The organism is Pseudomonas ulcerans (genome assembly GCF_036324125.1).
GTDB lineage: Bacteria > Pseudomonadota > Gammaproteobacteria > Pseudomonadales > Pseudomonadaceae > Aquipseudomonas > Aquipseudomonas ulcerans.
Genome location: NZ_JAZDQN010000003.1, coordinates 1 through 114,015, shown reverse-complemented (window position 1 = coordinate 114,015; position 114,015 = coordinate 1). Strand labels below are relative to the sequence as shown.

Here is a 114,015-nt window from a genome sequence, read left to right as displayed (position 1 = left end):
TGGACAGGAACAGGCCGATCAGTGCGGCGATGAAGGTCTTCAGCGGCTTGTCGCCGGCCATGCCGCCGAGGGCGACGATGGCGAACACCATCAGCACGAAGTACTCCGCCGGTCCGAAGGCGATTGCCCATTTCGCCAACAGCGGCGCGAACAGGACCATGCCGCAGGTGGCGATGAAGGCGCCGATGAACGAACTCCAGGCCGACAGCGACAGCGCCACCCCGGCCAGGCCCTGGCGGGCCATGGGGTAGCCGTCGAGGGTGGTCATCACGGTGGAGGCTTCGCCCGGGATGTTGAGCAGGATCGAGCTGATCCGCCCGCCGTACTCGCAGCCCAGGTAGACCGCGGCCAGCAGGATCAGCGCCGACTCCGGCGGCAGGCCGAGGGCGAAGGCGATGGGGATGAGCAGGGCCACGCCGTTGATCGGGCCTAGGCCTGGCAGCAGGCCGACCACGGTGCCGATCAGGGTGCCGCTGAGGGCAGTGATCAGGTTGTACGGGCTCAGCGCGACGCCGAAGCCTTGGCCGAGATAACTCAAGGTATCCATATCAATTCTCCAGGACGTCGAGCAGGCCGAGGGGCAGTGGCACGTCCATTACCCGGTCGAACAGTACGTAGAGGGCGATGCTCATGACCGCCACGATCAGTCCGCCGGACAACCAGCGACCGCCGTACAGGCGGGCCATGGGTACACCGATGAGAATGCTGCTGAGGATGAAGCCGAGGCTTTCGAAGGTCGCGGCGAAGACCAGCAGCAGGGCGACGCAGATGCCGATCTTGTTCAGGGTTTCGCGGTCCAGCTCGGGCTCGTCGTCACCGCGCACGATGGGCGTCGGGCGGAAGGCCAGGTAGAGCAGGGCCAGGCCCATCAGGCCGAGCATCAGCAGGGGGTAGGCACGCGGGCCCACCGGTTCATAGGAAAAAGCGGCCTGGTAGGGCACGGCCATGACGGCCAGGGCGATGCACGCCGCCAGCAGGACCAGGGCGAAGATGCGTTGCAGGATCATTGGTCAATCCTCGATCAAAAGGCAGGCACAGTCCCCCTGTAGGAGCGGGTTTACCCGCGATGGCGGCGGTGGGTTCACCATCGCAATCGCGGGTGAACCCGCTCCCACAGAAGGTGCGAGCGGGTTGCGGTTACTGGATCAGGCCGAATTCCCGGGCCAGCGACTTGTAGTCGGCGACCTGCTTCTTGACGTAGGTGTCCAGCTCTTCCCCGGTCATGGCGAACGGGAACAGCTCGCGCTGGTCACGCAGCTTGGCGAACTCTTCGGACGCCAGCAGCTTGTCGAACGAGGCTTTCCACCACTGGTAGTCCTCGTCGCTGACCTTCGGCCCGACATAGAACCCGCGCACCACCGGCCAGACGATGTCGTAGCCCTGTTCCTTGGCGGTCGGGATGTCCTTCATCTCCGGCTCGTCCAGGCGCTGCTCGGCGAATACCGCGAGCAGGCGCATGTCGCCGCTCTGGATGTGCGGCATGGAGTCGGAAATGTCGGTACTGCCGACCTGGATGTGGCCGCCGAGCAGAGCGGTGGCAATCTCGCCGCCGCCTTCCAGGGCCACGTAGCGCAGGTCGCGCGGGTTGATCCCGGCGGCCTTGGCGATCAGCGCGGTCTGCATCCAGTCCTGGCTGCCGACGGTGCCGCCGGAACCGATCACGACCTTGCTCGGATCCTTCTTCAACGCCGCGACCAGGTCGTCGAGGGTCTTGTAGGGCGAATCCTTCTTCACTGCGATGGCACCGTAGCTGGTGCCCACCGCCGCCAGCCAGCGCACGGCGTTCTCGTCGAAGCGGCCGAACTTGCCCTGGGCCAGGTTCAGCAGCGAGCCGCTGGACCAGGCCACCAGGGTCCCGGCGTCGCCCGGGCGCTGGGCGACCACGGCGTTGTAGGCCACCGCGCCGACACCGCCGGGCATGTAGGTGACGCGCATCGGTTTGCTGAGGATCTTCTCGTTGACCAGGGCGCTTTGCACCAGCTTGCAGGTCAGGTCGAAGCCACCGCCCGGCGAGGCCGGGGCAATGCATTCAGGGCGTTTGGGTTCGGCGGCCAGCACCTGGCCGGCCAGCAGCAGGCAACCGGTGGCGAGGGCGATTCGGCGCAGTGAAAAGGTCATCGTCAGTCTCCGTAGCTTTAGTTGTTATAGGCGGATTACCACAGGGCCACGCTGTAGCTCACCAGCACCCGTACCTCGTCCGCGTCGCGGGCGAAGTTGGAGCGGTAGGTCGCGTTGCGCAGACGCACGGCGACGTTTTTCAACGCACCGCTCTGCACCACGTACTTGAGCTCGGTGTTGCGTTCCCATTCCTTGCCTTCGCTGCCGTTCGCCAGGCTGACGTTGTCCCCGTTGACATAACGGGTCATGAAGCTCAGCCCTGGAACGCCAATCTTGGCGAAGTCGTAGTCATAACGCACTTGCCAGGAGCGCTCGTCGGCACCGGCGAAGTCGTTGATCTGGACGAAGTTGACCAGGTACGGGTCGCTGCCATCCACGTAGGGGAAGGCGCTGTCGCCCGACATGCTCTGGTAGGCCGCGCTGAACTTGTGGCCATTGAGGCCGTAGCTGAGCATGCCGTTGAGCGAGGTGTTGTCGATCTTGCCGCCGCGGGCCTGGCCCTGGTCGTCGCTGAGCGCCAGGCGCAGGTCGGCGCCGAAGGTGCCCGGGCCGAACGGCTGGGTCGCCACCAGGCCAGCGAAATGCTGCCGGTAGACGTCGTCGAGCTGGGCGAAGTGATAGCTGCCGGTGATGCGGTCGGTGAACTTGTAGTCGACGCCGGCGAGGTCGAAGTGGTTGCCGGCCACGGTGCCGAGGAAGCGACCGTTCTTGTTGTTCAGTGCGATGTCTTCCTTGTTGCTGTCATCGCGATCCTTGGCCTTCTCCAGGCGGCCGCCGGTGAAGGTCAGGTTCTTCAGTTCCCTGGAAGTCAGCAGGCCGCCTTCGAAGGTCTGCGGCAGGATGCGGCCGTCGTTGGGCTTGAGGGTTGGCAGTTCCGGGATCAGGGTGCCGATCTTCAGCTCGGTGGCGGAGATCTTCACCTTGCCGGTCAGGCCCAGCTTGGAGTATTCGTCGGCGGCACGGCCGTCGTCGTGGGTTGGCAGCAGGCCGGTGCCGGTGCGGTCGTGGCTTGAGTCGAGCTTGACCCCGAGCATGCCCAGGGCATCGATGCCGAAGCCGACGGTGCCTTCGGTGTAGCCGGATTCCAGGTTGAGCATGAAGCCCTGGGCCCATTCGTCGCGCTTGGATTGCTGCGCGCTGCTGCCGTCGCGGAAATCGCGGTTGAAGTACATGTTGCGGGTTTCGAAGGTCGCCGAACTGTCCTTGATGAAGTCCGCATGGCTGAGCGGCGCGACACTGCAAAGGGCGAGGGCGCTGGCGATCTGAGGGCGAGTAAAGGAACGACGGATAGGCGCGAACGCCTGAGGCTGTGCTGACAGCATCGTGGAGTAACCCCGTTTATTGTTCTTATCGGTACGAACACTGCGGTTCGTTCATTCGGCTCCCGGAGAGGGCCGTGAAGCGATGCTAGGGGCTCAACCTTTCGCTAACCTTTCAATCGACTTTCATTCCTGCGGCGGCTTCACAGGGCCTGCTTCCTCTGTAAACTCCGCGCCACTGAACGCGATGCGACCGGGAGAAACCGATGCGAGTGCTGCTCGTCGAAGACCATCTGCAGTTGGCCGAAAGCGTGGCCCAGGCCCTGAAAAGCCAGGGCCTGACCGTCGATGTGCTGCACGATGGAGTGGCCGCCGACCTGGCCCTGGCCAGCGAGGACTACGCGGCGGCGGTGCTCGACGTGGGCCTGCCGCGGATGGACGGCTTCGAGGTGCTGGCGCGCCTGCGCGCCCGCGGCAAGACCGTTCCGGTGCTGATGCTGACCGCCCGCAGCGACGTCAAGGACCGGGTCCACGGGCTCAACCTGGGCGCCGACGATTACCTGGCCAAGCCCTTCGAGCTGACCGAGCTGGAAGCACGGGTCAAGGCCCTGCTGCGGCGCAGCGTGCTGGGCGGCGAGCGCCAGCAGCGCTGCGGTCCGCTGGTCTACGACCTGGACACCCGGCGCTTCAGCCTGGGCGACGAACTGCTGTCCCTGACCTCCCGCGAGCAGGCCGTGCTGGAAGCGCTGATCGCCCGGCCCGGGCGGGTGATGAGCAAGGAGCAACTGGCCTCCCAGGTGTTCGGTCTCGACGAGGAAGCCAGTCCGGACGCCATCGAGATCTACATCCACCGCCTGCGCAAGAAACTCGATGGCCATGCGGTGGCCATCGTCACTTTCCGCGGCCTCGGCTACCTGCTGGAACACCGCGATGCGTAACGACGGCAGCCTGCGCGGACGCCTGCTGGGGAACCTGGCGCTGCTGCTGGTGGTGCTGATGATCGCCAGCGGCCTGAGCGCCTACTGGAATGGCCGCGAGGCCGCCGACACCGCCTACGACCGCACCCTGCTGGCCTCGGCGCGGACCATCGCCGCCGGCCTGTCGCAGCGCGACGGTACCCTCAGCGCCGACGTGCCCTACGTGGCCCTGGACACCTTCGCCTACGACAGCGCGGGGCGGATCTACTACCAGGTCAACGATATCCACCAGAAGCTGATCTCCGGCTACGAGAACATCCCCGGGCCGCCGCCCGGTACCCCGCGCACCGACGACTATCCGGCCCTGGCGCGCTTCTACAACGCCCGCTACCTGGGTCAGGACGTGCGTGTGGTCAGCCTGCTCAAGGCGGTCAGCGAGCCGAACATGAATGGCATGGCGGAAATCCGTGTCGCCGAGACCGAGGAAGCGCGGGTGCGCATGGCCCGGGGCCTGATGGCCGATACCCTGCTGCGCCTGGGCATGCTGGCGCTGGGCGCGTTGCTGCTGGTGTGGTTCGCCGTGAGTGCGGCACTGCGCCCGCTGGAGCGCTTGCGCGGGGCGGTGGAAGAACGCCAGCCGGACGACCTGCGGCCGCTGCCGACCGTCGAGGTGCAGCAGGAACTGGGGCCGCTGGTGCGGGCCCTGAACCACTTCACCGAGCGCCTGCGCGAGCAGTTCGAGCGTCAGGCGCAGTTCATCGCCGATGCCGCCCATGAGCTGCGCACGCCGCTGGCGGCGTTGAAGGCGCGGGTCGAGCTGGGGTTGCGGGCGAAGGAACCGGAGGTCTGGCACGACACCCTGCAGGCCACGGCGCAGAGCACCGACAAGCTGACGCACCTGGCCAACCAGCTGCTGTCCATGGCCCGGGTGGAAAACGGCGCGCGGGCGATTGCCGAAGGCGGCGCGCAGCTGCTGGACCTCAGCCAGCTGACCCGTGAGCTGGGCATGGCCATGGCGCCGCTGGCCCATGCCCGGGGCATTGCCCTGGCGCTGGAGGCAGAAGCGCCGGTGTGGGTGCGTGGCGAGCCGACCCTGCTCAATGAGCTGCTGAGCAACCTGGTGGACAATGCGCTGGCCCATACGCCCAAGGGCGGCAACGTGATCCTGCGGGTCACTGCGCCGGGTGAGCTGGAAGTGGAGGATGACGGTCCGGGGATTCCGCCGCAGGAGCGGGAGAAGGTGTTCGAGCGGTTTTATCGGCGCAGTCACCAAGGCACCGGGCTGGGTCTGGCGATCGTCGGCGAGATCTGTCGGGCGCACCTGGCGGCGATCAGCCTGCATGACGGGGAGAAGGGCGGGTTGAAGGTCAGGGTGAGTTTCAACCCGGTTCAGTAGAGGGCAAGGGCAACACTGAACCCGCTCCCAGGGGGTGCTCTATCTGAACATCAGCCGGGCATCCAGCAAGTCATCCTCGGAGAACAGGCCGGTCGGCGGAACTGCGAAATGCCGATACGCCGGCAACGCCGTCACCGGCCGCTCGCGCCCGGTGTTGTCGCACAGCGACCGGGCGATCTGCACGATGTCCACGTAGTCCAGCCGTTGCGAATGTCGCTCCAGGTTCTGCACGTCTCCCGGTAGCGCCGCCAGTTGCTCGGGAAATTCCCAGACACTGAGGATCTTGTCCCCCAGCACCGGATGGATCTGTTCGATCACATGGTTCAGGCACACCGGGTCGGACAACAGCTCGTTGTGTTCCTCGGCATACGTCAGGATAGGTAGCACGCCGATCTGGTGCACCAGCCCGGCCAGCGCTGCCTGATCAGCCTTGAGGTCGCTGTAGCGGGCAGCCAGTTCATAGCTGACACCGGCAACTTCCAGGCTTTTCGCCCAGATTTCCCGCATCTTCTGTTCCACTGCTTCCGAGCGGGCATGGAAGATCTGCTCGATCACCAGGCCGATCGCCAGGTTGCAGCTGTAGTTGACCCCGAGGCGGGTAATGGCGGTCTGCAGGTCGGTGACCTCGGTGATCGCCCGCAGCAGCGGGCTGTTGACCACCTTGATCAGGCGCGCGGCCAGGGCGGCGTCGCGGCCGATGACCTTGCTCAGGGTGGCGACGCTGATCTCGGTGTCTTCCGCGGCTTCGCGGATGCTCATGGCGACCTCGGGCAGGGTCGGCAGGACCAGGTCGTCATTGTCGATGGCGCGCAGCAACTGCGTTTGCACCATCTTGGCCAGCGTGTTCATCGTGTCTCTCTCCCGCGTTCAGGGATGGCCCCGCCGGCATGCGGCGGGGCAGGGCGGGCTCAGCGCTGGATCTCGCGGTCGCGGTCCAGTTCGTAAGGCAAGGTCAGCAGGTTCAGGCGCGGGCCTTCGAGGCTGCCCAGGTGCAGGTTGCCGTCTTCCACGGCATCGGCGGTCAACACGGCCAGCAACTCGCCGCGGGCTGCGATCACCACTTCGCCCACCGACGAGGCGTGGGTCGGCGAGAAGATCTCGCTGCCCGGCGCCGGCATCTCGGCCAGGTCCAGGGACAGCCGGTACAGGCGGCGCTTGAGCTTGCCCAGGTACTGCATGCGCGCAACGATTTCCTGGCCGGTGTAGCAGCCTTTCTTGAAGCTCACGCCACCGACGGCCTGCAGGTTGATCATCTGCGGGATGAACAGCTCGCGGGTCTGCTCCATGACCTGGCCGATACCGGCGCGGATCTGCCCCAGCAGCCAGTCATCCAGCTCGCCTTCCGGCAGATGGGCGGCCAGTTGCGCGCGCACGGCGTCGGCGCGCTCGGCGGGCACCCAGAGTTCGACGCGGGCCGGCGAGACAGTGATGGCGATCAGATCGTCATGGCGCACGGTGCCACCAGCCTCGGCGGCGGCCTCGATGCCCAGCGCAGCGAGGGCCGCGTCCCCCTGGACCAGGCCGAAACGCACCCAGGCGGCGCTCTCGTCGGTGAGCCTGGCCTTGGAGAACACCGCGTACTTCTTCAGGTCCGCCAGTTGCGGTTCGAGCAGTTCGCGGGTCATCGCCAGGAGGAAACCGTCGCCTTCCGGCAGGATGCGGAAGCTCGACTGCATCCGGCCCTTCTGCATGCAGCGGGAGCCAAGGCTGGAGGTGTGTTCGTTGAGATAACCGATATGGCAGGTCAGCTGACCTTGCAGGAATTTGCCGGCGTCGGAACCGCGTACGGCAAGGATGCCTTCATGGGACAGGGTGCAGAAAAAAGCGGAATCGGCCATGGTTCATCGCAGGTAATCAAGACTGGCGGCCATCATAGAGTGCCCTCGGCAAAATAGGTAGCAGCCTCACAGACCTCTCGACCAACGCCGTGTGTCCATCGCCGGTTCGGTCTGTATACTGGCCGCCTATTCGAGGAGGGCCCCATGGTCGAACAAACTGAACTCAACCGTCTGTTCTGGCACAGCCGTCGCGGCATGCTGGAACTGGACGTACTGCTGGTACCTTTCACCCAGGAGGTCTACCCGACCCTGAACGAGACGGACCGCGAACTGTACGTGCGTCTGCTGGGTTGCGAGGACCAGGACATGTTCGGCTGGTTCATGGAGCGCACCGAGTCGGAAGATCCGGAGCTGCAGCGCATGGTTCGCATCATCCTGGACCGTGTCCAGCCCAAGTGATCGCTTCGAGTGTCGCTGGCAGGGCTCCAGGGTCCTGCTGGCGCTCTACCTCGCCTGTCTGCTGGCGGCCCTCACGGCCTTGATGCTGCTGGCGGTGCCGCTGCTGTTTTCCCTCTGTGGGCTGGCCCTGTGCCTGGTCCACGCCTTCCGCGCCATTCCCCGGCAGATTCTCCTGACCCACCCCGAGGCCATCACCGGCCTGCGCCGCGATGCCCATGGCTGGCACCTGTGGAGCGCCGCCCGTGGCTGGCACGCCGTGCAACTGCGTCCCGACAGCATGGCGCTGCCAGGGTTGGTCATCTTGCGTTATCGGCGTGCGGGGCAGTTCTTCGCCCGCAGCCAGTGCATCGGCCACGACGCGCTGGAGCCGGTGCAGCACCGGCGCCTGCGCTTGCGCCTGAAGTTCAGTCGCCGAAGGTGGGCGGCTGCAGGATAGTGTCCAAGGCCTCGGGCAGCAGGTCCGGGTAATCCAGGGTGTAGTGCAGGCCGCGGGATTCCTTGCGCTGCATGGCCGAGAGGATCATCAGCTCGGCGACCTGGGCCAGGTTGCGCAGCTCGATCAGGTCGCGGCTGACCTTGTAGTTGCTGTAGAACTCGTCGATCTCGTCCAGCAGCAGGCGCACGCGGTGCTCGGCACGCTGCAGGCGCTTGCTGGTGCGCACGATGCCCACGTAGTCCCACATGAATCGCCGCAGTTCATCCCAGTTGTGCGCGATGATCACGTCTTCGTCGGAGTCGGTGACCTGGCTGGCGTCCCAGCAGGGCAGGGCCTGGGGCATGTTCACCTGGTCCAGCTGGGCGAGGATGTCGGCGGCGGCGGAGCGGCCATAGACGAAGCATTCCAGCAGCGAGTTGCTGGCCATGCGGTTGGCGCCATGCAGGCCGGTGAAGCTGGTTTCGCCAATGGCGTACAGGCCCGGCACGTCGGTACGGCCATCCTGGTCGATCGTCACCCCGCCGCAGGTGTAGTGGGCCGCGGGGACCACCGGGATCGGCTGGCGGGTGATGTCGATGCCGAAGGTCAGGCAGCGCTCGTAGACGGTGGGGAAGTGGCTTTTGACGAACTCCGCCGGCTTGTGGCTGATGTCCAGGTACACGCAGTCGACGCCGAGGCGCTTCATCTCGTGGTCGATGGCGCGGGCGACGATATCCCGCGGTGCCAGTTCGGCACGCGGGTCGAAGCGCTCCATGAAGCGCTCGCCGTTGGGCAGCCTGAGCAGGCCGCCTTCGCCACGCAGGGCCTCGGTGATCAGGAAACTCTTGGCCTGCGGGTGATACAGGCAGGTGGGGTGGAACTGGTTGAATTCCAGGTTGGCCACCCGGCAGCCAGCGCGCCAGGCCATGGCGATGCCGTCACCGCAGGCGCCGTCCGGGTTGCTGGTATAGAGGTAGACCTTGGCCGCGCCGCCGGTGGCCAGCACGGTGAAACGTGCGCCGTAGGTGTCGACTTCGCCGCTGGCGCGGTTCAGCACGTAGGCGCCCAGGCAGCGATCGCCGGCCAGGCCCAGGCGGCGCTCGGTGATCAGGTCCACCGCCACGCGTTGTTCCAGCAGCTCGATATTCGGTCGCTGCCGTGCCTGTTCCAGCAGGGTGGTGAAGATCGCCGCGCCGGTGGCGTCGGCAGCGTGGATGATGCGCCGGTGGCTGTGGCCGCCTTCACGGGTCAGGTGGAACTCGAAGCCGCCGTCGTCGACGCTGGCATGCTCGTCGCGGGTGAAGGGCACGCCCTGGTCGATCAGCCACTGGATCGCTTCGCGGCTATGCTCGACGGTGAAACGCACCGCGTCTTCATGGCACAGGCCGCCGCCGGCATTGAGGGTGTCCTCGACGTGGGACTGCACGGTATCGGTGTCATCCAGCACCGCGGCGACGCCGCCCTGGGCCCAGAAGGTCGAGCCGTTGGCCAGGTCGCCCTTGCTCAGGACGGCGATGCGCAGGTGTGACGGCAGGTTCAGCGCCAGGCTCAGGCCTGCGGCACCGCTACCGATCACGAGGACGTCATGTTGTAGTTGTTGGCTCATGTCTTGGATTTTCCGCGCGGGGCGACCACGTAGGACACTGGAATAAGGGCAGTGGTATCGGCACAATGGTCAAGCGTTTATGGCATTGTGAAACTATCGTGAATCTCGGTGGGCTGCCTTTATATCAGCCCGGACATCCGGATTTCCATGCCACGACGTGTACAGGCCTGCCAAGCGTGGGAACTTTCCTGGAATCGTGCGTATCCATAGGGGGTTGCCCGTGAGTCAGCAGCCGTGGTGGCGGGAGGCAACGGCCGTTTTCGAGCGTTGCCCATGCATAGAAGACTGATTTATTGACGCAGCCGGCAAGCACCGTGCTGCGTTTTTCGTGCGAGCCGACCAAGGGCCGCCGGAAACTTGCCTGGAGGGGAGAACTTTTGCAAAAAGCCCGAGTCTATGGTTGCAAGCCGAAACGATGGCCGATGCGACCCTCCTCCAGGTTCATCGAGGAGTGTTCATGCTAACCCAGGAAGAGGATCAGCAGCTTGTCGAGCGCGTGCAGCGCGGCGACAGGCGAGCGTTCGATCTGTTGGTGCTGAAGTATCAGCACAAGATTCTCGGGTTGATCGTGCGATTCGTGCACGACACCCATGAGGCCCAGGATGTGGCGCAGGAAGCGTTCATCAAGGCCTACCGTGCACTTGGCAATTTCCGCGGTGACAGCGCGTTCTATACCTGGCTGTACCGGATTGCCATCAACACGGCGAAAAACTATCTGGTGTCCCGCGGTCGGCGGCCACCGGACAGCGATGTAAGTTCAGAGGATGCAGAGTTTTACGACGGCGATCATGGCCTCAAGGACCTCGAATCCCCCGAACGCTCGCTGTTGCGGGATGAGATCGAAGGCACCGTCCATCGGACCATCCAGCAGCTGCCAGAAGATTTGCGTACGGCGTTAACTTTACGTGAATTCGATGGTCTGAGTTACGAGGACATTGCCAGCGTCATGCAGTGTCCGGTGGGTACCGTGCGCTCTCGGATTTTCCGCGCTCGGGAGGCCATAGACAAAGCCCTGCAGCCGTTGTTGCAGGAAACCTGAGACAGCGGCGACAGCCAAGAGAGGAACCGCCATGAGTCGTGAAGCTTTGCAGGAATCGCTGTCCGCGGTGATGGATAACGAAGCGGACGAACTGGAGTTGCGTCGGGTACTGAGTGCCGTCGACGACCCTGAAACCCGTGCCACCTGGTCGCGTTACCAGGTTGCCCGTGCAGCGATGCACAAGGAACTGCTGATGCCCAAGCTGGACATCGCCTCGGCAGTCTCCGCCGCGCTGGCTGACGAGGCCACCCCGGTCAAGGTCGCTCGCGGTCCATGGCGCAGCGTTGGCCGCCTGGCGGTCGCCGCGTCGGTGACCCTGGCGGTGCTGGCAGGTGTACGCCTGTACAACCAGGACGACATCAACGGTGCGCAACTGGCTGCCCAGCAACCGGCCCAGCAAGGCCTGGTGGCTCCGCAAGTCCAGGGCCCGGCGGTTCTGGCAGGCTATAGTGAAAGCTCCGAGCAAGCCCCTGGCCCGATGGCCAATGGCGTGCTGCAAGGTCAGAGCGGCTGGCAGGACCAGCGTCTGCCTGGCTACCTGCGCCAGCATGCCCAGGACGCTGCCGTGAAGGGCACTGAAAGCGCGCTGCCATACGCCCGCGCCGCCAGCCTGGAAAACCGCTAAGGCGAAGAACACCCGAAGGAGGACCATGCGCGCGCTACCTCTCATACCGCTCTTGCTCAGCGGCTGCCTGACCTTGCCGGCCCATGCCGCCAATTCGTCGACCGAGGCCGCTGATTGGCTCAACCGGATGGCGAAAGTCGAGCAGGAGCAGAGTTACCAGGGCACCTTCGTCTACGAACGCAACGGCAGTTTTTCCACACACGATATCTGGCATCGCGTCCAGAACGGCAAGGTCAGCGAGCGGTTGTTGCAGCTCGATGGCCAGGTCCAGGAAGTCGTGCGTGTAAACGGCCAGACCCAGTGCGTAAGTGGAGCCCTGGCCTCGGAGGCAGGCAACGCAACGCAATCCTCGGCGCGCGTGCTCGATCCCCTGAAACTGATGAACTGGTATGACCTGAGTGTCGCCGGACAGTCCAGGGTGGCCGGGCGCGATGTGGTGATCATCACCATGCGTCCCCGTGACCAGCACCGTTATGCCTTCGAACTGCACCTGGACCGGGAAACCGCACTGCCGCTGAAATCGTTGTTGATCAACGACAAGGAGCAGTTGCTGGAGCGCTTCCAGTTCACCCGTCTGGACATTCGCGATGTTCCCGATGACAGCCAGCTCAAGGCTTCCGACGCATGTCGGCCGCTGCCCCAGGCCAGCGTTCAGGCCCACGAGGCGGTGGTTGGCTGGCGTTCGGAATGGCTGCCGCCCGGCTTCGAACTGGTCAGCAGCAGCGTGCGCAAGGATACCGACGGCAAGCACAGCGTCAGCAGCCTGATGTATGACGATGGCCTGGCGCGTTTCTCGGTGTTCCTCGAAGCGCAGGACAATGAGGCGGGTTTCGATACCCGCGCGCAGTTGGGGCCGACGGTCGCCGTTTCACGGCAACTGAACACGCCCAAGGGTGAAATGATGGTGACGGTGGTGGGGGAAATTCCCATTGGCACTGCCGAACGTGTGGCCTTGTCGATGCGCCCGCAGGACGCCCAGGCAAGTCAGTAGTAATCCACTGGAGCTACACGAGTACAAGGACGACCAAGGATGAAAGGCATGTCCCAGAGCCGCTGACATGATTGGTAAGCCATCAAGTTTGCAAATCCATCCAGATTTTTCTATAGGTCAGGCCTTCGCGGGTCTGGCCTTTCCTGCTGTTGCAGTATCCAGAAATGCCCACGTTCCAGGCCCGGTCACATCCTCAGGGATGCCACCGGGCCTTTTTCGTTGGCAGGTCCCTATTGCTAAACCACGCTCGTTGTGACGGGAGCCGTATGTCGATACCACGCTTGAAATCCTATCTATCGCTGTTCGCCGCCGTGCTCATGCTCGGCCAGATGGCGACTGCGCAAGCCGAAGCCCTGCCGGACTTCACCACCCTGGTCGAGCAAGCCTCGCCGGCGGTGGTGAACATCAGTACCAAGCAGAAGTTGCCGGAGCGCAAGTACGCCCAGGGCCAGATGCCTGACCTGGAAGGCCTGCCGCCGATGTTCCGCGAGTTCTTCGAGCGCAGCCTGCCGCAGCAACCGCGGGCGCCGCGTGGCGACCGCCAGCGTGAAGCGCAGTCGCTGGGTTCGGGCTTCATCATTTCCGATGACGGCTACGTGCTCACCAACAACCACGTGATCGCCGACGCCGACGAAATCATCGTCCGCCTCTCCGACCGCAGCGAACTACAGGCCAAGCTGGTCGGCACCGACCCGCGCACCGACGTGGCCCTGCTCAAGGTCGAGGGCAAGAACCTGCCGACCGTGAAGCTGGGTGACTCTTCGAAGCTCAAGGTCGGCGAATGGGTGTTGGCCATCGGCTCGCCGTTCGGCTTCGACCACTCGGTGACCAAGGGTATCGTCAGCGCCAAGGGCCGCACCCTGCCGAACGACACCTACGTACCGTTCATCCAGACCGACGTGGCGATCAACCCGGGCAACTCCGGTGGCCCGCTGTTCAACATGAACGGCGAAGTGGTGGGTATCAACTCGCAGATCTTCACCCGTTCCGGTGGCTTCATGGGCTTGTCTTTCGCCATCCCGATCGATGTCGCGCTGGACGTTTCCAACCAGCTGAAGAAAGACGGCAAGGTCAGCCGCGGCTGGCTCGGCGTGGTGATCCAGGAGGTCAACAAGGACCTGGCTGAATCCTTCGGCCTGGACAAGCCGGCCGGTGCCCTGGTGGCCCAGGTCCTGGAAGACGGCCCGGCAGCCAAGGGCGGCCTGCAGGTGGGTGACGTGATCCTCAGCATGAACGGCCAGCCGATCGTCATGTCGGCCGACCTGCCGCACCTGGTCGGTGGCCTGAAGGATGGCGCCAAGGCCAAGCTGGAGATCATCCGCAACGGCAAGCGCCAGAACCTCGACGTCACCATCGGCGCACTGCCGGATGAAGACCAGGACGTCACCACCAGCCCGAGCGGCGCGGTCGAGCGCAGCAGCAACCGCCTTGGCGTGAGCGTTTCGGACCTGACCGCCGAGCAGAAGAAGACCCTCGAACTGCAGGGCGGCGTGGTCATCAAGGATGTCCAGGACGGTCCGGCGGCACTGATCGGCCTGCGTCCGGGTGATGTCATCAGCCACCTGAACAACCAGGCGATCACCTCGGCGAAGGAATTCACCGAAATCGCCAAGGACCTGCCGAAGAACCGTTCGGTGTCCATGCGCGTGCTGCGTCAGGGCCGCGCCAGCTTCATCACCTTCAAGCTGGCTGAATAAGCCCGCGCAAACCAAGAGGGCAGCCACTGGCTGCCCTTTTTTTGTGCCTGCCCTGCTCCGATGCCTCCTGACTGACCGGCGAATGGAATCTCCCATAACCCTCCGGCTTCAGGTACAATTCCCGGCTATTTTTCGGCGGGCGTCCGGCCCGCGGCCTTTTTGAGTGTTGACCCGTGAGTGATCTGAGTCATATCCGCAATTTCTCCATCATCGCCCACATTGACCACGGCAAGTCGACCCTGGCCGACCGGTTCATCCAGATGTGCGGTGGCCTGAGCGACCGTGAAATGGAAGCACAGGTCCTCGATTCCATGGACCTGGAGCGTGAACGCGGGATCACCATCAAGGCCCACAGCGTCACCCTGCACTACAAGGCGGGCGACGGCAAAACCTACCAGTTGAACTTCATCGACACCCCCGGCCACGTCGACTTCACCTATGAAGTCAGCCGTTCCCTGGCCGCCTGCGAAGGCGCGCTGCTGGTGGTGGACGCCGGCCAGGGCGTCGAGGCGCAATCCGTCGCCAACTGCTACACCGCCATCGAGCAGGGCCTGGAAGTCATGCCGGTCCTGAACAAGATGGACCTGCCGCAAGCCGACCCGGATCGCGTCAAGGAAGAGATCGAGAAGATCATCGGCATCGACGCCACCGATGCCGTGGCCTGCTCGGCGAAGAGCGGCATGGGCGTGGACGAGGTGCTGGAGCGCCTGGTGCACACCATTCCGGCGCCTGAAGGCGAGCTCGACGCACCGCTGCAGGCGCTGATCATCGACTCCTGGTTCGACAACTACCTGGGCGTCGTGTCCCTGGTTCGCGTGCGCCATGGCCGCGTGAAGAAAGGCGACAAGATCCTGGTCAAGTCCACCGGCAAGGTGCACCTGGTCGACAGCGTCGGTGTCTTCACCCCGAAACATACCGTCACCGCCGACCTCAAGGCCGGTGAAGTGGGCTTCATCATCGCCAGCATCAAGGAAATCCTCGGTGCGCCAGTGGGCGATACCCTGACCCTGTCCTCGACCCCCGAAGTCGAGGTGCTGCCGGGCTTCAAGAAGATCCAGCCGCAGGTATATGCCGGCCTTTTCCCGGTCAGTTCCGATGATTTCGAAGATTTTCGCGATGCGTTGCAGAAACTGACCCTGAACGACTCGTCGTTGCAGTACACCCCGGAAAGCTCCGACGCCCTGGGCTTCGGCTTCCGTTGCGGCTTCCTCGGCATGCTGCACATGGAGATCATCCAGGAGCGCCTGGAGCGCGAATACGACCTGGACCTGATCACCACCGCACCGAGCGTGATCTTCGAGGTCAAGCTCAAGACCGGCGAGACCATCTACGTCGACAACCCGTCGAAGCTGCCGGACATCTCCTCGGTGGAAGACTTCCGCGAGCCGATCGTCGCCGCCACCATCCTCGTGCCGCAGGAACACCTGGGCAACGTCATCACCCTGTGCATCGAGAAGCGTGGCGTGCAGCGCGACATGCAGTTCCTCGGCTCGCAGGTGCAGGTGCGCTACGACCTGCCGATGAACGAAGTGGTGCTGGACTTCTTCGACCGCCTCAAATCCACCAGCCGCGGCTATGCTTCGCTGGATTACCATTTCGACCGTTATCAGTCGGCCAACCTGGTCAAGCTCGACGTGCTGATCAACGGCGACAAGGTCGATGCCCTGGCATTGATCGTGCACCGTGACAACGCGCACTACAAAGGTCGCGCGTTGACCGAGAAGATGAAGGAACTGATTCCTCGGCAGATGTTCGACGTGGCGATCCAGGCGGCCATTGGCGGCCAGATCGTTGCCCGGACCACGGTCAAGGCACTCAGAAAGAACGTACTGGCCAAGTGCTACGGCGGTGACGTGAGCCGTAAGCGCAAGCTGTTGGAGAAACAGAAGGCTGGTAAGAAACGCATGAAACAGGTCGGCAACGTGGAGATTCCACAGGAAGCCTTCCTCGCCGTGCTCCGGTTGGATAGCTAGGTCTTTATGTCGCTAAATTTCCCGCTGTTGCTAGTCATCGCTGTCGCTGTCTGTGGGCTGCTGGCCCTGATCGATCTGCTGTTCCTGGCTCCGCGTCGGCGGGCGGCGATCGCCAACTACCAGGGCAGCGTCAGCCAGCCCGAGCTGTCGGTGGTCGAGCAGTTGAACAAGGAGCCGTTGCTGGTCGAGTACGGCAAATCGTTCTTCCCGGTGCTGTTCATCGTGCTGGTGCTGCGTTCGTTCCTGGTCGAGCCGTTCCAGATCCCCTCGGGGTCGATGAAGCCGACCCTGGAAGTGGGCGACTTCATCCTGGTGAACAAGTTCTCCTACGGCATCCGCCTGCCGGTGATCGACAAGAAGGTCATCGAGGTCGGTGACCCGCAACGCGGCGATGTGATGGTGTTCCGCTACCCGAGCGACCCGAACGTCAACTACATCAAGCGTGTGGTCGGACTGCCGGGCGACGTGGTGCGCTACACCAGCGACAAGCGCCTGTTCGTCAATGGCCAGCAGGTCGCCGAGCAACTGGTTGGCGCCGAGCCGGGCACCCTGGGCAGCGCCGAGCTGTACAAGGAAAAACTCGGCGAGGCCGAGCACCTGATCCGCAAGGAGATGAGTCGCTACCGCATGCCGCCGGACCAGCAGTGGACGGTGCCCGCCGGGCACTACTTCATGATGGGCGACAACCGCGACAACTCCAACGACAGCCGCTACTGGGATGATCCTTCGATTCCCAAGGAGCTGCTGGGCATGGTTCCGGACCAGAACATCGTCGGCAAGGCCTTTGCCGTATGGATGAGCTGGCCGGAGCCGAAACTCAGCCACTTCCCGAGCCTGTCGCGGGTAGGGCTGATCAAGTAGCACCTTCACGGCGCTGTCCTTCGGGACGGCGCCGAATGCTTTTCTGGCATAGGCTGTATCGAGGGATTCTCCTGCGGGGTCCCGGCCAGCGGGCATTAATCCATATGTCTTTCAGGATCCGCATTTGAACAACGCTTTTCTGAACCACCAAGAACATCGCGTGGGTACACCGTGAGCCCTTCCCTGAGTCGCCTCGAGCGCAAGCTCGGCTACACCTTCAAGAACCAGGAGCTGATGCTGCTGGCCCTGACCCATCGCAGTTTCGCCGGGCGCAACAACGAGCGCCTGGAGTTCCTTGGCGATGCGATCCTCAACTTCGTCGCCGGCGAAGCCCTGTTCGAACGCTTTCCCCAGGCCCGTGAAGGCCAGCTGTCGCGCCTGCGTGCGCGTCTGGTGAAAGGCGAGACCCTGGCCCTGCTGGCCCGCGGCTTCGAACTTGGCGACTACCTGCGCCTGGGCTCGGGCGAGCTGAAGAGCGGTGGTTTCCGCCGCGAGTCGATCCTCGCCGACGCCCTTGAAGCGCTGATCGGTGCGATCTACCTCGACGCCGACATGCAGACCGCCCGCGAGCGCGTGCTGTCCTGGCTGGCAGGCGAGTTCGACAGCCTGACCCTGGTCGACACCAACAAGGACCCCAAGACCCGCCTGCAGGAATTCCTGCAATCGCGGGCCTGCGAACTGCCCCGCTATGAAGTGGTGGATATCCAGGGCGAGCCGCATTGCCGGACGTTCTTCGTCGAGTGCGAAGTGACCCTGTTGACCGAAAAGAGCCGGGGGCAGGGTGTCAGCCGGCGTATCGCCGAGCAGGTGGCAGCCGCCGCGGCACTGATCGCCCTGGGCGTGGAGAATGGCAATGACTGAAGAAATGAACACCACCCGTTGCGGCTACGTCGCCATCGTCGGCCGTCCCAACGTGGGCAAGTCGACGCTGCTCAACCACATCCTCGGGCAGAAGCTGGCGATCACCTCGCGCAAGCCGCAGACCACCCGCCACAACATGCTCGGGATCAAGACCGAGGGTGACGTGCAGGCGATCTACGTCGATACCCCCGGCATGCACAAGAGCAACGAGAAGGCGCTCAACCGCTACATGAACAAGACCGCCTCGGCGGCGTTGAAGGACGTCGACGTGGTGATCTTCGTGGTCGACCGCACCCGCTGGACCGACGAGGACCAGCTGGTCCTGGAGCGCGTGCAGTACGTGCAGGGCCCGGTGATCCTGGCGATCAACAAGACCGACCGCATCGAAGAGAAAGCCGACCTGATCCCGCACCTGCAATGGCTGCAGGAGCAACTCCCGAACGCCGAGATCGTGCCGATCTCCGCCCAGCAGGGACACAACCTCGACGCCCTGGAAGCGCTGATCGCCAGGCACCTGCCGGAGAACGAGCACTTCTTCCCGGAAGACCAGATCACCGACCGCAGCAGCCGCTTCCTCGCCGCCGAACTGGTGCGCGAGAAGATCATGCGCCAGCTTGGTGCCGAGCTGCCGTACCAGATCACCGTGGAAATCGAGGAGTTCAAGCAGCAGGGCCACGTCCTGCACATCCATGCCTTGATCCTCGTCGAACGTGACGGGCAGAAGAAGATCATCATTGGCGACAAGGGCGAGCGCATCAAGCGCATCGGTTCCGAGGCGCGCAAGGACATGGAAGTGCTGTTCGACGCCAAGGTCATGCTCAACCTCTGGGTCAAGGTCAAGGGTGGCTGGTCCGACGACGAGCGCGCCCTGCGCTCGCTGGGCTACGGCGACCTGTAATCCTTCCCCGGGCCCGATACCGTCCGGTATCGGGCCGACTTTCCTGCGAAGCCGTCCATGGATCAGCCAGAAGCCCTGCCGGCCTACGTCCTGCACAACCGCGCCTACCGCGAGACCAGCGCCCTGGTGGATTTCCTCACCCCGCAGGGGCGAGTCCGCGCGGTCATGCGTCGTGCCCGGGGCAAGGGCGGCAGTCTGGCGCGGCCGTTCGTACCGCTGGAGGTGGAACTGCGCGGACGTGGCGAGCTGAAGAACGTCGGTCGCCTGGACAGCGTTGGCGTGGCCGCGTGGCTGGTTGGTGACGCACTGTTCAGCGGTCTGTACCTGAACGAACTGCTGACTCGCCTGCTGCCGGCCGAAGACCCGCATCCCGCGCTGTTCGAACACTACGCCGCGACCTTGCAGGCCCTGGCCGCCGGGCGCCCGCTGGAGCCGCTGCTGCGCAGCTTCGAATGGCGCCTGCTGGACGAACTGGGCTACGCCTTCGCCCTCGATCAGGACATCAACGGCGACGCCCTGGTGCCGGATGGCTGGTATCGCCTGCAGGTGGATGCCGGGCTGGAGCGGGTCTACCTCTTGCAGCCGGGGCTGTTCAGCGGTGTGGAACTGGCGGCCATGGCCGAGGCCGACTGGGAGGCGCCTGGCGCCCTGAGCGCGGCCAAGCGCCTGATGCGCCAGGCGCTGGCCGTTCATCTGGGCGGACGCCCCCTGGTCAGCCGCGAACTGTTTCGCAAGCGCTGAGCACGTCGTATGCTGTCGGGCTCAACTTCCAGGAGAGTTTCTTCGTGACCCACAGCAACCGCATCCTTCTCGGCGTCAACATCGACCACGTGGCGACCCTGCGCCAGGCCCGTGGCACCCGATACCCCGACCCGGTCAAGGCCGCGCTGGACGCCGAAGAGGCGGGTGCCGACGGCATCACCGTGCACCTGCGCGAAGACCGCCGGCATATCCAGGAGCGTGACGTGCTGGTGCTCAAGGACGTGCTGCAGACGCGGATGAACTTCGAGATGGGCGTCACCGAGGAAATGATGGCGTTCGCCGAGCGCATCCGCCCGGCGCACATCTGCCTGGTCCCGGAAACCCGCCAGGAGCTGACCACCGAAGGCGGTCTCGACGTGGCTGGCCAGGAAGCACGGATCAAGGCGGCGGTGGAGCGCCTGTCGCGGCTGGGTTCGGAAGTGTCGCTGTTCATTGATGCCGACGAGCGGCAGATCGAGGCCTCGCGCCGGGTCGGTGCGCCGGCCATCGAACTGCACACCGGGCGTTACGCCGATGCGCACACGCCGGCGGAAGAAGCCGACGAGCTGAAGCGTATCGCCGATGGCGTGGCCTTTGGCTTGGGCCAGGGCCTGATCGTCAATGCCGGGCATGGCCTGCATTACCACAATGTCGAGGCGGTGGCGGCGATCAAGGGGATCAACGAGCTGAACATCGGCCATGCGCTGGTGGCGCATGCGCTGTTCGTTGGCTTCAAGGGCGCGGTGGCGGAAATGAAGGCGCTGATCCTGGCTGCCAGCCGCGGCTGATCTTCAGGGCGCCATCGCTGCGGTGCGGCGGTCCGACAAGCCAGCGATGGCGCCCTGAAACCTACCCAGGAAACACCAGGCTGAATCGGGTCGGTCCATCCACCGCGCTGCTCACCTCGACCCGCCCACCATGCACCTGCATGATCGACCTCACGATCGCCAGCCCCAACCCCGTCCCGCCATCCAGCCGCGACCGGCCACACCCCACCCGATAGAACCGCTCGAAGAGATGGGGCAGGTGCTCGCCCGGGATCCCCGGCCCGCCATTTTCCACCCAGCAATCCAGCCCGTCCGCGCGCGCCCCGATGCCGATCCGCACCACGCTGCCTTGCGGTGCATGCCGGATCGCATTGCTCAACAGGTTGGAGATCGCCCGCTGCACCATCAACCGATCACCAGGCACCGTGCCCCAGCCGCCGACCTGCAATGTCACCCCACGGCTCTCGGCACTGATATCGAACAACTCCGCTACCCGCCGCGCCTCGTCAGCCAGGTCCACCGGGGTGAGCTGCAGCGTCACCAGCGGCTGCTCGACCTGGGCGAGGAACAGCATGTCGGTGATGATCCGGCTAAGGCGGGTCAGTTCCTCGATGCTGTCCTCCAGCGCTACCTTGTAGTCCTGCGCCGGTCGTTCGCGGCTGAGGGTGACCTGGGCCCGACCCATCAGGTTGCTGATGGGGGTGCGCAGTTCATGGGCAAGATCGTCGGAGAACTGGGAGAGCTGGCGGACGCCGTTTTCCAGGCGATCGAGCATGATGTTGATACTGCGTGCCAGGGCTTGCAGCTCCAGTGGCAAGCGGGTTTCCGGCAGCCGGTGGCCAAGGTCGTGAGCCGAGACCTGCTCGGCGATACGGCGGAAGCGGCGTAGCGGCGCCAGGCCACCCTGCACCAGCTTCCAGGCACAGACCCCGATCAGCAGCAGCAACAGCGGCAGGGCGAGCAGTGTCGAGCGCAGGTAGGCATGCAGCAGCTCGGTGTCTTCGCTGCGGTTCACCGTCAGCAGCACCTGGACCGCCGTGCCGTCCTGCAGGCGCATGCTGCGGGCCGCGGTGAGCAGTTGCTCGCCGCGGCTGTCGGTCCACTCGCTGAAAGCCAACTGCGGGCCGATGACGATAGGCTCGGCCGGCGCTTCCAGCGTCGGGCCCAGGCTCAACCGCGCGGGGTGGCGAGGACTGCGTTCGATCACGCTCAGGCTCAGGTTGTCATGGCCCATCACCACGTCGAGCAGGGGATGGGCGCGAACGCTCAGGTCGGCCATCTTGAGATCGACATTCAGGCTGTGCTCGATCTGGCCCATCTTGCGTTGCAGATGGTCGCGGGCGCGTTGGTCCAGCTCGCGGTCGAGGGCGAATATCGCCAATGCCGCCAGCAGCAGCACCAGCGCCGCGCCCATCAGGATCACGCTCAGGCCCAGGCGCAGCGACAGGCGCGCCGGCTTCATTCGCGGGCTTCCAGGACGTAGCCGACACCGCGCAGGGTGTGGATCAGCTTGTCCTCGAAGGGGTCGTCGATCTTCGCCCGCAGGCGGCGGATCGAGACTTCCACCACGTTGGTGTCGCAATCGAAATTCATGTCCCACACCAGCGAGATGATCTGGGTACGCGACAGCACCTCGCCGCTCTGGCGCATCAGCAGGTGGAGCAGGGCGAATTCCTTGGCGGTCAGGTCGATGCGCTGGCCGCCACGGTAGGCGCGATGGCGACCGGGGTCGAGTTCGAGATCGGCCACCTTCAGGGTCGAGGGCGCGATCGCCTGTTCGCTGCGCCGCAACAGGCTGCGCACCCGGGCCAGCAGCTCGGGGAATTCGAAGGGCTTGAGCAGGTAGTCGTCGGCACCCAGGTCGAGGCCCTTGACCCGGTCGGACAGGCGCCCGTGGGCGGTGAGCATCATGATCCGCGTCGCCGACTGCGCGCGCAGGCGCTGGAGCACGGTCCAGCCATCCACTTCCGGCAGGTTGACGTCGAGGATGACCAGGTCGTAGCTGTGCTGCAGGGCCAGGTGCAGGCCGTCGGCACCGCTGCGGGCGCAGTCGACCACGTAACCGTTTTCGCTGAGGCCCTGTTGCAGGTAGTCGGCGGTGCGGACTTCGTCCTCTATGACAAGTAGACGCATGGGGAAACTCTGGATGAAGAAAGGCAGCGATTCTCGAACCTGAAGTAGCTTCAGGGTCAAGCGGGGGGGAGGGTATGGTATGACAGGGTGTTGCAGAGGAGGGGCAAGTTACAGATTTGTAATGTTTCAGCCATTCGCGGGTTAGCTGAATGATCGGGCCTCATCACAGCGATGAGGCCCGGAACACCACTCTACTTTCTGGCCACCAGCACCGCCCGCCGGGGCGCCGGCAAGCCTTCGATGGTCCGGCTGTGATCCTGCGGATCGAGGAAGTCGCTCAACGACTGGTACTTCATCCACTCGGTGCTGCGCTGTTCCTCGACGCTGGTGACGCTGACATCCACGCAACGCACGTCACTGAATCCGGCGCGCCGCAGCCAGCGCTCCAGCGCCGGCACCGATGGCAGGAACCAGACATTGCGCATCTGCGCATAACGGTCTTCCGGCACTAGTACCTGATTCTCGTCGCCTTCGATCACCAGGGTTTCCAGCACCAGTTCACCGCCCTTGACCAGACAGTCCTTGAGCGCCAGCAGGTGTTCGATCGGCGAGCGGCGGTGATAGAACACCCCCATCGAAAACACTGTGTCGAAGCCCTCCAGCGCCGGCGGCAGGTCTTCCAGGGCAAACGGCAGGTGCCAGGCCGGCAGCTCCGGCAGGTAACGCTGTACCGCCTGGAACTGGCAGAAGAACAGCCAGTTCGGATCGATGCCGACCACGCTGTCGGCCCCGGCGCCGAGCATGCGCCACTGGTAGTAGCCATTGCCGCAGCCGACATCCAGCACGCGCTTGCCGCGCAGGTCCAGGTGCTTTGAGACCCGCGACCATTTCCAGTCCGAGCGCCATTCGGTGTCGACGTGCACGCCGAACAGGTCGAACGGGCCCTTGCGCCACGGCGACAGGCCCATCAGCGCGGCGCGTGCCTGTTCGCGGGTGGCGTCGTCGCAGGTGAAGTCCAGGCGCAGGCCGTTGACCAGGTCGACCGCGCTCGGGGTCAGCGTCGGCAAGCCGTCCAGGGCGCTTTGCCAGCGCTCCAGGTCACCATGGCCTTTCTCCAGCTTGGCGTCGAGTTGGGCTTGCAGGCCTTGCGCCCACGAAGCCAGAGGTGTGCCCGCCAGGCGGCGGACCAGAGGAGACAGATCGATCATGGCAGGGCAATCAGGGAAGCGAAGTTCAGGCACTGGAACCACGGCACCACCTTGGAGAACCCGGCGGCCTTGAGGCGGGCGCGGTGTTCTTCGAGGCTGTCGGGTTTCATCACGTTTTCGATGGCACTGCGTTTCTGGGCGATTTCCAGTTCGCTGTAGCCGTTGGCGCGCTTGAAGGCGACATGCAGGTCGGTGAGCAGGGCATGCTCGCCTGCGTCTTCGAAGCGCAGTTTTTCCGAGAGGATCAGCGCCCCGCCCGGCACCAGGGCCTGGCGGATGCGCGCGAGCAGGGCCAGGCGCGCGGCCGGCTCGATGAACTGCAGGGTGAAGTTCATCGCCACCACCGACGCCGGTTGCAGTTCCAGGGCGGTGATGTCGGCTTCCAGCACCTGAACCGGGAGCAGCTCCTGGTACATGGCGTCCTGGGCCTTCAGGTATTCGCTGCAGCGCTCGACCATGGCCGCCGAGTTGTCCACCGCCAGCACCCGGCAGCCTTCGCTGCGCACGTGGCGGCGCAGGGCCTGGGTGACCGCGCCGAGGGAACTGCCGAGATCGTAGAGCACGGTGTCCGGGCGGGCGAACTGCGCGGCGAGCACGCCGATGTTCTCGACGATGGTCGGGTAGCCGGGCACCGAGCGCTTGATCATGTCGGGGAACACCCGCACCACATCTTCGTTGAAGGTGAAGTCGGGCACCTGGTCCAGCGCGGCGGCGAATAGGCGGTCGGGTTGTTGGCTCACGGTTTGGTCACGGGATGGTCGAAACGGGGCGACATTCTAGCCAAGTGGGGAAGCCATGCCTATGTGTTGCCGGACGGATGCACGTCTTCGGCCGTGTCGCTCGGAGCTTTCCGCCGCGGTCCGGCGAACGGCGATGACTTCGCCGCTGCCGGCGCCAGCGTAGGTTCGTCCACCTGCCCTGCTGGACGGGGCAGCGCTCTGGTCCGGGAAGGACCGTTTGCCAAGGACAACACCATGACCATCAAAGAAGAAAACGAATCGCTGCAGGCACTGGATGTCCAGCAGCGTGCCGAATTCGTGCCCAAACAGTATTTCGATGTCATTTCCAGCCGTGCGCGAGACAGCCGCATGCAGCCAGCGCTGATCTTCAGTGCGGACAACCTGCGCAGTATCAAGCGCTATGCGTACTACGTGCTGCGGCTGCCGAAGAGCATCGAGGAAATCAACCGCTCCCATGACCTTTCCCTGCTGGGCATCGACGCGGCTCAGGTGGATCGTCTGTATACCAACCTGCGCACACATGTCGATACCTGGGATGTGCTGGAGCGGGAAACCAAGACCCTGGGCACCCGCCTTGACCTGTTCGCCACCGCCTTTATCGGAGACGGCAGCGCACTGATCGAAAGGCTGGTGGCCACCGACGCCTTTCGCGAGTTGAACGGCCGCCTGGGCGGGGATCTGGATGAAGCATCGCTGCAACGAGCAGGTTTCCGGCCGCTTGCGGAAGGCGAGCGCAAGCAGATCGCCAGCCTGGGCAATTACCTTGATCTCATCTGCGAAGACATCGCCGAGGTCAAGTTGCTCATCACCGCGATCAAGGAACGCGCGCGCTGGTTCACCGACGCCGTGGTCCGCCAGCTACGCCCGGAAACCGATGCGCTGAACCATCAGATCAAGGATGTCAGCCCGGAGAAGGTCATCGATGCCCTGCGTGCAAGGATCGTCCCGCTGGACAAGGAGATCGAGCAGATGGATGCCACCTACCAGAAACTGGTGGGGCTGGCCTTCACCGGCCTGGTCTTCGGTGCCATTGGCGTGGCGATCACGGGCGGCATCTATGGCGCCCAGGCCGAGGCAGTGCGTGCGAGCAACCGGCGCCTGCGCCGCGAGCGCGAGTTGCTGGTGCAGCAGATCGAAGCCATCAACCCAATGATCGGGATATTCGAGACCACCACGCTGCAGATCGCCGACCTGAGGTTCCGCCTGACCGAGGTGCAGACTGCGGCGAAGAATCTCGAGGATGTCTGGCACATGCTGGGCCTCTATGTCGAAGAGTCTGGCGAGGAACTTGCCCAGGTCGGCACCGATGTCGAGCTGGCAATCTTCGTCCGGCGCTTCGAACGGGTGCTGCGCCCCTGGCACAGCATCCGCGACATTTCTTCGCAACTGTCGAAGATCTTCAACGAAACCGTGGATGAAATCAGCAAGGAAGGAGCCTCGTCATGAGCCAGCCCCACCAGGAGTCGTTACCGGATATCAGCCGGATGAACGACCTGAAGGAAGCGTTTCTCAAGCAACTCTACAGTTCCACCCAGGCCCTGCTGCCGGCCCTGCGCGAGCAACTGGACGGGCTTTCCAGGCGGCTGCTCGACACCGATCGGCTGCTTTCCGAGCGGGTGCTCAGCGCCTTGGTGCTGCTGGGCAACCACAAGTGGAGCGACCCGGCCACCCTGCTGGCGCAAACCCCCGGTCAGGCCGGGATACTGGAGCAGGACGCGCTGCGCGACCTGCATCGCCTGGAAAACCAGGGCCAGGAGATCGCCGATGCCCTGGCCGCCCTCGGCAAGGCCAGGTTGCCAGCGGTGGACGAACGGGTCGAGACGTTGGTCGCCCAACTGGAATCCCTGGATCGCTCGATTGCCAACCAGAAGGCGCGCATCGATGACCTCGATCAGCGGGTCGCCGCCATGGATCAGGTGATCGCCGCGTTCGAGGCGCCACAGTTGCAGTCCATCTTCAAGAGCTTGGTCCCGACCGAGGAGGAGGTGCTGCTGACGCAGAAGGTGCTGCTCAAGGGCGTGGATCCGCAGACGCTGATCGCGGCGGCGCGGATTTTCGTCGACCGGCTGGGGGGCGTGCTCGAAGGGCGCAAGTTCATCGACGTGGTCAAGCTGCGTTCGAGAACGCTGATCGACCGCGGTGTGTTGATCGACGAGCGCTGCGCCTGGGAGACGCGGCACGGCGCACTGGCGCGCGAGCTGGATCAATTGCCGAAGATCGCGGTCCTGGGTGGCATGCGCGACCAGTGGCTGGAGCAGGCGGTCACCCTGACCCAGGGCTGGACCGAGCAGATCCAGGCGATCAAGGCACAGACCGAACTGGTGCCGATGGCAGAGGCCCTGACGGCAATGGAGCGGTATCTGCTGGCAGTGCGCCGACGCTATGAGGAGGCCTAGCGCACCTTGACGATGCAGTCGAAGGTTTGCGCCGGCGCCTCTTCGGGCGCCCAGGGCTGCTGGTAGACCAGCACCAGGTGGCCTTCACCGGCAGCCCTGGACCTGAAGCGCCAGGTGGACTGGCCGGCGCTGCCGACCATGCCGTCGCTGTCGCTGCTGCTGTACACCTCGGGGCCCAGGGCGCCGAGGATGGCGTTCGCCGGATTCTGCAGCAGCCAGCGATAGCCGGTGCTGGGGTTGCTGGGCAGGGTCAGGGTCAGGGCCTGGCCGATGTTCAGGTCGACCGGGCACTGACTCTGTTTTTCCACCACCACCGGCTCGGTGCGCGAAGCGTCGTGGGAGCAGGCGGCAAGCAGGGCGAAGCCCGACAGCAGGGCGGTACGGCGGATCTTCATGAAGCACTCCGGAGCGCAGCGTTGACATGCGACCGGAGCTTAAACCGGAAGAGTGCCGCAGTTCCACCTGGCCTCAGTTGAACAACACCTTCGCCACATCGCCGAAGCGCTTGGCGAAATGCACCGTAAGGCCCTGCTTCAGGTAATCCGGCAGTTCCTGGAAGTCCCCGCGGTTCGCCTCTGGGAGGATCAGCTCGAAGATCTTCTGCCGCCGCGCCGCGATCACCTTCTCGCGCACCCCGCCAATCGGCAGGACATGCCCGGTCAAGGTCATTTCCCCGGTCATCGCCACGCCCTTCTTCGGGACCTGGTCACGGGCCAGCGACAGCAATGCGCTGGCCATGGTGATGCCGGCGCTGGGGCCGTCCTTCGGCGTGGCGCCTTCCGGCACGTGCAGGTGGACGAAGGCTTCGTTGAAGAAGGTCGGGTCGCCGCCGTACTGCTTCAGGTGCGAGCTGACATAGCTGTAGGCGATTTCCGCCGATTCCTTCATCACGTCACCCAGTTGCCCGGTGAGCTTGAAGCCGCGGTTCAGCGTGTGGATGCGCGTCGCCTCGATCGGCAAGGTGGCGCCGCCCATGCTGGTCCAGGCGAGGCCAGTGATCACGCCCTTGCCGGCCAGCACCTGCTCGCTGCGGAACACCGGCATGCCCAGCGCTGCTTCGAGGTCTTTCGGACCGATCCTGATCTTCGCGTCCGGCTCGTCGAGCAGGCGCACCACGGCCTTGCGCACCAGCTTGCCCAGCTGCTTCTCCAACTGACGCACACCGGATTCACGGGCGTAGCCCTCGATCACCGTGCGCAACGCGGCGTCGCTGATACTCAGGCTGGTTTTCGCCACGCCGGCTTTCTGCAACTGCTTGGGCCATAGGTGGCGCTTGGCGATGGCCAGCTTTTCCTCGGTGATGTAGCCGGACAGGCGAATCACTTCCATGCGGTCGAGCAACGGCCCGGGAATGGAATCGAGGGTGTTGGCGGTACACACGAACAGCACCTTGGACAGGTCCAGGCGCAGGTCCAGGTAATGGTCGAGGAAGTCGACGTTCTGCTCCGGATCCAGGGTCTCCAGCAGCGCCGAGGCGGGGTCGCCCTGGTAGCTCTGGCCCATCTTGTCGATCTCGTCGAGCATGATCACCGGGTTCATCACCTCGACGTCCTTGAGGGCCTGCACCAGCTTGCCCGGCTGGGCGCCGATGTAGGTACGGCGGTGACCCTTGATCTCCGCCTCGTCGCGCATGCCACCGACGCTGAAACGATAGAACGGCCGGCCAAGGGACTCGGCGATGGACTTGCCGATGCTGGTCTTGCCCACCCCGGGCGGGCCCACCAGCAAGACGATGGAGCCGCTGATCTCACCCTTGTAGGCACCCACCGCGAGGAATTCGAGAATGCGGTCCTTGACGTCATCGAGACCGGAATGGTGCTGGTCGAGGACCTTGCGCGCATGCTGCAGGCTGAGCTTGTCGCTGCCGTACACGCCCCACGGCAGGGCGGTGGCCCATTCCAGGTAGTTGCGGGTGACGGCGTATTCCGGCGAGCCGGTCTCCAGGATCGCCAGCTTGCCCATCTCTTCGTCGATGCGCTTCTGTGCGGCGGCCGGCAGGGTCTTGCCCTCCAGTCGCTGCTTGAACTGTTCGAGGTCGGCGCTGCGGTCGTCCTTGGTCAGCCCCAGTTCCTGCTGGATGACCTTGAGCTGTTCCTTGAGGAAGAACTCGCGCTGGTGCTCGCCGATCTGCCGGTTCACCTCGGCGGAAATCTCGTTCTGCAGGCGCGCGACTTCCACTTCCTTGCGCAGCATCGGCAGGACCTTCTCCATGCGCTTGAGCATCGGCACGCAGTCCAGCACTTCCTGGAGCTGGGTACCGGTGGCCGAGGTCAGGGCGGCGGCAAAGTCGGTGAGAGGCGACGGGTCGTTGGGACTGAAGCGATTGAGGTAGTTCTTCAGCTCTTCGCTGTACAGCGGGTTGAGTGGCAGCAGTTCCTTGATCGCGTTGATCAGCGCCATGCCGTAGGCCTTCACCTCGTCGGTGGGCTCGGGGCTCTGGTGCGGATATTCGACCTCCACCAGGTACGGCGGGCGATGGTGCTTGAGCCAGGTGCGGATGCGCACCCGGGTCAGGCCTTGGGCGACGAACTGCAGCTTGCCGTTTTCGCGGCTGGCGTGGTGCACCTTGACCAGGGTGCCGTACAGCGGCAGGGCCGAGGTGTCGAAATGACGATGGTCCTGCGCCGGCTCGTCCATGAAGAACAGGGCCAGGGTGTGGTGGTCGGTCTTGGCCACCAGGTCGAGGGTTTCCGCCCAGGGTTCCTCGTTGACGATCACCGGCAGCACCTGCGCCGGGAAGAACGGACGGTTGTGGATCGGTATCACGTAGACCTTGTCCGGCAACTGCTGCCCCGGCAGCGCCAGGTGGCGGCCGGTGGGGTCATCGTCGAGATGCTCGACTTCGGCGTAGTCGTCGGGATGTTCCGGGAGATCCTGCTGGTCGCTCATGGGGCACCTGCGTGAATGACTATGGTGCTTAGATGGGGCGGTAGGAGGGTGGTTTCAATGCCAGACGGCTTTTGTCGGATAGCCCTGTACGAAAACCGCGTTGATCCAGCGTAGCCCAAGGTCGCGGTGGATGATTGCCAAGTGCTACTGTGGCGAACTCATCTGCGCAGGGAGTCACCCATGCCGACGGCATTGAAACGCATCGATCGCGAATTGCACGATTTCAACAAGAACCCGCCGGAGAACTGCAGCGCCGGGCCGGCAGGCGAAGACCTGTTCCACTGGCGGGCGACGATCATCGGGCCGCGGTACTCGCCGTACGAGGGGGGCGTGTTTTTCCTCGATGTGCACTTTCCCGAGGATTATCCGTTCAAGGCGCCGACGGTGAAGTTCTTCACCCGGATCTATCACCCGAACATCGCTGAGGACGGCGAGATCGGCCTGGATATCCTGGGCGAGAACTGGTCGCCGGCGCTGACCCTGGCCAAGGTGTTGCTGAGCATCACCTCGTTGCTGGCCGAGCCGGAGGGGCGGGAGGCGTTGCGCCCGGAGATCGGCGTGGAGTTCCAGCGCACGCGGGCGGAGTTCGAGAAGCGCGCCCGGGAGTGGACGGAGCGGTACGCCAAGTAATCCGTTGCTGTTGATGGGGCTTCAACGCTGCATGGGTGTCAATACATCTCGGTCAAGTGAAGGACGGACCCTGTGGGAGCGGGTTTACCCGCGATTGCTATGGTGAACTCACCACGGTAATCGCGGGTGAACCCGCTCCCACAAGGTACGCGCCGTTCTCTCAATCTCTGCTAAATAACCATGCCCATCGCTGGCAAGCCAGCGATGGGTTCACCTCAGTTCGGCAGTTTGTAGGCGATGATGTAGTCGCCCATTTTGGTCCCCAGCGAGCCATGCCCGCCGGCGGTGACCAGCACGTACTGCTTGCCATCCTTGCCGGTGTAGGTCATCGGCGTGGCCTGGCCGCCGGCCGGCAGGCGCGACTTCCACAGTTCCTTGCCGGTGTTCACGTCATAGGCGCGCAGGTACTGGTCCAGGGTGCCGCTGAGGAAGCCCAGGCCGCTGGCGGTGACGATCGAGCCGCCCATGCTCGGCACACCGATCGGCAGGCCGAGCGGAATCGGCGAGCTGTCGCGGCTGGTGCCGTTCTTGTGCTTCCACACCACCTTGTTGCTCAACAGGTCGATACCGGCGACATAGCCCCAGGCTGGCGCCTGGCACGGCACGCCCAGCGGCGACATGAACGGGTGCATGATCACCGCGTATGGCGCGCCGGTGTTCGGCTGCACGCCGGCAGTCTCGCTTTCGCGCCTGGCGCCCTCGGCCACCTCGGCGCGCGGCACCATCTTCGAGACGAAGGCCATGTAGTTCGGGCTGGTGAACAGCAGCTGGCGCACCGGGTCCACCGAGACGCTGCCCCAGTTGAACACGCCGACGTTACCCGGATAGACCAGCGAACCCTGCTCCGACGGCGGGGTGTACTGGCCTTCGTAGCGCAGTTCGCGGAACTGGATGCGGCAGAGCATCTGGTCGAACGGACTGGCGCCCCACATGGCCTGTTCGGTGAGGTCCGGGCCGAGCAGGTTGAGGTCGGAACGGGCCTGGGTCGGCGCGGTATGGTCGCCTTGCACCGCGCCTTGCGGTGCCGGGATCTCGCGGATCGGCACGATGGCGCTGCCGTCGCGACGGTCGAGCACGTACAGGCTGCCTTGCTTGGTCGGCGCGATCAGTGCCGGCTTGACGCCGTCGGCGGTCTTCAGGTCGAGCAGGGTCGGCTGGCTGCCGACGTCCATGTCCCACAGGTCGTGGTGGGTGAACTGGTAGTTCCAGCGCACCTTGCCGGTGGCCAGGTCCAGGGCGACGATGCCGGCGCTGAACTTCTCCGCGCCCGGGGTGCGGTCGGCGCCCCACTGGTCCGGGGTCTGGTTGCCCAGGGGCAGGTAGACCATGCCGAGTTTCTCGTCGACGCTGGCCAGCGACCACATGTTCGCCGAGTTGCGGCTGTAGGTCTTGCCCGGTGCCAGTGGCTTGGTGTCGTCCGGGTTGTTGCTGTCCCAGTTCCACACCAGGCGGCCGTCGTGGACGTCGTAGGCGCGGATCACGCCGGAGGGTTCGTTGGTCGACTCGTTGTCGGTGACATGGCCACCGATGATCACCAGTCCGCGGGTGATGGCTGCCGGCGAGGTGGAGTAGTAGCCGCCGGCGGTGAACGGGCCGATGCCCTGGGTCAGGTCGATCACACCCCGGTTGGCGAAGCCTTCGCAGACCTTGCCGTTGTCGGCGTTGAGCACGATCAGGCGGGCGTCGGCGGTGGGCAGGTAGAGGCGCCGAGGGCAACTGCGGGCCACGGCCTGGCCGGCCTCGGAGATCTTCGGCGCCGGGCTGCCGTCGGTGTTCAGGTAGTTGTTTTCGTCATAGTAGGAGACGCCGCGGCAGGTCATGTGGGCGAAGCCCTTGAAGCTGCCGACCGGGCTCTTGATCTGCGGGTCGAAGCGCCAGATTTCCGCACCGGTGTCCGGGTCCAGGGCCAGCACTTTGCTGTGGGCGGTGCAGGCGTAGAGCATGCCGTTGACCTTCAGCGGGGTGTTCTGGTTGGTCAGTTCCACCGGGTCGTCGGCGCTGGGCAGGTCGCCGGTGCGGATGCGCCAGGCTTCTTCCAACTGGTAGATGTTGGTCGGGGTGATCTGCCGCAGCGGCGAGTAGCGGTCGCCGTACTCGGTGCGGCCGTAGGCCTGCCAATCGCCGTCGGGCATGTCCGGCGCGGTGCTGAACAGGGTGGTGGTGTCGCGCCCCAGCTCGCCCTTGATTTCGCCCGGATGGGTGAACTGGCTGCCGATGGCACTGGCGCCGGAGGCCAGCACGGCCACGCCGAGGATCGCCAGGTTGATGCGCGCCGGCTGGCCGGCCAGGCCGCGCAGCGGGCGGCGGGTCCAGGGCAGCAGGAGGATCACGCCGAGGGCGAACCACAGGGACAGGCGCGGCACCAGTTGCCACCAGTCCAGGCCCACTTCCCACAGCGCCCAGGCGGTGCTGCCCAGCAGGACCAGGCCGTACAGGCCCAGGGCATGCTTGCGCAGGGCCAGCAACAGGACTCCGGACACGGCAAAGCCGAACCCTGCGATCAGGTAATACAGCGACCCCCCGAGGTTCATCAGCTTGATGCCCCCGGCCACCAGGGCCATGCCCATCAGCAACAGCAGGACACCGAGCAATCTCGGTAGCCAGCGGGTTCCTTCAGTGCGCATTGAATGTTCTCCGTCAGGTTGAAAGCGTCAGGCCCGCGGGCCGGTTAGAAGCTGCTCTGGATATTGATGCCGCCGACCAGCGCGTCATCGACCTGGCCGACCCCGCCCGGATGGCGGATGTACTGCAGGTTGGGACGCACGGTGAGCCAGTCGGCCAGGTGCAAGCCGTAATACAGCTCGGCGCTGTACTCGGTGTCCTGGACCGGCAGGAAGGCGGGATCGTTGAAATCGTCGGTGCCGGCGGCGCGGTTGTGCGCTTCGGCGTTCTTGCGCCAGGCGGGATTGACGTGCACGCGGGCGAGGGCGAAACCGATATCGTCCTTGCTCCGGAAATCGAAGGGCCCCCGGTACACCACCCCTGCCTGAACATAGTTGTCGATGACATTGGTCTTCTTGTCGTGCAGCGTGGCATTGGCGAACAGGCTCAAGCCACGGGAATGGTCGCTGGCCAACGATGTCACTTGCTGCTGTGCCCCCAGCCAGAAACCCTGCTTGCCAGAACGGCTGCGATAGTCCTGGCCGCTCAGTGCGGCGGGCTGGCCGTCGTCGTCGCGGTAAACATCCTTGGCATTGGCATTACTGTAGTAGTAGCCCGCCCGATATTCCCCTTTCAGGCCTCTGATTGCCGGGCTCCAGACCAGTTCAATCGGGAACATGGCGCCCTGGGTACCGCTGCCGCTGAGCTTGAAGCCGTTCTGCCGTTCGAGGTTCGACGGGTTCTGCTCGAAGGCGCCGACCTGGGCGTAGAGCTCGGGCGTGAGGTTGTAGCGCACGCGCGCGGCCCATTGGCTGACCGGCCAGTTGTACCAGCTGTCGCCGACCCAGTTGCCCACCTGCGAGCCGCAGAAGGCCAGGTTCTGGAAGTCGCAGGGGAAGCTGTTGAAGTCCTCGCCCTCGCCGAAGCGGCCGAGTTTCACGTCCAGCGCGCCATCCAGGTACTTCTGCTTGATCCACAGCTGGGTCAGTCGCCAGGTCTGGCCGCGGCCCCAGACTTCCTGGGCCGAGGTGAAACCGCCGACCCGCGGGTCGTTGATGCGGTCGTTGCTGATGTTGTTGCCGTGGCGCTCGGTGACGGTGAGCTGGAACTCGGTGTCGTGCCAGCCGAGGATCTTTTCCAGGTCCAGGTGGCTGCCGAAGGCGAACTGGTCGCTGTAGCGCGCGCTGCGGTCGTGGTCATGCCCGTCGTGCAGGTTGCTGCCCATCTCGCCGGTGTAGTCGAGGCTGAAATGGTAGCCGCGTCCGGCCAGTTCGCTGCGGCTGCCGTTCCAGTCGCCGAGCATCCATGGGGAGTCGGATTCGAAGGGCGCCGCGCCATGGGCGGAGGCAGTGAAGGCGCACAACAGCGGCGCGGTCAAATGGCGGAAGGCAGGGAAACTGGGCATGAGATAGCGCTATCTTTTGATTGTATGAAAAAACGGCAAATGTCCCGGCGCGGGGTCGCTCGCCAGGATGGGTCGGATGGTTTGGGTAAGTGAAGCGTTTCAGCTTGTGGCGCGGAGGATACAGGGGGAAGGCGGGAAGTGGAAGGTTGGGGGCGGTGAGGGACCGTTGTCGGTTTGGTAATAATCGGTGGTCTTGATGGCCTCATCGCTGGCAAGCCAGCTCCCACAGGTTCGGCAGCGACGCGGACACTGTGGGAGCTGGCTTGCCAGCGATGGGGTTCACTCAGGTCAGAAGGTCGTGCGCAACCCCACCTCCACACTGCGCCCCGGTGCCGGCGCGATATCCCGCAGGATCGAGCTGGCATAGCGAACGGTCTGGTCCGTCAGGTTCTCGCCGCGCACGAACGCCAGCCAGTCGCTTTCACCCACCTTGAAGCGGTAGCCGACGCTGGCTCCCAGGGTGGTGTAGCCATCGGTACTGGTCTCGTTGGCCGGCTTGCGGTGCTGCGACGCGGCATGCTGCACGTCGATGCGCGCCTGCCACTTGTCAAGGTTCCACAGCAGCCCGCTGTTCAGGCGCAGCGGCGCGATCCGTGGCAGAGCCTCGCCGGTGTCGAGGTTCTTCGCCCGGGTGTAGTCGCCGGACAGTTCCAGCGCCAGGTTGCCATAAGGGCTCTCCAGCAGTTTCCAGTGGTCCTGCGCCTCGACCCCGTAGAAGCGCGCCCGCACGCCGGTGTACAGGTACTCGGGGATGTCGTCGTCCTCACCCTCGCGCATCTCGCCGCTGGCCAGCAGGCCGATGTAGTTGCGGAAGTGGCTGTAGAACACGCCGACGCTGCCCTTGTGCGTGTCGTTGTCGAAGCGCAGGGCCAGGTCGCCGGACAGCGCTTTTTCCTTCGACAGGTTCGGATCACCCACTTCATAGCTGCCGGTGGCGACGTGGGCGCCGTTGGCGTACAGCTCATAGAAGGTCGGCGCTCGCTCGGTGTAGCCGAAGTTGGCGGCCAGCGACCAGATCGGCGTCAACTGGTACACCGCGCCCGACGACAGGCTGGCGGCATTGAAGGTGCTGGCGCCGCCCAGGTCGGCGAAACGCTCGTTGTCGTTGCCGTCCGGATCGACCCGGGTGTGTTCCAGGCGTGCGCCCAGGCTCAGGTTCAGGCGCTCGCTGGCCTGCCATTGTTCCAGCAAGAACAGGGCGACGCTGTCGGTATCGGTCTGCGGCACGAAGGCTTCCTCGCCCAGGGCCGAGAACTCGCTGCGGTTGACCTGTGCGCCGATCACCCCTTCCACCGGTCCCAGCGGTTGGTGCCGGGCTTCGACGCGTGCCTCGTAGCCCTTGTTCTTGAACGTGGTGCCAACCTCGCCATCTTCCAGTTCGCGGTGCTTGTACTCGGTGTAGCCAAGGTCGACCTTGACCGAACTGAACGGGCCTTCCAGGTCGCGGATTTCCGAGGCGAAGCCGTACTGGTCCTGCTCCATGTCGATGCGCACGCCGGACTCCGCCACCGAACCGTAGTTGGAGTCGTAGCGGCTATAGGAAAGCCCGGTATAGCCGTGCTCCCAGGTGTAGGAACCACCGATGGCGCCGCCATCCTGGCGACCATCGCTGTTCTCCAGACGATGGCGGCTGCCGGGTTCGTCGCTGTCGCGCACTTTGGAACTCTGCGCGTAACCGGGAATGCGCAGGTCGTTGAACTGGCGGCTGTTGGCGTCCAGGTGCAGGGCGAAGGTGCCGTCGCCGGCTTCCAGCTTGCCGGCGCTGCTGCGGGTGGTGTCGGCGCCGCCGTAGCGCAGTTCGCCGGCACCGTGGATGCCTTCGATGGCTTCGGTGGGGATACGGTTGTCGAAGGTGTTGACCACGCCGCCGATGGCGCTGCCGCCGTAGAGCAGGGCAGCCGGGCCACGGACGATTTCCACGCGCTCGACGTTGACCGGATCCAGGGGCACGGCGTGGTCATAGGACAGCGACGAGGCGTCCAGCGCGCCGACACCGTTGCGCAGCATGCGGATACGGTCGCCATCCAGGCCACGAATGATCGGCCGGCTGGCGCCCGGGCCGAACCAGGTGGAAGACACGCCCGGCTGGCTGTTGAGGATCTCGCCGAGGCTGCCTTTCTGTTCCAGTAACAGTTGGTCGCCTTCGAGCACGCTGCTTGGCGCCGCCAGTTGCGCATTGCCCAACGGGTTGGCGGTGATCACCTGGGGCTGCAATTCGACCGCGTGGCTCGGCGCCGACGCCAGCCACAGGGCGACGGCAAGGGGAGAAAGGGGAAGGGGCAGGTAACGCATGGAGAGTCCTTGGCAGATGTCATGTTTGGTTACACTATAACATTGCAGTGAAATCAAAATGCAATCCTCTCGCCACGCAAGCCGCCGACTAGACTGCTGACAGCACCTGGCCACTGGGCTAAGGTGCGCACCTTCGATTGGCTGGAGACAGGCATGAGTGCCGCTGACAAGAACCCGCTGCATGGCGTGACCCTGGAACAGATCGTCACCGCGCTGGTGGCTCACTACCAATGGGACGGGCTGGCGCAACGCATCGATATCCGTTGCTTCAAGAGTGATCCGAGCATCAAGTCGAGCCTGACGTTCCTGCGCAAGACCCCCTGGGCGCGGGAAAAGGTCGAGGGCCTGTACCTGAAGATGCTGCGTGATCTCAAGCGCGGCGCGTAAGGTACCGACCCCGCGCGGCCTGACCGGCGGGGCGGCGGTGCTTGGCTGGTTCGCCCTGGCGGTGCAGCTGTACCTGATCCTCGTCGCGCGCTGGCAGGACCAGGCCAGCCTGCTGGGCGGGCTGGTGAACTTCTTCGGTTTCTTCACCGTGCTGAGCAATGTGCTGGTGGCCACGGTACTGAGCCAGGCCGCCTTTGGCCGTGAATCGCCGGCGCGGCGTTTCTGGCTGAAGCCGTGGGTGGCGGGCGGGGTGCTGGCGAGCATCCTCTTCGTGGCGATCGCCTACAGCCTGCTGCTGCGCCACCTCTGGCAACCCCAGGGCTGGCAATGGCTGGCGGACGGCTTGTTGCACGACGTGATGCCGGCGCTGTTCGCCGGGTACTGGTGGCTGCAGGTGGAGAAGGGCAGCCTGCGGCTCAGGCACCTGCTGGCCTGGTCACTCTATCCGCTGGGCTATTTCGGCTACGCGCTGCTGCGTGGGGAGTGGGTCGGTTTCTATCCCTACCCGTTCATCGATGTCGCGGCGTTGGGCTATGCCCGGGTGCTGGGCAATGCGCTGCTGATGCTGCTGGCGTTCCTGCTGCTGGGCCTGGCGATCATCGGTCTCGACCGCTGGCAGGGCCGGCGCGCGGTGCGTCGGCCCTGAACCCGGCTTATTCGTCGTCGTTCGGGTCGAGGCGCCAGTAGGCAGCGGCCTTGATGCGCTCGTCGGCGATGCCTTTCTCTTCCAGCAACAGTGCCTTGGCCTTGCGGGTCAGGGCCTTCTCCAGGGCGACCCAGGCATACAGCTCGCCTGCCGGCAGGCTGACATCGGCCAGTACCTGCAGCACATCCTGCCGGTGCCGCTCGATCCAGATCACCTCGACATCGGCCTTGCTCGGCAATGGCTGGCGTTCCTGCGCGTCCTCGATCTCGATCAGCGCCAGCACCTTGCGTCCGGCCGGCAGTTCTTCGAGGCGACGGCCGATGGCCGGGATCGCGGTTTCGTCACCCACCAGCAGGTAGCTGTCGAAGATATCCGGCACCACCAGGGAGCCGCGCGGGCCGGCGATGTTGAGGGTCTGGCCGGGTTCGGCCTGGGCCGCCCAGGTCGAGGCAGGGCCGTCGCCGTGGAGGACGAAGTCCAGGTCCAGTTCGTTGTTGACCAGGTCGATGCGCCGCGGCGTGTACTCGCGCATGGTCGGCTTGACGCCCTCTTTGGGCAGGTCGAGGGCATCCATCGCCGCCTGTTCTTCGGCATTGTTGGCGAACAGCAGCTTGACGTGATCGTCCGTGCCGAGGCTGATGAAACCTTGCAGTTGCGCACCGCCGAGGGTGATGCGGCGCATGCGCGGGGTGAGGTCGGTGACCCGCAACACGCGCAGTTGGCGATGCTTGATCTCGTGCATCACGCGGTGAATGGTGTTTTCGCTAGCAGTCATTCGGATGGCTCCTGGGAAGGATGATTTGCCGGGCCGGCAACGATGGCTTTCGCGGTTTCGTTGAGCAGGTTGCGCACCCGCTCTATTTCTTGTGGGTTCCAGCGCCCGCTGTGCATCTGCAGGGCATGGCGCAGGTTGTGGACGGCTTCGTGGATCTCCGGCGGACGATCGTGACCGCGCAGCGAGCGCTTGCTCACTTCGATGCGGGTACGCACGCCATCGAGGGCCACCGCCTGTTCCACGAGGAAGGCGCGACCGGCGTCGGTGGCCTGGTAGCGTTTCTTGCTGCCATGGGTTTCGCCGTTGATCAGCTCGCTTTCTTCGAGGAAGGTCAGGGTCGGGTAGATGACCCCGGGGCTGGGGCTGTAGTTGCCGTCGAACAGGGTTTCGATCTGGCGGATCAGGTCGTAGCCGTGGCAGGGCTGGTCGGCCAGCATCGACAGCAGGAGCAGCTTCAGGTCGCCCGGGGCGAACACCCGCGGGCCGCGGTCGCCGCGCTCGCGACGGCGTTCGAAGCCTTCGATTTCCCGGTGGCCGTGGTGGTGATCGCGCATGGGGTGTCTCCTGGGTTGCTTGCGATATGTCTCAAGATATTACTCAAGATATATCTTATTGCAACCCGGAGATTGGCTGGACTCGAATTTTCGGGATCAGTGCGCCTGGGTCACGCTCGATCCCGGCTCCGCCGTCAGCGGCACCGCGCACTGGGTATTGCCACCCGGCTTGAGGTAGGGCAGCAGCAATGGCGCCATGCCCTTGAGCACCTGCACCGGCAGCGCCGAGGTGAACTTGAACGACTCCGCCGCCCGCCCCGGGACGAAGGCGGTGAGGGTGCCGAAGTGGTTGTCGCCGAGGAAGAACACGAAGGTGGCGGTACGGTTCAGCGAGCGCGAACCGATCAGCCGGCCACCGGCGCCGAAGCTTTCGATGCGGTTGTCGCCGGTGCCGGTCTTGCCGCCCATGGTCAGCACGGTGCCGTCGTCGAGCTTGAATGTCCCGGCCACCCGCCGCGCGGTACCGGCATCCACTACCTGCGACATGGCCCCGCGCAGGGCCCGCGCCACCTCCACGGAAAGTACCCGCTCACCGCGATCCGGATCACCGGCCAGGTTCACCTCATAGGGCGTGCCGGCGGCGAAATGCAGGGTGTCGATGCGCAGGACCGGCAGGCGCACGCCATCGTTCTGGATGATCCCCACCAGTTCCGCCAGTGCGGCAGGGCGGTCGCCGGAGCTGCCGATGGCGGTGGCCAGCGACGGCACCAGGTGGTCGAACGGATAGCCCACGCGTTTCCAGCGCGCATGGATATCGAGAAACGCCTCGACCTCCACCAGGGTGCGGATGCGGCTGTCGCGGGCGCCTTGGTGCTTGCTCTTGAACAGCCAGCCGTAGACTTCCTGGCGCTCGAAATGACTGGCCAGGGTCGCTTCCTGGAAGCTCGCGCTAGGGTGCTTGAGCAGGTAGCCGAGCAGCCACAGGTCCAGCGGGTGGGCCTTGGCGATGAAGCCCTGGTCGGGCAGGTCGTACTTGCCCGGGCCATAGGCGTAGTACAGGGCGTCGAGGCGTTCGTCGCTGAGCGGGTCCTTCTTGCCGCTGACCGGCTTGGTCACCAGGCCTTCCTTCTTCATGTGGGCGCGGACGAAGGCGTTGAAGGTGGCCTGGTCGGATTCCGGGAACAGGTAACGGTGCACCGCGGCCAGGCGGATCGGCGTGACGCGCATGCCGTCGAGGAAGGTATCGAGGCGTTCCTGGGAGGTCTTGCGCTGGTATTTCTTCCAGAAGCGCCGAAGGAAATCTGTACCCTCGCGGTCGGCGAAACGGGCCAGGTATTCCTGGCGCCGCGGTTCGGCATCGTCCTTGAGCAGCGCTGCGCTGTTGCCCGGGGCCTGGTAGGTGCTGTAGCGCACCAGGTCGCGCATCAGACGAATGAACGGCAGGTTGATGGATTCGCGCAGGGAGTCCTTCAGGGTCGGGATGCGGCCGTTGTCTTCCTTGCGGAAGTTGTTGAACACATGCAGCCCGCCACCGGTGAAGAACGCCTCGCCGGGGCTGGCGGAATACTTGCGCTCCAGGGCCGCGTCGAGCATCGCGTTGATGTCGCGGTCCTTGTTCTGGATCAGCCAGTCGATGGACCAGCGGGTGATGAAGTCCAGCTCGGCCACCGGGACCTTCTTCAGTTCCGGCACGCTCATCTTGCCGTAGCGATCGTGCAGCTCGGAGATGATTTCCAGGTAGCTGGTCAGCACCCGCAGCTTGGCGGTGGAGCCGAGCTCCAGCTTGCTGCCTTCGTTGATGTCGAACGGCTGGTCGGTGCTGTCGGTCTGCACCCGCACCCTTGAGCCGTCGGCGGTACGCTCCATCAGGGTGAAGCTGTAGCGTACCTGGGTGGTGCTGGTGGGGGTCAGCAGGCGTTCGCCGAACAGGCCCATCTTCTCGGCGAACGCCGGGTCGGCCAGATGCTTGAGGTAGTCGCTGATCTGGTTCTGCAGGTCCGATTGCAGGGTGCTGGTGGCCGACAGGTCGAGGCGGTCGAGGTCGTACAGCGGCCGGTTGAGCATGCTCGACAGGCGGCTGCGGGCGACGCTGATGCCCTTGTTGGTGACGATCGGCACGATGGTCGGCTGCGCCACCCAGTCGCGGTAGATGGCCTTGCTGGCCAGCGCGGCGTCGGCCAGCGGCTTGTCGATGATGTTGTTGGCGGCGAGCAGGCGTACATGGCTGTCGGTCAGCTCGGCCAGTTCGTTGCGGCCCTTGGCCAGGAAGTGCGAGGGCCGGCGCTGGGCGATCATCAGCGAGAGCACCTGGCGCAGGGCCAGGCCGCGGGCGGCAAGGGTCTCGGGGTCGCTGGCGCTGGAGGCCAGCAGGCGGTTGACCTCGGCGAAGTCGGCGCCGTACCAGACCCGCAGGCCCTCGGCCATGCCATGCACCTCGCCATGTCCGGGCACCGCCGACAGCGGCACGCTGTTGAGGTAGTCGCGGACGATGCGCTGGCGCGCTTCCAGGGTCTGCGGGCCGTCCTGGTAGGCGCGCACGCTGGCGGAAATCATCTGGCGGATCTTCTCGCCGCCGGACACGGTGAGGCCGTCCGGCGAGTGCCGGTATTTTTCCAGCTGGGTGGCCAGGGTGCTGCCGCCGGCCGACTGGCCGGGCAGGGCCAGGTACTTGGCGACCTGGGTATAGGCGGCCTTGGCGAAGCGCGGCCAGTCCACCGCCGGGTTGGCATTGGGGTCGTTGGGGTCGAGCAGGTCGCGGTTTTCGATGAACAGCAGGCTGTGCACGATCACCGGCGGGATCGAAGGGAAGTCGGGGTACAGGTGCTGCGGGTACTGGTACTGGTAGAGCACGCCGCCCTTGCAGTCGGTGATGCTCAGGCCGCTCTGGATCTTCTCGGTGTAGGGCACGAAGAAACCGTGGTCGACGTAGTCCATGAGCGCCGGGGAAAAGCGCGTCTGGTTGACCACCACGTAGTCCCGTTTCAGCAGGCGCGGAATGAATTCTCCCAGCGCGCTGTAGCCCAGGCGCTTGTCGAAGGGCCCTTCGCCGGGATAGACGATGGCGTCGCTCGGGCCCTTGTCCAGCGAATAGGTGAGGGTTTTCGCCAGCTTGCTGAACTCGCGGGACTGTATGGCCGAGCTTTGCATTTCCTTGTAGGCGGCATAGCCGAGCAGGGCCAGGGTGGCGAGCAGGATCAGGGCGATCAGCCACCACAGGTAGCGCAGTGGCGAGCGGCGGCGGGGTGTTGACGGCGACGGTTGTTCCGATGGCTCAGCGGGGGCCAGATTTTTTTCGTGATCCGAGTGCCACTGTGCGCCCATAGTCTTAAGCCTGATTTCGTTATTTCTCTTGCTTTGTCTGAAGCTTAGACGCTGGTCGGGAGTGGTGAAAAAATTGTTGGAAGCTGTCAGCTATTTCATAAATCGATGTAGGAAAATCTCCGATTTACAGAATTCAGGTGAACGCCCCAATTTGGTGCTGTCAGCCCCGGAATGATTGTGTTTCTGGGAAATGCCACTCCGCCAAAGGCATTCCTGCCGGGACTTCTCGCCAAATATCCGCACTTTTATAGTGAAAATTCCTGCATCTGCCTCCCTATACTGCACGCCCTTCGCTCTGCTGGCACCTTGACTGCCCGCGGACGGATTCACCCACAAGGTCGAGTCCGGCGAGGCGTCGCGTCATGCCTATCGGCGATGCGTGCGCCTGCGTGAATGCTCATATCCAATAACAAAATCTGAGGTTGTAGCTCATGCCAGTCGGCAATCCCTCCACTCACGACGGGACCGTTCAGGGCGGCCCGCTCAAACGTGAACTCGGCGAACGGCACATTCGTCTCATGGCCCTTGGCGCCTGCATCGGTGTCGGCCTGTTCCTCGGTTCGGCCAAGGCCATCGAAATGGCCGGTCCGGCCATCATGCTTTCCTACATCATCGGCGGCCTGGCGATCCTGGTGATCATGCGCGCACTCGGCGAAATGGCCGTGCACAACCCGGTGGCCGGTTCCTTCAGCCGCTACGCCCAGGATTACCTCGGCCCGCTGGCGGGCTTCCTCACAGGCTGGAACTACTGGTTCCTCTGGCTGGTGACCTGCGTCGCGGAAATCACTGCGGTGGCCATCTACATGGGCATCTGGTTCCCCGACGTCCCCCGCTGGATCTGGGCCCTTGCGGCGCTGGGCAGCATGGGCGCGGTCAACCTGGTCGCGGTGAAGGCGTTCGGCGAGTTCGAGTTCTGGTTCGCCCTGATCAAGATCGTCACCATCATCGCCATGGTCATCGGCGGTATCGGCGTGATCGCCTTTGGCTTCGGCAACGACGGCATCGCGCTGGGGATCTCCAACCTGTGGAGCAACGGCGGCTTCATGCCCAATGGCGTGACCGGCGTGCTGATGTCGCTGCAGATGGTGATGTTCGCCTACCTCGGCGTGGAGATGATCGGCCTCACCGCCGGTGAAGCGCGCAATCCGCAGAAGACCATCCCGCAGGCGATCGGCTCGGTGTTCTGGCGCATTCTGCTGTTCTACGTCGGTGCGCTGTTCGTGATCCTGTCGATCTATCCGTGGAACGGCATCGGCAGTGCCGGCAGCCCGTTCGTGATGACCTTCGAGCGACTGGGCATCAAGACCGCCGCCGGCATCATCAACTTCGTGGTCATCACTGCGGCGCTGTCGTCGTGCAACGGCGGCATCTTCAGCACCGGGCGCATGCTCTACAGCCTGGCGCAGAACGGCCAGGCGCCGGCGATGTTCGCCCGTACCGCCGGCAATGGCGTACCGCGCAACGCGCTGCTGCTGTCGATCGGCGCGTTGCTGCTGGGCGTGCTGGCCAACTACCTGGTACCGGAGAAAGTGTTTGTCTGGGTGACCTCGATCGCCACCTTCGGCGCGATCTGGACCTGGGCCATGATCCTGCTGGCGCAGTTGAAATTCCGTGCCGGGCTGAGCCCGGCGGAGCGTGATCGCCTGCAGTTCCGCATGTGGCTGTGGCCGCTAAGCTCCTACCTGGCGCTGGCGTTCCTGATCCTGGTGGTGGGCCTGATGGCGTACTTCGAGGACACCCGCGTGGCCCTGTATGTCGGGCCGGCGTTCCTGGTGGTGCTGACGGCCCTGTACTACGGGCTGAAGCTGGCGCCGAAGGATGAGGCTGCGGGGATGGTGCGTTCCGCTTAAGGGCGACTCGGTCCAGTGTGGGAGCGGGTTCACCCGCGATTGCAATAGTGGATTCACCATCGTAATCGCGGGTAAACCCGCTCCCACATGGATCAACGCAGGCCGTAGACCGAATCAGGCCGCCTGCACCGTCACCACCCGGTTCAGGCGCTTGTTCCAGTCCAGCCACAGCGCCAGCCCCATCATCAAGCCCACCCCCGCCAGCGCCGTCAGCACCTGCATCGGCCACTGGTCGTCGCCCAGCGCATTGGCCATGTCCGCCAACGGCGCCAGCAGCACGCCAAGGCAGAACACCTCCAGCGAATAGCGCCCCATCCGGCAACTCTGTTGCGCCAGCCAGCTTTCCACCCACGGCCCGCTAGGCAGCAGGCGCGCGGTGCAATAGGCGAGCGCGAGGAAGTGCAGCAAGCGCGCCGGCGACAGGTTGGTCTTGCTGATCGGATACAGCCACTCCGCCAGCACCTTGGGCATCAGCGCGTCATGCACCTCGGGCCAGCGCCAGGACAGGGCGATCGCCGCACACACCAGCAGATATCCTGCGGCCACCATGAACAACGGCTGCCGCCACAGCGGTCGCAACTCCGCTGCCTGCTCGCGCTGGGCATGGATCGCCACCGCGCCGCCCAGAATGAACAGCAACTGCCAGGCCAGCGGGTTGAAGAACCACACCCCGCCTTCCTGCGCCGCCAGGTTCCACTGGAACATCGGCGCCATCAGGTACAGCGCCACGGAAAAGCCCACCGCATACTCGGCCCGGCGCAGCAGCAACGGTAGCACCAGCGGCAAGCCCAGCAGCAGGAGGATGTACAGCGGCAGCGGGTCCATCAGGTTGGGCTTGAAGCGCAGCAGCAGTTCGTCCACCAGGGCCTGCTGTGGATTGCCGAGGAAATAGTAGAGGCCCATTTCCTGGATCATGTCGCGGGTTTCCACATGGTTGTTGGCGACGAAGACGATGCCCATCAGCAACACCAGCAGGAAGATATGCACCACGTACAGCACCCACGCCCGGCGCAGGATGCGCACGCAGGCCACCACCCAGCCATCGCGCAGCGCCACCTTGCCGTAGGCCAGCACCGCCGCGTAGCCGGCGAGGAAGACGAAGATCTCCGCGGCATCGCTGAAGCCGAAGTTGCGCACGGTGGCACTGGCCAGCGGGTTGCCGGGAATGTGGTCCCAGAAAATGAAGACCAGCGCCAGGCCCCTGTAGAAGTCGATTCGATGGTCGCGGGCGTTGGTCATGGCGGGCACTCGTGCACAGGGTCTTTCAGTAGAGGATCAGCGGCGGTGTTGCGCGGTTCCGCGCCACTGGTCGTTGCCGAACAGTGGCGCGGAGGGTGGGGATTTTTGCCGGATATTGCAAAGCGGCGATGTTACCGGATGTCTCTCAGGCGGCCTCGTCCAGCGGTTCGAAACTGTCGGCCCGGGCCATCGCCCACATGCGCTGGTAGAACTCGCCGCTGATCTCGCCACTGAGCAGTTCCCCCGGCTTGAGGAACACATGGGTCTGGGAGAACAGCTTGATCTCGGTGGCCGACATGCGCCGCACCAGGTGTTTCGCCTCCAGCTGCGACGGGTGCTCCAGACCGGCGGCGGCGAGCATCTCGGCCAGTGCCTTGAGGGTGTTGCGGTGGAAGTTGAATACCCGCTGGGCCTTGTCCGGCACCACCAGGGCGCGCTGGCGCAGGCCGTCCTGGGTGGCCACGCCGGTCGGACACTTGTTGGTGTGGCAGCTTTGCGACTGGATGCAGCCGATGGCGAACATGAAGCCGCGCGCCGCGTTGGCCCAGTCGGCGCCGATGGCCAGCACGCTGGCGATATCGAAGGCGCTGACGATCTTGCCGCTGGCCCCCAGCCTGATCTTGTCCCGCAGGTTGAGGCCGACCAGGGTGTTGTGCACGAACAGCAGGCCTTCGCGCATCGGCACGCCGATATGGTCGGTGAACTCCACCGGTGCTGCGCCAGTGCCGCCTTCCTTGCCGTCGACGACGATGAAGTCGGGGAGGATCCCGGTTTCCAGCATGGCCTTGGCGATGCCCATGAATTCCCAGGGATGGCCGAGGCAGAACTTGAAGCCCACCGGCTTGCCGCCGGACAGCTCACGCAGTTGCGCGATGAAGTGCATCATCTCGATCGGCGTGCTGAACGCGGTATGGGCCGACGGCGAGACACAGTCCTCGCCCATGCCGATGCCACGGGTCTCGGCGATCTCGCGGGTGACCTTGTGCTTGGGCAGGATGCCGCCGTGGCCGGGCTTGGCGCCCTGGCTCATCTTGATCTCGATCATGCGCACCTGCGGGCTGCGCGCCTGCTCGGCGAAGCGCTGCGGGTCGAAATGGCCGTCGGCGGTACGGCAGCCGAAGTAGCCGCTACCCAGTTCCCAGGTCAGGTCGCCGCCGTGCTCGCGGTGGTAGGGGCTGATGCTGCCCTCGCCGGTGTCATGGGCGAAATTGCCCAGTCTGGCGCCCAGGTTCAGTGCGCGGATGGCGTTGGCGCTGAGGGAGCCGAAGCTCATCGCCGAGATATTGAACACCGACGCCGAATACGGCTGGGTGCACTGCGGCCCGCCGACCGTGACGCGGAACGAGTCGGGGTCGCTCAAGGGCGCTGGGCGCATGGAATGGCTGATGAATTCGAAGCCGGACTGGTAGACATCGATCAGGGTGCCGAACGGCTTGTCCGACTGCTCGTTCTTCGCCCGGGCGTAGACCAGCGAACGCTGTGCGCGAGAGAAGGGCAGGGCGTCACTGTCGGCTTCCAGCAGGTACTGGCGGATCTCCGGGCGGATGCCTTCCACCAGGTAGCGGATGTTGCCGAGGATCGGATAGTTGCGCCGCACCGCATGGCGGGTCTGCAGCAGGTCGAACAGGCCGACCAGGCTGAGCGCGCCCGTCAGCAGGGTGAACGGCCACAGCCAGTCGTGGCGCAGGAAGGGCAGGCTGGCGAAGGTGAACAGGACGCAGGCGACGAAGAAGGCGTAGCGGCTCAGGAGTGACAGGCTCATACGGTGTCCTTGGTGGAGTCGTCGGGCAAGCCGTTAACCATATAGCGGATGGGGGCATGAGGCCAGTCAGGTGCCGCGAATCAGACGCTCGCGCAGCAGGTTTTCATCTTTCTCCGTTACCTCGGGCCAGAACTGCGCCGTCCCCGCCACCAGCGCCGCCACCGGCACCCCGTCGCGATAAAGCAGGCGATTGCCCGCCAGCGCCGGCACCTTGCTCCCGGGCAGCAGGCTGCCGCTGAGGTTGAGCGGATCGCTGCCGCTGACCAGCACCAGGCTGCCGTCCAGTGGCTGGCGCCGGACACCGCGCAGGACGGCGATGGCCTCGGGCAAGGCGAATTGCTCGCCGGCCAGTCCACTGACGAAGCGCCCGCCGCGAATCTCGCCGCGTGCCTCCAGGCGGTGGAAGGTGCGCAGCAGTTCGCGCCAGCTCGGCAGCCAGTCGGCCTCGCGCTCCAGCAGGCGCCAGAACACCACGCCGTAGCGGCGCAACAGGGTGCGGGCGATATGTTCGTGGAGCGTCTCGCGATCATCGTTGCTGCCGTTGCGACGTAACAGCGCCCAGCGCCCGGCATCGTCCATGCCGCCGAACAGCGGCCCGCGCCCACGCCGGCTGCCGTGGGCCTGGCGCTTGCTGGCCGGGGTGATCAGGGCGCGCAGGCCGGCGAAGCTGTCGGCGCTGACCAGCCCGGCGGCGACCAGCTCCTGCAAGGCGTTCTCCAGCTCGGTGGGCAGCAGGCGGGCATCGTCGCGCAGTTCATCGAAGAACAGCGCACCGTGCTGGCTCAGCGTGGCGTGGACCTTCTGCGCCCGTGGCGACAGTGCCTCGATGGCGAATGGTTGCCCCAGCCCCTGCCACAAGCCCAGCCGGCTGCGCGGCAACAACACCAGCGGCGTGCTGCGCAAGGTGCTGGCAGCGGCCTTGCCGGATGGCGCCAGGCGAGCCCAGGCAAACTTGCCGGCGCGACAGGCTTCGTCCAGCCAGCGCGGGCTGTAGTCGCCCAGCCGGGCCGGCAGCAGGTCGCTTTCCCAGGCACTGGCGGCCGCAGCGTAGCCCTCGAATTGTTCCAGCACCTCGCCCAGGGCCGCGTTGCCTTGCAGGCGGCTGGCGCTGGCCAGGTGCTGCCACTCGAACAGGAAACGCATGAAGTCCTGCAGGCTGACCGGCTCGATTTCCCGGCGCAGGCGCTTGATGGTGTAGCGATGGATACGCGCCAGCAGGTGACGTTCGCACCACTGTTCCTCGGCTTGGTCAGGGTCGAATTGGCCACGCAGCACGTAGCCCTCGCCTTCGAGGCGGGCCAGGGCCTGGTCGATCGACGCCGGGCGCAATTGCAAGGGCGTGGCGATCTGGCGCGGCGTCGAAGGGCCGAAGCCACCGAGGCGGGAGCGAACCAGTTCGAGTACCGCGTCGTCTTCCTCAACCCGCTCGTCGAAACCCGGCAAGGGCGCCAGGTCCGGTTGTAGCGCAGCCTGCGGATACACCGCGCGCAACAGGTTCAGGCGTTCGCGCGCCAGCCACAGGCCGCCATCGGCCAGTTGCAGGCGGCAGGCACGGGTGCCCTTGGCCAACTGCGCCAGCCATTCGGTCCAGCCGGGATTGGCTTCCACCTCGGCATCGGTGATCGCCGCCAGGGTCATCAGCGCCTCGTGCATCTCGTCGCTGCTGCCCGGTGTCGGCCAGGCTTCGGCGGCGACTGCCGCAATGGCATCGCGATCCAGGGCGCCAAGCGCGTCGCCGCTCTGCGGTTCGTTCCAACGCCGGTTGAGCACGGCCTGGGTGCGCCGTTCTTCCAGCGGTGCGTCGTCGAGGAAGGCATACGGGCGGGCATTGAGAATGGCCGCCGCCAGCGGCGAGGGGGCCGGCAGGTCACGGCAGACCAGGCGGATCCCGCCACTTTCGATACGCCGCAGCAGGGCCAGCCAGCCCTCGGCATCCATGGCTTCGTGCAGGCAGTCGTCGAGGGTCTGTTCCACCAGCGGGTGATCCGGCACCTCGCGCTCGCCGACGATGTTTTCCAGGCACGCCAACTGGTCGGGGAACACCGCGGCGGTCAGGTCCTCGCTGCGCATGCGCTGGATCTGCGGGGCGATGCGCTTGCCACCGGCGAAGCGCGGCAGGGCCAGGGCAACGCCGGCGTTCCAGCGCCAGCGCACGCCGAACAGCGGCGCGTCGAGCACCGCCTGGATCAGGATGTGCTCGGCGCTGGCGCTCGGCAAATAGCGCCACACCTCTTCCAGGGCAAAGCTGTGCCCGGCGGACAGTGACAGGATGATGGCGTCCTCGCTCGCCGCCGCCTGCAGTTCGAAATTGAAGGTGCGGCAGAAGCGCTTGCGCAGGGCCAGCCCCCAGGCGCGGTTGATGCGGCTGCCGAACGGCGAATGGATGATCAGCTGGGTGCCGCCGGACTCGTCGAAGAAACGCTCCATCACCAGGGTGTCCTGGGACGGCAGGGCACCGAGGACCTGGCGGGTGCGACCGAGGTAGTCGAGCAATTGTCCGGCGCTGTCCTCGCCCACGCCCAATGAGTCGGCGAGCCAGCGCAGCAGGGGTTGTTCACGGCCGCCGCTGTCTTCCAGGCGCTGGTCGATTTCCGCCTGCAGGCGCGCCACCGCGCGGGACAGGTCGTCGCTGCGCCCCGGCGCCTCGCCAAGCCAGAAGGGAATGTTCGGCGGCTGGCCCTGGGCGTCCTCGACCCGGACCCGGCCCGGCTCGACCCGCAGGATGCGATAGGACGCATTGCCCAGCTGGAAGATATCGCCGGCGATGCTCTCGACCGCAAAGTCCTCGTTGACGCTGCCGATGTTCAGGGCCTGCGGTTCCAGCACTACGGCGTAGTCGGCGTTGTCGGGAATGGTCCCGCCGCTGGTCAGGGCGGTCAGCTGGCTGCCACGGCGACCGCGCAGTTCGCCGCTGACCGCGTCGCGGTGCAGGTAGGCGCCGCGCACGCCCTGGCGGCCGCTGTAGCCTTCGGCGAGCATGCGCAGCAGGGCCTGGTAGCGTTTTTCGTCGAGCCCGGCGTAGGGCTGGGCGCGGTGGAAACAGGCGAGCAGCGCCTGTTCTGCCCAGGGCTGGCAGCTGACCTCGGCGATGATCTGCTGGGCCAGCACATCCAGCGGCGCGCGGGGAATCCGCACCTCGTCCAGCTCGCCCCGGCGCACGCAGTCGAGCAGGGCGATGCACTCGATCAGGTCGTCGCGGCTGGTGGGAAACAGGCGGCCCTTGGGCGTGCCGTCGACCTGGTGCCCGGAGCGCCCGACCCGTTGCAGGAACGCGGCGATGGAGCCCGGCGAAGCGATCTGGCAGACCAGCTCCACCTCGCCGATATCGATGCCCAGCTCCAGCGAGGCTGTGGCCACCAGCACCTGCAGTTCGCCGCGCTTGAGACGCTGCTCGGCGTCCAGCCGGGCTTCCTTGGCCAGGCTGCCGTGGTGCGCTGCCACGGCGTCGCGCCCGAGGCGTTCGCTGAGATGGCGAGCCATGCGCTCGGCCAGGCGCCGGGTGTTGACGAAGACCAGCGTGGTGCGGTGTTCGCGGGCGAGCACGGCGAGGCGGTCGTAGACCCGTTCCCAGACATCGTTGGCCATCACTGCGGCAAGGGGCTGCGGCGGCACTTCGATGCCCAGGTCACGGTGCCGGGCATGGCCGATATCGACGATGGCGCAGGCCCGTCCGGCCCCCACCAGGAACCCCGCGACCCGTTCCACCGGGCGTTGCGTCGCCGACAGGCCGATGCGCCGCAACGGTCGCCCGCAAAGGGCTTCCAGGCGCTCCAGGGTCAGGCTCAGGTGGCTGCCGCGCTTGTTGCCGGCCATGGCGTGGATCTCGTCGACGATCACCGTGTGCACCGTCTCCAGGCCCTTGCGCCCGGACGCGGAGCCGAGCAGGACGTACAGCGATTCCGGAGTGGTCACGAGGATATGCGGCGCTTGCCGGCGCATGGCCGTGCGTTCTTTCTGCGGCGTGTCGCCGGTGCGCACGGCCGTGCGGATGCGCGGCACCGGCAGGCCTTGGCGTTCCAGCTCGGCGCTGATCCCGGCCAGCGGATTCTGCAGGTTGATCTGGATATCGTTGGACAGCGCCTTGAGCGGCGAGACGTAGACCACCAGGGTTTCGTCCGGCAACTGGCCGTCGTTCGCCAAGCCCTGTTCGAAGAGTTCGTCGAGCACGGCGAGGAAGGCGGTCAGGGTCTTGCCGGAACCGGTGGGCGCGGCCACCAGCAGCGATTCGCCCTTGTGGATCAGCGGCCAGGCCCGGGCCTGGGCCGCAGTGACCGTGGCGAAGCTGCGGCGGAACCAGGCGCGCACCGCAGGGTGGAAGGCGTCCAGTACCGGATGATCGAGGGCGGGGAGGTTCATCACCTGTTTATGCGGCTGTCCGCCAATGGTTGCAAGAGGCCACTGGTCAGGTGATCCTTGCGCGTCTTTTTTCGCTTACGAGTTGCCGCCATGAGCAAGACCATCCGCATCGCCGCCGCCCTGTTGATCGACCCGCAGGGCCAGACCCTGCTGGTGCGCAAGCGCGGCACCCTGGCGTTCATGCAGCCGGGGGGCAAGATCGAGGCGGACGAGTTGCCGGTGAAGGCGCTGGCGCGGGAACTGTTCGAGGAACTGGGGCTGCGCATCGATGAGGATGAGGCCCGTTACCTCGGCAATTTCAGTGCGCCGGCGGCGAACGAGCCGGGGTTCGAGGTGGTGTGCGAGCTGTTTCGGGTGGAGACCGCCGAGACGGTGGTGCCGGCGGCGGAAATCGAGGAAGCGCTGTGGGTCGATGGTAAGAGTGCTCGGCAACTGGAACTGGCGCCATTGACCCGGGATTTGATCCTGCCACTGTATCGCGGTGACTGAGCCATTTATCGCTGGCAAGCCAGCTCCCACAGGGATCTCTGTCAACCACAGGATTTGTGTGCGACGCGAACATTGTGGGAGCTGGCTTGCCAGCGATGAGGCCCTAAAGAACAACAAACAATTCACTGCAAAGGAGTGCCCCTGAATGATTCCTCTCAACGACTGGCTGCTGTTCACCGGCGCCGCCCTGCTGATGGTCCTTACCCCCGGACCGAACATGATCTACCTGATCTCCCGCTCCATCTGCCAGGGCCGCATCGCCGGGGTCACTTCGCTGCTGGGCGTGGTCGCCGGCTTCCTGGTGCACATGACCGCCGCGGCCGTCGGCCTGACCGCCTTGTTCATGGCCGTGCCGCTGGGCTACGACATCCTGCGCTGGGCCGGCGCCGGCTACCTGCTGTGGATGGCCTGGCAAGCCGTCAAGCCAGGAGCACGCTCGCCCTTCGAGCCGCGTGAACTGGCCCCGGACTCGCCGCGCAAGCTGGTGCTGATGGGCTTCCTCACCAGCCTGCTGAACCCGAAGGTGGCGATGTTCTACCTGTCGATCCTGCCGCAGTTCATCACCCCGGAACACGGCTCGGTCCTGGCCCAGAGCCTGATCCTCGGCGTCACCCAGATCAGCGTGAGCTTTACCGTCAACCTGCTGATCGCCCTGTTCGCCGCCGGCATTTCCGCCTGGTTCATGCGCTATCCACTGTGGCTGATGCTGCAACGCTACGTGATGGGCTTCGTCCTCGCCGCCCTGGCGCTGCGCCTGGTGCAGGAGCAGCGCAAGCTGGCCTGATGCTCAGCGCACGGCGCTGACACCGTCGAGGGTGGAGAACGAGGTGTCCTTGGCGGTGAGCAGGAAGTCGCGCATGTACGGCGCATCCAGCATGTCGGTGCGCACCGCGGCGTACAGCGTGGCGAACAGGCCTTTCTCGCCCAGGCGCTTGGCCTTCACGTAGCCCCGCGAGCTGTACTCGTGCAGCGCCCAGTGCGGCATGCCGCAGACGCCGCGGCCGCTGGCGACCAGTTGCATCATCATCACCGTCAGTTCCGCCGTGCGCACCTGCGCCGGCTCGACGTCGGCCGGCTCCAGGAAGCGGGTGAAGATATCCAGGCGGTCGCGTTCCACCGGGTAGGTGATCAGGGTTTCGGTGGCCAGGTCGGTCGGCACCACGTAGGGCCGCCCCGCCAGGGCGTGCTGGTTGGCCACGGCGAGCATGGCCTCGTAGGTGAACAGCGGTACATAGGTGATCCCGGCCAGTTCCACCGGGTCGGAGGTCACCACCAGGTCGAGGTCGCCGCGGGCGAGGGCGGGCAGGGGGGCGAAGGCGAAGCCGGAGGCCAGGTCCAGCTCGACTTCCGGCCAGGCGTCGCGGAACTGGTCGATGGTCGGCATCAGCCACTGGAAGCAGCTATGGCATTCGATGGCCATGTGCAGACGGCCGGCGGTGCCGCCCACCAGCCGGGCGATATCCCGCTCGGCGCCACGCAGCAGCGGCAGGGTGGCGTCGGCCAGTTGCAGCAGGCGCAGGCCGGCGCTGGTGAAGCGGATCGGCTTGGTCTTGCGCACGAACAGCGGCATGCCCAGGCGTTCTTCCAGTTCCTTGAACTGGTGCGACAGGGCCGACTGGGTCAGGTGCAAGCGCTCGGCGGCCTCCACCAGGCTGTCGGCCTCGCGCAGGGCGTGCAGGGTTTTCAGGTGGCGGATTTCGAGCACCCGGAGTCTCCATGAGAGTAATTTGACGAAAAACGCAATGTCGTTGAGTTTGTCTCATGCAACTCGCGCTGTCGACCGCCGCAGGCCAAGGCGCCCCCGTGATGCCGTATCTCACGGCATCACGGGGGCGGTGCTCAGGCGTCGCTGGTTTGCTGGAACAGGGCGGCGAAGTGCTTTTTCGCCATCGGCTTGCCGATGTCGCCACGCCAGATCCGTTCGGAGCTTTCACCTTGCGCCAATTGCCACTGCAGGCCGAGGCGGCGCTGTTCGGCGAGCTTCAGGTGGGCCTTGGTAAAACGCTCGAAGCCGGGGGCCTGGGTCTTGTAGTGGAAGTGCGCGTACCACAGCACCCGCGGTTCACCCTGGCTCAGGTCGCGGACTTCGTATTCCTGGAGAAAGTCCGCCTCGCCCTTGATGCGTTTCGGTAGCGGGTTGAGGCTGCCGATCTTGCGCAGGTCGACGGCCTGCTGCGCGAGCAGGTAATCGAGCAGGCCTTCGCTGGGCGTCTTGCTGGCCAGCGACTGGCGGATACGCAAGGTACGCCCGTTGCTCGTCAGGTCGTCGGCTTTGCTGCGCAGGGTGGCGACCAGTTCGGCATGCGGGTTCTGTTCGGCGATGCGCTCGGCCCGCAGGCGCAGTTCGTTGGCTTCGCTGAGCAGCAGGTGTTCCAGGTTGCGCGGCAGCATGTCCTGGCTCGCGTAGCCCTGGACCTTGTCCAGGTAGGCCGGCAGCCTGTCCAGCCGCTCCCGGGCTTCGCGCAGCAGGCGGTTGATGTCCACCGGAGTTCCTGGCGCCGAGTGGCCCGGAGTGTTCAACAGGCGCCAGCGCCCGGCTTCGCCGGGTACGTAGACTTCGGTGCGGTTGTTGATGCGGTTGATGGTCATGCGCCGCTGCGATCCGCCGACCTCTTCCTCGACACCGATGAAGAACTGGTTGTCCTCGGTCTCGAAGAGCTTGCGGGCCACCGACGGACCGCGTTCGGAAGAGGGCTTGACCGCGGTTTCGGGAATCTTCTGCTTCCAGCGCTCGGCCAGGTCGCTGATCGACTCCAGGTGTTCGAGCAACGGCTCGACGAAGTCCTGGTCGAAGTAGCGCGCGTAGCTGGTGGACCAGGCCCGCAGGTTGGCGCTGTAGCGCTCGAAGGTGTCGATGCAGGCTTCGAGCATGCGCCGGCGCTGCTCGGCGTTGCTGCGCACCTGGGGCAGGTGGAACAGGTTGTTCAGGCTGCGGTCCACTTCGGCCCAGGCCTTGGCCACCGGCACTTGCAGGTAGAACCAGGATTCGTCGGTGGCGGTCTCGTAGCGGTTGATCACTTCCAGGTAGTTGCGCACCTTGAGGATGTCGCAGGTGGCCTGGTTGAAGTTGCGCCGGGCGTATTCGATGTCCGTACCGACCTTGGATTTCTGCGTGGCATTGGTGATGCGTTTGCCCCACAGCTCGATGGCGTGGGTGTAGTTGGCCACCGCCTGGAGCTTGCCGATGACCTGGACGCGCAGGACCTTGCGCCGCTTCATGATTTCCAGGTGCCTGCCAATCTCGGTGCCCGGTGTCTTGCCGGTCAGCTCGACCAGTTCGTCGATCTGGTCGAGGAGTTCCGTGGCGCTGCGCTTCACGGCGTTGAGCTCGTTGGTCAGACGGTTGACCTGCAGCCAGGCGACCCGGCTCATCAGGTCACGGGCGCGGGTGCGATTGTTGCCGGCACTGAGCTGCGCCAGCTCCTCCAGGTCCGGGTAGATCTTTTCGGCGAGATGCCGTTCGTAGGCATAGTGGTTGGTCAGTTTCTCCGCCTGCCGGTAGCGCTGCTGTTCGTCGCTCATGCGGTTGAACAGGCGTTGCTGGTCTGCCGTCTCGCGGTTGAGGCGATCCAGTTCACGCAACTGGTAATCGGTGCTGCTGCGCAAGGTGCGCATGCGGCGCAGCGCCGGATCGGTCCACCAGCGCGGCAGGCGCTCGCGGATTACCGCCGGCCACAACGGATCGAGACCGTCGGCCAGATGGCTGAGCATGCCGCCGCCACCACTGACCGGGCTGACGACGTTGACCCCGAAGAGCGCCCCATGGGTATCCCAGTGGCCGTTCTCGTCCAGGGCGATCGGCTGGCGGTAGCCCTTGCCCTGGCCGAGCAGGCGCCAGGTGTGGCGGCTGGTATCGAACGTCACCTGGTACAGGCGCCCGTGGTTGACGATGAAGTCGCCCTGTTCGAGGCGATGGACGCCGCGCAGGATGCCTTCGCTACCCGCTGGCACACCGGCCAGGGACAGGGTGCCGGGGTACTCGTAGCCGCTGAAGCGCTGCACCACGCCGGAACGGTCGCGGGGACGCAGCAGGCGCTGGCGACTCGCCTGGCGCAGGCTCGCCGGGTTGAGGCCTGCCCCGGGCAACACGTCCATCATCGCGTCGATCAGGCACATCAGCACCGACTCCAGGCTTTCCAGGGCTGCGCCGGGGTCGCCGCGCTGCAGCGCCGCGACGCCCTGGTTGGCTGCGAGCCAGCCATCGAACAGCGCCACCGCGGCACCGACGAAGGGCAGTACGCCCAGGGCCATTTTGATGTAGTTGAACACCATCCCGCTTTCCAGCGCATAGCTCTCCATGAACAGGTCGTGGCGGGAGCGCGAACTGGCGCGATGGGCGACGATCAGCCGGCCCTTGTGCGCATCGCACAGGTGACGGGCCAGGGAGGTGGTAGCGGGCCAGGCCAGGCCGATGCCGATGATGGCGTCGAACTTGCGTATGCACGCCTGGTTGAGGCGGCTGACATGGGCGGCGATGTCGCCGGCCAGTGTGCGTCCGGCCAGGTACTCGGCCATCGTGCTGTCGAAGCACAGGCGGAACACCGCCTTGCGTGCGCTTTCCAGGCTGTCGTACTGGCGCAGGAAACGCCCGTCGGGGCTGTCCGGGAGGTAGAGCAGGGTGATGCCGGTGACAGCGTCGTGAACCAGCGTGACCCCGGAGAGGCCGGCGCTGTGGCCCCCGGTGTCCTCGCCGCCGCTGGTCAGCAGCAGCGGCAGCAGGGTCGGCTGGCGGTTGTCGCGCGGGTGCGCCGTCGTGCTGTCCGCGTCGATGGCGATGTCCAGCAGTGCCTTGCCCCGGGCATCTATCCGCTGCTGGCGCAGGGCGGCCTCGGCCTGCAGGCGCAGCATCAGGCGCAGCGGGTCGAGTAGGCAGTCCTCGCGGTACCCGGCGCTGAAGGGCAACTCGCCGGGCGCGCCGGCGAAGGCCTCGATGATCTGCTGTTCGTAGCGCCCGGCCAGGTCCAGTTCGCTGACCAGGGTGCGCAGCCAGGCAGGGGTGATCGCCGCGACCAGGCGTGCCTGGTCGGCGCTGTCGCCGCCGTCGACCAGTACCTGCATGAAGCCCAGGCGCTGTTGCATCGTCTCGTCGATCTGTTGCAGGGCGAGGTCTTCCAGGCTCAGGCGGCTGCGTGCCGGGCTGGGAATGTAGACCAGCCTGACCGGGGTGCCGGGTGCGCCGGAACCGACGATAGGTTCACGTCGCTGGCTCACGCTGTCCGGCAGGTCGAGCTGGATGCGCACATCCTGTTCCAGTGCGAAGACCTTGCGCACCTGCGCCGCCACCTGCTGGCGGGCGAACTCGGCGCGGGCGGGCAGGCTGCTGGCCAGGTAGTCGCGCGAGCGCCGCATCGCAGCCAGGTAATCCTCGATCAACTGCTTGAAGTGCTGTCGGTCCCGGGCCTCGACCTGTTGCAGCCATTGCGGTGCCTGTCGCGACAACAGCAGGCTGCGCTGTTGTTCGACCAGGTGCTGGCGGGCCAGGTCCCGGGCTGCGTGGCGGGGGACCTGCAATGCGGCGACATGGCTGTTGCGCAGCTCGCGCAGCGCGGCGACGAGCACGTCGGGCGCGGCATCTTCGTGTTGCCGATGCAGCTCGCGCAGGCGTGCCTCGTAGTCTGAAAGCTGGCGTTCCAGGCTGTGGGCGAAGGCATCCTCGTCCAGGGTGAGGGCCAGCAGGCTGCGGTCATCGGCGGGCAGTTTGAAAACATCCCGCTCCAGCGCCTGGCGTGAGTCGAACGGCAGCAGGCCGCCGCCCAGGCCGGGCCAGTACAGCAGCACCGGTTGGCCGCTGGCGATCCCGCCGTCGCTGTCGCCGTGGCCGATCAGCAACAGGCCCGGGAGTTGTTGGTCATCCTGTCCATTGCGCAGGTGCAGGGTGGCGACGCTGACCGGCTCGCTGCGCTGTGCCTCGCGAGGGGCCTGCAACACCACGTCGAGCAGGGCCCGGGATGCGCTGTCGAGCAGGCCCAGTGCGTGCTGGATCTGCGCTTCGGCGAGCAAGCCGCCGAGCCGTGCCTGGTGCAAGGCCTGGCAGGCCTCGCTGGTACGGTCAGGTACCTCCGGCGCAAGCAGGGTCGAGGCGGCGACCAGGCTGTCGGCCTGGGCGCCGGCGAGGTTCGCGAGGGCGACTTGCAGGGCTTCGGGCAGCGGCGTCGTGATCTCGTCGCCGAGGGCTTCGAAGGCCGCGAGTTGTTGTTGAACCTGGCTCACGCGGGTGCTGAACGGCAGGTCGCGGTACAGGCTGCCGAAGCCTTCGGGCGTGGTCTGCGGCTCGGCACCGGCGGGCAGCGGCGGTGCTTCGGCCAGCAGCGGCGTAATGCTGCGCCAGGCATCGAAGGCCTCGGGATCTTCCTGGCGGCGCTGAAGCAGCGCATTCGTCAGGCGCTTGAAGGCGCTGTCGAGCGGCGTGGCACTGCGTTCGTAATCGATGCCGACGCAACCGGGGAGCAGGTCCTGGCGCTGCACCAGGTAGTCCTCCAGCGCCGTTTCGCTGGTGAAGACCTGAATCACCGGATGATGGGTCGGCAAATAGAGCAGGCGGTTGTGCTCCTGGTCGATCACCAGGGCTCCTGGCAGGGACAACTGGCTGCCGGATGCCAGGCGACCGTGAGGAATGCGCGCGGGCTGCTCGCCATCCAGCAGGGTATCCAGGGCCAGGCGCTGTTCGGCCTGCAGTAGGCCTTGGGCAAAGGCGCGTTCACCCGCAGCACGCAGATGCAGGCGAAGCTGGCGCGCGGCGTCGTCCTGGCGGGACAGCGCGGTGCCCGGCGCCCGCCCTTGCCAATAGGCGAGCCATTGCGAGTGGTCGTGGCCGCTGTCGGGGGCGTCGCGCAGCAGCACGAACAGGCGCTGGCGGCTGTCCTGCCAGTCCTGCGTCGCGGCGAGGAACAGGTTTTCGTCCTGGAGGACGGGGATGTCGAGTGAATGAACGAGGTCGAAGTCGACCACGTCCATGAGCGGTGTGTCCTGGGGTTCGAGCATGCTGGCTTGTCCTTGATGGGCGTGGCCGGAGGCGCCACGGTGGGCGGATTTCAGGACAAGACCCGGACATCGGTGCGGTAGATAGCTATTGCCGGAGCGTCACTCGCGGGCGGGGGAAATGCTGCCATTGAGCGAGGTTCACGAAACTGTCACCGAACTGTGGCAGCGCGACGGCACAAACATCATCACACTCGCGCTCTACTGGGGATTTTCGTTTTCGGTGTTTCTTCCATGCGGGTCTATTTCTTTCTTTTCGCGCTGCTTTGCGCCTTTCCGTCGTTCGCCGCCTCGCGTTGCGATGTCCATGCGCCTGTCGAACAGGCCCGGCTCAAGCAGGTCAGCCTCGCCTACCAGAGTGTCGGCCGCGCCAGCGATCCGGCCCTGCTGCTGGTGATGGGATTGGGTGGGCAGTTGATCCACTGGCCTGACGAGGTCGTCGAGGCGCTGTGCCGCCAGGGTTTCCGGGTGATTCGCTATGACAATCGCGATGTCGGCCTGTCGCGCTGGAACCAGCCACCGGCGGACGCCAGCCTGACCTATGAACTGGTGCGCTATCGCCTCGGCCTCTCGGTGAGCGCGCCCTACACCCTGGAAGACATGGCCGAAGACGGCCTGGAACTGATGAACTACCTGGGCGAAAACCGCTTCCACGTCCTTGGCGTGAGCATGGGCGGCATGATCGCCCAGCATGTCGCGGCGATGGCGCCGGAACGGGTCGAGAGCCTGACCCTGATCATGTCCAGTTCCGGCGCCCAGGGCCTGCCGGCACCGAGCCCGGCATTGATCAGCCAGCTGGCCCGACGCAGCGCGCCGAACCGCGAGGTGGCCATCGAGCAGCAGGCCGACCTGCTGGCCGCGCTGGGCAGCCCGCAGGTGCACGATGATCGGCAGGTCCTGCTGCAGCAGGCGGCGGTGTCCTACGATCGGGCGTTCAATCCGGAAGGCGTGAAGCGGCAGATCATGGCGATCCTCGCCGAACCGAGCCGGGTCGAGCTGCTCAATCGCCTGCGGGTGCCGACCCTGGTAGTACACGGCACTGCCGACCCGTTGCTGCCGGTGATGCACGGCGTGCACCTGGCGGCGCATATCCAGGGCAGCCAGCTGGCGCTGATCCCCGGCCTGGCCCATCGTTTCCAGGAGCCGTTCAAGGCCGCCTTGCTGGCGGCCGTGCTGCCGTACCTGCAATCACATCGTGCCGACGATATCGGCCATATTGCCCAGCGTTAACCCAGGCCGTACTTCTTCACCTTGTCGAACAGGGTGGTCTTGGCCATGCCCAGTTCCTGGCTGGCCTGGCTGAGGTTGCCGCCGGTACGTTGCAGGGCATCGCCGAGCAGGTTGCGTTCGAAGGCTTCCACCGCTTCGGCGAAACCGACGCCTTGCGATGGCGCGCTGGCCCCGGCCTTCTTGAACGCAGGCAGGCCGAGGGCGAAGCGTTCGGCAACGTTGCGCAGCTCGCGCACGTTGCCCGGCCAGTCGTGGCTCATCAGTCGCGACAGGGTCTGGCTGTCCATCTGCGGTGCCTCGCGGTCGAAGCGCAGCGATGATTGCTGGAGGAAGTGTTCGAACAGTTGCAGGATGTCCTCGCGCCGCTCGCGCAGCGGCGGCAGTTCCAGGGTCACCACGTTGAGCCGGTAGTACAGGTCGCTGCGGAACTGGCCGCTCTGGCCGAGGGATTCCAGGTCGGACTTGGTCGCGGCGATCACCCGGCAATCCACCGGGATGCTCTGGTTCGAGCCGAGGCGTTCCAGGGTGCGTTCCTGCAACACCCGCAGCAGCTTGATCTGCAGGTTGATCGGCATGCTCTCGATCTCATCGAGGAACAGCGTGCCACCGTTGGCGTGCTCGATCTTGCCGATGCGGCGCTTGCCGGCGCCGGTGAAGGCGTTCGCCTCATGGCCGAAGATCTCGCTTTCGAACAGGTTCTCCGGCAGGCCGCCGCAGTTCAGGGCGACGAAGGGCTGGCCCTGGCGCCGGCTGAAGTCGTGCAGGCAGCGCGCGACCAGTTCCTTGCCGGTGCCGGTCTCGCCTTCGATCAGCACGTTGGCCGAGGTGTCGGCGACGTTGGCGATCAGCTCGCGCAGGCTCTGCATCGCCGGCGAACGGCCGATGATGCGTCCTTCCAGGGTGCTGCGCTCGGCCAGCTGGCGGCGCAGGGCGAACACTTCCCGGGCCAGGCCACGCTGTTCCAGGGCGCGACGCACCACGTCCACCAGGCGTTCAGGGGAAAAGGGTTTCTCCATGAAGTCGTAGGCGCCGTTGCGCATGGCGCCGACCGCCATGTCGATATCGCCGTGGCCGGTGATCAGCACCACCGGCAGGCTGCTGTCGCGGGCCTTGAGGCGGCTGAGCAGTTCCAGGCCATCGATGCCGGGCAGGCGGATGTCGCTGACGACGATCCCGGCGAAGTCATCGCCAATGCGCTCCAGCGCCTGTTCGGCGCTGCCCACGCCTTCGCTGACGATATCTTCCAGGGCCAGCGCCTGCTGGCAGCCGAGCAGCACATGCGGGTCGTCTTCGACGATCAGGACGGTCAGGGGCGATGTGTTCATAAGGACTCGGCGGGTTCGGTAGGGGCGGGGAACAACGGCAGGCTGATGACGAACGCGGTACCGCCGCTGGCGGGGTGCTCGACGCCCAGGCTGCCGCCGGCGGCGGCGGCGAGGCTGGCGGACAGGGTCAGGCCGAGGCCCAGGCCGTGCTCGCCCGGCTTGGTGGTGAAGAAGGGTTCGAAGAGGTGCTTGCGTGTCTCGTCGTCGATGCCGTGGCCGTTGTCGCGCACGCGCAGGCGGTATTTGCTGTCGTGGGTCTCGCCTTCCAGCCACAGTTCCGGCAGCGGCACCGCGGCCATGGCGTCGAGGGCGTTGCCGATCAGGTTGACCAGGATCTGCTCCAGGCGGGTCTGGTCGATGGCCAGGGTCTGTTCGCTGTAGTTGCTGTGCAATTTCAGGTGGCAGCCGTCGATGCGCGCGGCGAGCACCTGCAGGGCGGCGTCCACCGCCTTGCCCAGCGAGGCCTGGCCGCGATCGTCGCCACGCCGGGCGAAGGAGCGCAGGCTGGCGGTGATGCGACCCATGCGGTCGATCAGGTCGTTCATGGTCAGCAGGTTGGCACTGGCGATCTCCAGCGAGCCGCGTTCGAGGAAGCGCACGGTATTGCCGGACAGGGTGCGCAGCGCCGCCAGCGGCTGGTTCAGCTCATGGGCGATGCTGGTGGACATCTGCCCGATGGCTGCCAGCTTGCCGGCCTGGACCAGTTCGTCCTGGGCATGGCGCAAGGTCTGTTCGGCCTGGCGTCGCTCGCGGATCTGCGCCTTGAGGCGTTCGTTGCTGGCGCGCAGGTCGGCGGTGCGCTCGGCGATCTTGCGTTCCAGCTGGTTGTTGGCTTCTTCCAGCGCCTCGCGGGCGGCGAGGCGGGTGGCGATCACCTTGCGCCGCTCGTTCCAGGCGATGGCGAGGATGGTCAGCAGGGCGAAGGCCACCGCCACCAGCACGCCCTGGATGATCGACTCGCGGCGCAGGTCCTGCAGCGGGGTGAGCAGGGTGAAGTGCCAGGGGGTATCGGCCAGGCGCCGGGTCTGGGCCAGGTAGGCCACCTCGTGGGTGCCGTCGTCGAGCCGGGCGTTGGCCGGGAAGGTGAGTTTCTCCAGGCTGTCGCCGAGCTTTTCCCGGCCCAGGGGTTGCAGCTCGTTGAGCGAGAACCAGTAGTACTGCAGGCTGCGCGCCAGGCGCTCCTTGGTTTCGGGCGTCAGCGGCCGCACGGATTTCAGGCGCCGCGCCGGATCGCTGGAGAGGATGATGATGCCGTTCTCGTCGCTGACGAAGGCTTCCAGGCGCGCGCGCTGCCAGCGTTCCTCAAGGTTTTCCAGGCGCACCTTGATCACCGCCACGCCGATGATCTTGCCGTGTTCCTCCAGGCCGTGGGCCAGGTAGTAGCCTGGCTCGCCGGTGGTGCTGCCGATGCCGTAGAAACGCCCTGGCTGGCCGCGTACGGCGTCCTGGAAATAGGCACGGAACGACAGGTCCTCGCCGAGGAAGCTGTCGGCATCGCGCCAGTTGCTGGTGGCCTGGACCCGGCCGGTGGTATCGAGGACGAAGATCGCCCGGCTGCGGCTGCGCCGGTTCAGGCCTTCGAGGTATTCGTTGACCGCCTGGCGCTGTTCGCCATCGGTTTCGGTGAGCAGCCGGGACACGCTGTCTTCCAGCTCCAGCAGGCTGGGCAGGTAGGTGTACTTGCTGATTTCGCTCTCCACCGTGCGCGCGTGCAGCTCAAGCTGGCGCTCGCCGGTGTCGCTCAAGGTGCGGATGCCGTTGTGCTCGCTGACCATGAACCCGGCGACACCCAGGCCGATCGTCAGCAGCAGGATCAGCGGCGGGATGAGCAGTTGGCGGATCAGACGGGGTTTCACGGCAAGGGCAGGCTTGGCTGGGTGAAGGAGCGTGGGGTCGCATTTCATCACAGAGGCCTTGTCACGACCAGCGCCCTGCGCCCGACGATGCGGGCGCAGGGCACCAGTGGCTTAGTGTTGCAGGATCTTGCTGAGGAAGTGCTGGGTGCGTTCGTGGCGGCCCGACGGATCGCCGAAGAAGTCTTCCTTCTGGCAGTCCTCGATGATGCTGCCCTTGTCCATGAAGATCACCCGGTTGGCGACCTTGCGGGCGAAGCCCATTTCATGGGTGACGCACATCATGGTCATGCCTTCGTTGGCCAACTCGACCATCACGTCCAGTACTTCGTTGACCATTTCCGGGTCCAGTGCCGAGGTCGGTTCGTCGAACAGCATGACGATCGGGTCCATCGACAGCGCGCGTGCGATGGCCACGCGCTGCTGCTGGCCGCCGGAGAGCTGGCCGGGGTGCTTCTTGGCGTGGGCACCGAGGCCGACGCGGTCGAGCAGGGCCAGGCCCTTCTTGGTCGCTTCCGCCTCGCTGCGGCCGAGCACCTTGCGCTGGGCGATGGTCAGGTTCTCGGTGATGCTCAGGTGCGGGAACAGCTCGAAGTGCTGGAACACCATGCCGACCCGGGAGCGCAGCTTGGGCAGGTTGGTCTTCGGATCGGCGATCGAGGTGCCGTCGACGATGATGTCGCCCTTCTGGAAGGGCTCCAGGGCGTTCACGCACTTGATCAGGGTGGACTTGCCCGAGCCGGACGGGCCGCAGACTACCACCACTTCACCCTTCTTGACCTCGGTGTTGCAGTCGGTCAGTACCTGGAAATCGCCGTACCACTTGTTGACGTTCTTGATGGAAATCATACGGTTATCCTTTTCTGCAGACGCTTGACCAGGAAGGAAGCGGAGAAGCTGATGACGAAGTAGACGGCGCCGGCGAAGACCAGGAACTCGTTGGAGCGTCCGATGATGTCGCCGCTGGCGCGGGCCGAGTTGAGGAAGTCCACGAGGCCGACGGTGTAGACCAGCGAGGTGTCCTGGAACAGGATGATGCTCTGCTGCAGCAGCAGCGGGGTCATCTTGCGGAACGCCTGGGGCAGGATGATCAGGCGCATGGTCTGGCCGTAGGTCATGCCCAGGGCCTGCGCCGCGCCCATCTGGCCCTTGGAGATCGACTGCACGCCGGCACGGACGATCTCGCAGAAGTAGGCCGCCTCGAACATCATGAAGGCCACGACGCAGGAGGTGAAGGCGCCGACGGGGGTGTCCTCGCCGGTGATCCAGCGCAGCACGAAGGGCACCGCCAGGTAGAACCAGGTGATCACCAGCAGCAGCGGGATGGAGCGGAAGTAGTTGACGTAGGCGCCGGCCAGTCGCGACAGCAACTTGCTCGACGACAGGCGCATCAGGGCCAGGACGGTGCCCAGCGCGATACCACCGATGACGCCCATGACCATCAGCTTGAGGGTCATGACCATGCCGTTCCACAGGCCTGGCAGGGCGGGAACGATGCCGCTGAAGTCCATTTCCATCATTTACCTCCCACGGAGATCAGGCCCGGTACCGCGACCTTCTTCTCGACCATGCGCATGAGCAGCATCAGGCCCATGTTCAGGGTGAAGTAGATCAGCGTCGCCAGGGTGAAGGCTTCGAACAGGTTGGCGGAGAACTCGGCGGTCTGCTTGGTCTGCGCGAGCAGTTCCATCAGGCCGATCAGCGAGGCCACGGAGGAGTTCTTGAAGACGTTGAGGAACTCCGAAGTCAGCGGCGGAATGATGATCCGGTAGGCCTGGGGCAGCAGCACGTTGCGGTAGATCTGCGGCAGGCTGAAGCCCATGGCGCGGGCGGCGGCTTCCTGGCCGCGGGGCAGTGCCTGGATACCGGTGCGCACCTGCTCGCAGACGCGGGCGGCGGTGAACAGGCCGAGGCAGATGACCACGCTGATCAGCGCCGAGGTGGTCGGGTTGAGGTCTTGCTTGAACCACTCCTGCAGGCTTTCGGGCAGCAGGTCGGGGACCAGGAAGTACCAGATGAACAGCTGCACCAGCAGCGGTACGTTACGGAAGAGTTCCACGTAGCAGGTGGCGATACCCGATACCACGCGGTTCGGCACGGTGCGCATCACGCCGAGCACGGAGCCCAGCAGCAAGGCGATGATCCAGGCGGCGATGGCAATGGCGATGGTCCAGCCCAGGCCGGTGATGTACCAGTCCAGATAGGTTTCGTCGCCCACGCCGGTGGACTTGAAGAATACGCCCCAGTCCCAGTTGTAATTCATCGGGGTCTCCCCTCGGATAGTTGTTTCACGGGCACCTTCGAGCATCCGGGGGCGCGCGCGCCCTCGGATGAAAGGTTAGACACTAACTAGGTGGGGTTCAGGACTTCTTTTCGTCCGCAGCCTTGTCGGTCGGCTCGGCGATCAGCTTCTTCAGTTCGTCGCTCATCGGGAACTGCAGGTTCAGGCCTTTTGGCGGCACTGGCTGGAGGAACCACTTGTCGTAGATCTTGTTGATCTCGCCGGACTTGTACAGGGCGACGATGGCGTCATCCACGGCTTTCTTGAACGCCGGATCGTCCTTGCGCACCATGCAGCCGTAGATCTCGTAGGACTGCGGGGTACCGGTGATGACCCAGTCGGCGGGCTTCTTGGCCTTGGCCATTTCGCCGGCGAGCAGGGCGTCGTCCATCATGAAGGCCACGGCGCGACCGGATTCGAGCATCTGGAAGGATTCGCCGTGGTCCTTGGCGGAGATCACGTTCATCTTCATCTGCTTGTCGGCGTTCATCGCCTTGAGCAGGCGCTCGGAGGTGGTACCGGCGGTGGTCACCACGTTCTTGCCGGCCAGGTCCGGGAAGTCCTTGTATTGCGGCTGGCCGTCCTTGACCTTGGTCAGCAGGCGGGTACCGACTTCGAAGATGCCCACCGAGAAGCCGACCTGTTGCTGGCGCTCGACGTTGTTGGTGGTGGAACCGCACTCCAGGTCGACGGTGCCGTTCTGCACCAGCGGGATACGGGTCTGCGAGGTGACGAGGTTGTACTTGACGTTCAGGTTCGGCAGGGCCAGGTCCTTTTTCAGGGCCTCGACCACCGCGACCTGGATGTCGTGGGAGTAACCGACCGGTTTGCCCGACGCATCGGCGAAGTAGGAGAACGGAATGGAGGAGTCACGGTGGCCCAGGGTGATGGTGCCCGAGTCCTTGATCTTCTTCAGGGTGCCGGTCAGTTCTTCGGCCATGGCCGGGGAAGCGATCACGGCGGCCGCGATGGCGGCGCCCAACAGATGACGAACGATACGCATCGAATGTTCCTCGAGGTGTGTTTGTTTTTTTTATGAGGCCGTTGGTCGGCCGTTCGTTCAGCGAGCCCGTGCTTTTCGGCACCGGCGCATCCGGGTTCTGAGTGTAGAGCATGAGTCGTGCCAGGCTGTGATTTCGATCACGAATGCCCGTAGTACAGGGGTAGCACAAGGTTTTGACGGAAGGATTGCAGAGAGGTTCGGTCGGGTGGCCGAATAATGGCATGGTTCGCTGTTCGGAAAACCGAATGACTGGTGCGGCGCTGCTTTTCTTTAACGTCTCATCGCTGGCAAGCCAGCTCCCAAAGGGCCCGATACATGCAATCCCTGTGGGAGCTGGCTTGCCAGCGATGGAGGCGACCCGATTCCGGATCAGGCCGCGCGGCTCAGCTCCTTGCGTTGCAGGTAGGCGCGCAGCACCTGCTGCTCCGCCTCGCTGAGGAACAGCCCCAATTTGCTCCGCCGCCAGAGGATGTCATCCGCCGACACCGCCCATTCCTCGCGGCACAGGTAATCCACTTCGCGGCTGAACAACCCGCCACCCATGGCCTCGCCCAGGTCGTCCGGACCCTGCACGCCTTCGAGCAGGCGCCAGGTACGGCTGCCATAGGTCAGCGCCCAACGCTTGGCCAGCGCGCTCGGCAGCCAGCCATGCCGGGCCAGGATCTCGTCGCACAGGGCCTGCGCCGTGCTCATGCCTTCACCACCCGGCAGCGGCGCACTGGCGGTCCAGCTGCCGGTCATCTGGGTGAACCACGGCGCCAGTTCGGCCATGGCCGATTCGGCGAGCTTGCGGTAGGTGGTCAGCTTGCCGCCGAACACCGACAGCAGCGGCGCCTGGCCGGCTTCCGAGGAGAGCGCCAGGGTGTAGTCGCGGGTCACGGCCGAGGGGTTGTCCGACTCGTCGTTGCACAGCGGACGCACGCCGGAATAGGTGTGGAGAATGTCGTCGCGGTTGAGGCGATGCTTGAAGTGCTGGTTGACCACCTTGAGCAGGTAGTCGGTCTCTTGCTCGGTGATCGCCACCTGGGCCGGGTCGCCGCTGTATTCGCGGTCGGTGGTGCCGATCAGGGTGAAGCGTTCCAGGTACGGAATGCAGAAGACGATGCGCTGGTCTTCGTTCTGCAGGATGTAGGCGTGCTCGCCCTCGTACAGCTTCGGCACGATCAGGTGGCTGCCCTGGATCAGACGGATGCCGTAGGGCGCGTCGAGCTTGAGGTCGTCCTTGATGAACTTCGCCACCCAGGGACCGGCAGCGTTGACCAGCGAGCGGGCCTGGATGCTGTGCTGGCTGCCGTCGGCGCGCTCGACCTGCACGTTCCACAGCTTGCCGTCGCGGCGGGCGCTGATGCAGCGGGTGCGGGTGAGGATATGCGCGCCACGCTCACGGGCGGCCATGGCGTTGAGCACCACCAGGCGGGCGTCGTCCACCGCACAGTCGGCGTATTCGAAACCGCGGGTGATTTCCGGCTTGAGCGGATTGTCCGGGCCGAAGCGCAGGCTGCGCGACGCACCGAGCTGCTTGCGCTTGCCCAGGTTGTCGTAGAGGAACAGGCCGGCACGGATCATCCACGCCGGGCGCAGGTGCGGGCGGTGCGGCAGGACGAAGCGCATCGGCTTGACGATGTGCGGGGCCTTGGCCAGCAGCACTTCGCGCTCGGCCAGGGCTTCGCGGACCAGGCGGAATTCGTAGTGTTCGAGGTAGCGCAGGCCGCCGTGGATCAGCTTGCTGCTGGCCGACGAGGTGTGGCTGGCGAGGTCGTCCTTTTCGCAAAGGAACACAGAGAGGCCGCGTCCGGCCGCATCGGCGGCGATGCCGACACCATTGATACCGCCACCGATGACGGCGACGTCATAGATTTCGGCAAGGACGGGAGTGCTGGATGGGGACACGGCAAGGCCTCTCGAAGGTCGTTTTGATATCTTTTTTGAACATGGATGTTCGTATTCGAAAATGGTAGCTCAACAAAACGGCGGCGGCCAGCGACTTTCCATAGAAAATACTGATCCAGTTACAAACAAATGAAGAATTCCGAACATTCACGCCGCCAGCCTTGCGCTGGCGGCTGGGTCAGGGTCAGACCACTTCGAGGCGAATCTTGTATTGGTTGAGCAGTTGGGTCAGTGCAGCGACCGGAGCCTGGTCGGTCACCAGGCAGTCGATCAGGCTGATGGAACCCAGGCGCACCATGGCGTTGCGCCCGAACTTGCTGGAGTCGGCAGCGAGAATCACCTGGCGCGCGTTGGCGATGATCGCCTGGGACACCCGCACTTCCTGGTAGTCGAAGTCCAGCAGGCTGCCATCCTCGTCGATGCCACTGATGCCGACCAGGGCGAAGTCGACCTTGAACTGGTTGATGAAGTCGACACTGGCCTGGCCGACCACGCCGCCGTCGCGGCGCACGTTGCCGCCGGCCAGCAGCACTTCGAAATCATCCTTGGCGCTGAGGATAGAGGCCACGTGCAGGTTGTTGGTGATGATCTTCAGGTGGCTGTGGTTGAGCAGGGCGCGGGCAATGGATTCGGTGGTGGTGCCGATGTTGATGAACAGCGAGGCATGGTCGGGGATCTGCCGGGCCACGGCCTCGGCGATGCGCTGCTTCTCGTCGCGCATCTGGTCGGCGCGCATGGCGTAGGCGGTGTTCTCGATGCTGGAGTCGTAGGCGGCGCCACCGTGATAACGGCGCAGCAGGTTGACCTCGGCGAGCTGGTTGATGTCGCGGCGAATGGTTTGCGGGGTGACGACGAACAACTGCGCCATCTCCTCGATACTGACGTAGCCGCGCTCACGGACCAGTTCGAGAATTTGTTGTTGGCGGGGAGGCAGATTCATGGGCGTCCTATGGGGCGGCCGAAAAATGCTGCAATGATGCCGGAGGAAGGGGCGTCGGACCAGCCTGAGGGCGGCACCGGCATGGCCTTTGGCGCAGCCGTCCACGAACGGGAAGGGCTGCGCCAGGCCGCTGAAACGTTACTCCTCGTGAGGCTCCCAGTCGCGGGTGCGGTCGACGGCCTTGAGCCAGCCGCTGTACAGCTTCTCTTTCGCCGCCTCATCCAGCTGCGGCGTGAATTCGCGCTCGATCAGTGCCTTGCCGCGCAGCTCGTCCAGGCCGCTCCAGAAACCGCAGGCCAGGCCCGCCAGGTAGGCGGCGCCGAGGGCGGTGGTCTCGCGCATCTGCGGACGCTCGACGCAGGTGCCGAGGATGTCCGCCTGGAACTGCATGAGGAAGTTGTTGGCCACCGCGCCGCCATCCACGCGCAGGGCGCTGAGGCGCTGACCGCAGTCCTGCTGCATGGCGTCGAGGACATCGCGGGTCTGGTAGGCGATGGATTCCAGGGCGGCACGGATGATGTGGTCGACTTTGACTCCGCGGGTCAGGCCGAACAGTGCGCCGCGGGCATACGGGTCCCAGTAGGGCGCGCCGAGACCGGTGAAGGCCGGCACCAGGTACACGCCGTTGCTGTCCTTGACCTTGCTGGCGAAGTATTCGGTGTCATGGGCGTCGTTGACGATCTTCAGTTCGTCGCGCAGCCACTGCACGGTGGAACCGCCGTTGAACACCGCACCTTCCAGCGCGTAGGCCACTTCGCCACGCGGACCACAGGCGATGGTGGTGAGCAGGCCGTGGGACGACTGCACGGCTTTCTCGCCGGTGTTCATCAGCAGGAAGCAGCCGGTGCCATAGGTATTCTTGGCCTGGCCCGGCTCCACGCACATCTGGCCGAACAGGGCAGCCTGCTGGTCGCCGGCGATACCGGCGATGGCGATGTTGCTCTTGGTATGGCCGTAGATCTCCGAGGACGGGCGCACCGGCGGCAGCATCTGCTTGGGAATGCCCAGGACCTCGAGCATCCTGTCATCCCATTGCAGGGTGTGGATGTTGAACAGCATGGTCCGCGAGGCGTTGGTGTAGTCGGTGACATGCACCTTGCCGCCGGAGAACTTCCAGATCAGCCAGGTATCGATGGTGCCGAACAGCAGTTCCCCACGTTCGGCGCGCTCGCGCACGCCGTCGACGTTGTCGAGGATCCACTTCAGCTTGGTCCCGGAGAAGTACGGGTCGGTGACCAGGCCGGTGGTCTCGCGGATGTAGTCCTGCAGCCCGTCGCGCTTGAGCTGCTCGCAGATCTCGGTGCTGCGGCGGCACTGCCAGACGATGGCGTTGTACACCGGACGCCCGGTTTCCTTGTCCCACACCACCGTGGTTTCACGCTGGTTGGTGATGCCGATGGCAGCCACCTGGTCGTGACTGATGCCTGCCTGGGCCAGGGCCTCGACCATGGTCGCGCTCTGGGTGGCGAAGATTTCCATCGGGTCGTGCTCGACCCAGCCGGCTTGCGGATAGTGCTGGGCGAACTCGCGCTGGGAGGTACCGACAACGTTTGCGTCACGGTCGAAGATGATGGCCCGCGAACTGGTCGTGCCCTGGTCGAGGGCAATGATGTAGTTCTTGTTCTGAAGGTCTGTCATGTCGTTGGCCTTGCAGTGAAAGAGGTAGAGGTCAGGGCTTGGCGATCCGCGTTCGGATCAGGACGTCTGGGTCTTGCCCTGAGCGTTGTCGTCGGTTTGTGCGCTGGTCGCGGCGGCATTGGGCAGGCTGCGGGCGAAGACGCCACGGTACAGGGCGGCACCGATGCTGGCTCCCATGATCGGCGCGAAAACCGGAACGAGGAAGTAGGGAATGTCACGACCGCCGGTAAAGGCCACTTCGCCCCAGCCTGCGAGGAAGGTCATCAGCTTGGGCCCGAAATCCCGCGCAGGGTTCATTGCGAAGCCGGTCAGCGGGCCCATGGCGCTGCCGATCACCGCGATCAGCAGGCCGATCAGCAGAGGCGCCAGGGGGCCGCGGGGCAGGCCGTTGTTGTCGTCGGTCAAGGCCATGATCACGGCCATCAGGATGGCGGTGATGATCACTTCGACGAGGAACGCCTGGCCGGTGGACAGCGCCGGGTGCGGATAGGTGGAGAACACCGAGGCCAGTTCCAGGCTGGCCTGGCTGCCGCGGACCATGGCGTGGGTCTGTTCGTAATCGAAGAACAGGCTGCTGTACAGCGCGTAGACGAGCGCCGCACCGCAGAAGGCGCCGGCGACCTGGGCGAGGATGTAGAACGGCAGCCTGGCTTTCTCGAAGCCGGCGAAGATGCACAGGGCGATGCTTACGGCCGGGTTCAGGTGCGCGCCGGAGATTCCGGCGGTCAGGTAGATCGCCATGCTCACGCCGACCCCCCAGATGATGCTGATTTCCCATAGCCCGAAGCTGGCACCCGCGACCTTGAGCGCGGCGACGCAACCCGTGCCGAAGAAGATCAGCAGGGCCGTGCCGAAGAACTCGGCCATGCATTGGCTGGACAACGTCGGTTGTTGCAGAGCGTTCGTCATTCGATTACCTCGGTTCTTGTTGTTGTGAGGCGCTGTCAGCGCTCGACAGAAACCCGGCAGAAATCCCCATTTCGGCCAGGTGGACGGTGTGGATGCACCTTATAAGGGCATCGCTATATTCAGATTCGAAAAAATATAGACAAGAAACGCTTATGTCAAAGGTCGAAAGCGAACCATCATCCACAAATTGACCGATGGCCCACATACCGTCTCGTCCTGTCCTACAAGGCAATGGTTGCGGGCTAGGATTTGCCCTACAGTAGCCAGCGAACGGAAACCGAACACAGTTGTTGGAGCCCCGCATGACCCCTGCCTTGGACCTGTTGAAGAAAGTTCGCGCCGAACATCGCATCCATAGTTATGAACACGACCCCAAAGCCGCGTCCTACGGCCTTGAGGCTGCGGAAAAGCTCAACCTGAATCCGAAGCAGGTGTTCAAGACCCTGCTGGCGGCGACGGAGAAGGGCGAGTTGCTGGTGGCGGTGGTGCCGGTGGTCGGCACTCTGGACCTGAAGGCGCTGGCCCAGGCGGCGGGGGCGAAGAAATGCGAGATGGCGGACCCGGCAGCTGCCCAGCGTTCCACGGGCTACCTGGTGGGTGGAATCAGCCCACTGGGGCAGAAGAAGCGTCTGAGGACATTTATCGATCAGTCCTCACAGGCGTTCGAGACGATCCATGTAAGCGCCGGGCGGCGGGGGCTGGAAGTGGAGTTGGCGGCGGGGGTGTTGGCGGAGCATACACAGGGACAGTTTGCCGATATCGGGCGGGAGTAGGCGAACGTCAGTGTGGGCGGATCAATCCGCCCACATAGGGCCTGTCAGGGCAGCCTTGCCTCGACACTACCAGATGCCGCGAACAGCACCAGGTGATCCGCCGACACCGCGATCCCCACATCCTGGCCGACCTGGTAGTCCAGGTGGCTGGGGAAGATCGCCTCAAGCTGGGTACCGGTCGCCAGTTGCAGGCGATACAGGGTCGAAGCACCCTGGAAGCTCTTGCCGCTGACCCGCGCGCTGAGCGCGCTGTCGGCGGCATGCACGATATCGTCGGGACGCAGCAGCACATCCACCGCACCGCCTACCGGCAAGCTATAGGCGCGATTGCCGCGTAGCTCACCGAGTTCGGTCTGCACCGTATCCGGGCTGAGCAACTGGCCGCGGATGAAGTAGCCCTGGCCGACGAAGCTGGCCACGAAGGGCGTCGCAGGCTCGTGGTAGAGGTTGTAGGGAGTATCCCATTGTTCCAGGCGGCCTTCCTTGAACACGCCGACATGATCGCTTACGGCGAAGGCCTCTTCCTGGTCGTGGGTGACCAGGATCGCGCTGGTGCCGCGGCTCTTGAGGATGTCGCGGACCTCATGGCTGAGGCGTCGGCGCAGTTCCACGTCGAGGTTGGAGAAGGGTTCGTCGAGCAGCAGCAACTGCGGCTCGGGGGCCAGGGCGCGCGCCAGGGCCACGCGCTGCTGCTGGCCGCCGGACAGCTCGTGCGGGTAGCGCCCGCCGAGGCCGTCGAGCTTGACCAGCGCCAGCATGTCCTTGACCACGTCCTGCTTGCGCGGGTGCTTGCCGAGGCCGAAGGCGATGTTTTCCGCCACCGTCAGGTGGGGGAACAGCGCGTAGTCCTGGAACACCATGCCGATACGGCGCTTTTCCGGGGCCAGGGTGAACCCGGCCCTGGAAATCACTTCGCCGGCCAGCGTGATCTCGCCGTCATGTACCGGCTCGAAGCCGGCGATGGCGCGCAGGGTGGTGGTCTTGCCGCAGCCCGACGACCCCAGCAGGCAACCGATGTCGCCGGCATTGAGGTGCAGGTTGAGGTTCTGGACGATGCGCGCCTCGCCATAACCGCAGGCGAGGTTGCGCAGGTTGAGCAGCAGGGAATGACTCATGCGTGGTGGTAGGCCGGTTCAACAAGGAATTCGAGAAGTGCCTTCTGGGCATGCAGGCGGTTTTCTGCCTGGTCCCAGGCGACCGAGCGTGGGTCGTCGAGCAGGTCCATGCTGATTTCCTCGCCGCGGTGGGCAGGCAGGCAGTGCATGAACAGGGCATCGGGGGCGGCCAGGTCAAGCAGCTCGCGGGTCACCTGGTAGGGGGCGAAACGCTCCAGGCGCCGCGCGGTTTCCTCTTCCTGGCCCATGGAGGTCCAGACGTCGGTGCTGATCAGATGGGCATCGCGTACCGCGTCCTTCGGATCGCGGACGATCTGCACGCGGTCACCAGCCTGGGCGACGAACTTCGCGTTCGGCTCGTAGCCTTCCGGGCAGGCGACGCGCAGCTGGAAGTCGAACTGGATGGCCGCTTCTATATAGCTGTTGCACATGTTGTTGCCATCGCCGATCCAGGCCACGGTCTTGCCCTGGATCGAGCCACGGTGTTCGAGGAAGGTCTGCATGTCGGCCAGCAGTTGGCACGGGTGCAGGTCGTCGGACAGGCCGTTGATCACCGGCACGCGGGAATTGGCCGCGAACTCGGTCAGGGTGCTGTGGGCGAAGGTACGGATCATCACCGCATCGAGCATGCGCGACATGACGATGGCGCAGTCGCCGATCGGCTCGCCGCGGCCCAGCTGGGTGTCGCGCGGGGAGAGGAAGATCGCCTGGCCGCCGAGCTGGATCATGCCGGCTTCGAAGGACAGCCGGGTGCGGGTCGAGGATTTCTCGAAGATCATGCCCAGCACGCGGTTCTTCAGGGGCTCGAAGAGTACGCCGCGGTTACGCAGGTCTTTCAGCTCGATCCCTCGGCGGATCACACTGACCAGTTCTTCGGCGGTGAAATCCATCAGGGAGAGAAAGTGCCTAGCGCTCATCATTGACTACCTTTTTGCAACAGACCGCAGATCAGCAACCACCGGTTTTTCGGAAACACGGATGAGACCTGCGGCGTAAGCCGCACGGGGCGACGAAATAGGGGAAGGCGCAATACTATAATTAAATGTCGCGTCTTACCAAGTGGGGTTGCGCCGTGACGCCGCTGGCGCAGTGGAGGTCGCTTTGCGACCTTTCGCCGGCAGGCCTGCGCCAGCGAGGGCGGCGGCTGTGCCGTCGGTCTGCCTTTTCGACAGAGCAAGCGACCTTTGTACACTGCCCGCGACGGCCTTTGCAATCGACGGGCGGGGCTTTCTAGGGTATCTGGAACCATCGTCCAAGCTGATGCCGCAGGATTCACGCGACGAAGATCGCTGGCGACACGTCCGGGCCGGGGCCATAGTCGGGGACGGCACTCCCCCCGATTCGCAGAACAAGAGGCGGCCATGACCAAGACCGTGCATCACCGAGCCTGTCACCTGTGCGAGGCCATTTGCGGCCTGACCTTCGAACTCGATACCGACGAGGGCGGCATCTCGCGCATCGCCTCGATCAAGGGCGACCCGCAGGACAGCTTCAGCCGTGGCCATATCTGCCCCAAGGCGGTGGCGCTGCAGGATATCCAGAACGACCCCAACCGCCTGCGTGGCCCGGTCGTGCGGGTTGGCGAGCAATGGCTGCCGATCCCCTGGGACGAAGCCTTCGAGCTGGCGGCGCGCAAACTGCACGAGATCCAGCAGCGTCACGGGCAGAACGCCGTGGCGGTGTACCAGGGCAATCCCAGCGTGCACAACTACGGGCTGATGACCCACAGCAACTACTTCCTGGGCCTGCTGAAAACCCGCAACCGTTTTTCCGCGACGTCCGTCGACCAGTTGCCCCATCACCTGAGCAGCTACCTGATGTATGGCCACGGCTTGCTGCTGCCGATCCCCGACATCGACCACACCGACTTCATGCTGATACTCGGCGGCAACCCTCTGGCGTCCAACGGCAGCATCATGACCGTGCCGGACGTGGAGAAGCGCCTCAAGGCCCTGCAGGCTCGCGGTGGCAAGCTGGTGGTGGTCGATCCGCGGCGCAGCGAGACCGCGGCCATGGCCGACCAGCACCTGTTCGTGCGTCCGGGCGGTGATGCCGCGCTGCTCTGCGGGGTGCTCAACACGCTGTTCGAGGAAGGCCTGGGCCGTGCCAGTCATTTGCCGGTCAATGGCCTGGACGAGGTGCGCACGGCATTGCAGCCGTTCACCGCGGAAGTCATGAGCCTGCTCTGCGGCATCGAGGCGGGCCTGATCCGCCAGCTGGCGCGGGACTTCGCCGCCGCCGACAAGGCCGTGTGCTATGGCCGCATGGGTGTCTCCACCCAGGCCTTCGGTACCCTGTGCCAGTGGCTGGTGCAACTGATCAACCTGGTCAGCGGAAATCTCGACCGTGTCGGTGGCGCGCTGTGCACCGAACCGGCAGTGGACCTGGTGGCGACCACCAGCGGCGGTCACTTCAACGTCTGGCAGAGCCGGGTTTCCGGCTTGCCGGAGTACGGCGGCGAATTGCCGGTGGCGGCCCTGGCCGAGGAAATGCTCGTCGAGGGCGAGGGCCAGGTTCGCGCCCTGGTCACGGTGGCCGGCAACCCGGCACTGTCCACGCCCAACGGACGGCAGCTGGAGCAGGCGCTGGACGGCCTGGAGTTCATGCTCAGCGTCGACCTGTACATCAATGAAACCACGCGCTATGCCGACCTGATCCTGCCTTCCACCTCGGCGCTGGAGAACGATCATTACGACACCACGTTCAACCTGTTCGCGGTGCGCAATGTCAGTCGTTTCAACCGTGCCATCCTGCCCAAGCCGCAGGGTGCCTTGCATGACTGGGAGATTTTCGTCGGCCTGGCGGAGGCCTTCGCGCGCATTGCCGACAAGCCGCTCAAGCCGACGATACCGCCGGCGAAGATGATCGACCTCGGCCTGCGCGGCGGGCGCTATGGTGAAGGTTCTCCGTTCGATCTGTCACTGAAGACCCTCGACCAGCATCCCCACGGCATCGACCTGGGCCCCTTGCAGCCGAACCTGGCGGGGCGCCTGAAGACCGAGAGCAAGGCCATCGAGGCAGCGCCCGCCGCGTTGCTCGCCGACCTGCAGCGCTTTGCCGCGCAACAGCCGCCGAGTGCCGCGCAACTGCTGCTGATCGGTCGCCGCCACGTGCGCAGCAACAATTCCTGGATGCACAACTTCCATCGCCTGGTGAAGGGCAAGCCGCGCCATCAGTTGCTGATGCACCCACAGGATCTCGCCGGCCGGCAGTTGCTGGATGGCCAGCGGGTGCGGGTGACCTCGCGGGTGGGCAGCGTCGAAGTGGAGGTGCAGGCCAGTACCGACATGATGCCCGGGGTGGTCAGCCTGCCCCATGGTTTCGGGCATGCCCGTCCAGGCGTGCTGCTGGACATCGCCAGTGCGCAGTCCGGGGCCAGTGCCAATGACCTGACCGACGACCGCCTGATCGATGCGCTGTCCGGCAATGCGGTGCTCAACGGGGTGCCGGTTGAGGTGGTGGCCGCTTGATTGTCGGCAAGGCCGAGCGTCCTGCTCGGCTTTCCGATACAATGCGCCACCGTGCCGACAAACCAGGTCGGAAAGTTCAGCCGAGGTGCTTCATGGATATCATTGAAACAATCAAAGAGCAGATCGCCAACAACACCATTCTGCTTTACATGAAAGGTTCGCCGAATGCCCCGCAGTGCGGCTTTTCCGCCAAGGCGGCGCAATGCGTGATGGGTTGTGGCGAGAAGTTCGCATACGTCGACATCCTGCAGAACCCGGAAATCCGCGCCAACCTGCCGAAGTACGCCAACTGGCCGACCTTCCCGCAACTGTGGGTGGCTGGCGAACTGGTCGGCGGCAGCGACATCATGACCGAGATGTTCCAGAACGGCGAACTGCAGACCCTGATCAAGGAAGCTGCGGCCAAGGCTGCCGAAGCCTGATTGCCTGCTGTTGACGAAGAGCCCCGCGAATGCGGGGCTTTTTCATTCTTGCCGGAATGATCGCTTTCTAGAAGGCCCGCGCAAACCCGAAAAAAGGGCAAAAAAAAGCAGCGGCGATAGGCCACTGCTCTTTTCTTGCCACTTCCAGCGTGAAGCTTGCGGCTTTTACTCGCCGTCACCCATCTGCGATTGCAGGTAGTTCTCCAGGCCGACCTTGTCGATCAGGCCCAGCTGGGTTTCCAGCCAGTCGATGTGCTCTTCCTCGGACTCAAGGATGTCTTCCAGCAGTTCGCGGCTGCCGAAGTCGCCAACGGTCTCGCAGTGGGCGATGGCGGCTTTCAGGTCGATCAGGCCTTTCTGCTCGATCTTCAGGTCGCATTCGAGCATTTCACGGGTGTGCTCGCCGATCAGCAGCTTGCCCAGGTCCTGGACGTTGGGAATGCCTTCGAGGAAGAGAATGCGCTTGATCAGTTTGTCAGCGTGCTTCATCTCGTCGATGGATTCTTTGTATTCGTGCTTGCCCAGCTTATCCAGACCCCAGTCTTCGTACATGCGGGCATGCAGGAAATATTGGTTGATCGCGACCAGCTCGTTTCCGAGGATCTTGTTGAGATGCTGGATGACGCTTACGTCGCCTTTCATGATGGGGTCCCGCCCTGCTTGGAGTGTCAATGAGCGGAAGTTTGAGCCTGGCAACTTTGGCTGTCAAACCTAAGTTATTGAATAGTAAGTAAAAATTAATCGGAATAAGAATGTTTTTAGTCCGCGTTTTATAGCTAACTAGTTGAATTCAGGGCATAAAAAAACCGGACACGAGGTCCGGTTCTTCAGAATGGGGGAAAATTAATTTTTCACGCGGCGGTAAATTCCACCGGGTAGGGCAGGGCGGCTGCCTGGCTGATCTGGATTTCGGCGAGGGTCTCGCGGACCACCTGCTTGGCAACGCACGCACATTTGCCACACTGGCTTGCCACATTGGTGGCTGCGCGGACTTCCTTGTAGCTACAGCATCCTTCATAGATCGCGTCGCGGATCTGTCCGTCGGTTACACCAACACAAAGACACACATACATAGAAGAAAACCATCAGGGCGTTAGGCTCGAATGCAGTGAAGCCTAATGGTAATGAGAATGCTTGTCAAAGGACTTTCTGTAATGTGCGTGGCAGAGCGACCGCCGGTAGGAAAAGCAGTCGAATCGCCATGACTCGGCGTCCCGCGCAGGGCCGTGTATGATGCTCAACCCGTGTCAGACGGCTTCGGCCGGCTGCGTAGTCAGTTTCAAACACCATCAGGAGATATCGAATGAGCGTGCTCGTTGGCAAAAAAGCCCCGGACTTCACCGTCGCCGCCGTACTGGGCAACGGCGAAATCGTCGACAGCTTCAACCTGGCTTCGGCTATCAAGGGCAAGTACGGCCTGGTGTTCTTCTACCCACTGGACTTCACCTTTGTCTGCCCGTCCGAGCTGATCGCCCTGGACCATCGCATTCCCGAGTTCAAGGCTCGCAACGTCGAAGTCATCGGCGTTTCGATCGACTCGCACTTCACCCACAACGCCTGGCGCAACACCCCGGTCAACAACGGCGGTATCGGCCCGGTCCAGTACACCCTGGCCGCCGACATCTCCCACGAGATCTGCAAGGCCTACGACGTTGAGTCCGAAGGCGGTGTCGCCTTCCGTGGCGCGTTCCTGATCGACACCAACGGCGTCGTCCGTTCGCAGATCGTCAACGACCTGCCGCTGGGCCGCAACATGGACGAGCTGCTGCGTCTGGTCGACGCCCTGCAATTCCACGAAGAGCACGGCGAAGTCTGCCCTGCCAACTGGAAGAAAGGCGACAAGGGCATGACCGCTTCGCCAGAAGGCGTTGCTGCCTACCTGAGCGAGAACGCTGGCAAGCTGTAATTTCGCCAGATACAAAAAAACCGGCCCTGGTGGCCGGTTTTTTTATGCGCTGAACAACGATCTCAGTCGTCGAAATCGTGCCAGCCGCCCATTTCCTTCCAGCGGTTGACGATGCCGCAGAACAGCTCGGCGGTCTTCTCCGTGTCGTAGCGGGCGGAATGCGCCTCGCGTCCGTCGAAGTCGATGTCGGCGCTCTGGCAGGCCCGCGCCAGCACGGTCTGGCCATAGGCAAGACCGGCCAGGGTGGCAGTGTCGAAGCTGGAGAACGGGTGGAACGGATTGCGCTTAAGGTCGTTGCGCGCCACTGCGGCATTGAGGAAGCCGAGGTCGAAGCTGCTGTTGTGGCCGACCAGGATCGCCCGCTTGCAGCCGTTGGCCTTCAGCGCCTTGCGCACGCCGCGGAAGATGTCGGTCAGTGCCGCTTCCTCGCTGACGGCCATGCGCAGCGGATGATCGAGCTTGATCCCGGTGAACTCCAGGGCCGCCTGTTCGATGTTGGCACCCTCGAACGGCTCGACGCGGAAGAAGTAGGTGTGTTCCGGGAACAGGAAGCCCTTCTCGTCCATGCCGATGGTGACCGCGGCGATCTCCAGCAGGGCGTCGGTAGCGCTGTTGAAGCCGCCTGTCTCGACATCCACCACCACTGGCAGGTAGCCACGGAAGCGCGCTGCCATCGGGTGGCGCGGGCCGCCGCCGCCAAGACCTTCCTGGTCGTCGTCGAACTGATCGTCACTCACTTGCTTTCCTCCAGCAGGCGCCAGCGCAGTTTTTCACCGGCGCGCAGCGGGACCACGATGTTTTCGCCGAACGGCAGGCTGTCCGGGGCTGTCCACTCTTCGCGGACCAGGGTGATGGTGTCGGTGTTCGCCGGCAGGCCATAGAAGGCCGGACCGTGCAGGCTCGCGAAACCTTCCAGCTTGTCCAGGGCGTTGCGTTGCTCGAAGGCCTCGGCGTACAACTCGATCGCGGCGTAGGCGGTGTAGCAGCCGGCGCAGCCGCAGGCGGCTTCCTTGGCGTGACGGGCATGGGGCGCCGAGTCGGTGCCGAGGAAGAACTTGGCGTTGCCGCTGGTAGCGGCATCGAGCAGGGCGACCTGGTGGGTGTTGCGCTTGAGGATCGGCAGGCAATAGAAGTGCGGGCGGATGCCGCCGACCAGCATGTGGTTGCGGTTGTACAGCAGGTGCTGGGCCGTGATGGTCGCGCCGACGTTGGCCGGGGCTTCCTTGACGAACTGTGCGGCATCGGCGGTGGTGATGTGCTCGAACACTATTTTCAGGGTCGGGAAGCGTTCCACCACGCGACGCAGGTGCTCGTCGATGAACAGTTTCTCGCGGTCGAACACGTCGATTTCGCTGCGGGTCACTTCACCATGGACCAGCAGGAGCATGCCGACTTCGGCCATGGCTTCCAGGGCCGGGAAGATCTTGTCGATGCTGGTGACGCCGGAGTCCGAGTTGGTGGTGGCACCGGCCGGGTACAGCTTGGCGGCGTAGACGAAGCCGCTGGCCTTGGCCGCGCGGATGTCTTCCGGCTGGGTGCGGTCGGTGAGGTAGAGCACCATCAGCGGCTCGAAACGGCTGCCGACCGGGCGGGCATCGAGGATGCGCTGGCGATAGGCGCCGGCTTCGGCGGCGTTGCGCACCGGCGGCACCAGGTTGGGCATGATGATGGCGCGGGCGAAGGTGCGCGCCACGTCACCGACGGTATGTGGCAGGACGGCTCCATCGCGAAGATGGATGTGCCAGTCATCGGGACGCAGAAGGGTCAGGCGATCGGACATTGGGCTTTCCAGGCGGTTCGAACTCTGGGCGAATGCTACCGGAAAAGCCTGTTCCGAGCACTCGCTATCAAGTTTTGCCAATGCTGTCCGATAGCCTGCAGGTAAGTGACAGAATTTTGTGGAGCCGCCCGTGCGCCAGCGTTATCTAGCCCTGCTCAGTCTGTTCGCCAGCCTTCCGGCCGCCGCGCTCACGTTCCAGACGCGCGTGGAGAATATCGAGTGGAAGGTCGAAGGCGATCAGTTCGAGTGTCGACTGATCCAGCCCATCGCCGATTTCGGCAGTGGCGAGTTCGTGCGCCGTGCCGGCGAGCAGGCGACCTTCCGCCTGCGCTCGACCAGCAACGTGCTCGGCGCGGGTTCCGCGACCCTGCTGGCGGCCGCCGCGCCGTGGCAGCCGGGGCGGGGCGACATCAACCTCGGCGCGATCCGCATGTCGCGCAGCGGCGTGCTGTTCAACAGTTCCCAGGGCCAGGCCAGTCGCCTGATCAACGGCCTGCTCGACGGCCGCAGCACGGTGGTGCGCAACTACGCCGGGGAAGCCGGGCAGACCATGGAAGTGCGCCTGCTGCCGGTGAAGTTCAACAAGGCCTACGCCGACTACCAGGCCTGCGCGACCAAGCTGCTGCCGATGAACTTCGACCAGATTCGCCAGACCCGCGTCGGCTTCCCCGGCAATGGCATCGACCTGGATGCCGACGCCCGCGCGCGGCTCGATGTGCTGCTCGATTTCATCAAGGCCGATCCGTCGGTCAACCACATCGAGCTGGACGGTCACTCCGACAACAGCGGCAACCGCCTGACCAACCGCGACGTGTCGCGGCGCCGCGCCCTGGCGGTGCAGGAATACCTCAAGGCCCATGGTGTGCCGGAAGAGAACATCGTCGTGCGCTTCCACGGCGAGCGTTACCCGCTGGCGGCCAACAATTCCGCGGCCAATCGTGCGCGCAACCGGCGGGTGAACATCCAACTCGATCGCGTCACGCCGGTGGAAACGCCCGCTGCGGAGAAACCGGCCGCGCCGGTGCTACCGGCTCCCGCGGCCACTCCGGCACCCTCCGCCGCTCCGGCGAGTCCTGCGGCGCAGGCCCAGTCAGGAAAACCCGCGATCAAATCCTGAGTGCGACCGCCCGTCGCGCTCACGACAGTTCCTGTCGCTTTGTCGTCACAAGCTGTCGCCCCACTGTAAATTCCACGGCGGGATGGTAGACTCTACGGTTTTCCGTACAACCCCGTGGAGTGATGGCATGGCGGACGTAAAAAAGGTCGTACTGGCGTATTCCGGCGGCCTTGATACTTCGGTGATTCTCAAGTGGCTGCAGGATACCTATAACTGTGAAGTGGTGACTTTCACCGCCGATCTGGGTCAGGGCGAAGAGGTCGAGCCGGCCCGCGCCAAAGCCCAGGCCATGGGCGTCAAAGAGATCTACATCGATGACCTGCGCGAAGAGTTCGTCCGAGACTTCGTGTTCCCGATGTTCCGCGCCAACACCGTCTACGAAGGCGAGTACCTGCTGGGTACTTCCATCGCCCGTCCGCTGATCGCCAAGCGCCTGATCGAAATCGCCAACGAAACCGGCGCCGACGCCATTTCCCACGGCGCCACCGGCAAGGGCAACGACCAGGTCCGCTTCGAACTGGGCGCCTACGCGCTGAAGCCTGGCGTCAAGGTCATCGCACCATGGCGCGAGTGGGACCTGCTGTCCCGCGAGAAGCTGATGGACTACGCCGAGAAGCACGGCATCCCGATCGAACGCCACGGCAAGAAGAAGTCGCCGTACTCGATGGACGCCAACCTGCTGCACATCTCCTACGAAGGCGGTGTCCTGGAAGATACCTGGACCGAGCACGAGGAAGACATGTGGCGCTGGAGTGTTTCCCCGGAAAACGCCCCGGACCAGGCAACCTACCTGGAACTGACCTACCGCAACGGTGACATCGTCGCCATCGACGGCGTCGAGATGAGCCCGGCCACCGTCCTCGCCGAACTGAACCGCATCGGTGGCGCCAACGGCATCGGTCGCCTGGACATCGTCGAGAACCGTTACGTCGGTATGAAGTCCCGTGGCTGCTACGAGACCCCTGGCGGCACCATCATGCTCAAGGCCCACCGCGCCATCGAGTCGATCACCCTGGACCGCGAAGTCGCTCACCTGAAGGATGAGCTGATGCCGAAGTACGCCAGCCTGATCTACACCGGCTACTGGTGGAGCCCGGAGCGTCTGATGCTGCAACAGATGATCGACGCCTCCCAGGTCAACGTGAACGGCGTTGTGCGCCTGAAGCTGTACAAGGGCAACGTCATCGTCACCGGCCGCAAGTCCGACGACTCGCTGTTCGACGCCAACATCGCGACCTTCGAGGAAGATGGCGGCGCTTACAATCAGGCTGACGCCGCCGGCTTCATCAAGCTCAACGCCCTGCGCATGCGTATTGCCGCGAGCAAGGGTCGCTCGCCGCTCTGATACGGCGTTGCGACAGGAAAACCCGGCACTCAGTGCCGGGTTTTTTTTTGTCCTCGGGGCGGTGAGTGATTTTGCCGAACCTCGGTGACGATGCAGATTCGCGTGCCTTGTTCCAGGTTGTGCAGGACGATGCTGCCAGCCCGGCTTCCCTGTACGACATGACACGCGACAACTTCCAGCAATGTCTGGGAGCCTGGTCCGGAAATGAGCACCGTGGATTGTTCCGCTATATGCGAACCGGAAAGTTCAAGTGGCGGGTAAGTGTGCAAGTTGTCATCTTCTTCTGACAAGGCTGTATGAGCCTCACTTGCATCTGCTGATACCGCTTCATTGCCTTGCTCATCCGGGCTGTACAGGCTCTTGGTATTGAAGTTCAGGGTGAGGAAGAACAGTAGTGTAAGAAATGGCGGAAAACCTACCAGGAACCAGGTGTAGATACTTTGGCTGCTTTCATCGAGAAAGGGCAGGGACGCCAGTGCCGAGGCTTCGATGATCCCGGCGAAGATGGCGATGATGGTCAGGGGGCTCTTGGGTTCTGGACTGCTCATGGGCGTGGTCTCTGTTCCGCGGTGTCTGGCTGTGGTGTCACGCGCAGGAAAGGGTAGGGTTTACCTGCAGTGTGCAACGCAATGGACTGCGTCAGCACAGGGTGATGGCTCTGGATGAGGCAGCATTTCCATCGCAGTGGTTGATCCATCTGAATATCTACGAATGCATTCGGACTTATTTCGGGGTTATTAAGGATATTTCCTTCATATAATTAGCCGCTATTCGTAGCGATATTTTCGATGTGCACGGCTAGCATCCTGATAGGTCTTGTTGAATGCAAACAAGGCGCGCAATGATTTTCACCAGAACAGCCCGTAGGAGTGCTCTGTAGGAGTTTTCCTTTATTTTTGTAGTCCCTGTCTGAGCGTGTAAGAGTTGCTTGCAAGTCTCATGCATTGCTTGGGCTGAGTGGGCTATTGTGCGGGCTTCTAATAAGTCGAATAGTTTAAGAATGGATCTTGCCCATGAATAAAGTGCTGATCGTCGATGACCATCCGGTCATTCGCTTGGCCGTGCGCATGCTGATGGACCGGCATGGTTATGAAGTGATTGGGGAAACGGACAACGGTGTGGACGCCTTGCAACTGGCACGCGAGCATCTGCCCGACATCGTCATCCTGGACATCGGGATTCCGAAACTGGATGGCCTGGAAGTCATTGGCCGGCTCACGGCCAACGGCATCGTGATCAAGGTGCTGGTCCTGACCTCGCAGGCGCCCGGGCATTTCTCCATGCGCTGCATGCAGGCCGGGGCGGCGGGTTATGTGTGCAAGCAGCAGGACCTCACCGAGTTGCTCAGCGCGATCAAGGCGGTACTCTCCGGCTACAGCTACTTCCCCAACCAGGCCCTGCACTCGGTACGTTCCAACCTGGGAGGCTCCAGTGAGGCGGACATGGTCGGACGCCTGTCGGGGCGGGAAATGATGGTGTTGCAACAACTGGCACGGGGAAAGTCCAACAAGGAAATCGCCGATGGCATGTTTCTCAGCAACAAGACGGTCAGTACCTACAAGACCCGGCTGTTACTCAAACTCAATGCACGCTCGCTGGTGGACCTGATCGAACTGGCGCAGCGCAACGGCCTGGTTTGAGCAGCAGCCGAAACGCAAAAAGCCTCCGATAAAGGAGGCTTTTGTTTTTCCTGGCCCTGAACGGCTCAAAGATCGAAGTCGTAATCAGACAGTTGCTTTTGCAGGCGACGTTCTTCCAGCAGATTGTCGATGGTCCGGCGTTTGCTCAGGTTGGTTTTCGCTGCTTCCGCCGGGGAGTCCGCAGCAAACTCTTCGGCCACCGGAGATTCATCATCGATATCAAGGTCTTCTTTATCAGTGCTCATGTGTCACTCCGTTACAAGAGGGCCGTTGGCGCCCCTTATATCGATATTCCAGAGACTGGTAAAAAAGATTTTTTCAATCAGCTGTGCAGGATTTCCCTATTTCATCAATCGTCAGAGGTCTTGTGCTTGTATTCGCACAAGTCTTCGATCCGGCAACTTCCGCAACGGGGTTTGCGTGCCTGGCAAACATAGCGTCCGTGCAGGATCAGCCAATGATGCGCATCCAGCAGATAAGCCTTGGGCACGAACTTGAGCAAGGCCTTCTCCACGTCCAGGACATTCTTCCCGGGGGCGATGCCGGTACGGTTGCTGACCCGGAAGATATGCGTGTCCACCGCCATGGTCAGCTGGCGGAAGGCGGTGTTGAGCACCACGTTGGCGGTCTTGCGCCCGACCCCGGGCAGGGCCTCCAGAGCTTCGCGGGTCTCCGGTACCTGGCCACCGTGCTGTTCGACAAGGATCCGGCAAGTTTCGATGACATTCTTCGCCTTGCTGTTGTACAGGCCGATGGTCTTGATGTACCCGGACAGCCCTTCTACGCCGAGGGCGTGAATGGCTGCGGGGGTGTTGGCCACCGGGAACAGCCTGGCCGTGGCCTTGTTGACGCCGACGTCGGTGGCCTGTGCCGACAGGATCACGGCAATCAGCAGTTCGAAAGGCGAGTCGTAGGCCAGTTCGGTCTTGGGTTCGGGATTGTCTTCATGGAGCCGGCGGAAAATCTCCAGGCGTTTGGTGGCATTCATCGATCAGCGGTTTCCTTCACGGTCTGGGGTGGCCTGTTTCGGACAGGCTCGTTTGATCAAGGCCAGCAGCAGGCCGAGCAGCAACAGGGCGCCCGGGGCCAGGCTGGCCAGGCGCAGGCCGGTCATCTCCGACCCGCCAGCGAATGAGAAGTGCAGCGTGCCGTTGGCCAGCAGTTCGCGGCTGACGCCGAGCAGCAGGAACAGCGCGCAGTAGCCGCCGAGCAGCAACGCCACCCGACGCCAGCGGGTGGCAGGGGCGAGGCCTTGCTCGAACAGCAGGCAACTTATGGCAAGCAATTCCGGGTAGATGCCCAGCGCCTGGCGCAGTTCCAGGGCCCAGGCCTGCAGGGCCAAGGTCTGGCAGGTGACCACGGCGGCGGCCAGCAGCAGGTTGGCGAGCTCGGCGGCGGATCCGCCCAGGCGGCCGCGCAGGGGCGTCATCAGGCCCCGGTGCACGAGGATAGCCACGACGCTGAGCAACGCCATGCTGGCCGCCTGCACCAGCGTCTGACTCGCGCCTAGCAGCGGCGCCAGGCTCAGGGCTACCAGCCAGGGCCTATTCATGGGCATTGTCCCCCTTCAGCCAGAGCTGAGCATGCCCGTCGAAGTAGCGCAGGGCGTCCTGGATGGCCTGGATCACTGCCCGCGAGGTGATGCTGGCACCTGCCAACTGGTCGAACTGGCCATTGTCACGTTTCAGTGCCCAGGCGCCTTCCGGGGTATTGCCCTGGCTGCGGCCGTCGAACCCTTGTAGCCAAGCGCCGCCCGGTTCCGCCAGGCGAGCTCCCAACCCTGGGGTTTCCTGTTGTCGCAGAACCCGGCTGGCGATCAGCCGCCCCTCGCGGTCGATGGCCAGCAGCAGGTCGATCGGCCCCGCGTAGCCCTGGAAGCGGCTGTGCAGGACCACCGCGCTGGGCTGTCCGCGCAAGCTGGCGAGATAACCGGCTTGCACGTGGCTGTGGGCCAGTTGAGGATCGGGCAGGGAGAGTGGCTGTCGCAGCGGCTGGTTGTCGTAGCGTTCCAATGGCAGCACGCTGAGCCAGGTCCGGGCCTGCTGCTGTTCCTCGGCCTCGGCGATCCGCGGTGCGCAGTAGTGCTGCCAGGCACTGCTGATAGCCAGCGCGAGCACTGCGACAAGCCCCACCAACATCCACTCGCGTGGCTTCATGGCGCCTCCGCCTGCCGGCGTTCTGCCCAGCGGTCCAGGGCAGGGACACAGAGATTCATCAGCAACACGGCGAACGCCGCCCCGTCGGGATAGTTGCCCCAGGTGCGGATCAGATAGACCAGCCCCCCCACGCCAGCACCGAACAGCAGGCGGCCAGCGGCCGTCTTCGGCCCGCTGACCGGTTCGGTGATGATGAAGAAGGCGCAAAGCATGGTCGAGCCGGCCAGCAGGTGCAGTATGGGCGAGCCATTGGAGTCGGAACCGGAGCCGTTCCAGCACAGCAGGCTGACGACGAACAGGCTGGCCAACATGCCCGCGGGGGCATGCCAGCTGATCACCTTGCGTTGCAGGAGCAACAAGCCGCCGACGAGGAAGGCCAGGCTGGCCCACTCGCTGCCGCGGCCGGCGAAATGGCCGAAACCGGGATGGCTGGCGAACAGTTCGTCGACGGTCAGGCTGCGATTCTGCCGCAGACCGTCGAGCACCGTGGCCCCGGCCCAGGCATCCGGGCGTTCGCCGAAGCCGAGCAGCGCGTCGAGGCTATGGCCTAAGTCCAGTGCCTGCGGCGCAGGCCACTGGGTCATGTGCACGGGGAACGACAGCAGGACCACCGCATAGCCGAGCATCGCCGGATTGAAAGGATTGCGTCCGACGCCGCCATAGAGCTGCTTGCCCAAGGCGATGGCGCTGCTCGCGGCGATCGCCGGCAGCCACCAGGGGGCGTGGGCGGGCAGGGCGATGGCCAGCAGGCAGGCACTGACCAGCGCGCTGCCATCGTTCAGCGCCACCAGCACCGAACGCTGGCGCAACCTGAGGCATACCGCCTCGGTTGCCAGCGCGGCGGCGGTGGTACAGAGCAGGTTGAACAGCACGCCCCAGCCGAATACCCAGAACAGCGTCAGCAAACCCGGCAGGCAGGCCAGCAGCACCAACTGCATGGCGCTGCGCAGGCGAACGTCGGTTTCAACGGGTACCGGACTCATGAAGTGAACAATCCGCTGAAACCGAGAAAGGCCATGGCCATGATCCCGGCGCCCATCAACTCGATGGGCAGGCCGCGAAAGGCCGGTGGCACGTCATCATGCAGGCTGCGCTGGCGCAGGTCGTCGAACAGCGCCAGCACCAGCCAGAAACCCAGGCCGCTGCCGAGGCCGACTGCCAGCGCAGGGAGCACGCCGCGTTGTTCATCGCTCAGCAGCAGGCATAGCCCCAGCAGCGCGGCATTGCCCGTGAGCAGTGGCTTGAGACCGTCGAATGGCCAGGGTTTCACCCAGCGTTGCAGGGCGGCGAGCAGCGGTGCGGCCGTGAGCACGCAGAGCGGCAGGAAGACGAACAGGCGCAGGTAGTCGAGGTGCAGCGGTTGTAGAATGTAGAGGTAAAGCAGTTGCCCGAGGGTGCAGACCAGAAGCATCGCCAGCAGCGTCGCCAGCCCCAGGGCGTGCACCCATGGCCGGCTCGTCGCGCTGCCCTCGCGCAACAACGGATCCAGCGCCAGCGTGTGCTGCAGGACGATGTTGTTGATCAGGGCTGCGCCGATCAGCGCGAGGATCAGTTCGGTCATGGCGATGCCAGCGGCAAGGTGCAGGACGCCATTATCCGGCAATGACGATACAAAGAGAACGCCCCGGCGGTTCAGGCCGGGGCGTCGGGCTTACTTGATGCGCTGACCCGGCTTGGCGCCGCTGTCAGGGCTGAGCAGGTAGATTTCCTCGCCGCCGGGGCCGGCGGCCATGACCATGCCCTCGGAGACGCCAAAGCGCATCTTCCGCGGCTTGAGGTTGGCGATCATCATGGTCAGGCGACCTTCCAGCTTGGCCGGGTCCGGGTACGCCGACTTGATCCCGGAGAACACGTTGCGCTGTTCGTCACCGATGTCGAGGGTCAGGCGCAGCAGCTTGTCGGCGCCTTCCACGGCCTCGGCCTTGACGATCAGGGCGACACGCAGGTCGACCGCGGCGAAGGCATCGAACTCGATTTCCGGCGACAGCGGATCCTTGGCCAGCTCGCCGTTGCCGGTGGGCGCCGGGGTGGCCTGGCTGGCGGCCAGGTCTTCCCTGGACGCTTCGACCATGGCTTCGACCTTGGCCGGCTCGATACGCGTCATCAGCGCCTTGAACGGATTCAGCTTGTGGTTTTCCAGGCGGGTCAGGTGGTCGTTCCAGGTCAGCGGGGCAACGTTGAGGAACGCCTCGGCCTCGGCGGCCAGCAGCGGCAGCACCGGCTTGAGGAAGATCACCAGCTGGCGGAACAGGTTGATGCCCTGGGCGCAGATGGCCTGGACTTCGTCCTGCTTGCCTTCCTGCTTGTTCAGCGACCATGGCGCCTTGTCGGCGATCCAGGCGTTGGCGCGGTCGGCCAGCGCCATGGTTTCGCGCATGGCGCGGGAGAAGTCACGGGCTTCGTAGGCTTCGGCGATGCCCGGGGCGGCGGCGAGGAAGGCCTCGGTCAGCTCCGGAGCGGCGTCGCCGGCGACCATCACGCCGTCGTTGCCCTTGTGGATGAAGCCGGCGCAACGGCTGGCGATGTTGACCACCTTGCCGACCAGATCGGAGTTGACCTTCTGCACGAAGTCCTCGAGGTTCAGGTCGAGGTCATCGACGCCGCGGCCCAGCTTGGACGCGTAGTAGTAGCGCAGGTATTCCGGCGCCAGGTGGTCCAGGTAGGTGCGCGCCTTGATGAAGGTGCCGCGGGACTTGGACATCTTCTGGCCGTTGACGGTCAGGTAGCCGTGCACGTTGATCGCGGTCGGCTTGCGGAAGCCGGCGCCCTGGAGCATGGCGGGCCAGAACAGGGCGTGGAAGTTGACGATGTCCTTGCCGATGAAGTGGTACAGCTCGGCAGTGGAATCCTTGTTCCAGAACGCGTCGAAGTCCAGTTCCGGACGGCGTGCGCAGAGGTTCTTGAAGCTGGCCATGTAGCCGATCGGCGCGTCCAGCCAGACGTAGAAGTACTTGCCCGGCTCGCCCGGGATCTCGAAGCCGAAGTACGGCGCGTCGCGGGAGATGTCCCACTCCTGCAGCCCGGAATCCAGCCACTCGGCCAGCTTGTTGGCCACGGCGTCCTGCAGGGTGCCGCTGCGGGTCCACTCCTGGAGCATGGCCTGGAAGTCAGGCAGCTTGAAGAAGAAGTGCTGCGAGTCCTTCAGCACCGGGGTGGCGCCGGAAATCGCCGACTTGGGGTTCTTCAGCTCGGTTGGCGCATAGGTGGCACCGCACTTCTCGCAGTTGTCGCCGTACTGGTCCTCGGCCGCGCATTTCGGGCAGGTGCCCTTGATGAAACGGTCGGCCAGGAACATCTTCTTGTCCGGGTCGAAATACTGGGTGACCGAACGGGTGGCGATGTGGCCGGCGTCGCGCAGCGCCAGGTAGATCTGGTTGGACAGCTCGCGGTTTTCCTCGGCGTGGGTCGAGTGGAAGTTGTCGAAGTCGACGAGGAAGTCGGCGAAATCGCCGGCATGTTCCTTCTGCACGCCGTCGATCAGCTGTTCCGGGGTGATGCCTTCCTTCTCCGCGCGCAGCATGATCGCCGAGCCGTGGGCGTCGTCAGCGCAGACGTAGATGCACTGGTTGCCGCGGTGCTTCTGGAAACGCACCCACATGTCGGTCTGGATGTACTCGAGCATGTGGCCAAGGTGGATGGAACCGTTGGCATAGGGCAGGGCACTGGTAACGAGGATCTGGCGTGGCTCGGACATGGGGGCTCGGCTACTTTATTCGGCTATCAAGGGAAAAACGGTGATCGGCCACTATAAAGCGCCGGCAACTATTTTTCACCCCGTGGACGTCCCGGCGCTGACACACGGGTTAGCATAGCGGCCTGTTCGATCCAGTCTTTTATCGGGAGTCTCCATGAGCGCCGTCACTCGCGCAGCGGTTGAAGCCGTCCTTCGTCAATACACCGACCCTTACCTGAACCAGGACCCGGTCAGCGCCGGCTGCGTCCGCGCCATCGTCATCGAGGGCGACCGGGTCGGTGTGCTGTTGCAACTGGGCTATGCCGCCGGCCTGTTCAAGAACGGCTGGGCGCAGGTCCTGCAGACCGCCATCGAAGGGCTGGACGGCGTCAGCGCCGCCAAGGTGACCATCGACTGCGTGATCGAGGCGCACAAGGCCCAGGCCCAGGTACCGGGCCTGGCCAACGTGAAGAACATCATCGCCGTGGCGTCCGGCAAGGGCGGCGTGGGCAAGTCCACCACCGCGGCCAACCTGGCCCTGGCCCTGGCCCGCGAAGGCGCGCGGGTGGGTATTCTCGACGCGGACATCTACGGCCCGAGCCAGGGCGTGATGTTCGGCATCCCGGAAGGTACCCGGCCACAGGTCAAGGAGCAGAAGTGGTTCGTGCCGATCAAGGCCCATGGCGTGGAAGTCATGTCCATGGCCTTCCTCACCGATGACAACACGCCGATGGTCTGGCGCGGCCCGATGGTCTCCGGCGCGCTGCTGCAACTGGTGACCCAGACCGCCTGGGACGACCTCGACTACCTGGTGATCGACATGCCGCCGGGCACCGGCGACATCCAGCTGACCCTGGCGCAGAAGGTCCCGGTGGCCGGTTCGGTGATCGTCACCACGCCGCAGGACCTGGCCCTGCTCGATGCCAGGAAAGGCGTGGAGATGTTCCGCAAGGTCAACATCCCGGTGCTGGGCGTGGTGGAGAACATGGCCGTGCACATCTGCTCCAACTGCGGCCATGCCGAGCACCTGTTCGGCGAAGGCGGTGGCGAGAAGCTGGCGGCGCAGTATGGGGTCGAGCTGCTGGCGTCGCTGCCGCTGTCGATGCTGATCCGCGAACAGGCGGACAACGGCAAGCCGACGGCGATCGCCGAGCCGGAAAGCCAGATCGCCATGGTCTACCAGGAACTTGCACGCTCGGTAGGGGCGCGGCTGGTGCTGCAGGAAGCGGCTGCGCCGGCGATGCCCAATATCACCATCAGCGACGATTGAGCCTGTAAAGGCCTTGTCTCCGGCGTTGCCGGGGACAGGGCGACAAACAGCAGGCATAAAAAAACCCGCCGTATGGCGGGTTTTTTTGCAGCTATCAAGCGCGGTAAAGGGCGATTAGCCTTCTACGCGAACTTGCTCAGCTTGCATGCCTTTCTGGCCGCGGGTAGCGACGAAAGAAACTTGTTGACCTTCTTTCAGGCTCTTGAAGCCGTCAGCTTCGATAGCCTTGAAGTGTACGAACAGGTCGTCACCGGATTGTGGGGTGATGAAGCCGAAGCCTTTCTCATCGTTGAACCACTTGACGGTACCGGTTTGGCGATTGGACATGGTCTGTCTCCTTGGACAAAAGTTTATTCGGCTCAGGAACGCCCTGGCCGAGACTGAGTGCAAAAAGACAGAAAATTCATGGATGGGCGATCGAAATCTTGCATCAAGTAGAGATTCTCAGTGACAACGTGCAGCACAGTGGCGGCACCTTAACCCTTTTTTCCCAAGGTGCCAATGGTCTCGACGGCCTTTTGCGCAATTCATGACTGACGGCGCTGCACGCGGCCTCCGTCGGTCCCGCCAGGCAAATGGATACCGGCTAAATCTTTGAAGCCGGCGCGCGTCCCGGTAAGATGCGCCTCACCTTTTTCACCCCGCTATTTCAGGAACCCCGCCATGAGCATCAAATCGGACAAGTGGATTCGCCGCATGGCGCAGGAACACGGCATGATCGAACCGTTCGTCGAGCGCCAGGTGCGTAACGACGGCAACGACAAGCTGATCTCCTTCGGTGTCTCCAGCTATGGCTATGACGTGCGTTGCGCCGACGAATTCAAGGTGTTCACCAACATCAACTCGGCCACCGTCGACCCGAAGAACTTCGACGCCGGCAGCTTCGTCGACGTCAAGAGCGACGTCTGCATCATTCCGCCGAACTCCTTCGCCCTGGCCCGTACCGTCGAATACTTCCGCATCCCGCGCAACGTCCTGACCATCTGCCTGGGCAAGAGCACCTACGCGCGCTGCGGCATCATCGTCAACGTCACCCCGCTGGAACCGGAATGGGAAGGCCACGTGACCCTGGAGTTCTCCAACACCACCACGCTGCCGGCGAAGATCTATGCCAACGAAGGCGTGGCGCAGATGCTCTTCCTCGAATCCGATGAGGAGTGCGAAGTTTCCTATAAGGACCGTGGCGGCAAGTACCAGGGCCAGCGCGGTGTCACCCTGCCTCGCACCTGATCCGACGAACCGGGGGGAATTCCCCCGGCTTTCGGCACTCCAACGAGATGAACCGTCCCGACGCGTACGAGGCGCGCCGGCTCTCGTCAGGAGCAGCCAATGAAACTCGACCCCACAATCCACGCCAAGCTGGCTTTGCTGCAGCCCAACCAGATCGGGATGCTGGCATGGTCGCTGCTGGCGCATCCGCCCCTGCAGGCTGGTGGCGTCCCCGGCCAGCCCGATCCCGACACCCCGCAGCCGCCGCAACCCGGTGAAACCCCGCCGATGGAGCCGGGAGAACCGACCCTTCCCGATGAACCGCCACCCGCCCCGGTAGCCTGATTCAGCGCGCCAGCGGCCAGACCAGGCCGTCGCCCGTGGCATAGAGGCGTGCCGGCGCGTCCGGCATGACCTCCCAGCCTCCGGTGAACTCGCCGAAGGCCGGCAGCAGGCTGACTTGCTCGTCGATCACGAAGCACGGCAGGCGCAAGCGTTGCCGTGCTCGCCCACGCAACACACAGACCGGGTGCACGTGTCCGGCCAGCACTGGCCGGTGTGGATGCGCGGTCGGCTCGTGCTGCAGGGCGAAGGGTTCCAGTAGCCAAGGCTCGTCAAGCACCTCGATGCCCAGTCCGCCAGGCGGATCGCCCGCGTGGCGGTCGTGGTTGCCACGAATCAGGCAGATGCGCAGGCCTGCATGACGTTGCCGCCAGGCCTGCAACAGCGCCAGGGTCGCCGGCGCCCGGCCCGAGCGGGCATGGATGAAATCCCCCAGCACGATCAACTGCTCGCACGGATAGGCGGCCAGCAGCGCGTCCAGTCGCGCCAGGGTTGCCGCCGTGGTCCCGCGTGGCACTGGCTGGTGCAGGGCACGGTAGCTGGCCGCCTTGCCGATATGCACGTCGGCCACCAACAGGGCCTGGCGCGCAGGCCAGTAGATAGCGCGATCGGCCAGCAGCCAGAGTCGCGTGCCGCAGAGCTCGATTTCAACGTGGGCGTGCATGAGGCTGCCCCCGGTCCGCGGCCTTTTCCAGATCGGCCACCATCCGCGCGATGCGGTCGGCGAGTTTTTCCGTACTCAGGGTCTCGCGCATACCCTCGACCACCAAGGCGAAGGCCAGCGGGCCAGGGCGGCGCAGGTCGTGGAGATCAAGGCGCAGGCCGTTCATCTTCAGCAACTGGCGCTGCAGGCGCTCGATCTCCAGCTCTTCGCGCAGCACCTCGTCGCGGGCCTGGCCCAGCAGCAGGTTGCCGGCGTCATGCTTGCGGAACACTTCGAAGAACAGCCCGCTGGACGCCTGGATCTGCCGGGTGCTCTTCTGCGCCGCCGGATAGCCGCCGAACACCAGACCGGAAATCTGGGCGATTTCGCGAAAGCGCCGCTGGGCCATTTCGCCGGCATTCAGGCTGGCCAGCACGTCTTCCAGAAGATTGTCCGGACTCAGCGCCGCCGGCAGCAGCCGGGGCCAGTCCACGGCGGTTGGGGTGAGCAGTTCGAAGCCATAGTCGTTGACCGCGATGGACACGCTCAGCGGCCGCTCGCGACTGGCGCGCCAGGCGATCAGGCTGGCCAGCCCGAGGTTGGCCATGCGCCCGGCGAAGGGGTAGAGGAACAGGTGCCAGCCCTGGCGCGAATGCCAGGTCTCGGCCAGCAGGCTGCGCTGGGTGGGGATCGCCGACCATTCGCGTTGCAGCTCCAGCAGCGGCCGTACCGCCTGCATTTCCGCGCCGCCGTAGCGGCCTTCGGCGGCGGCGTCGAGCTGCGCCACCAGGGCATCCGCCAGCTCGCTGGAAAGCGGCATGCGCCCGCCGTTCCAGCGCGCCAGCGCGGCCTTGCGCGAGGTGCTGCGGCGCACGTAGGCGGTCATGTTCTCCACCCGCACCAGCTCCAGCACACGGCCGGCGAAGACGAAGGCATCGTCCGGGCGCAGGCGGGCGATGAAGGCTTCTTCGACACTGCCCAGGCTGGCGCCGCCACCGCCCTTGTTCCAGAACTTCAGCTGGATGCTGGCATCGCTGACGATGGTGCCGATGCCCATGCGATGCCGGCGTGCCAGCCGCTCGCTGACCACCCGCCAGACCCCGTCGGCATCGGGTTCGACGCGCTGGTAGTCGGGGTAGGCGGTGAGCGAGCTGCCGCCATGGCGGACGAAGTCCAGCGCCCACTGCCACTGGCTGTCCCGCAGTTCACGGTAGGCCCAGGCGCCGCGGACCTCCGCCAGCAGCTCCGCAGGCCGGAAACCGCTGCCCAGTGCCATGCTGACCAGATGCTGGACCAGCACATCCAGGCACAGCCGGGGTGATTGGCGTGCCTCGATCTGCCCGGCCGCCAGGGCCTGCCGGGCGGCGGCGGCTTCCACCAGCTCCAGGCTGTGGGTCGGCACCAGGGTGATCCGCGAGGCTCGCCCAGGCGCGTGCCCGGAGCGCCCGGCGCGCTGCATCAGGCGCGCCACGCCCTTGGCCGAGCCGACCTGCAGCACCCGTTCCACGGGAAGGAAATCCACCCCCAGGTCGAGGCTGGACGTGCAGACCACGGCCTTCAGCGCGCCCTCCTTGAGGCTGCGCTCGACCCAGTCCCGCGTGCTGCGCGCGAGCGAGGCGTGGTGCAAGGCGATCAGTCCGGCCCAGTCCGGTCGTGCCTCCAGCAGGGCCTGGTACCAGCGCTCGGCCTGGGCCCGGGTGTTGGTGAAGACCAGGCAGCTGTGGCAGGCATCGATCTCGCCGACCACTTGGTCGAGCTGGCCCAGGCCCATGTGTCCGGCCCAGGGAAAGCGTTCGATGGCCTTGGGCAGCAGGCAGTCCACGATCAGCCGTTTGTCCTGGCGCCCCTCGATCAGGCGGCCACCCTCGGGCAGCAGCACGTCGAGGGCGTGTTGCAGGTTGCCCAGGGTCGCCGACAGGCCCCAGACCACCAGGCCCGGATGCCAACGCCGCAGCCGCGCCAGGGCCAGTTGCAACTGCACGCCGCGCTTGTTGCCGAGCAGTTCATGCCATTCGTCGACCACCACCATGCGCAGGCTGGAGAAGTCGCTTTCGGCCTGGGCGCGGGTCAGCAGCAGGGTCAGGCTTTCCGGCGTGGTGATCAGCGCCGAGGGCAGGCGCCGGGCCTGGCGCGCGCGTTCGGCGCTGCTGGTGTCGCCGCTGCGTACACCGATGGTCCAGTTCAACTGCGAATCTTCCAGCGGCGCTTGCAGGGCGCGAGCGGTGTCGGCGGCCAAGGCCCGCATCGGCGTGATCCACAGCACCTGCAAAGGCGCGGGCTTGGCGCTGTCTGAGACGGGTTTGCCGGCGAAGGCGCGCAGGGCGGCAAGCCACACCGCGTAGGTCTTGCCCGCGCCGGTGCTGGCGTGGAGCAGGCCGGATTCGCCACGGCCGACCGCCGCCCAGACCTGGCGCTGGAAGGCGAACGGTGTCCAGCCGCGGGCGGCGAACCAGGCATCGGCGAGGTTGGGCGTGACAGGCATGCGCGTGACCGGCTCGGTAAGGGCTGTGTCTTCACAGACCACCGGCCACGAACATTGGTTTTATTTCAGGTTGCCGCGCAGGAACTGTTGCAGGCGTTCGCTCTTCGGCTGGCCGAGGACATCCGCCGGCGCCCCTTGCTCTTCCACCAGCCCCTGGTGCAGGAACATCACCTGGCTCGACACCTGCCGGGCGAAGGCCATCTCGTGGGTCACCATGATCATGGTCCGGCCTTCTTCGGCCAGGCCCTGGATCACCTTGAGCACTTCGCCGACCAGTTCCGGGTCGAGGGCCGAGGTGGGTTCGTCGAACAGCAGCACTTCCGGCTCCATGGCCAGGGCGCGGGCGATGGCCACCCGTTGCTGCTGGCCGCCGGAGAGGAACGCCGGATACTGCTCGGCCACGCGCGGCGCCAGGCCGACCTTGTCCAGGTAGCGCCGCACTCGTTCCTCGGCCTCCTGCTTGCTCACGCCGAGCACCCGCCGGGGCGCCATGCAGATGTTTTCCAGGACGCTGAGGTGGCTCCACAGGTTGAAGTGCTGGAACACCATGGCCAGCCGCGTGCGCAGGCGCTGCAGCTCGTCGGCGTCGGCCACGTGCATGCCGTGGCGATCGTGGACCATGCGGATGTCCTTGCCATCCAGGGTCATGCGCCCGTCATCGGGCTGTTCGAGGAAGTTGATGCAGCGCAGGAAGGTGCTCTTGCCCGAGCCGCTGGCGCCGATCAGGGCGATCACGTCGCCGCTCTTCGCCTGCAGCGACACGCCCTTGAGCACCTTGTGCTCGCCGTAGCTCTTGTGCAGGTCTTCGATGGTCAGTTTGTACACGCACGTTCCCTCATGGCGACAGCAGATAACCGCTACGGTAGGCCTCGCGTCCGGCGACATGGGCGATGACCATGCCGGCGGTGGCCATGCGCCGCAGCGAACGGGCGTAGAGCAGGCCGGCCTGGATGTTGTGCACCGGCGTGACACGGTCGCTCAGCGGGTCGATGACCTCGGCCACCAGTTGCCCGGCTTCCAGGTACTGCCCGGGGGCGACATGGAACACCAGCAGCCCGCCCAGCGGCGTCGCCACCGGCTCCACCGCAGCCAGCGGGGTGGCGGGGTAGAGCAGCGGTGGCAGCGGTGCCGGTTCGCCTTCGATGGCACCGAAGCGGGTCAGGTACTGCAGGATCGCCGTGCAGTCGGCCTCGGCCAGCGGATGGCTGACATCCCCCTGGCCGCGCAGCTCGACGGTCACCGAGAAGCTGCCCATGGGAATCGGGAACTGCTTGCCGAAGCGCTGCTGCAACTGCCACCAGACCAGGGTGAAGCACTCGTCGAACGACTGCCCGCCGGAATCGGTGGCGAGCAGGCTGGCCTGTACCCCGAGGTAGCGCGACAGCGGTTCGACCTGGGCCCAGGCTTCCGGCGTGGTGTAGAGGTGTTCCACCGCTTCGAAATCGCAGTGCAGGTCGAGCACCATGTCGGCATCGCAGGCCAGGCGTTGCAGGGTCAGGCGCTGCGACTGCAGCGGCGTGTTCGCCGGATGGGCGTCGAGGCCGCGGCGCAGGTATTCGCGGATCAGCTCCAGGTTGTGTTGCGGGTCCTGGGTCAGGTGGCCCTCGACCTGGTCGCCGATCTGGTCGGTGAGGTCGACGAAGCGGCGGTTGAAGTTCTCGCCGCTCTGCAATTCGTAGCGGCCCAGGGGCACGTCCATCAGTACCTGTTCCAGGCCCACCGGGTTGGCCACCGGGACGAGGACGATCTCGCGGCGCAGGCGGCCCTGGGCCTCCAGTTCGGCGAGACGCTGCTTGAGGTGCCAGGCCACCAGCATGCCGGGCAGTTCGTCGGCATGCAGCGAGGCCTGGATGTAGACCTTGCCACCGGCCCGCGGGCCGAAGTGGAAGCTGTGGATCTGGCGGGCGATGCCGGGCACCGGCGCCAGGAGGTCATGGGTCTTGTGGTGCATGTGGAGTCCTAGTGAGCGGGACCGAGGAAGGCCAGCCAGCGCCGTTCGGCGAGGCGGAACAGGCCGACCAGGGTGAACGTGACACAAAGGTAGATCAGCGCCGCGATGCCGAACGACTGGAAGGTCAGGAAGGTGGCCGAGTTGGCATCCCGGGCCACTTTCAGGATATCCGGCACGGTGGCGGTGAAGGCCACGGTGGTCGAGTGCAGCATCAGGATCACCTCGTTGCTGTAGAACGGCAGCGAGCGCCTCAGCGCGGACGGCATGATGATGTAAGCATAGAGCTTCCAGCCATGCAGGCCGTAGGCCTTGGCCGCCTCGATCTCGCCATGGTTCATGCTGCGGATCGCCCCGGCGAAGATCTCCGTGGTGTAGGCGCAGGTGTTCAGGGCGAAGGCGAGGATGGTGCAGTTCATCGCATCGCGGAAGAAGGCGTCCAGCAGCGGTTGTTCGCGCACCGCGGCGATGCTGTAGATCCCGGTGTAGCAGATCAGCAGCTGGATGTAGAGCGGCGTGCCGCGGAACAGGTAGGTGTAGAACTGTACCGGCCAGCGGATCCAGAAGCGCCGCGAGACCCGGGCGATGGACAGCGGGATGGAGACGATGAAGCCGAACGCCAGCGAGGCGCTGAGCAGCCACATGGTCATGGCCAGGCCGGTGATGTTGGTGCCGTCGGTGTAGAGGAAGGCGCGCCAGTATTCCTGCAGCAGTTCGATCATCGCAGCGCCTCCCGGGTGCCGACGTTATAGCGCCGCTCCAGCCAGCGCAGGACCAGGTTCGAGACGCTGGTGATCACCAGGTAGATCAGCGCCGCCACGACCAGGAAATAGAACAGTTGGTAGGTGCTCTTGCCGGCGTCCTGGGCGGCCTTGACCAGGTCGGCGAGGCCGATGATCGAGACCAGCGCGGTGGCCTTGAGCATGACCATCCAGTTGTTGCCGATGCCCGGCAGGGCGAAGCGCATCATCTGCGGGAAGACCACGAAGCGAAAGCGCTGCATGCGCTTGAGGCCATAGGCCGTGGCCGCCTCGACCTGGCCGCGGGGCACGGCGAGGATGGCGCCGCGGAAGGTCTCGGTGAAATAGGCGCCGTAGATGAAGCCGAGGGTGATGACCCCGGCGGCGAACGGGTCGATCTCGATGTATTCCCATTCCAGGTAGTCGGTGAGCGCGGTGAGCCAGGTCTGCAGGCTGTAGAAGATCAGCAGCATCAGAACCAGGTCCGGCACGCCGCGGATCAGCGTGGTGTAGAGCTGGGCCGGCAAGCGCAGCAGGCGGATCGGCGAAAGCTTGGCGCTGGCCCCGATCAGGCCGAGGCCGACGGACACCAGCAAGGACATGAAGGACAGTTTCACGGTCATCCAGGTGCCCAGCCAGAGCAGCGGGCCGAAACCTTTCAGACTGAACGCGGAAAGCCCGAGCAGGGCGAGCAGGTCGTCGAACATTGACGCGAACCCCAGGCAGAAAAAAGAGTGCCCGCCTTCGTCGGGCGGGCACTGGGTGGGCGGTTACTTGCCGCTGTAGAGGTTCAGGTCGCCGAAGTGCTTCTTCTGGATTTCGGCGTAGGTGCCGTCGTCGTGTAACGCTTTGATACCTTTGTTCAGAAGCGTCTGCAGCTCGGTGTTACCTTTGCGGATGCCGATCGCTGTCTTGGAGGGCAGCAGGTCGCTGTTCACCGGCTCGCTCACCTCGTAGCCCACGCCTTTCTCGGACTTGAGGAAGCCCAGTTCGGCCTGCAGCATGTCCTGGATCGAGGCGTCGAGGCGGCCGGAGATCAGGTCGGCATAGACCTGGTCCTGGTTGGCGTAGGCCTTGGTCTGGACCCCGGCCTTGTCCAGCACGGCCTTGGCGTAGGCTTCCTGGATGGTGCCCTGCTCGTAGCCGACGGCCTTGCCCTTGAGCGAGGCAACATCGGCGCTCAGGCCGGAGCCTTTCTTGTAGACCAGCGAGGTCGGTCCGGAGAACAGCTCGTCCGAGAAATCGATGGCTTTCTGGCGTGCCGGGGTCACGGTCATGGACGAGATCACACCGTCGAACTTGTTGGCCTTGAGGCCCGGAATCATGCCGTCGAAGTCACTTTCAACCCACTTACAGGTGACTTTCAGCTCCTTGCAGATGGCGTTGCCCAGGTCGATGTCGAAGCCCACCAGGCTGCCATCGGCGGCCTTGGATTCGAAGGGCGCATAGGAAGGGTCGACGCCGAAGCGCAGCTCCTTGTATTCCTTGGCGAAGGTACTGCCGGCAGCCAGACACAGAGCAACAGCGGAAAGCGTCAGCCATGCTTTTTTCATCGTGTAGTCCTTGTGAAACGGCGGATATTGGGTGTGGCCGTGCACCGTTACCGGTCGCGGCCCGACATCACAGTGATAGCAATTTCCGCACCATCGTTCCAACAGTGCCGCGTAGGCGGGGGTTGCAGGATTCGCGGGATGAAGGGGGATGCCCTGTTTTGGCGCTGGGGATGGGGCAGGGGGCTGTTTGCCGGTGCGTGGGGGCTGAATGCTATGGTGCTGCCGATGACCCTGCATCAAGGACCGACAGGACCCGCGCCAATGAGGCCCAACCCCGACTTCATGCACTGGTGGCTCGAAGCCAACTCCCGCTTCGACGACTGCCAGACCCCGGACGAGCTGTTCGAGGAAACCACGCCCCTGACCTGCGCCCTGGGTTTCCAGCGTTTTGCCTGGGGTCGCCGCAGCGCGGTGCCGTTCAGCCAGACCCGTGTGCAGTTCACTGGCACCTATCCGGATGCCTGGCTGGCGACTCAGGATCATTGCCCGTCCCCTGGCCTGCTGTTGTGGGACGAAACGGCCGACGCCCCCGGCAGCCTGCGCGACTTCGGCTTCGCCAGTGGTGCCACGTTCACCCAGCGTGGCCGCGACAGCAGTTGGCAGATCCTCTGCGTCGCCCGGCAAAAAGGCGCGATCAGGTCCGCCGAGCTGCTTCCCTTGAAACTGCACCTGCGCAGTCTGCTGGAGCTGCTCGACGAACACCTCGAACGTGTCGAGGGCCGTCACCGGGTTCTCCAGCTCAGCGACCGGGAAACCCAGGTACTGCGCTGGCTCGCCGACGGCAAATGCTCCAAGGGCATCGCCGCGATCCTCGAACTGTCCGAGCACACGGTGAACTTCCACATCAAAAGCATCCTGCGCAAGTTCGACTCGCCCAACCGGGTCCAGGCGGTGGCGCAGGCGGCCGCGCTGGGACTGATCTGAGGCCGCCATCCGTCGCTCGGCAAGCTGCCTTGGAGGCGATTGTTTAACGTGAACGCGCGCGGGCAACACGTGTTTTCGACCCGGTAAAAGTGAGTTGTACCCCTTCGAGGCGCTATTCGGCGGGACCTTTCCTACACCAATTCACCTGCCTGTTCCGGTAGTTGTTCCCCCGCGGCGATGCCCCTAGTGTCTGCGCCGTGCTGTCGAGCGGTGGAATGACGCGAATGGACAATCCCACCCTTTGTCCGCGTTGTTCTCCCTGGACATTCGGACGGGTTCGAGACAAGTCGGCAGCTTGTCTCCTGGCGCTGCACTCCTACAGCGCCAGCCGTCCTGTTTTCGGTTCGCTATCGCGGGAGACAACCATGATCCATGACGTCATCGTGGTCGGCAGCGGTGCTGTCGGCGCGTCCATCGCATTTGAACTGGCCAGTCGCGGGCTCAGCGTCTGCCGGGTCGGAGAAACCGCTCGGCGTCACTCGGCCTCGCGTGCCGCAGGGGCCATGAACGGCTGCTTCGGCGAGGTGACCCGCAGCCTGCTGGCCAGCGAACACGGTCGCTTGAAACTGGCGATGGACATCCACGCCAAGGGCCTCTGGGCGCAGTGGAGCGAGCGCCTGACCCGAGCCAGTGGCAACACGGCCGGACTGCTCAGCGCCTGCGGCACCCATGTGATCCTCAACTCCGCCGGCATGGCCGATATCGACAGCGTCAACTACGCCGCCATCGAACAGGCGCTGCGTGACTACCAGACTTTCTACACCCCGGTGGCCCCTGGCGAACTGGACTGGGTCCGGGCCAACGACCTGGTGCGGCCGATGCAGGCCCTGCTGATCCCCGACGAGAACGCCATCGACGCCCACTTGCTCCTGGACAAGCTCGATGCCGCCTTGCTCGGCTGTGGCGGCGAGATCATCGACGGCAATGCCCGCCGGGTCCTCAGCGAGGGCTGGAGCGCCACCGGCGTGGCCCTCGAAGACGGTCGCCACCTACCGGCGCGGCACGTGGTGGTGGCCGCCGGTGTGCACTCCCTGGATCTGCTCGACGGCCTGGAGGAAATCCAGCGGCACATACCGCCGCTCTTCGCCGGCTACGGCGTGTCCATCCTGCTGCGCCTGCGCCCCGGACAAAAATCGCCGCAAACCGTGATTCGCACACCCAACCGCGCCTTCGCCTGCGGCCTGCACTGCGTGCCGCGGGGCGATGACCTGCTGTACATCGGCGCGACGAATATCCTCGCCGAGCAGCCACGGCGTCACGCCCAGGTGTCCGACGTGCAGTTCCTCCTCGACTGCGCCGTCGACCAGCTCAACCTCGACCTGCACGACGCCGCCATCGTCGACATCCAGGTCGGCAACCGGCCGATCGCCGCCGACGGCTTCCCGCTGATCGGCGCCTGCGACTACGACGGCCTGTGGCTGGTGACCGGCACCTACCGCGACGGCCTGCACCAGTCGCCACTGCTGGCGAGCTGGATCGCCGATCGCATCGAAGGCCTCGACCACAGCCTCGACCTGTCTTGCTTCACCCCGCTGCGCGCGCCCCTGGCCGGTCTGCCGCGGGACGAGACGGTGGCGGAGACCGTGCGGCAGATGTTCGCCACCGGCTATGAGTACCGCTGGAACATCAAGCCTTACTGGATGCCACTGCTGGACCAGGGCATGAGCGAGAACTACACGCGCCTGATCACATCGCTGCACCCACGGCATACCCCGCCACCGGAACTGGTGGCCTTCTCCTGGCTGTACCGCTCGATGTACGAGCGGTTAGCTCGCTACTACGAGGCCTGGTCATGATCCTCAGTGCATTCGAGCACCATCAGGCGATGGCCCTGCGCGACTTGAGCAGCGCCGGCCTGTGGGACCCGGTCGGCGACCTGCGGGCCCTCACCGACAAGCATTTCAGTGGTGACCGAGCGCTGGACGCGCGGCGCCTGGATGCCTTTCGCGCGGATGTCGCCGAGCGCTGCACGCGCATTCCGCTGGGCCATGTCCTCGGCTATGTCGACTTTGGCGAACAGCGCCTGCTGGTGGGCAGCGGCGCCTTCGTGCCGCGCCGCCAGAGCCTGGCCATGGTCCGCTGGATCGAGCGCAACCTGGCGCTGAACAGTGACTCGACCGTGTACGACCTGTGTACCGGGGTCGGAGCCATCGGCCTGGCGATCTGGGCAGGCAGCGGTGCACGCACGGTCTGCGTCGACAGCGACTGCACCGCCCAGGCCTATCTGCGGCGCAATATCCAGCGTCTCGGCGCGCAACGCGAGGTCAGCCTGTACGCGGGGGACATCACCCGGCCGGACAGCCTTTCCCCGGCGCGCCGTTGCGTCGATCTGGTGGTGAGCAATCCGCCCTACGTCCCGCCAGGCGCCGAGCTGCTGCCGGAGTGGAGCAGGCACCATCCTCCAGGCGCCATCTATGCCCGCGAAGAAGGAGTCGAGCTGATTGCCGCCAGTGCTCGGGTTGCCGCGACGCTGCTGCGTCCGGGCGGCGTGCTCCTGCTGGAACATGGCGAGGCGCAACGCGAACAGGTTGCCGCAGCCCTCGACGAGCACCGCTTCGAGGCGATACGGCATTGCCAGGACGACGACTTCAGCGACGCGACGGGACCCTCCGTCTTCACCGTAGGGAGAATGCCATGAACAACCAGCCGCACTTGCCGTCGTGCAGCACCAGCAACTGGATGGACGTCCGCCGTCAGCGCACCAGTGGCGTACTGGACAGTGCGGTGGCTGAAGGCCTGACCGGCTTCGAGGTGGTCGCCCGCAACGGCAAGCAACTGACCCTGCTGGACGGGACGACCTGCACCGAGTTCGTCTCCTGCTCCTACCTCGGCCTGGAAAATCATCCGGCCCTGGTACTTGCCGCCCAGGTGGCGCTGGAGCGCTTTGGTGTACACCTGTCCGCCAGCCGCGGGGCGATGAGCCCTGTGTACCTGCGCCAGTTGGAGCAACTGCTTGGCGATATCTATGGTGGCTGCAGCGTCACCGTGTTCAGTTCCACCAGCAACGCCCATCTGGGTGTGCTGCCGTTGCTGGGCAGCGGTGGCATGGATGGCTATCCAACCCGGGAAGGCGGGGTGATGTGGCTGGTGGACCGCACCGCCCATGCCTCGATGCAGGTGCTGCGCGGTGTGCTGGCCCAGTTCGGCACGGTACGCCGGGTCGATGTCGCGGACAGCGACGGCCTTGACGAAGTCCTGGCTTGCTGTGACCGCGAGCGCCTGAGCCCGGTGCTGCTGATCGATGGCGTCGGCTCGATGTCCGGCCTGCTGCCGGTGGCCGAACTCGCCCAACGCCTTCAGCGGTACAACGGTTTTCTCTACGTCGACGATGCCCATGGGATCTCCATCACCGGTCGCTACGGCGCCGGCTACGCCTTCGAGAATCTCGGTCACCGCCTGCCGGGCAATACCCTGGTCGCCGGTTCGCTGAGCAAGGCCTTCGGTGGTGCCGGCGGCTTCATCGTGCTCAAGCCCGGAGCCAACGCCGGGCAACTTCGGGCCCTGGCCAACCCGTTGGTATTTGGTCACAGCATCCCGCTGCCGCTGCAGGCGGCCAATGTCGCCGCCGCGCAGATCCACCTGTCGTCGGAGATCCAGCCGTTGCAGCAGGCCTTGTGGCACAACGTACGGCGCCTCGATGAGCGGGTCGGGCAAGAGATGATGAACGCTGGCCTGCGCGCTCCCATCCGTGGCGTGCTGTTCGACAACGAGCGCCAGGGCACCCTGGCCGCCAGCGCCTTGCGCGCCTCGGGTCTGGTGGTGTTCCCGGTGTTCTATCCGATCGTGGAGAGCGGCAAGGCCATGCTGCGCTGCGCTCTCTCGGCGGCCCACAGTGCCGAACAGGTCGACGAACTGGCGCGCAAGCTCAATCTGCAACTGAGCCGGACCCCCGGCCAGCGCTAAATCGCGGAGGAACTCGACATGCCAGCCAACGCCAGGCAGGGCGCGGCCGGGAGCTGCGACGCGCTGCAGCCCTACCGCGAGCAACTGGACCGGATCAACGAGCTGCTGGTCGACCTGCTCGCCGAGCGCATGCAGGTGTGCCGGGTCATCGCCCGGGTCAAGTCCGCCGACGGCATGCCGATGATGCAGCCGCAGCGTGTGACCTCGACTCTCGACCAGGTGCGCGCCCTGTCCGGGCCCCGGCAACTGCGTGCGGAGTACCTGGATGAACTGTTTCAACTGATCATCGAGGAAACCTGCAACGAGGAATTGCGGGTCATGGCAAGCCTCCAACCGCCGCCTGCGAAGGAGTGAGCGATGCGCACGCTGATCGTCGACAACTTCGACTCCTTCACCAACAACATCGCCCAGTACCTCTACGAGGCCTGTGGCGAACAGCCGGTGGTGCTGCCCAATACCCGCAGCTTCGAGCAACTCGACCTGGATCGCTTCGACGCCGTGGTGCTGTCGCCGGGACCGGGCCATCCGACCCGCATCGCGGACTTCGGCGTCTGTCGCGAGGTGTTGGAACGGGCGCAGATCCCCTTGCTCGGGGTGTGCCTCGGGCACCAGGGCATCAACTGCCATTTCGGCGGCAAGGTCGAACATGCGCCGCAGCCGGTGCACGGTTACCGCACGCGCATCCGCCACGACGGCAGTGGACTGTTCGCCGGGATCAACCAGGATTTCGAAGTGGTGCGCTATCACTCGCTGGTGTGCACCGAGGTACCGGACTGCCTGTCGGTTACCGCGCGTTCCGAGTGCGGCCTGGTGATGGGCCTGGCGCATCGGGAGCGGCCGATCTGGGGCGTGCAGTTCCACCCTGAATCCATCGATTCGGAATATGGCCGCCAGGTACTGCGCAACTTCGTCCGGCTGGCCTGCGAGCGCCGGGTCCACCGGCGTCAGGTAGAGGTCGCCGAGGCCCTGCGCGTGGCCGGTGGTCCATTGCACCTGGGTTTCGATTGCCAGCCGCTGGCGCGCCCGCCCGATCCGCTGGACGCCTTCGACAGCCAGTTCGCGGGTGCTGGCGCGGCGTTCTGGCTCGACAGCGAGCTGGCCGATCGTGGCCAGGCGCGCTATTCGCTGATGGGCGCCTGCACCGCCGAGATGGCGCTGGTGTTCGCCTACGACATGGAAAACCGCCAGTTGAGCATCGATGGCCCGCAAGGACGCACCGTGCTGAACGGCGACTTCTTCGAGCTGATGGCTCAGGTCATGGCCCGATTGCGCCCCGCGCAGCGGCCCGAGGCACCGTTTCCCTTTACCGGTGGCCTGGTCGGCTACCTCGGCTACGAACTCAAGGCCCTGACCGGTACCGACAACATCCACGTCTCGTCGCTGCCCGACGCGTTGTTCTACCTGCCGCAGAACCTGCTGGTGTTCGATCACCTGCGGGGCAAGGCGTGGCAGTGCAACCTGTGGGGCGAGCGGCTGGTCATGAAGCCGACCCGCGAGGTTACTCGCCACCCGCCGCCGCGCTTCTTTCCCGGAGCGGTGGCCGAGTCTGCCCTGGAGCTGGCCGACTGTGCCGCTACCTATTGCGAAAAAGTCGATGCCTGCCTGCGTCAGATCGTTGATGGCGAGTCCTACGAGATCTGCCTGACCAACCGCGCCCGGATGGAATGCGCGGAGCCGCCGCTGGACGTCTACCAGCGCATGCGGGCGATCAGCCCGGTGCCCTACGGCGCGTTCATCGATAGCGGTGACTTCGCCATCCTCAGTGCCTCGCCGGAAACCTTCCTGCGCATTGACCGTGGCGGGCGCATTCTCTCCCGGCCGATCAAGGGCACCCGCCCGCGGGGCTGCAATTCAGAGATCGACCAGTCGCTGCGCCAGGACCTCGCCGACTCGGCCAAGGACCGCGCGGAAAACCTGATGATCGTCGACCTGGTGCGTCATGATCTCAACGGCATCTGCGTGCCCGGCTCGGTGAAGGTGCCACAGGCCTTCGCCATCGAAAGCTATTCCTCGGTGCACCAGTTGGTGTCCACCGTGGAAGGCCAGTTGCGCGCCGACATCACTCCGTTCGCAGCGATCCGCGCCTGTTTTCCCGGCGGCTCGATGACCGGTGCGCCGAAACGCCGGACCATGGAAATCATCGACCGTCTGGAATCTTCGGCCCGGGGCGTGTACGCCGGGGCGCTGGGCTGGATCGGTGTGGATGGCTACACCGACCTGAGCATCGTCATCCGCACCGCGGTGCTCAAGGACGGCACGGCCAGTTTCGGCATCGGCGGCGCCATCGTCGCCGCTTCCGACCCGGCTGAAGAAATGCACGAGACGCTGGTCAAGGCCAGCGTGCCCTTCCACAGCATCAGGAGCTGAGCCTTGGACAAGTATCTGATCGTCGGCGGCGCCGGCATCGTCGGGCGTTTCATCGCCGGCCTGCTGGCCGATACCGGGCATGCGCCCATCGTGGTCGACCGCGAGCCTGCCGGGCGTGCGTTCGACCAGCGGGTGATGGACGCCCTGGACCTGCCTGAGCAGGCGCCGGAGTTACTACAGGGCGTCACCACCCTGGTGTTGGCATTGCCCGAAGACGTGGCCTTGCAGGTCCTGCAGCGCTACGCCCGGTCGATGCCGTCGTTGCGCCTGCTGGTCAACACCTGCTCGGTGCAGCAGCCGTTCCAGGAACAGGCGATGGCGCTGCTGCCCGGCGTGCCGTCGCTGGGCATCAACCCGATGTTCTCGCCGACCCTGGACTGCCGCGGGCGTCCGGTGCTGCTCTGCGAGCGCAAGCCCGGTGCGGCGGGGGACTGGTTCGCCGGGTTGCTGGAGGGGCATGGCATGCGCGTCTCGCGACTGCATCCGGAGGAACACGACCGCACCCTGGCGGTGTGCCAGACGCTGCCCCACGCGGCAGTGCTGGCCTTCGCCTTCGCGGTACAGCGCAGCGAGTGCGATCCCGCGATGCTCGCCGCCCTGGCGCCGCCGCCGATGCAGACCCTACTCGGCCTGGCCGCGCGGATCCTGCACAACCCGCCGCAGACCTACTGGGATATCCAGCGCCACAACCGCCATGGCGCACGCCAGCGCGAGTACCTGGCCGGTGGACTCGACCTTTTGCATCAATTCTGTCGCCAGGACACGCCGGATGCCTTCGCCGCCGAACTGGATGCGGTGCGCGACTGGCTCGGGCCTGGCGTGGCGGCGCACGGGCGCACCTGCGCGCGGCTTTTCAATCTGTTGAACATGTCTCAGGGAGAGATGGACGATGTCCGAAGCGGCAAGCCCTCTGTTATCGATGCTCAAGGACCGCAGCAAGGGAGCGGCGTTGCTGGTGATCATGCTGCCGGTCCTGCTGGTCACCATCGATAACACCATCCTCAACTTCGCCCTGCCGCGCATCGCCGCGACCCTCAGCCCATCCGCCGCCGCCCAGTTGTGGATGATCGATGCCTATTCGCTGGTACTGGCCGGATTGCTGGTGACCATGGGCGGCTGCGGCGACCGCTTCGGTCATCGGCGCCTGCTGTTCATCGGCTGTGGTGGTTTTGCCGTGGTCTCGCTGTTGCTGGCGCTGTCGCAGCAGGACTGGCAACTGATTGCCGGGCGTGCGCTGCTCGGGGTATTCGGCGCGATGATCCTGCCGGCGACCCTTGCGCTGATCCGCGGCGCCTTTGAAGACCGAGAGGAACGCCGCGTGGCGGTAGCGGTGTGGGCCACCTGCCTGACCATCGGCTCGGCGCTGGGTCCGTTGCTCGGCGGTGTGCTGTTGCAGTTCTTCGACTGGCCGTCGGTGTTCCTGGTGGCGCTGCCGTTCCTGCTGCCGGTGTTGCTGCTGGCGCCTTCCATCGCGGAAACCGAGCGGGAGCGGGGGCCGGCGGTGGATGTTGCCAGCATTCTGCTCAGCCTGGCGGCCATGACCTGCCTGATGCTCGCCCTCAAGCACGGGGCGACCCGCGGCTTCGACGCCCAGGCGGCGTTGTGTCTGCTGGCGGGGATCGCCTGGGGCATGGCGTTCGTGCGCCGGCAATTGCAACTGGAGGAACCGTTGCTGGACCTGCGCCTGTTCCGGCGGCGGGCGTTCAGCGTGTCGATCCTGGTGAACCTGGTCAGCCTGGGTTTGTTGATCGGCTTCATCTTCTTCGCCACGCAACTGCTGCAACTGGTATTCGGCCTGTCGCCGCTGGCGGCCTGCCTGATCTTGGTGCCGGGGCAGGTGCTGGCGATGGTAGCGGGGATGGCCATCGTGCCGGTGGCGCAGCGGATGGCCCCCAACCAGTTGATCAGCGGCTGCCTGCTGCTGGCGGCGGGGGCCTTCGCGCTGATGGCGCTGGTGGAGGCCAGCGTATTGAGCCTGGGCATCGCGTTCCTGCTGCTGAATGTCAGCGTTGCGGCGATCACCACGGTGTCCAACGACCTGGTGCTGTGCAGCGTGCCGGCGCACAAGGCAGGCAGTGCATCGTCGGTCAGCGAGACGGCCTACGAGGTGGGGGTGGTGCTGGGCACGACCTTGATTGGCGGGGCGGTGGCTGCGGTGTACCGGTTGTCGCTGGACGTGCCGCAGGGGCTGTCCGAGGCGGCCGCGACGCTCGGCGGGGCGCATGCGCTGGCGGGTGGAACGGAGCTGGTGCAGGCGGTCAATGGTGCGTTCCGGGAAGGGGTGAGCGTGACCAGTGGAGCGGTGGCGGGGCTGGTGCTGGTGTTTGCGCTGCTGGCCTTGCGTGGTTTGCGTGGGGTTCGTGTTTGATGGGATCAGCCTGCTAACTCAACAATGCCTGCAACGTCGCCAGGTCATCCGCTTCCTCCACCGGCTTGTCCTGCCGCCACCTGAGCATCCGCGGGAAACGCACGGCGATCCCGCTCTTGTGCCGCTTCGACAGGGCGATCCCTTCGAAGGCCAGCTCGAAGACCATGCTCGGCGTCACGCTGCGCACCGGCCCGAAGGTCTCGACGGTGGTCTTGCGGATGATCCCGTCGACGCTGCGCATCTCGGCGTCGCTCAACCCGGAATAGGCCTTGGCGAACGGCACCAGGCTGCGTTCCGGCGCGCCCACCGGGCCATCCCACACGGCGAAGGTGTAGTCGCTGTACAGGCTGGCCCGCCGCCCGTGCCCGCGCTGGGCGTAGATCAGTACGGCATCGACGGTGAAGGGGTCGATCTTCCACTTCCACCACACGCCCATGTCCTTGGTCCGGCCAACCCCGTACAGCGCGTCGCGGGCCTTGAGCATCAGGCCTTCCACGCCGAGGCTGCGCGATGCTTCGCGCTGGCGCGCCAGGTCGGCCCAGTCGCGGCCGTGCAGCAGCGGGGAGAGTCGCAGGACGTCGGCTTTGCACGCCTCTACCACGACTTCGAGCTGGCGCCGCCGCTCGGACTGCGGACGGTTGCGCCAATCCTCGCCGCCCCATTCCAGCAGGTCGTAGGCGAGCAGGACCACTGGTGCGTCCGCCAGCAGCTTCTTGCCCAGGGTCTTGCGCCCGATGCGCTGCTGGAGCACGGCGAATGGCTGCACGGCGATGGCGTCGGCACGGTCGTCCGGCTTCCACACCACGATCTCGCCATCCAGCACCGTGCCGTCCGGCAGGCTGTCGGCCAGGGCGTGGAACTCGGGAAAACGTTCGGTCACCAGTTCTTCGCCCCGGGACCAGATCCATAGCTGGCCGTCGCGCTTGACCAGTTGCGCACGGATACCGTCCCACTTCCACTCCGCCTGCCAGTCCTGCACCGGGCCGAGCAGGGCCTCGAACTGTTCCACCGGCTGTTGCAGGGCGTGGGCGAGAAAGAACGGGTAGGGCTGACCACCCCGTTGCGCATGTTCCTCGGCGCTGGGGGCGGCGATCAGCGCCTGGTAGTCCCGGGCCGTCGGGCGATGGCCGAGGTCGGTGTAGCCCACCAGGCGTTGCGCCACCTGCTTGGCGTCGACCTCGCTCAATTGGGCCAGGGCGCGGGTCACCAGCAGTTTCGACACGCCGACGCGGAAGCTGCCGGTGATCAGTTTCATGCACACCAGCAGGCTGTTGCGGTCCAGTTGCGCCCAGAGTGGCGGCAGACGCTCGGCGAGGATTTCCGGGGCCAGGCCGCGCAGGGGCAACAGTTGTTCCTCGACCCACCAGGCCAGCCCGGCATCGCTGCTGTGTTCGCTCTCCGGCAGCAGCAGGGAAAAGGTCTCGGCCAGGTCGCCCACCGCCTGGTAGCTCTCCTCGAACAGCCACTCCGGCAGTCCCGAAAGACGCACCGCCAGCTCCCGCAGCAGACGGGTCGGCACCAGCTGGCGCGGGCGGCCACCGGCGAGGAAATACACGGCCCATGCGGCATCCTCGGCGGGGACCTGGCGGAAGTAGTCCTGCAGGGCCTGGAGCTTGGCGTTGCTGGAGGTGGTGGCGTCCAGGCGCAGGTACAGCTCGGCGAAGGCCTTCATGCCTGCGTCTCCCCGGTACTGGCGGCATCGTCTTCCTCGCCGTATTCGGTGACGAAACCACGGGCGTCGAGGCCCTGTTCCTTGAGGTAGCGCACCAGCACCTGCACCGAGCCGTGGGTGACCATCACCCGCTCGGCGCCGGTCTGTTCGATGGCCCAGAGCAGGCCGGGCCAGTCGGCGTGATCGGAAAGCACGAAGCCCCGATCGACCCCGCGCCGCCGTCGTGTACCGCGCAGGCGCATCCAGCCGCTGGCGAAGGCGTCGCTGTAGTCGCCGAAGCGGCGCATCCAGCTGCTGCCGCCGGCTGATGGCGGGGCGATGACCAGGGCCTGGTGCAACAGCGGGTCGTTGCGCGGGATATCGCCGGCGTATCGGGTTGGCGGGATGTGTACGCCGCCTTCGCGATAGACGCGGTTCAGCGGTTCCACCGAACCATGGGCGAGGATCGGGCCGATGCTGGCGTCGATGCCGTGGAGGATGCGCTGGGCCTTGCCGAAGGCGTAGCAGAACAGCACGCTGGCCTTGCCGAGGGCCTGGTTGTCGCGCCACCAGGCGTTGATCTGGCTGAAGATTTCCGCCTGTGGCTGCCAGCGATAGATCGGCAGGCCGAAGGTGGATTCGGTGATGAAGGTATGGCAGCGCACCGGCTCGAAGGGGGCGCAGGTACCGTCGGGTTCGACCTTGTAGTCGCCGGAGGCGACCCAGACCTCGCCCTGGTGTTCCAGACGTACCTGGGCCGAACCGAGCACATGGCCGGCGGGGTGGAAACTGAGGGTGACGCCGTGGTGGTCCAGTGGCTGGCCGTAGGGCAGGAGCTGCAGGTTTATATCGGCGCCGAGACGGGCGCGGAGGATGCCGGCGCCGGGTTCGGCACAGAGGTAGTGGCGGTTGCCGGGGCGCGAGTGGTCGCCATGGCCATGGGTGATGACCGCGCGCTCTACCGGGCGCCAGGGGTCGATGTAGAAATCGCCGGGCGGGCAGTAGAGGCCTTCGGGGCGGGCGATGACGAGGTCCATGGCGAAGGCCGGGTGGTGGGCTTGTAGCGGTAGAGCGGTGACGGGCGGGAGAAGTTCTTTGTTTTTGCTGGCCTGTGAGCGGCAAAGCTACGCGGACCCTGTGGGAGCTGGGGTTGGCGCGGAGGAGGCGGGGTTGAGACAACCCGGTAACCGGGCAACGCCACGCCCCCAACGGGCGCG

At 65.0% G+C, this 114,015-nt stretch carries 99 protein-coding genes (1 of these 99 only partly in view); 41 read left to right on the top strand and 58 right to left on the bottom strand.

Annotation, left to right across the window (positions count from 1 at the left end; translation table 11 throughout):
• From V0R59_RS04070 to V0R59_RS04055, 4 genes are all read right to left on the bottom strand, one after another.
• Positions 1-547 carry the 5' end (the start) of a tripartite tricarboxylate transporter permease gene (locus tag V0R59_RS04070; RefSeq protein WP_330073430.1) on the bottom strand. The gene continues 968 nt to the left of window position 1, outside the view, so the window shows 547 of its 1,515 coding nt (coding positions 1-547); the start codon lies at positions 545-547; its stop codon lies off the left edge, out of view.
• A 1-nt stretch (position 548) separates the two neighbouring features.
• On the bottom strand, positions 549-1,007 hold the full coding sequence (locus V0R59_RS04065; RefSeq protein ID WP_330073431.1) for a tripartite tricarboxylate transporter TctB family protein: 459 nt from the start codon (positions 1,005-1,007) through the stop codon (positions 549-551).
• Between the two features lie 130 nt (positions 1,008-1,137).
• The gene (locus V0R59_RS04060; protein ID WP_330073432.1) at positions 1,138-2,118 is read right to left on the bottom strand and encodes a Bug family tripartite tricarboxylate transporter substrate binding protein; all 981 of its coding nucleotides are present in this window, start codon (positions 2,116-2,118) and stop codon (positions 1,138-1,140) included.
• 35 nt (positions 2,119-2,153) lie between these two features.
• Positions 2,154-3,440 (bottom strand): OprD family porin, encoded by a 1,287-nt coding sequence (locus V0R59_RS04055; protein WP_330073433.1) that lies wholly within the window; start codon positions 3,438-3,440, stop codon positions 2,154-2,156.
• A gap of 203 nt (positions 3,441-3,643) precedes the next feature.
• On the opposite strand from V0R59_RS04055, the gene V0R59_RS04050 reads away from it, so the two are divergent.
• A complete protein-coding gene (locus V0R59_RS04050) occupies positions 3,644-4,315 on the top strand; it encodes a response regulator (protein ID WP_330073434.1) in 672 nt (223 codons plus the stop codon).
• Positions 4,308-5,690: a sensor histidine kinase gene (locus V0R59_RS04045; protein WP_330073435.1), complete on the top strand. Its 1,383-nt coding sequence runs from the start codon at positions 4,308-4,310 to the stop codon at positions 5,688-5,690. Before V0R59_RS04050 ends, V0R59_RS04045 begins: the two co-directional genes overlap by 8 nt.
• A gap of 39 nt (positions 5,691-5,729) precedes the next feature.
• On the opposite strand, the gene V0R59_RS04040 is transcribed toward V0R59_RS04045, so the two are convergent.
• A complete protein-coding gene (locus V0R59_RS04040) occupies positions 5,730-6,539 on the bottom strand; it encodes an HDOD domain-containing protein (protein ID WP_330073436.1) in 810 nt (269 codons plus the stop codon).
• A 59-nt stretch (positions 6,540-6,598) separates the two neighbouring features.
• Positions 6,599-7,528 carry a CAF17-like 4Fe-4S cluster assembly/insertion protein YgfZ gene (gene ygfZ / locus V0R59_RS04035; protein ID WP_330073437.1) on the bottom strand — a complete coding sequence of 310 codons (930 nt, stop codon included), beginning with the start codon at positions 7,526-7,528 and terminating at the stop codon, positions 6,599-6,601.
• Positions 7,529-7,672: 144 nt separating this feature from the next.
• Here ygfZ and V0R59_RS04030 point away from each other — a divergent pair, with 144 nt between their 5' ends.
• Both V0R59_RS04030 and V0R59_RS04025 read left to right on the top strand, forming a co-directional pair.
• Entirely contained in the window at positions 7,673-7,927 is a 255-nt protein-coding gene (locus V0R59_RS04030; RefSeq protein WP_330073438.1) for an FAD assembly factor SdhE, read from the top strand.
• Entirely contained in the window at positions 7,911-8,363 is a 453-nt protein-coding gene (locus tag V0R59_RS04025) for a protein YgfX (RefSeq protein WP_330073439.1), read from the top strand. The genes V0R59_RS04030 and V0R59_RS04025 overlap by 17 nt, the downstream gene beginning before the upstream one ends.
• On the opposite strand, the gene nadB is transcribed toward V0R59_RS04025, so the two are convergent.
• Positions 8,332-9,948 carry an L-aspartate oxidase gene (nadB, locus tag V0R59_RS04020; protein WP_330073440.1) on the bottom strand — a complete coding sequence of 539 codons (1,617 nt, stop codon included), beginning with the start codon at positions 9,946-9,948 and terminating at the stop codon, positions 8,332-8,334. The two genes, V0R59_RS04025 and nadB, sit on opposite strands and share 32 nt — an antisense overlap.
• Before the next feature lie 457 nt (positions 9,949-10,405).
• Between nadB and rpoE the strand changes: the two genes are divergently transcribed.
• The 10 genes from rpoE to pdxJ all read left to right on the top strand — a co-directional run bounded on the left by rpoE (position 10,406) and on the right by pdxJ (position 20,422).
• Positions 10,406-10,987 carry an RNA polymerase sigma factor RpoE gene (gene rpoE / locus V0R59_RS04015; RefSeq protein ID WP_003252049.1) on the top strand — a complete coding sequence of 194 codons (582 nt, stop codon included), beginning with the start codon at positions 10,406-10,408 and terminating at the stop codon, positions 10,985-10,987.
• A gap of 31 nt (positions 10,988-11,018) precedes the next feature.
• The gene (locus V0R59_RS04010; protein ID WP_330073441.1) at positions 11,019-11,612 is read left to right on the top strand and encodes a sigma-E factor negative regulatory protein; all 594 of its coding nucleotides are present in this window, start codon (positions 11,019-11,021) and stop codon (positions 11,610-11,612) included.
• 25 nt (positions 11,613-11,637) lie between these two features.
• The gene (locus V0R59_RS04005) at positions 11,638-12,603 is read left to right on the top strand and encodes a MucB/RseB C-terminal domain-containing protein (protein WP_330073442.1); all 966 of its coding nucleotides are present in this window, start codon (positions 11,638-11,640) and stop codon (positions 12,601-12,603) included.
• A 317-nt stretch (positions 12,604-12,920) separates the two neighbouring features.
• Positions 12,921-14,300: a DegQ family serine endoprotease gene (locus V0R59_RS04000; RefSeq protein WP_330073563.1), complete on the top strand. Its 1,380-nt coding sequence runs from the start codon at positions 12,921-12,923 to the stop codon at positions 14,298-14,300.
• A 173-nt stretch (positions 14,301-14,473) separates the two neighbouring features.
• On the top strand, positions 14,474-16,273 hold the full coding sequence (gene lepA, locus V0R59_RS03995) for a translation elongation factor 4 (protein ID WP_330073443.1): 1,800 nt from the start codon (positions 14,474-14,476) through the stop codon (positions 16,271-16,273).
• 6 nt (positions 16,274-16,279) lie between these two features.
• On the top strand, positions 16,280-17,134 hold the full coding sequence (gene lepB, locus V0R59_RS03990; protein ID WP_330073444.1) for a signal peptidase I: 855 nt from the start codon (positions 16,280-16,282) through the stop codon (positions 17,132-17,134).
• Between the two features lie 171 nt (positions 17,135-17,305).
• On the top strand, positions 17,306-17,995 hold the full coding sequence (gene rnc / locus V0R59_RS03985; RefSeq protein ID WP_042122669.1) for a ribonuclease III: 690 nt from the start codon (positions 17,306-17,308) through the stop codon (positions 17,993-17,995).
• Positions 17,988-18,893: a GTPase Era gene (era, locus tag V0R59_RS03980; protein WP_330073445.1), complete on the top strand. Its 906-nt coding sequence runs from the start codon at positions 17,988-17,990 to the stop codon at positions 18,891-18,893. Before rnc ends, era begins: the two co-directional genes overlap by 8 nt.
• Positions 18,894-18,950: 57 nt before the next feature.
• Positions 18,951-19,634: a DNA repair protein RecO gene (gene recO / locus V0R59_RS03975; protein ID WP_330073446.1), complete on the top strand. Its 684-nt coding sequence runs from the start codon at positions 18,951-18,953 to the stop codon at positions 19,632-19,634.
• 44 nt (positions 19,635-19,678) lie between these two features.
• Positions 19,679-20,422 carry a pyridoxine 5'-phosphate synthase gene (gene pdxJ, locus V0R59_RS03970; protein WP_042122672.1) on the top strand — a complete coding sequence of 248 codons (744 nt, stop codon included), beginning with the start codon at positions 19,679-19,681 and terminating at the stop codon, positions 20,420-20,422.
• Between the two features lie 61 nt (positions 20,423-20,483).
• Here pdxJ and V0R59_RS03965 read toward each other — a convergent pair whose 3' ends face one another.
• From V0R59_RS03965 to cmoA, 4 genes are all read right to left on the bottom strand, one after another.
• Entirely contained in the window at positions 20,484-21,863 is a 1,380-nt protein-coding gene (locus V0R59_RS03965) for a heavy metal sensor histidine kinase (protein WP_330073447.1), read from the bottom strand.
• The gene (locus V0R59_RS03960; protein ID WP_330073448.1) at positions 21,860-22,534 is read right to left on the bottom strand and encodes a heavy metal response regulator transcription factor; all 675 of its coding nucleotides are present in this window, start codon (positions 22,532-22,534) and stop codon (positions 21,860-21,862) included. Before V0R59_RS03960 ends, V0R59_RS03965 begins: the two co-directional genes overlap by 4 nt.
• 191 nt (positions 22,535-22,725) lie before the next feature.
• Positions 22,726-23,682, bottom strand: a complete 957-nt coding sequence (gene cmoB, locus V0R59_RS03955; protein WP_330073449.1) for a tRNA 5-methoxyuridine(34)/uridine 5-oxyacetic acid(34) synthase CmoB — start codon at positions 23,680-23,682, stop codon at positions 22,726-22,728.
• A complete protein-coding gene (gene cmoA, locus V0R59_RS03950) occupies positions 23,679-24,422 on the bottom strand; it encodes a carboxy-S-adenosyl-L-methionine synthase CmoA (protein ID WP_330073450.1) in 744 nt (247 codons plus the stop codon). Before cmoA ends, cmoB begins: the two co-directional genes overlap by 4 nt.
• Before the next feature lie 234 nt (positions 24,423-24,656).
• Between cmoA and V0R59_RS03945 the strand changes: the two genes are divergently transcribed.
• Positions 24,657-25,868, top strand: a complete 1,212-nt coding sequence (locus V0R59_RS03945; protein ID WP_330073451.1) for an alpha-xenorhabdolysin family binary toxin subunit A — start codon at positions 24,657-24,659, stop codon at positions 25,866-25,868.
• Positions 25,865-26,818 carry an alpha-xenorhabdolysin family binary toxin subunit B gene (locus V0R59_RS03940; RefSeq protein WP_330073452.1) on the top strand — a complete coding sequence of 318 codons (954 nt, stop codon included), beginning with the start codon at positions 25,865-25,867 and terminating at the stop codon, positions 26,816-26,818. The genes V0R59_RS03945 and V0R59_RS03940 overlap by 4 nt, the downstream gene beginning before the upstream one ends.
• Here the strand turns inward: V0R59_RS03940 and V0R59_RS03935 are convergent.
• Together V0R59_RS03935 and lon are read right to left on the bottom strand one after the other, a co-directional pair.
• A complete protein-coding gene (locus tag V0R59_RS03935) occupies positions 26,815-27,213 on the bottom strand; it encodes a protease inhibitor I42 family protein (RefSeq protein WP_330073453.1) in 399 nt (132 codons plus the stop codon). The genes V0R59_RS03940 and V0R59_RS03935 overlap by 4 nt on opposite strands.
• A 73-nt stretch (positions 27,214-27,286) precedes the next feature.
• Complete coding sequence (lon, locus tag V0R59_RS03930; RefSeq protein WP_330073454.1) at positions 27,287-29,707, bottom strand: endopeptidase La; 2,421 nt, start codon at positions 29,705-29,707, stop codon at positions 27,287-27,289.
• Positions 29,708-29,887: 180 nt separating this feature from the next.
• On the opposite strand from lon, the gene V0R59_RS03925 reads away from it, so the two are divergent.
• A complete protein-coding gene (locus V0R59_RS03925) occupies positions 29,888-30,337 on the top strand; it encodes a ubiquitin-conjugating enzyme E2 (RefSeq protein ID WP_330073455.1) in 450 nt (149 codons plus the stop codon).
• Positions 30,338-30,552: 215 nt separating this feature from the next.
• Here V0R59_RS03925 and V0R59_RS03920 read toward each other — a convergent pair whose 3' ends face one another.
• The 3 genes from V0R59_RS03920 to V0R59_RS03910 all read right to left on the bottom strand — a co-directional run bounded on the left by V0R59_RS03920 (position 30,553) and on the right by V0R59_RS03910 (position 36,635).
• A complete protein-coding gene (locus tag V0R59_RS03920; RefSeq protein ID WP_330073456.1) occupies positions 30,553-32,961 on the bottom strand; it encodes a glucose/quinate/shikimate family membrane-bound PQQ-dependent dehydrogenase in 2,409 nt (802 codons plus the stop codon).
• Between the two features lie 44 nt (positions 32,962-33,005).
• Positions 33,006-34,343, bottom strand: coding sequence for a carbohydrate porin (locus V0R59_RS03915; RefSeq protein WP_330073457.1), 1,338 nt, complete (start codon positions 34,341-34,343; stop codon positions 33,006-33,008).
• Positions 34,344-34,631: 288 nt separating this feature from the next.
• The gene (locus tag V0R59_RS03910; protein ID WP_330073458.1) at positions 34,632-36,635 is read right to left on the bottom strand and encodes a TonB-dependent receptor; all 2,004 of its coding nucleotides are present in this window, start codon (positions 36,633-36,635) and stop codon (positions 34,632-34,634) included.
• Between the two features lie 153 nt (positions 36,636-36,788).
• Here V0R59_RS03910 and V0R59_RS03905 point away from each other — a divergent pair, with 153 nt between their 5' ends.
• Both V0R59_RS03905 and V0R59_RS03900 read left to right on the top strand, forming a co-directional pair.
• On the top strand, positions 36,789-37,022 hold the full coding sequence (locus tag V0R59_RS03905) for a VF530 family protein (RefSeq protein WP_330073459.1): 234 nt from the start codon (positions 36,789-36,791) through the stop codon (positions 37,020-37,022).
• The gene (locus V0R59_RS03900; RefSeq protein ID WP_330073460.1) at positions 37,000-37,668 is read left to right on the top strand and encodes a Pr6Pr family membrane protein; all 669 of its coding nucleotides are present in this window, start codon (positions 37,000-37,002) and stop codon (positions 37,666-37,668) included. The genes V0R59_RS03905 and V0R59_RS03900 overlap by 23 nt, the downstream gene beginning before the upstream one ends.
• Positions 37,669-37,675: 7 nt before the next feature.
• On the opposite strand, the gene V0R59_RS03895 is transcribed toward V0R59_RS03900, so the two are convergent.
• From V0R59_RS03895 to V0R59_RS03885, 3 genes are all read right to left on the bottom strand, one after another.
• Positions 37,676-38,443, bottom strand: a complete 768-nt coding sequence (locus V0R59_RS03895) for a siderophore-interacting protein (protein ID WP_330073461.1) — start codon at positions 38,441-38,443, stop codon at positions 37,676-37,678.
• Positions 38,440-38,997, bottom strand: a complete 558-nt coding sequence (locus V0R59_RS03890) for a PadR family transcriptional regulator (RefSeq protein ID WP_330073462.1) — start codon at positions 38,995-38,997, stop codon at positions 38,440-38,442. Before V0R59_RS03890 ends, V0R59_RS03895 begins: the two co-directional genes overlap by 4 nt.
• A gap of 96 nt (positions 38,998-39,093) precedes the next feature.
• Entirely contained in the window at positions 39,094-42,258 is a 3,165-nt protein-coding gene (locus V0R59_RS03885; protein WP_330073463.1) for a transglycosylase domain-containing protein, read from the bottom strand.
• Positions 42,259-42,689: 431 nt separating this feature from the next.
• On the opposite strand from V0R59_RS03885, the gene V0R59_RS03880 reads away from it, so the two are divergent.
• On the top strand, positions 42,690-44,108 hold the full coding sequence (locus V0R59_RS03880) for an amino acid permease (protein ID WP_330073464.1): 1,419 nt from the start codon (positions 42,690-42,692) through the stop codon (positions 44,106-44,108).
• Between the two features lie 114 nt (positions 44,109-44,222).
• Here V0R59_RS03880 and V0R59_RS03875 read toward each other — a convergent pair whose 3' ends face one another.
• The 3 genes from V0R59_RS03875 to V0R59_RS03865 form a co-directional block, all read right to left on the bottom strand.
• Entirely contained in the window at positions 44,223-45,347 is a 1,125-nt protein-coding gene (locus V0R59_RS03875; protein ID WP_330073465.1) for an OpgC domain-containing protein, read from the bottom strand.
• A gap of 145 nt (positions 45,348-45,492) precedes the next feature.
• Positions 45,493-47,109: an FMN-binding glutamate synthase family protein gene (locus tag V0R59_RS03870; protein WP_330073466.1), complete on the bottom strand. Its 1,617-nt coding sequence runs from the start codon at positions 47,107-47,109 to the stop codon at positions 45,493-45,495.
• 66 nt (positions 47,110-47,175) lie between these two features.
• Complete coding sequence (locus V0R59_RS03865) at positions 47,176-51,465, bottom strand: DEAD/DEAH box helicase (RefSeq protein ID WP_330073467.1); 4,290 nt, start codon at positions 51,463-51,465, stop codon at positions 47,176-47,178.
• Positions 51,466-51,555: 90 nt separating this feature from the next.
• Between V0R59_RS03865 and V0R59_RS03860 the strand changes: the two genes are divergently transcribed.
• Together V0R59_RS03860 and V0R59_RS03855 are read left to right on the top strand one after the other, a co-directional pair.
• Entirely contained in the window at positions 51,556-51,954 is a 399-nt protein-coding gene (locus tag V0R59_RS03860) for an NUDIX hydrolase (protein WP_330073468.1), read from the top strand.
• A 145-nt stretch (positions 51,955-52,099) separates the two neighbouring features.
• Complete coding sequence (locus V0R59_RS03855; protein WP_330073469.1) at positions 52,100-52,738, top strand: LysE family translocator; 639 nt, start codon at positions 52,100-52,102, stop codon at positions 52,736-52,738.
• Between the two features lie 3 nt (positions 52,739-52,741).
• On the opposite strand, the gene metR is transcribed toward V0R59_RS03855, so the two are convergent.
• On the bottom strand, positions 52,742-53,659 hold the full coding sequence (gene metR / locus V0R59_RS03850) for a transcriptional regulator MetR (protein ID WP_330073470.1): 918 nt from the start codon (positions 53,657-53,659) through the stop codon (positions 52,742-52,744).
• Positions 53,660-53,793: 134 nt separating this feature from the next.
• A complete protein-coding gene (locus V0R59_RS03845) occupies positions 53,794-58,935 on the bottom strand; it encodes a dermonecrotic toxin domain-containing protein (protein ID WP_330073471.1) in 5,142 nt (1,713 codons plus the stop codon).
• Positions 58,936-59,166: 231 nt separating this feature from the next.
• On the opposite strand from V0R59_RS03845, the gene V0R59_RS03840 reads away from it, so the two are divergent.
• Positions 59,167-60,162, top strand: a complete 996-nt coding sequence (locus V0R59_RS03840; protein ID WP_330073472.1) for an alpha/beta fold hydrolase — start codon at positions 59,167-59,169, stop codon at positions 60,160-60,162.
• Here V0R59_RS03840 and aauR read toward each other — a convergent pair.
• The 10 genes from aauR to V0R59_RS03790 all read right to left on the bottom strand — a co-directional run bounded on the left by aauR (position 60,159) and on the right by V0R59_RS03790 (position 72,001).
• The gene (gene aauR / locus V0R59_RS03835; protein ID WP_330073473.1) at positions 60,159-61,487 is read right to left on the bottom strand and encodes a two-component response regulator AauR; all 1,329 of its coding nucleotides are present in this window, start codon (positions 61,485-61,487) and stop codon (positions 60,159-60,161) included. The two genes, V0R59_RS03840 and aauR, sit on opposite strands and share 4 nt — an antisense overlap.
• Positions 61,484-63,391, bottom strand: a complete 1,908-nt coding sequence (aauS, locus tag V0R59_RS03830; protein ID WP_330073474.1) for a two-component sensor histidine kinase AauS — start codon at positions 63,389-63,391, stop codon at positions 61,484-61,486. Before aauS ends, aauR begins: the two co-directional genes overlap by 4 nt.
• A 63-nt stretch (positions 63,392-63,454) precedes the next feature.
• The gene (locus V0R59_RS03825) at positions 63,455-64,189 is read right to left on the bottom strand and encodes an amino acid ABC transporter ATP-binding protein (protein ID WP_330073475.1); all 735 of its coding nucleotides are present in this window, start codon (positions 64,187-64,189) and stop codon (positions 63,455-63,457) included.
• Complete coding sequence (locus tag V0R59_RS03820; RefSeq protein WP_330073476.1) at positions 64,186-64,857, bottom strand: ABC transporter permease subunit; 672 nt, start codon at positions 64,855-64,857, stop codon at positions 64,186-64,188. Before V0R59_RS03820 ends, V0R59_RS03825 begins: the two co-directional genes overlap by 4 nt.
• The gene (locus V0R59_RS03815) at positions 64,857-65,603 is read right to left on the bottom strand and encodes an amino acid ABC transporter permease (protein WP_330073477.1); all 747 of its coding nucleotides are present in this window, start codon (positions 65,601-65,603) and stop codon (positions 64,857-64,859) included. The genes V0R59_RS03820 and V0R59_RS03815 overlap by 1 nt, the downstream gene beginning before the upstream one ends.
• 97 nt (positions 65,604-65,700) lie before the next feature.
• Positions 65,701-66,624, bottom strand: a complete 924-nt coding sequence (locus V0R59_RS03810) for a glutamate/aspartate ABC transporter substrate-binding protein (protein ID WP_330073478.1) — start codon at positions 66,622-66,624, stop codon at positions 65,701-65,703.
• 369 nt (positions 66,625-66,993) lie between these two features.
• Positions 66,994-68,514, bottom strand: a complete 1,521-nt coding sequence (glpD, locus tag V0R59_RS03805; RefSeq protein ID WP_330073479.1) for a glycerol-3-phosphate dehydrogenase — start codon at positions 68,512-68,514, stop codon at positions 66,994-66,996.
• Between the two features lie 184 nt (positions 68,515-68,698).
• Positions 68,699-69,454 (bottom strand): DNA-binding transcriptional repressor GlpR, encoded by a 756-nt coding sequence (gene glpR, locus V0R59_RS03800; protein WP_330073480.1) that lies wholly within the window; start codon positions 69,452-69,454, stop codon positions 68,699-68,701.
• A 138-nt stretch (positions 69,455-69,592) separates the two neighbouring features.
• Entirely contained in the window at positions 69,593-71,092 is a 1,500-nt protein-coding gene (glpK, locus tag V0R59_RS03795; protein ID WP_330073481.1) for a glycerol kinase GlpK, read from the bottom strand.
• Positions 71,093-71,149: 57 nt separating this feature from the next.
• The gene (locus V0R59_RS03790; protein WP_330073482.1) at positions 71,150-72,001 is read right to left on the bottom strand and encodes an MIP/aquaporin family protein; all 852 of its coding nucleotides are present in this window, start codon (positions 71,999-72,001) and stop codon (positions 71,150-71,152) included.
• 302 nt (positions 72,002-72,303) lie between these two features.
• Here V0R59_RS03790 and ybaK point away from each other — a divergent pair, with 302 nt between their 5' ends.
• Positions 72,304-72,774 (top strand): Cys-tRNA(Pro) deacylase, encoded by a 471-nt coding sequence (gene ybaK, locus V0R59_RS03785; RefSeq protein WP_330073483.1) that lies wholly within the window; start codon positions 72,304-72,306, stop codon positions 72,772-72,774.
• 44 nt (positions 72,775-72,818) lie between these two features.
• On the opposite strand, the gene V0R59_RS03780 is transcribed toward ybaK, so the two are convergent.
• Together V0R59_RS03780 and argF are read right to left on the bottom strand one after the other, a co-directional pair.
• On the bottom strand, positions 72,819-73,889 hold the full coding sequence (locus V0R59_RS03780) for an ABC transporter ATP-binding protein (protein WP_330073484.1): 1,071 nt from the start codon (positions 73,887-73,889) through the stop codon (positions 72,819-72,821).
• Positions 73,886-74,806, bottom strand: coding sequence for an ornithine carbamoyltransferase (argF, locus tag V0R59_RS03775; RefSeq protein ID WP_330073485.1), 921 nt, complete (start codon positions 74,804-74,806; stop codon positions 73,886-73,888). The genes V0R59_RS03780 and argF overlap by 4 nt, the downstream gene beginning before the upstream one ends.
• A gap of 444 nt (positions 74,807-75,250) precedes the next feature.
• Here argF and V0R59_RS03770 point away from each other — a divergent pair, with 444 nt between their 5' ends.
• The gene (locus tag V0R59_RS03770; RefSeq protein ID WP_330073486.1) at positions 75,251-77,359 is read left to right on the top strand and encodes a molybdopterin oxidoreductase family protein; all 2,109 of its coding nucleotides are present in this window, start codon (positions 75,251-75,253) and stop codon (positions 77,357-77,359) included.
• A gap of 92 nt (positions 77,360-77,451) precedes the next feature.
• Positions 77,452-77,781: a Grx4 family monothiol glutaredoxin gene (gene grxD / locus V0R59_RS03765; protein ID WP_330073487.1), complete on the top strand. Its 330-nt coding sequence runs from the start codon at positions 77,452-77,454 to the stop codon at positions 77,779-77,781.
• A gap of 165 nt (positions 77,782-77,946) precedes the next feature.
• Here the strand turns inward: grxD and bfr are convergent, their stop codons facing one another.
• Together bfr and V0R59_RS03755 are read right to left on the bottom strand one after the other, a co-directional pair.
• Positions 77,947-78,423 (bottom strand): bacterioferritin, encoded by a 477-nt coding sequence (bfr, locus tag V0R59_RS03760; protein WP_316919557.1) that lies wholly within the window; start codon positions 78,421-78,423, stop codon positions 77,947-77,949.
• A gap of 209 nt (positions 78,424-78,632) precedes the next feature.
• Positions 78,633-78,854 carry a bacterioferritin-associated ferredoxin gene (locus V0R59_RS03755; protein ID WP_042122752.1) on the bottom strand — a complete coding sequence of 74 codons (222 nt, stop codon included), beginning with the start codon at positions 78,852-78,854 and terminating at the stop codon, positions 78,633-78,635.
• A 230-nt stretch (positions 78,855-79,084) separates the two neighbouring features.
• Here V0R59_RS03755 and V0R59_RS03750 point away from each other — a divergent pair, with 230 nt between their 5' ends.
• Positions 79,085-79,687, top strand: coding sequence for a peroxiredoxin (locus tag V0R59_RS03750; protein WP_330073488.1), 603 nt, complete (start codon positions 79,085-79,087; stop codon positions 79,685-79,687).
• Between the two features lie 62 nt (positions 79,688-79,749).
• Here the strand turns inward: V0R59_RS03750 and rnt are convergent, their stop codons facing one another.
• Positions 79,750-80,424: a ribonuclease T gene (gene rnt / locus V0R59_RS03745; protein ID WP_330073489.1), complete on the bottom strand. Its 675-nt coding sequence runs from the start codon at positions 80,422-80,424 to the stop codon at positions 79,750-79,752.
• On the bottom strand, positions 80,421-81,467 hold the full coding sequence (pyrC, locus tag V0R59_RS03740; protein WP_330073490.1) for a dihydroorotase: 1,047 nt from the start codon (positions 81,465-81,467) through the stop codon (positions 80,421-80,423). The genes rnt and pyrC overlap by 4 nt, the downstream gene beginning before the upstream one ends.
• 130 nt (positions 81,468-81,597) lie before the next feature.
• On the opposite strand from pyrC, the gene V0R59_RS03735 reads away from it, so the two are divergent.
• Together V0R59_RS03735 and V0R59_RS03730 are read left to right on the top strand one after the other, a co-directional pair.
• Positions 81,598-82,584 (top strand): flagellar protein MotY, encoded by a 987-nt coding sequence (locus V0R59_RS03735; RefSeq protein WP_330073491.1) that lies wholly within the window; start codon positions 81,598-81,600, stop codon positions 82,582-82,584.
• A gap of 127 nt (positions 82,585-82,711) precedes the next feature.
• On the top strand, positions 82,712-83,929 hold the full coding sequence (locus tag V0R59_RS03730) for an argininosuccinate synthase (protein ID WP_042122758.1): 1,218 nt from the start codon (positions 82,712-82,714) through the stop codon (positions 83,927-83,929).
• A 29-nt stretch (positions 83,930-83,958) separates the two neighbouring features.
• On the opposite strand, the gene V0R59_RS03725 is transcribed toward V0R59_RS03730, so the two are convergent.
• Positions 83,959-84,477 (bottom strand): hypothetical protein, encoded by a 519-nt coding sequence (locus tag V0R59_RS03725; RefSeq protein ID WP_330073492.1) that lies wholly within the window; start codon positions 84,475-84,477, stop codon positions 83,959-83,961.
• A gap of 465 nt (positions 84,478-84,942) precedes the next feature.
• Here V0R59_RS03725 and V0R59_RS03720 point away from each other — a divergent pair, with 465 nt between their 5' ends.
• Positions 84,943-85,569 carry a response regulator transcription factor gene (locus tag V0R59_RS03720; RefSeq protein ID WP_042122760.1) on the top strand — a complete coding sequence of 209 codons (627 nt, stop codon included), beginning with the start codon at positions 84,943-84,945 and terminating at the stop codon, positions 85,567-85,569.
• A gap of 65 nt (positions 85,570-85,634) precedes the next feature.
• Here V0R59_RS03720 and V0R59_RS03715 read toward each other — a convergent pair whose 3' ends face one another.
• From V0R59_RS03715 to metG, 7 genes are all read right to left on the bottom strand, one after another.
• Complete coding sequence (locus V0R59_RS03715; RefSeq protein ID WP_330073493.1) at positions 85,635-85,814, bottom strand: PA3496 family putative envelope integrity protein; 180 nt, start codon at positions 85,812-85,814, stop codon at positions 85,635-85,637.
• A gap of 104 nt (positions 85,815-85,918) precedes the next feature.
• On the bottom strand, positions 85,919-86,557 hold the full coding sequence (gene nth, locus V0R59_RS03710; RefSeq protein WP_330073494.1) for an endonuclease III: 639 nt from the start codon (positions 86,555-86,557) through the stop codon (positions 85,919-85,921).
• Between the two features lie 3 nt (positions 86,558-86,560).
• Complete coding sequence (locus V0R59_RS03705) at positions 86,561-87,121, bottom strand: Rnf-Nqr domain containing protein (RefSeq protein WP_330073495.1); 561 nt, start codon at positions 87,119-87,121, stop codon at positions 86,561-86,563.
• The gene (locus V0R59_RS03700; protein WP_330073496.1) at positions 87,114-87,725 is read right to left on the bottom strand and encodes an RnfABCDGE type electron transport complex subunit G; all 612 of its coding nucleotides are present in this window, start codon (positions 87,723-87,725) and stop codon (positions 87,114-87,116) included. The genes V0R59_RS03705 and V0R59_RS03700 overlap by 8 nt, the downstream gene beginning before the upstream one ends.
• The gene (locus V0R59_RS03695; RefSeq protein ID WP_330073497.1) at positions 87,722-88,708 is read right to left on the bottom strand and encodes an RnfABCDGE type electron transport complex subunit D; all 987 of its coding nucleotides are present in this window, start codon (positions 88,706-88,708) and stop codon (positions 87,722-87,724) included. Before V0R59_RS03695 ends, V0R59_RS03700 begins: the two co-directional genes overlap by 4 nt.
• The gene (locus V0R59_RS03690; RefSeq protein WP_330073498.1) at positions 88,705-89,286 is read right to left on the bottom strand and encodes an Rnf-Nqr domain containing protein; all 582 of its coding nucleotides are present in this window, start codon (positions 89,284-89,286) and stop codon (positions 88,705-88,707) included. The genes V0R59_RS03695 and V0R59_RS03690 overlap by 4 nt, the downstream gene beginning before the upstream one ends.
• Positions 89,287-89,376: 90 nt before the next feature.
• The gene (gene metG / locus V0R59_RS03685) at positions 89,377-91,419 is read right to left on the bottom strand and encodes a methionine--tRNA ligase (protein WP_330073499.1); all 2,043 of its coding nucleotides are present in this window, start codon (positions 91,417-91,419) and stop codon (positions 89,377-89,379) included.
• 154 nt (positions 91,420-91,573) lie between these two features.
• Here metG and apbC point away from each other — a divergent pair, with 154 nt between their 5' ends.
• Entirely contained in the window at positions 91,574-92,668 is a 1,095-nt protein-coding gene (gene apbC, locus V0R59_RS03680) for an iron-sulfur cluster carrier protein ApbC (RefSeq protein WP_330073500.1), read from the top strand.
• A gap of 114 nt (positions 92,669-92,782) precedes the next feature.
• Here apbC and V0R59_RS03675 read toward each other — a convergent pair whose 3' ends face one another.
• A complete protein-coding gene (locus tag V0R59_RS03675) occupies positions 92,783-92,995 on the bottom strand; it encodes a cold-shock protein (protein WP_316919570.1) in 213 nt (70 codons plus the stop codon).
• Positions 92,996-93,331: 336 nt separating this feature from the next.
• Between V0R59_RS03675 and dcd the strand changes: the two genes are divergently transcribed.
• On the top strand, positions 93,332-93,898 hold the full coding sequence (gene dcd, locus V0R59_RS03670) for a dCTP deaminase (protein ID WP_042122772.1): 567 nt from the start codon (positions 93,332-93,334) through the stop codon (positions 93,896-93,898).
• Between the two features lie 99 nt (positions 93,899-93,997).
• A complete protein-coding gene (locus tag V0R59_RS03665) occupies positions 93,998-94,222 on the top strand; it encodes a hypothetical protein (RefSeq protein ID WP_330073501.1) in 225 nt (74 codons plus the stop codon).
• Between the two features lies 1 nt (position 94,223).
• Here V0R59_RS03665 and pdeM read toward each other — a convergent pair whose 3' ends face one another.
• The 7 genes from pdeM to V0R59_RS03630 form a co-directional block, all read right to left on the bottom strand.
• Positions 94,224-94,883, bottom strand: coding sequence for a ligase-associated DNA damage response endonuclease PdeM (gene pdeM, locus V0R59_RS03660; RefSeq protein WP_330073502.1), 660 nt, complete (start codon positions 94,881-94,883; stop codon positions 94,224-94,226).
• Positions 94,867-97,344, bottom strand: a complete 2,478-nt coding sequence (locus V0R59_RS03655) for a ligase-associated DNA damage response DEXH box helicase (RefSeq protein ID WP_330073503.1) — start codon at positions 97,342-97,344, stop codon at positions 94,867-94,869. Before V0R59_RS03655 ends, pdeM begins: the two co-directional genes overlap by 17 nt.
• A 60-nt stretch (positions 97,345-97,404) precedes the next feature.
• Positions 97,405-98,169 (bottom strand): ABC transporter ATP-binding protein, encoded by a 765-nt coding sequence (locus V0R59_RS03650; RefSeq protein WP_330073504.1) that lies wholly within the window; start codon positions 98,167-98,169, stop codon positions 97,405-97,407.
• 10 nt (positions 98,170-98,179) lie between these two features.
• On the bottom strand, positions 98,180-99,295 hold the full coding sequence (locus V0R59_RS03645) for a succinylglutamate desuccinylase/aspartoacylase family protein (RefSeq protein WP_330073505.1): 1,116 nt from the start codon (positions 99,293-99,295) through the stop codon (positions 98,180-98,182).
• An 8-nt stretch (positions 99,296-99,303) separates the two neighbouring features.
• Positions 99,304-100,014, bottom strand: coding sequence for an ABC transporter permease (locus tag V0R59_RS03640; RefSeq protein ID WP_330073506.1), 711 nt, complete (start codon positions 100,012-100,014; stop codon positions 99,304-99,306).
• Positions 100,011-100,739 carry an ABC transporter permease gene (locus tag V0R59_RS03635; RefSeq protein ID WP_330073507.1) on the bottom strand — a complete coding sequence of 243 codons (729 nt, stop codon included), beginning with the start codon at positions 100,737-100,739 and terminating at the stop codon, positions 100,011-100,013. Before V0R59_RS03635 ends, V0R59_RS03640 begins: the two co-directional genes overlap by 4 nt.
• 63 nt (positions 100,740-100,802) lie before the next feature.
• Entirely contained in the window at positions 100,803-101,585 is a 783-nt protein-coding gene (locus tag V0R59_RS03630) for a transporter substrate-binding domain-containing protein (RefSeq protein ID WP_330073508.1), read from the bottom strand.
• 261 nt (positions 101,586-101,846) lie between these two features.
• Here V0R59_RS03630 and V0R59_RS03625 point away from each other — a divergent pair, with 261 nt between their 5' ends.
• From V0R59_RS03625 to V0R59_RS03590, 8 genes are all read left to right on the top strand, one after another.
• The gene (locus tag V0R59_RS03625; RefSeq protein WP_330073509.1) at positions 101,847-102,509 is read left to right on the top strand and encodes a LuxR C-terminal-related transcriptional regulator; all 663 of its coding nucleotides are present in this window, start codon (positions 101,847-101,849) and stop codon (positions 102,507-102,509) included.
• Positions 102,510-102,874: 365 nt separating this feature from the next.
• The gene (locus V0R59_RS03620; RefSeq protein WP_330073510.1) at positions 102,875-104,305 is read left to right on the top strand and encodes an NAD(P)/FAD-dependent oxidoreductase; all 1,431 of its coding nucleotides are present in this window, start codon (positions 102,875-102,877) and stop codon (positions 104,303-104,305) included.
• Entirely contained in the window at positions 104,302-105,147 is an 846-nt protein-coding gene (locus V0R59_RS03615; protein ID WP_330073511.1) for a N5-glutamine methyltransferase family protein, read from the top strand. Before V0R59_RS03620 ends, V0R59_RS03615 begins: the two co-directional genes overlap by 4 nt.
• On the top strand, positions 105,144-106,412 hold the full coding sequence (locus V0R59_RS03610; protein ID WP_330073512.1) for an aminotransferase class I/II-fold pyridoxal phosphate-dependent enzyme: 1,269 nt from the start codon (positions 105,144-105,146) through the stop codon (positions 106,410-106,412). Before V0R59_RS03615 ends, V0R59_RS03610 begins: the two co-directional genes overlap by 4 nt.
• 18 nt (positions 106,413-106,430) lie before the next feature.
• Positions 106,431-106,766, top strand: a complete 336-nt coding sequence (locus V0R59_RS03605) for a chorismate mutase (RefSeq protein WP_330073513.1) — start codon at positions 106,431-106,433, stop codon at positions 106,764-106,766.
• Positions 106,767-106,769: 3 nt separating this feature from the next.
• Positions 106,770-108,779: an aminodeoxychorismate synthase component I gene (pabB, locus tag V0R59_RS03600; RefSeq protein WP_330073514.1), complete on the top strand. Its 2,010-nt coding sequence runs from the start codon at positions 106,770-106,772 to the stop codon at positions 108,777-108,779.
• Positions 108,780-108,782: 3 nt separating this feature from the next.
• On the top strand, positions 108,783-109,772 hold the full coding sequence (locus tag V0R59_RS03595) for a prephenate dehydrogenase dimerization domain-containing protein (RefSeq protein WP_330073515.1): 990 nt from the start codon (positions 108,783-108,785) through the stop codon (positions 109,770-109,772).
• Positions 109,669-111,147 carry an MFS transporter gene (locus V0R59_RS03590; protein ID WP_330073516.1) on the top strand — a complete coding sequence of 493 codons (1,479 nt, stop codon included), beginning with the start codon at positions 109,669-109,671 and terminating at the stop codon, positions 111,145-111,147. Before V0R59_RS03595 ends, V0R59_RS03590 begins: the two co-directional genes overlap by 104 nt.
• A gap of 13 nt (positions 111,148-111,160) precedes the next feature.
• Here V0R59_RS03590 and V0R59_RS03585 read toward each other — a convergent pair whose 3' ends face one another.
• Positions 111,161-112,819, bottom strand: coding sequence for an ATP-dependent DNA ligase (locus V0R59_RS03585; protein WP_330073517.1), 1,659 nt, complete (start codon positions 112,817-112,819; stop codon positions 111,161-111,163).
• Positions 112,816-113,835: a ligase-associated DNA damage response exonuclease gene (locus tag V0R59_RS03580; protein WP_330073518.1), complete on the bottom strand. Its 1,020-nt coding sequence runs from the start codon at positions 113,833-113,835 to the stop codon at positions 112,816-112,818. Before V0R59_RS03580 ends, V0R59_RS03585 begins: the two co-directional genes overlap by 4 nt.
• Between the last annotated feature and the right edge of the window lie 180 nt (positions 113,836-114,015).

Bases quoted from the DNA above. Each gene is read 5' to 3' on its own strand.
- V0R59_RS03610 (WP_330073512.1), top strand. From the start codon at position 105,144: ATGAACAACCAGCCGCACTTGCCGTCGTGCAGCACCAGCAACTGGATG.
- V0R59_RS03625 (WP_330073509.1), top strand. From the start codon at position 101,847: ATGAGGCCCAACCCCGACTTCATGCACTGGTGGCTCGAAGCCAACTCC.
- V0R59_RS03770 (WP_330073486.1), top strand. From the start codon at position 75,251: ATGACCAAGACCGTGCATCACCGAGCCTGTCACCTGTGCGAGGCCATT.
- V0R59_RS03635 (WP_330073507.1), bottom strand. From the start codon at position 100,739: ATGTTCGACGACCTGCTCGCCCTGCTCGGGCTTTCCGCGTTCAGTCTG.
- V0R59_RS03870 (WP_330073466.1), bottom strand. From the start codon at position 47,109: ATGAGCCTGTCACTCCTGAGCCGCTACGCCTTCTTCGTCGCCTGCGTC.
- V0R59_RS04050 (WP_330073434.1), top strand. From the start codon at position 3,644: ATGCGAGTGCTGCTCGTCGAAGACCATCTGCAGTTGGCCGAAAGCGTG.
- V0R59_RS03590 (WP_330073516.1), top strand. From the start codon at position 109,669: ATGTCCGAAGCGGCAAGCCCTCTGTTATCGATGCTCAAGGACCGCAGC.
- V0R59_RS03755 (WP_042122752.1), bottom strand. From the start codon at position 78,854: ATGTATGTGTGTCTTTGTGTTGGTGTAACCGACGGACAGATCCGCGAC.
- V0R59_RS03855 (WP_330073469.1), top strand. From the start codon at position 52,100: ATGATTCCTCTCAACGACTGGCTGCTGTTCACCGGCGCCGCCCTGCTG.
- cmoB (WP_330073449.1), bottom strand. From the start codon at position 23,682: ATGATCGATCTGTCTCCTCTGGTCCGCCGCCTGGCGGGCACACCTCTG.
- aauS (WP_330073474.1), bottom strand. From the start codon at position 63,391: ATGAAATGCGACCCCACGCTCCTTCACCCAGCCAAGCCTGCCCTTGCC.
- V0R59_RS03780 (WP_330073484.1), bottom strand. From the start codon at position 73,889: ATGAGTCATTCCCTGCTGCTCAACCTGCGCAACCTCGCCTGCGGTTAT.
- V0R59_RS03890 (WP_330073462.1), bottom strand. From the start codon at position 38,997: ATGCGCGATCACCACCACGGCCACCGGGAAATCGAAGGCTTCGAACGC.
- dcd (WP_042122772.1), top strand. From the start codon at position 93,332: ATGAGCATCAAATCGGACAAGTGGATTCGCCGCATGGCGCAGGAACAC.
- V0R59_RS03655 (WP_330073503.1), bottom strand. From the start codon at position 97,344: ATGCCTGTCACGCCCAACCTCGCCGATGCCTGGTTCGCCGCCCGCGGC.
- V0R59_RS04030 (WP_330073438.1), top strand. From the start codon at position 7,673: ATGGTCGAACAAACTGAACTCAACCGTCTGTTCTGGCACAGCCGTCGC.
- V0R59_RS03905 (WP_330073459.1), top strand. From the start codon at position 36,789: ATGAGTGCCGCTGACAAGAACCCGCTGCATGGCGTGACCCTGGAACAG.
- V0R59_RS04065 (WP_330073431.1), bottom strand. From the start codon at position 1,007: ATGATCCTGCAACGCATCTTCGCCCTGGTCCTGCTGGCGGCGTGCATC.
- apbC (WP_330073500.1), top strand. From the start codon at position 91,574: ATGAGCGCCGTCACTCGCGCAGCGGTTGAAGCCGTCCTTCGTCAATAC.
- V0R59_RS03645 (WP_330073505.1), bottom strand. From the start codon at position 99,295: ATGCACCACAAGACCCATGACCTCCTGGCGCCGGTGCCCGGCATCGCC.
- V0R59_RS03695 (WP_330073497.1), bottom strand. From the start codon at position 88,708: ATGAGTCCGGTACCCGTTGAAACCGACGTTCGCCTGCGCAGCGCCATG.
- V0R59_RS04005 (WP_330073442.1), top strand. From the start codon at position 11,638: ATGCGCGCGCTACCTCTCATACCGCTCTTGCTCAGCGGCTGCCTGACC.
- rpoE (WP_003252049.1), top strand. From the start codon at position 10,406: ATGCTAACCCAGGAAGAGGATCAGCAGCTTGTCGAGCGCGTGCAGCGC.
- V0R59_RS03715 (WP_330073493.1), bottom strand. From the start codon at position 85,814: ATGAGCACTGATAAAGAAGACCTTGATATCGATGATGAATCTCCGGTG.
- V0R59_RS03965 (WP_330073447.1), bottom strand. From the start codon at position 21,863: ATGAAGCCGGCGCGCCTGTCGCTGCGCCTGGGCCTGAGCGTGATCCTG.
- V0R59_RS03895 (WP_330073461.1), bottom strand. From the start codon at position 38,443: ATGACTGCTAGCGAAAACACCATTCACCGCGTGATGCACGAGATCAAG.
- V0R59_RS03945 (WP_330073451.1), top strand. From the start codon at position 24,657: ATGACCATCAAAGAAGAAAACGAATCGCTGCAGGCACTGGATGTCCAG.
- V0R59_RS03825 (WP_330073475.1), bottom strand. From the start codon at position 64,189: ATGATTTCCATCAAGAACGTCAACAAGTGGTACGGCGATTTCCAGGTA.
- aauR (WP_330073473.1), bottom strand. From the start codon at position 61,487: ATGAACACATCGCCCCTGACCGTCCTGATCGTCGAAGACGACCCGCAT.
- V0R59_RS03725 (WP_330073492.1), bottom strand. From the start codon at position 84,477: ATGAGCAGTCCAGAACCCAAGAGCCCCCTGACCATCATCGCCATCTTC.
- ybaK (WP_330073483.1), top strand. From the start codon at position 72,304: ATGACCCCTGCCTTGGACCTGTTGAAGAAAGTTCGCGCCGAACATCGC.
- V0R59_RS03585 (WP_330073517.1), bottom strand. From the start codon at position 112,819: ATGAAGGCCTTCGCCGAGCTGTACCTGCGCCTGGACGCCACCACCTCC.
- V0R59_RS03845 (WP_330073471.1), bottom strand. From the start codon at position 58,935: ATGCTCGAACCCCAGGACACACCGCTCATGGACGTGGTCGACTTCGAC.
- V0R59_RS03920 (WP_330073456.1), bottom strand. From the start codon at position 32,961: ATGCGCACTGAAGGAACCCGCTGGCTACCGAGATTGCTCGGTGTCCTG.
- glpK (WP_330073481.1), bottom strand. From the start codon at position 71,092: ATGACAGACCTTCAGAACAAGAACTACATCATTGCCCTCGACCAGGGC.
- nth (WP_330073494.1), bottom strand. From the start codon at position 86,557: ATGAATGCCACCAAACGCCTGGAGATTTTCCGCCGGCTCCATGAAGAC.
- V0R59_RS03880 (WP_330073464.1), top strand. From the start codon at position 42,690: ATGCCAGTCGGCAATCCCTCCACTCACGACGGGACCGTTCAGGGCGGC.
- metG (WP_330073499.1), bottom strand. From the start codon at position 91,419: ATGTCCGAGCCACGCCAGATCCTCGTTACCAGTGCCCTGCCCTATGCC.
- V0R59_RS03580 (WP_330073518.1), bottom strand. From the start codon at position 113,835: ATGGACCTCGTCATCGCCCGCCCCGAAGGCCTCTACTGCCCGCCCGGC.
- V0R59_RS03820 (WP_330073476.1), bottom strand. From the start codon at position 64,857: ATGGAAATGGACTTCAGCGGCATCGTTCCCGCCCTGCCAGGCCTGTGG.
- pyrC (WP_330073490.1), bottom strand. From the start codon at position 81,467: ATGTCCGATCGCCTGACCCTTCTGCGTCCCGATGACTGGCACATCCAT.
- V0R59_RS03605 (WP_330073513.1), top strand. From the start codon at position 106,431: ATGCCAGCCAACGCCAGGCAGGGCGCGGCCGGGAGCTGCGACGCGCTG.
- V0R59_RS03810 (WP_330073478.1), bottom strand. From the start codon at position 66,624: ATGCGTATCGTTCGTCATCTGTTGGGCGCCGCCATCGCGGCCGCCGTG.
- V0R59_RS03620 (WP_330073510.1), top strand. From the start codon at position 102,875: ATGATCCATGACGTCATCGTGGTCGGCAGCGGTGCTGTCGGCGCGTCC.
- V0R59_RS03915 (WP_330073457.1), bottom strand. From the start codon at position 34,343: ATGCCCAGTTTCCCTGCCTTCCGCCATTTGACCGCGCCGCTGTTGTGC.
- bfr (WP_316919557.1), bottom strand. From the start codon at position 78,423: ATGAAAGGCGACGTAAGCGTCATCCAGCATCTCAACAAGATCCTCGGA.
- pdeM (WP_330073502.1), bottom strand. From the start codon at position 94,883: ATGCACGCCCACGTTGAAATCGAGCTCTGCGGCACGCGACTCTGGCTG.
- V0R59_RS03960 (WP_330073448.1), bottom strand. From the start codon at position 22,534: ATGCGTCTACTTGTCATAGAGGACGAAGTCCGCACCGCCGACTACCTG.
- V0R59_RS03935 (WP_330073453.1), bottom strand. From the start codon at position 27,213: ATGAAGATCCGCCGTACCGCCCTGCTGTCGGGCTTCGCCCTGCTTGCC.
- V0R59_RS03865 (WP_330073467.1), bottom strand. From the start codon at position 51,465: ATGAACCTCCCCGCCCTCGATCATCCGGTACTGGACGCCTTCCACCCT.
- V0R59_RS03720 (WP_042122760.1), top strand. From the start codon at position 84,943: ATGAATAAAGTGCTGATCGTCGATGACCATCCGGTCATTCGCTTGGCC.
- V0R59_RS03815 (WP_330073477.1), bottom strand. From the start codon at position 65,603: ATGAATTACAACTGGGACTGGGGCGTATTCTTCAAGTCCACCGGCGTG.
- V0R59_RS03640 (WP_330073506.1), bottom strand. From the start codon at position 100,014: ATGATCGAACTGCTGCAGGAATACTGGCGCGCCTTCCTCTACACCGAC.
- V0R59_RS03860 (WP_330073468.1), top strand. From the start codon at position 51,556: ATGAGCAAGACCATCCGCATCGCCGCCGCCCTGTTGATCGACCCGCAG.
- V0R59_RS03910 (WP_330073458.1), bottom strand. From the start codon at position 36,635: ATGCGTTACCTGCCCCTTCCCCTTTCTCCCCTTGCCGTCGCCCTGTGG.
- V0R59_RS03700 (WP_330073496.1), bottom strand. From the start codon at position 87,725: ATGAAGCCACGCGAGTGGATGTTGGTGGGGCTTGTCGCAGTGCTCGCG.
- V0R59_RS04040 (WP_330073436.1), bottom strand. From the start codon at position 6,539: ATGAACACGCTGGCCAAGATGGTGCAAACGCAGTTGCTGCGCGCCATC.
- V0R59_RS03885 (WP_330073463.1), bottom strand. From the start codon at position 42,258: ATGGGCGCACAGTGGCACTCGGATCACGAAAAAAATCTGGCCCCCGCT.
- era (WP_330073445.1), top strand. From the start codon at position 17,988: ATGACTGAAGAAATGAACACCACCCGTTGCGGCTACGTCGCCATCGTC.
- grxD (WP_330073487.1), top strand. From the start codon at position 77,452: ATGGATATCATTGAAACAATCAAAGAGCAGATCGCCAACAACACCATT.
- V0R59_RS04000 (WP_330073563.1), top strand. From the start codon at position 12,921: ATGCTCGGCCAGATGGCGACTGCGCAAGCCGAAGCCCTGCCGGACTTC.
- V0R59_RS03790 (WP_330073482.1), bottom strand. From the start codon at position 72,001: ATGACGAACGCTCTGCAACAACCGACGTTGTCCAGCCAATGCATGGCC.
- argF (WP_330073485.1), bottom strand. From the start codon at position 74,806: ATGAGCGCTAGGCACTTTCTCTCCCTGATGGATTTCACCGCCGAAGAA.
- V0R59_RS03730 (WP_042122758.1), top strand. From the start codon at position 82,712: ATGGCGGACGTAAAAAAGGTCGTACTGGCGTATTCCGGCGGCCTTGAT.
- V0R59_RS03875 (WP_330073465.1), bottom strand. From the start codon at position 45,347: ATGACCAACGCCCGCGACCATCGAATCGACTTCTACAGGGGCCTGGCG.
- glpR (WP_330073480.1), bottom strand. From the start codon at position 69,454: ATGAATCTGCCTCCCCGCCAACAACAAATTCTCGAACTGGTCCGTGAG.
- V0R59_RS03750 (WP_330073488.1), top strand. From the start codon at position 79,085: ATGAGCGTGCTCGTTGGCAAAAAAGCCCCGGACTTCACCGTCGCCGCC.
- V0R59_RS04010 (WP_330073441.1), top strand. From the start codon at position 11,019: ATGAGTCGTGAAGCTTTGCAGGAATCGCTGTCCGCGGTGATGGATAAC.
- V0R59_RS03925 (WP_330073455.1), top strand. From the start codon at position 29,888: ATGCCGACGGCATTGAAACGCATCGATCGCGAATTGCACGATTTCAAC.
- pabB (WP_330073514.1), top strand. From the start codon at position 106,770: ATGCGCACGCTGATCGTCGACAACTTCGACTCCTTCACCAACAACATC.
- V0R59_RS04055 (WP_330073433.1), bottom strand. From the start codon at position 3,440: ATGCTGTCAGCACAGCCTCAGGCGTTCGCGCCTATCCGTCGTTCCTTT.
- V0R59_RS03675 (WP_316919570.1), bottom strand. From the start codon at position 92,995: ATGTCCAATCGCCAAACCGGTACCGTCAAGTGGTTCAACGATGAGAAA.
- lon (WP_330073454.1), bottom strand. From the start codon at position 29,707: ATGAGCGACCAGCAGGATCTCCCGGAACATCCCGACGACTACGCCGAA.
- V0R59_RS03840 (WP_330073472.1), top strand. From the start codon at position 59,167: ATGCGGGTCTATTTCTTTCTTTTCGCGCTGCTTTGCGCCTTTCCGTCG.
- V0R59_RS03630 (WP_330073508.1), bottom strand. From the start codon at position 101,585: ATGAAAAAAGCATGGCTGACGCTTTCCGCTGTTGCTCTGTGTCTGGCT.
- V0R59_RS03690 (WP_330073498.1), bottom strand. From the start codon at position 89,286: ATGACCGAACTGATCCTCGCGCTGATCGGCGCAGCCCTGATCAACAAC.
- V0R59_RS04060 (WP_330073432.1), bottom strand. From the start codon at position 2,118: ATGACCTTTTCACTGCGCCGAATCGCCCTCGCCACCGGTTGCCTGCTG.
- ygfZ (WP_330073437.1), bottom strand. From the start codon at position 7,528: ATGGCCGATTCCGCTTTTTTCTGCACCCTGTCCCATGAAGGCATCCTT.
- V0R59_RS03705 (WP_330073495.1), bottom strand. From the start codon at position 87,121: ATGAATAGGCCCTGGCTGGTAGCCCTGAGCCTGGCGCCGCTGCTAGGC.
- V0R59_RS03665 (WP_330073501.1), top strand. From the start codon at position 93,998: ATGAAACTCGACCCCACAATCCACGCCAAGCTGGCTTTGCTGCAGCCC.
- lepB (WP_330073444.1), top strand. From the start codon at position 16,280: ATGTCGCTAAATTTCCCGCTGTTGCTAGTCATCGCTGTCGCTGTCTGT.
- recO (WP_330073446.1), top strand. From the start codon at position 18,951: ATGGATCAGCCAGAAGCCCTGCCGGCCTACGTCCTGCACAACCGCGCC.
- V0R59_RS04045 (WP_330073435.1), top strand. From the start codon at position 4,308: ATGCGTAACGACGGCAGCCTGCGCGGACGCCTGCTGGGGAACCTGGCG.
- V0R59_RS03615 (WP_330073511.1), top strand. From the start codon at position 104,302: ATGATCCTCAGTGCATTCGAGCACCATCAGGCGATGGCCCTGCGCGAC.
- nadB (WP_330073440.1), bottom strand. From the start codon at position 9,948: ATGAGCCAACAACTACAACATGACGTCCTCGTGATCGGTAGCGGTGCC.
- V0R59_RS03940 (WP_330073452.1), top strand. From the start codon at position 25,865: ATGAGCCAGCCCCACCAGGAGTCGTTACCGGATATCAGCCGGATGAAC.